The 114,904-nt window shown below is 54.2% G+C and carries 113 protein-coding genes, 4 tRNA genes and 1 other RNA gene (1 of these 118 cut by a window edge); 78 read left to right on the top strand and 40 right to left on the bottom strand.

Annotated features, from left to right (window positions below; translation table 11 throughout):
- Positions 1-40: 40 nt before the first annotated feature.
- The 3 genes from AC222A_RS02180 to AC222A_RS02190 form a co-directional block, all read right to left on the bottom strand.
- Complete coding sequence (locus tag AC222A_RS02180) at positions 41-232, bottom strand: ATP-binding protein (RefSeq protein ID WP_486774613.1); 192 nt, start codon at positions 230-232, stop codon at positions 41-43.
- A 200-nt stretch (positions 233-432) separates the two neighbouring features.
- Positions 433-3,378 (bottom strand): insulinase family protein, encoded by a 2,946-nt coding sequence (locus AC222A_RS02185; protein WP_486774594.1) that lies wholly within the window; start codon positions 3,376-3,378, stop codon positions 433-435.
- Between the two features lie 57 nt (positions 3,379-3,435).
- The gene (locus tag AC222A_RS02190) at positions 3,436-4,278 is read right to left on the bottom strand and encodes a glutaminyl-peptide cyclotransferase (protein ID WP_372747914.1); all 843 of its coding nucleotides are present in this window, start codon (positions 4,276-4,278) and stop codon (positions 3,436-3,438) included.
- Between the two features lie 213 nt (positions 4,279-4,491).
- Here AC222A_RS02190 and AC222A_RS02195 point away from each other — a divergent pair, with 213 nt between their 5' ends.
- Together AC222A_RS02195 and AC222A_RS02200 are read left to right on the top strand one after the other, a co-directional pair.
- The gene (locus tag AC222A_RS02195; RefSeq protein WP_372747915.1) at positions 4,492-4,830 is read left to right on the top strand and encodes a TfoX/Sxy family protein; all 339 of its coding nucleotides are present in this window, start codon (positions 4,492-4,494) and stop codon (positions 4,828-4,830) included.
- A gap of 149 nt (positions 4,831-4,979) precedes the next feature.
- A complete protein-coding gene (locus AC222A_RS02200; RefSeq protein WP_372747916.1) occupies positions 4,980-5,333 on the top strand; it encodes a TfoX/Sxy family protein in 354 nt (117 codons plus the stop codon).
- A 1-nt stretch (position 5,334) separates the two neighbouring features.
- Here AC222A_RS02200 and AC222A_RS02205 read toward each other — a convergent pair whose 3' ends face one another.
- From AC222A_RS02205 to AC222A_RS02215, 3 genes are all read right to left on the bottom strand, one after another.
- Positions 5,335-8,496: an efflux RND transporter permease subunit gene (locus tag AC222A_RS02205; RefSeq protein WP_372747917.1), complete on the bottom strand. Its 3,162-nt coding sequence runs from the start codon at positions 8,494-8,496 to the stop codon at positions 5,335-5,337.
- Between the two features lie 3 nt (positions 8,497-8,499).
- Positions 8,500-9,666 (bottom strand): efflux RND transporter periplasmic adaptor subunit, encoded by a 1,167-nt coding sequence (locus AC222A_RS02210; protein ID WP_372747918.1) that lies wholly within the window; start codon positions 9,664-9,666, stop codon positions 8,500-8,502.
- A gap of 110 nt (positions 9,667-9,776) precedes the next feature.
- Positions 9,777-10,292 carry a glycine cleavage system transcriptional repressor gene (locus tag AC222A_RS02215; RefSeq protein ID WP_372747919.1) on the bottom strand — a complete coding sequence of 172 codons (516 nt, stop codon included), beginning with the start codon at positions 10,290-10,292 and terminating at the stop codon, positions 9,777-9,779.
- 92 nt (positions 10,293-10,384) lie between these two features.
- Here AC222A_RS02215 and AC222A_RS02220 point away from each other — a divergent pair, with 92 nt between their 5' ends.
- Genes AC222A_RS02220 through tusA form a run of 4 tightly spaced genes read left to right on the top strand, consistent with a single transcriptional unit; the run spans position 10,385 to position 12,032 of the window.
- Positions 10,385-10,693 carry an MTH1187 family thiamine-binding protein gene (locus AC222A_RS02220; RefSeq protein ID WP_372747920.1) on the top strand — a complete coding sequence of 103 codons (309 nt, stop codon included), beginning with the start codon at positions 10,385-10,387 and terminating at the stop codon, positions 10,691-10,693.
- Positions 10,686-11,531 carry a class I SAM-dependent methyltransferase gene (locus AC222A_RS02225; protein WP_372747921.1) on the top strand — a complete coding sequence of 282 codons (846 nt, stop codon included), beginning with the start codon at positions 10,686-10,688 and terminating at the stop codon, positions 11,529-11,531. Before AC222A_RS02220 ends, AC222A_RS02225 begins: the two co-directional genes overlap by 8 nt.
- On the top strand, positions 11,524-11,751 hold the full coding sequence (locus tag AC222A_RS02230; protein ID WP_372747922.1) for a YheU family protein: 228 nt from the start codon (positions 11,524-11,526) through the stop codon (positions 11,749-11,751). The genes AC222A_RS02225 and AC222A_RS02230 overlap by 8 nt, the downstream gene beginning before the upstream one ends.
- A gap of 44 nt (positions 11,752-11,795) precedes the next feature.
- The gene (gene tusA / locus AC222A_RS02235) at positions 11,796-12,032 is read left to right on the top strand and encodes a sulfurtransferase TusA (protein WP_372764439.1); all 237 of its coding nucleotides are present in this window, start codon (positions 11,796-11,798) and stop codon (positions 12,030-12,032) included.
- A 14-nt stretch (positions 12,033-12,046) separates the two neighbouring features.
- Here tusA and AC222A_RS02240 read toward each other — a convergent pair whose 3' ends face one another.
- Positions 12,047-12,730: a hypothetical protein gene (locus AC222A_RS02240; protein WP_372764438.1), complete on the bottom strand. Its 684-nt coding sequence runs from the start codon at positions 12,728-12,730 to the stop codon at positions 12,047-12,049.
- A 116-nt stretch (positions 12,731-12,846) separates the two neighbouring features.
- Here AC222A_RS02240 and AC222A_RS02245 point away from each other — a divergent pair, with 116 nt between their 5' ends.
- The 4 genes from AC222A_RS02245 to AC222A_RS02260 are packed head-to-tail and all read left to right on the top strand — an operon-like array spanning position 12,847 to position 15,914.
- Positions 12,847-13,341, top strand: a complete 495-nt coding sequence (locus tag AC222A_RS02245) for a gamma-glutamylcyclotransferase family protein (RefSeq protein ID WP_372798950.1) — start codon at positions 12,847-12,849, stop codon at positions 13,339-13,341.
- The gene (locus tag AC222A_RS02250) at positions 13,334-13,897 is read left to right on the top strand and encodes an elongation factor P hydroxylase (protein ID WP_372781894.1); all 564 of its coding nucleotides are present in this window, start codon (positions 13,334-13,336) and stop codon (positions 13,895-13,897) included. Before AC222A_RS02245 ends, AC222A_RS02250 begins: the two co-directional genes overlap by 8 nt.
- Positions 13,894-14,784 (top strand): 5'-3' exonuclease, encoded by an 891-nt coding sequence (locus AC222A_RS02255; protein WP_372749587.1) that lies wholly within the window; start codon positions 13,894-13,896, stop codon positions 14,782-14,784. Before AC222A_RS02250 ends, AC222A_RS02255 begins: the two co-directional genes overlap by 4 nt.
- Entirely contained in the window at positions 14,781-15,914 is a 1,134-nt protein-coding gene (locus AC222A_RS02260; protein WP_372749586.1) for a 4-phosphoerythronate dehydrogenase, read from the top strand. Before AC222A_RS02255 ends, AC222A_RS02260 begins: the two co-directional genes overlap by 4 nt.
- Here the strand turns inward: AC222A_RS02260 and AC222A_RS02265 are convergent.
- Entirely contained in the window at positions 15,879-16,088 is a 210-nt protein-coding gene (locus AC222A_RS02265; protein WP_372749585.1) for a PA1571 family protein, read from the bottom strand. The genes AC222A_RS02260 and AC222A_RS02265 overlap by 36 nt on opposite strands.
- Positions 16,089-16,230: 142 nt before the next feature.
- On the opposite strand from AC222A_RS02265, the gene AC222A_RS02270 reads away from it, so the two are divergent.
- Both AC222A_RS02270 and AC222A_RS02275 read left to right on the top strand, forming a co-directional pair.
- Positions 16,231-17,364, top strand: coding sequence for an ATP-NAD kinase family protein (locus tag AC222A_RS02270; protein ID WP_372758166.1), 1,134 nt, complete (start codon positions 16,231-16,233; stop codon positions 17,362-17,364).
- A complete protein-coding gene (locus tag AC222A_RS02275) occupies positions 17,354-18,274 on the top strand; it encodes a class I SAM-dependent methyltransferase (protein WP_372765055.1) in 921 nt (306 codons plus the stop codon). Before AC222A_RS02270 ends, AC222A_RS02275 begins: the two co-directional genes overlap by 11 nt.
- Positions 18,275-18,325: 51 nt before the next feature.
- Here AC222A_RS02275 and AC222A_RS02280 read toward each other — a convergent pair whose 3' ends face one another.
- Positions 18,326-19,537, bottom strand: coding sequence for a pyridoxal phosphate-dependent aminotransferase (locus AC222A_RS02280; protein ID WP_372749919.1), 1,212 nt, complete (start codon positions 19,535-19,537; stop codon positions 18,326-18,328).
- Between the two features lie 80 nt (positions 19,538-19,617).
- On the opposite strand from AC222A_RS02280, the gene msrB reads away from it, so the two are divergent.
- From msrB to AC222A_RS02295, 3 genes are all read left to right on the top strand, one after another.
- The gene (gene msrB, locus AC222A_RS02285) at positions 19,618-20,016 is read left to right on the top strand and encodes a peptide-methionine (R)-S-oxide reductase MsrB (protein WP_372749920.1); all 399 of its coding nucleotides are present in this window, start codon (positions 19,618-19,620) and stop codon (positions 20,014-20,016) included.
- 154 nt (positions 20,017-20,170) lie between these two features.
- Positions 20,171-20,246: transfer RNA gene (locus AC222A_RS02290), tRNA-Glu, on the top strand.
- A 9-nt stretch (positions 20,247-20,255) separates the two neighbouring features.
- Positions 20,256-20,331 (top strand) — tRNA-Gly (locus AC222A_RS02295).
- Between the two features lie 130 nt (positions 20,332-20,461).
- On the opposite strand, the gene AC222A_RS02300 is transcribed toward AC222A_RS02295, so the two are convergent.
- Positions 20,462-20,845: a PA2817 family protein gene (locus tag AC222A_RS02300; RefSeq protein WP_372747679.1), complete on the bottom strand. Its 384-nt coding sequence runs from the start codon at positions 20,843-20,845 to the stop codon at positions 20,462-20,464.
- 129 nt (positions 20,846-20,974) lie between these two features.
- On the opposite strand from AC222A_RS02300, the gene AC222A_RS02305 reads away from it, so the two are divergent.
- The 4 genes from AC222A_RS02305 (at position 20,975) to AC222A_RS02320 (ending at position 24,730) form a co-directional block, all read left to right on the top strand.
- Positions 20,975-21,898 (top strand): ABC transporter ATP-binding protein, encoded by a 924-nt coding sequence (locus AC222A_RS02305; RefSeq protein ID WP_372763719.1) that lies wholly within the window; start codon positions 20,975-20,977, stop codon positions 21,896-21,898.
- The gene (locus tag AC222A_RS02310; protein WP_372747681.1) at positions 21,895-22,668 is read left to right on the top strand and encodes an ABC transporter permease; all 774 of its coding nucleotides are present in this window, start codon (positions 21,895-21,897) and stop codon (positions 22,666-22,668) included. Before AC222A_RS02305 ends, AC222A_RS02310 begins: the two co-directional genes overlap by 4 nt.
- Complete coding sequence (queF, locus tag AC222A_RS02315) at positions 22,669-23,487, top strand: NADPH-dependent 7-cyano-7-deazaguanine reductase QueF (protein WP_372763720.1); 819 nt, start codon at positions 22,669-22,671, stop codon at positions 23,485-23,487. It begins immediately after the preceding gene.
- Between the two features lie 64 nt (positions 23,488-23,551).
- Positions 23,552-24,730, top strand: coding sequence for a pyridoxal-phosphate-dependent aminotransferase family protein (locus tag AC222A_RS02320; RefSeq protein ID WP_372747683.1), 1,179 nt, complete (start codon positions 23,552-23,554; stop codon positions 24,728-24,730).
- Between the two features lie 41 nt (positions 24,731-24,771).
- Here AC222A_RS02320 and AC222A_RS02325 read toward each other — a convergent pair whose 3' ends face one another.
- Together AC222A_RS02325 and AC222A_RS02330 are read right to left on the bottom strand one after the other, a co-directional pair.
- On the bottom strand, positions 24,772-25,773 hold the full coding sequence (locus tag AC222A_RS02325; protein WP_372747684.1) for a M14 family metallopeptidase: 1,002 nt from the start codon (positions 25,771-25,773) through the stop codon (positions 24,772-24,774).
- Positions 25,767-27,143 carry a glutamate-cysteine ligase family protein gene (locus AC222A_RS02330; RefSeq protein WP_486774595.1) on the bottom strand — a complete coding sequence of 459 codons (1,377 nt, stop codon included), beginning with the start codon at positions 27,141-27,143 and terminating at the stop codon, positions 25,767-25,769. The genes AC222A_RS02325 and AC222A_RS02330 overlap by 7 nt, the downstream gene beginning before the upstream one ends.
- Positions 27,144-27,334: 191 nt before the next feature.
- Here AC222A_RS02330 and AC222A_RS02335 point away from each other — a divergent pair, with 191 nt between their 5' ends.
- Positions 27,335-28,468, top strand: a complete 1,134-nt coding sequence (locus AC222A_RS02335; RefSeq protein ID WP_372747686.1) for a PilT/PilU family type 4a pilus ATPase — start codon at positions 27,335-27,337, stop codon at positions 28,466-28,468.
- A gap of 88 nt (positions 28,469-28,556) precedes the next feature.
- Positions 28,557-29,417: a hypothetical protein gene (locus AC222A_RS02340; RefSeq protein WP_372747687.1), complete on the top strand. Its 861-nt coding sequence runs from the start codon at positions 28,557-28,559 to the stop codon at positions 29,415-29,417.
- On the opposite strand, the gene AC222A_RS02345 is transcribed toward AC222A_RS02340, so the two are convergent.
- The 9 genes from AC222A_RS02345 to AC222A_RS02385 all read right to left on the bottom strand — a co-directional run bounded on the left by AC222A_RS02345 (position 29,410) and on the right by AC222A_RS02385 (position 34,128).
- Positions 29,410-29,706 (bottom strand): 4a-hydroxytetrahydrobiopterin dehydratase, encoded by a 297-nt coding sequence (locus AC222A_RS02345; RefSeq protein WP_372747688.1) that lies wholly within the window; start codon positions 29,704-29,706, stop codon positions 29,410-29,412. The genes AC222A_RS02340 and AC222A_RS02345 overlap by 8 nt on opposite strands.
- A complete protein-coding gene (gene trmA, locus AC222A_RS02350) occupies positions 29,703-30,800 on the bottom strand; it encodes a tRNA (uridine(54)-C5)-methyltransferase TrmA (protein WP_372797320.1) in 1,098 nt (365 codons plus the stop codon). The genes AC222A_RS02345 and trmA overlap by 4 nt, the downstream gene beginning before the upstream one ends.
- A gap of 21 nt (positions 30,801-30,821) precedes the next feature.
- Positions 30,822-31,802, bottom strand: coding sequence for a glycosyl transferase family protein (locus AC222A_RS02355; RefSeq protein ID WP_372747690.1), 981 nt, complete (start codon positions 31,800-31,802; stop codon positions 30,822-30,824).
- 13 nt (positions 31,803-31,815) lie between these two features.
- The gene (locus AC222A_RS02360; RefSeq protein WP_372747691.1) at positions 31,816-32,127 is read right to left on the bottom strand and encodes a TusE/DsrC/DsvC family sulfur relay protein; all 312 of its coding nucleotides are present in this window, start codon (positions 32,125-32,127) and stop codon (positions 31,816-31,818) included.
- A 1-nt stretch (position 32,128) separates the two neighbouring features.
- A complete protein-coding gene (tusB, locus tag AC222A_RS02365; protein ID WP_372747692.1) occupies positions 32,129-32,413 on the bottom strand; it encodes a sulfurtransferase complex subunit TusB in 285 nt (94 codons plus the stop codon).
- The gene (gene tusC / locus AC222A_RS02370) at positions 32,413-32,769 is read right to left on the bottom strand and encodes a sulfurtransferase complex subunit TusC (RefSeq protein WP_372797318.1); all 357 of its coding nucleotides are present in this window, start codon (positions 32,767-32,769) and stop codon (positions 32,413-32,415) included. Before tusC ends, tusB begins: the two co-directional genes overlap by 1 nt.
- Positions 32,770-32,772: 3 nt before the next feature.
- Positions 32,773-33,165, bottom strand: coding sequence for a sulfurtransferase complex subunit TusD (gene tusD, locus AC222A_RS02375; protein WP_372747694.1), 393 nt, complete (start codon positions 33,163-33,165; stop codon positions 32,773-32,775).
- A gap of 57 nt (positions 33,166-33,222) precedes the next feature.
- Positions 33,223-33,885 (bottom strand): Bax inhibitor-1/YccA family protein, encoded by a 663-nt coding sequence (locus AC222A_RS02380; protein WP_372747695.1) that lies wholly within the window; start codon positions 33,883-33,885, stop codon positions 33,223-33,225.
- A 153-nt stretch (positions 33,886-34,038) separates the two neighbouring features.
- Positions 34,039-34,128, bottom strand: a tRNA-Ser gene (locus AC222A_RS02385).
- A gap of 142 nt (positions 34,129-34,270) precedes the next feature.
- Between AC222A_RS02385 and AC222A_RS02390 the strand changes: the two genes are divergently transcribed.
- A complete protein-coding gene (locus AC222A_RS02390) occupies positions 34,271-35,299 on the top strand; it encodes an alpha/beta fold hydrolase (protein WP_486774596.1) in 1,029 nt (342 codons plus the stop codon).
- A gap of 45 nt (positions 35,300-35,344) precedes the next feature.
- Here the strand turns inward: AC222A_RS02390 and rne are convergent, their stop codons facing one another.
- Entirely contained in the window at positions 35,345-38,125 is a 2,781-nt protein-coding gene (gene rne / locus AC222A_RS02395) for a ribonuclease E (protein ID WP_372764236.1), read from the bottom strand.
- A 629-nt stretch (positions 38,126-38,754) separates the two neighbouring features.
- Between rne and rluC the strand changes: the two genes are divergently transcribed.
- Positions 38,755-39,699 (top strand): 23S rRNA pseudouridine(955/2504/2580) synthase RluC, encoded by a 945-nt coding sequence (rluC, locus tag AC222A_RS02400; RefSeq protein WP_372749869.1) that lies wholly within the window; start codon positions 38,755-38,757, stop codon positions 39,697-39,699.
- A 9-nt stretch (positions 39,700-39,708) separates the two neighbouring features.
- A complete protein-coding gene (locus tag AC222A_RS02405) occupies positions 39,709-40,371 on the top strand; it encodes an HAD-IA family hydrolase (protein WP_372758325.1) in 663 nt (220 codons plus the stop codon).
- On the opposite strand, the gene AC222A_RS02410 is transcribed toward AC222A_RS02405, so the two are convergent.
- Positions 40,347-40,925, bottom strand: coding sequence for a Maf family protein (locus AC222A_RS02410; protein ID WP_372764239.1), 579 nt, complete (start codon positions 40,923-40,925; stop codon positions 40,347-40,349). The genes AC222A_RS02405 and AC222A_RS02410 overlap by 25 nt on opposite strands.
- A 91-nt stretch (positions 40,926-41,016) precedes the next feature.
- Here AC222A_RS02410 and AC222A_RS02415 point away from each other — a divergent pair, with 91 nt between their 5' ends.
- The 41 genes from AC222A_RS02415 to AC222A_RS02615 all read left to right on the top strand — a co-directional run bounded on the left by AC222A_RS02415 (position 41,017) and on the right by AC222A_RS02615 (position 79,523).
- The gene (locus tag AC222A_RS02415; protein ID WP_372750346.1) at positions 41,017-41,538 is read left to right on the top strand and encodes a YceD family protein; all 522 of its coding nucleotides are present in this window, start codon (positions 41,017-41,019) and stop codon (positions 41,536-41,538) included.
- 20 nt (positions 41,539-41,558) lie between these two features.
- On the top strand, positions 41,559-41,741 hold the full coding sequence (rpmF, locus tag AC222A_RS02420) for a 50S ribosomal protein L32 (protein ID WP_372750345.1): 183 nt from the start codon (positions 41,559-41,561) through the stop codon (positions 41,739-41,741).
- Positions 41,742-41,753: 12 nt separating this feature from the next.
- Positions 41,754-42,752: a phosphate acyltransferase PlsX gene (gene plsX, locus AC222A_RS02425; RefSeq protein ID WP_372750344.1), complete on the top strand. Its 999-nt coding sequence runs from the start codon at positions 41,754-41,756 to the stop codon at positions 42,750-42,752.
- A 26-nt stretch (positions 42,753-42,778) separates the two neighbouring features.
- Positions 42,779-43,717, top strand: a complete 939-nt coding sequence (gene fabD / locus AC222A_RS02430) for an ACP S-malonyltransferase (protein ID WP_486774597.1) — start codon at positions 42,779-42,781, stop codon at positions 43,715-43,717.
- A 29-nt stretch (positions 43,718-43,746) separates the two neighbouring features.
- Positions 43,747-44,484: a 3-oxoacyl-ACP reductase FabG gene (fabG, locus tag AC222A_RS02435; RefSeq protein ID WP_372764886.1), complete on the top strand. Its 738-nt coding sequence runs from the start codon at positions 43,747-43,749 to the stop codon at positions 44,482-44,484.
- A 201-nt stretch (positions 44,485-44,685) separates the two neighbouring features.
- Complete coding sequence (gene acpP / locus AC222A_RS02440; protein ID WP_183409231.1) at positions 44,686-44,922, top strand: acyl carrier protein; 237 nt, start codon at positions 44,686-44,688, stop codon at positions 44,920-44,922.
- A 225-nt stretch (positions 44,923-45,147) separates the two neighbouring features.
- Positions 45,148-46,389, top strand: a complete 1,242-nt coding sequence (gene fabF, locus AC222A_RS02445; protein ID WP_372749435.1) for a beta-ketoacyl-ACP synthase II — start codon at positions 45,148-45,150, stop codon at positions 46,387-46,389.
- 16 nt (positions 46,390-46,405) lie between these two features.
- Positions 46,406-47,218: an aminodeoxychorismate lyase gene (gene pabC, locus AC222A_RS02450; protein WP_486774598.1), complete on the top strand. Its 813-nt coding sequence runs from the start codon at positions 46,406-46,408 to the stop codon at positions 47,216-47,218.
- Positions 47,211-48,251: an endolytic transglycosylase MltG gene (mltG, locus tag AC222A_RS02455; RefSeq protein ID WP_372764884.1), complete on the top strand. Its 1,041-nt coding sequence runs from the start codon at positions 47,211-47,213 to the stop codon at positions 48,249-48,251. The genes pabC and mltG overlap by 8 nt, the downstream gene beginning before the upstream one ends.
- An 86-nt stretch (positions 48,252-48,337) precedes the next feature.
- Complete coding sequence (tmk, locus tag AC222A_RS02460; protein ID WP_372747528.1) at positions 48,338-48,970, top strand: dTMP kinase; 633 nt, start codon at positions 48,338-48,340, stop codon at positions 48,968-48,970.
- Positions 48,963-49,952, top strand: a complete 990-nt coding sequence (locus tag AC222A_RS02465; RefSeq protein ID WP_486774599.1) for a DNA polymerase III subunit delta' — start codon at positions 48,963-48,965, stop codon at positions 49,950-49,952. Before tmk ends, AC222A_RS02465 begins: the two co-directional genes overlap by 8 nt.
- Before the next feature lie 47 nt (positions 49,953-49,999).
- Positions 50,000-50,350 (top strand): PilZ domain-containing protein, encoded by a 351-nt coding sequence (locus AC222A_RS02470; protein WP_372747530.1) that lies wholly within the window; start codon positions 50,000-50,002, stop codon positions 50,348-50,350.
- 42 nt (positions 50,351-50,392) lie between these two features.
- Positions 50,393-51,169, top strand: coding sequence for a TatD family hydrolase (locus AC222A_RS02475; protein ID WP_372747531.1), 777 nt, complete (start codon positions 50,393-50,395; stop codon positions 51,167-51,169).
- 14 nt (positions 51,170-51,183) lie between these two features.
- Positions 51,184-52,296: a glycine cleavage system aminomethyltransferase GcvT gene (gcvT, locus tag AC222A_RS02480; protein WP_486774600.1), complete on the top strand. Its 1,113-nt coding sequence runs from the start codon at positions 51,184-51,186 to the stop codon at positions 52,294-52,296.
- 12 nt (positions 52,297-52,308) lie between these two features.
- Positions 52,309-53,358 carry a beta-N-acetylglucosaminidase domain-containing protein gene (locus AC222A_RS02485; RefSeq protein WP_372747533.1) on the top strand — a complete coding sequence of 350 codons (1,050 nt, stop codon included), beginning with the start codon at positions 52,309-52,311 and terminating at the stop codon, positions 53,356-53,358.
- A 220-nt stretch (positions 53,359-53,578) separates the two neighbouring features.
- A complete protein-coding gene (gene fadB, locus AC222A_RS02490) occupies positions 53,579-55,726 on the top strand; it encodes a fatty acid oxidation complex subunit alpha FadB (RefSeq protein ID WP_372780723.1) in 2,148 nt (715 codons plus the stop codon).
- Positions 55,727-55,747: 21 nt separating this feature from the next.
- On the top strand, positions 55,748-56,923 hold the full coding sequence (gene fadA, locus AC222A_RS02495; RefSeq protein WP_372747535.1) for an acetyl-CoA C-acyltransferase FadA: 1,176 nt from the start codon (positions 55,748-55,750) through the stop codon (positions 56,921-56,923).
- A 126-nt stretch (positions 56,924-57,049) separates the two neighbouring features.
- On the top strand, positions 57,050-58,366 hold the full coding sequence (locus AC222A_RS02500) for a hypothetical protein (protein WP_486774601.1): 1,317 nt from the start codon (positions 57,050-57,052) through the stop codon (positions 58,364-58,366).
- Positions 58,367-58,500: 134 nt separating this feature from the next.
- Positions 58,501-58,585, top strand: a tRNA-Leu gene (locus AC222A_RS02505).
- Between the two features lie 69 nt (positions 58,586-58,654).
- Positions 58,655-59,986, top strand: coding sequence for a trigger factor (gene tig, locus AC222A_RS02510; protein ID WP_372747537.1), 1,332 nt, complete (start codon positions 58,655-58,657; stop codon positions 59,984-59,986).
- Positions 59,987-60,124: 138 nt separating this feature from the next.
- Positions 60,125-60,772, top strand: coding sequence for an ATP-dependent Clp endopeptidase proteolytic subunit ClpP (gene clpP / locus AC222A_RS02515; protein ID WP_372747538.1), 648 nt, complete (start codon positions 60,125-60,127; stop codon positions 60,770-60,772).
- Positions 60,773-60,873: 101 nt separating this feature from the next.
- The gene (gene clpX / locus AC222A_RS02520; RefSeq protein WP_372747539.1) at positions 60,874-62,157 is read left to right on the top strand and encodes an ATP-dependent Clp protease ATP-binding subunit ClpX; all 1,284 of its coding nucleotides are present in this window, start codon (positions 60,874-60,876) and stop codon (positions 62,155-62,157) included.
- A gap of 143 nt (positions 62,158-62,300) precedes the next feature.
- A complete protein-coding gene (gene lon / locus AC222A_RS02525) occupies positions 62,301-64,733 on the top strand; it encodes an endopeptidase La (protein ID WP_372758801.1) in 2,433 nt (810 codons plus the stop codon).
- A 139-nt stretch (positions 64,734-64,872) separates the two neighbouring features.
- Complete coding sequence (locus tag AC222A_RS02530) at positions 64,873-65,145, top strand: HU family DNA-binding protein (RefSeq protein WP_372747541.1); 273 nt, start codon at positions 64,873-64,875, stop codon at positions 65,143-65,145.
- 96 nt (positions 65,146-65,241) lie between these two features.
- Entirely contained in the window at positions 65,242-67,122 is a 1,881-nt protein-coding gene (locus tag AC222A_RS02535; protein WP_486774602.1) for a SurA N-terminal domain-containing protein, read from the top strand.
- Between the two features lie 42 nt (positions 67,123-67,164).
- A complete protein-coding gene (locus tag AC222A_RS02540; RefSeq protein ID WP_372750478.1) occupies positions 67,165-67,992 on the top strand; it encodes a 4'-phosphopantetheinyl transferase family protein in 828 nt (275 codons plus the stop codon).
- 42 nt (positions 67,993-68,034) lie between these two features.
- Positions 68,035-69,207 (top strand): phosphoglycerate dehydrogenase, encoded by a 1,173-nt coding sequence (locus AC222A_RS02545; RefSeq protein WP_372780727.1) that lies wholly within the window; start codon positions 68,035-68,037, stop codon positions 69,205-69,207.
- Positions 69,208-69,225: 18 nt separating this feature from the next.
- Entirely contained in the window at positions 69,226-69,756 is a 531-nt protein-coding gene (locus tag AC222A_RS02550; protein ID WP_486774603.1) for a DUF1285 domain-containing protein, read from the top strand.
- A gap of 4 nt (positions 69,757-69,760) precedes the next feature.
- Complete coding sequence (locus tag AC222A_RS02555) at positions 69,761-70,039, top strand: polyhydroxyalkanoic acid system family protein (RefSeq protein WP_372750458.1); 279 nt, start codon at positions 69,761-69,763, stop codon at positions 70,037-70,039.
- Between the two features lie 118 nt (positions 70,040-70,157).
- The gene (locus tag AC222A_RS02560) at positions 70,158-71,498 is read left to right on the top strand and encodes a DegQ family serine endoprotease (protein WP_372759633.1); all 1,341 of its coding nucleotides are present in this window, start codon (positions 70,158-70,160) and stop codon (positions 71,496-71,498) included.
- Positions 71,499-71,610: 112 nt separating this feature from the next.
- Positions 71,611-72,192 (top strand): DUF4136 domain-containing protein, encoded by a 582-nt coding sequence (locus AC222A_RS02565; RefSeq protein WP_372798211.1) that lies wholly within the window; start codon positions 71,611-71,613, stop codon positions 72,190-72,192.
- Positions 72,193-72,282: 90 nt separating this feature from the next.
- An RNA gene (gene ffs, locus AC222A_RS02570) (signal recognition particle sRNA small type) lies at positions 72,283-72,379 on the top strand.
- 99 nt (positions 72,380-72,478) lie between these two features.
- Entirely contained in the window at positions 72,479-74,245 is a 1,767-nt protein-coding gene (gene dnaX, locus AC222A_RS02575; RefSeq protein WP_372747943.1) for a DNA polymerase III subunit gamma/tau, read from the top strand.
- 42 nt (positions 74,246-74,287) lie between these two features.
- Positions 74,288-74,599 carry a YbaB/EbfC family nucleoid-associated protein gene (locus AC222A_RS02580; RefSeq protein WP_372747942.1) on the top strand — a complete coding sequence of 104 codons (312 nt, stop codon included), beginning with the start codon at positions 74,288-74,290 and terminating at the stop codon, positions 74,597-74,599.
- Positions 74,596-75,198 (top strand): recombination mediator RecR, encoded by a 603-nt coding sequence (recR, locus tag AC222A_RS02585; protein ID WP_372747941.1) that lies wholly within the window; start codon positions 74,596-74,598, stop codon positions 75,196-75,198. Before AC222A_RS02580 ends, recR begins: the two co-directional genes overlap by 4 nt.
- Positions 75,195-76,292: a ribonuclease D gene (gene rnd / locus AC222A_RS02590; protein WP_372798207.1), complete on the top strand. Its 1,098-nt coding sequence runs from the start codon at positions 75,195-75,197 to the stop codon at positions 76,290-76,292. The genes recR and rnd overlap by 4 nt, the downstream gene beginning before the upstream one ends.
- Entirely contained in the window at positions 76,285-76,560 is a 276-nt protein-coding gene (locus tag AC222A_RS02595) for a YcgL domain-containing protein (protein ID WP_372747939.1), read from the top strand. Before rnd ends, AC222A_RS02595 begins: the two co-directional genes overlap by 8 nt.
- Entirely contained in the window at positions 76,554-77,000 is a 447-nt protein-coding gene (locus AC222A_RS02600; protein WP_486774614.1) for a YcgN family cysteine cluster protein, read from the top strand. The genes AC222A_RS02595 and AC222A_RS02600 overlap by 7 nt, the downstream gene beginning before the upstream one ends.
- Positions 77,001-77,017: 17 nt before the next feature.
- Positions 77,018-77,443 carry a hypothetical protein gene (locus AC222A_RS02605; protein WP_372747938.1) on the top strand — a complete coding sequence of 142 codons (426 nt, stop codon included), beginning with the start codon at positions 77,018-77,020 and terminating at the stop codon, positions 77,441-77,443.
- Positions 77,444-77,492: 49 nt separating this feature from the next.
- Entirely contained in the window at positions 77,493-78,341 is an 849-nt protein-coding gene (locus AC222A_RS02610; protein ID WP_372747937.1) for an AAA family ATPase, read from the top strand.
- A 6-nt stretch (positions 78,342-78,347) separates the two neighbouring features.
- Positions 78,348-79,523 (top strand): vWA domain-containing protein, encoded by a 1,176-nt coding sequence (locus AC222A_RS02615; protein ID WP_372747936.1) that lies wholly within the window; start codon positions 78,348-78,350, stop codon positions 79,521-79,523.
- 382 nt (positions 79,524-79,905) lie between these two features.
- Here AC222A_RS02615 and metH read toward each other — a convergent pair whose 3' ends face one another.
- Complete coding sequence (metH, locus tag AC222A_RS02620) at positions 79,906-83,598, bottom strand: methionine synthase (RefSeq protein ID WP_486774604.1); 3,693 nt, start codon at positions 83,596-83,598, stop codon at positions 79,906-79,908.
- A gap of 195 nt (positions 83,599-83,793) precedes the next feature.
- On the opposite strand from metH, the gene nfuA reads away from it, so the two are divergent.
- A complete protein-coding gene (gene nfuA, locus AC222A_RS02625; RefSeq protein WP_372760521.1) occupies positions 83,794-84,420 on the top strand; it encodes a Fe-S biogenesis protein NfuA in 627 nt (208 codons plus the stop codon).
- A gap of 59 nt (positions 84,421-84,479) precedes the next feature.
- On the opposite strand, the gene mtnA is transcribed toward nfuA, so the two are convergent.
- Both mtnA and AC222A_RS02635 read right to left on the bottom strand, forming a co-directional pair.
- Positions 84,480-85,529, bottom strand: a complete 1,050-nt coding sequence (mtnA, locus tag AC222A_RS02630) for an S-methyl-5-thioribose-1-phosphate isomerase (RefSeq protein ID WP_372747562.1) — start codon at positions 85,527-85,529, stop codon at positions 84,480-84,482.
- On the bottom strand, positions 85,529-86,596 hold the full coding sequence (locus AC222A_RS02635; RefSeq protein ID WP_372747563.1) for a 3-deoxy-7-phosphoheptulonate synthase: 1,068 nt from the start codon (positions 86,594-86,596) through the stop codon (positions 85,529-85,531). Before AC222A_RS02635 ends, mtnA begins: the two co-directional genes overlap by 1 nt.
- Positions 86,597-86,671: 75 nt before the next feature.
- Here AC222A_RS02635 and AC222A_RS02640 point away from each other — a divergent pair, with 75 nt between their 5' ends.
- The 3 genes from AC222A_RS02640 (at position 86,672) to AC222A_RS02650 (ending at position 90,601) form a co-directional block, all read left to right on the top strand.
- Positions 86,672-86,962, top strand: a complete 291-nt coding sequence (locus tag AC222A_RS02640; protein ID WP_372747564.1) for a hypothetical protein — start codon at positions 86,672-86,674, stop codon at positions 86,960-86,962.
- A complete protein-coding gene (locus AC222A_RS02645) occupies positions 86,959-88,233 on the top strand; it encodes a class I SAM-dependent RNA methyltransferase (RefSeq protein WP_372758594.1) in 1,275 nt (424 codons plus the stop codon). The genes AC222A_RS02640 and AC222A_RS02645 overlap by 4 nt, the downstream gene beginning before the upstream one ends.
- 76 nt (positions 88,234-88,309) lie before the next feature.
- Complete coding sequence (locus tag AC222A_RS02650; protein ID WP_372747566.1) at positions 88,310-90,601, top strand: hypothetical protein; 2,292 nt, start codon at positions 88,310-88,312, stop codon at positions 90,599-90,601.
- Between the two features lie 86 nt (positions 90,602-90,687).
- Here the strand turns inward: AC222A_RS02650 and AC222A_RS02655 are convergent, their stop codons facing one another.
- The 11 genes from AC222A_RS02655 to gloB all read right to left on the bottom strand — a co-directional run bounded on the left by AC222A_RS02655 (position 90,688) and on the right by gloB (position 102,690).
- Complete coding sequence (locus tag AC222A_RS02655) at positions 90,688-91,557, bottom strand: LLM class F420-dependent oxidoreductase (protein WP_372747567.1); 870 nt, start codon at positions 91,555-91,557, stop codon at positions 90,688-90,690.
- Positions 91,558-91,564: 7 nt separating this feature from the next.
- Positions 91,565-92,044 (bottom strand): low molecular weight protein-tyrosine-phosphatase, encoded by a 480-nt coding sequence (locus AC222A_RS02660; protein ID WP_372747568.1) that lies wholly within the window; start codon positions 92,042-92,044, stop codon positions 91,565-91,567.
- 91 nt (positions 92,045-92,135) lie between these two features.
- Positions 92,136-93,053: a tyrosine-protein phosphatase gene (locus AC222A_RS02665; protein ID WP_372747569.1), complete on the bottom strand. Its 918-nt coding sequence runs from the start codon at positions 93,051-93,053 to the stop codon at positions 92,136-92,138.
- 29 nt (positions 93,054-93,082) lie between these two features.
- Positions 93,083-94,177, bottom strand: a complete 1,095-nt coding sequence (locus tag AC222A_RS02670) for an AraC family transcriptional regulator (RefSeq protein WP_372747570.1) — start codon at positions 94,175-94,177, stop codon at positions 93,083-93,085.
- A gap of 93 nt (positions 94,178-94,270) precedes the next feature.
- Positions 94,271-95,251 carry an ABC transporter ATP-binding protein gene (locus AC222A_RS02675; protein WP_372747572.1) on the bottom strand — a complete coding sequence of 327 codons (981 nt, stop codon included), beginning with the start codon at positions 95,249-95,251 and terminating at the stop codon, positions 94,271-94,273.
- A 2-nt stretch (positions 95,252-95,253) separates the two neighbouring features.
- Entirely contained in the window at positions 95,254-96,237 is a 984-nt protein-coding gene (locus tag AC222A_RS02680) for an ABC transporter ATP-binding protein (protein WP_372747573.1), read from the bottom strand.
- Entirely contained in the window at positions 96,234-98,081 is a 1,848-nt protein-coding gene (locus AC222A_RS02685) for an extracellular solute-binding protein (protein ID WP_486774605.1), read from the bottom strand. The genes AC222A_RS02680 and AC222A_RS02685 overlap by 4 nt, the downstream gene beginning before the upstream one ends.
- Positions 98,074-99,114, bottom strand: coding sequence for an ABC transporter permease (locus AC222A_RS02690; RefSeq protein ID WP_372747577.1), 1,041 nt, complete (start codon positions 99,112-99,114; stop codon positions 98,074-98,076). The genes AC222A_RS02685 and AC222A_RS02690 overlap by 8 nt, the downstream gene beginning before the upstream one ends.
- Before the next feature lie 2 nt (positions 99,115-99,116).
- Positions 99,117-100,145, bottom strand: coding sequence for an ABC transporter permease subunit (locus AC222A_RS02695; RefSeq protein WP_372747575.1), 1,029 nt, complete (start codon positions 100,143-100,145; stop codon positions 99,117-99,119).
- A gap of 89 nt (positions 100,146-100,234) precedes the next feature.
- Positions 100,235-101,860, bottom strand: coding sequence for a lytic transglycosylase (locus AC222A_RS02700; protein WP_372758188.1), 1,626 nt, complete (start codon positions 101,858-101,860; stop codon positions 100,235-100,237).
- A 71-nt stretch (positions 101,861-101,931) separates the two neighbouring features.
- On the bottom strand, positions 101,932-102,690 hold the full coding sequence (gloB, locus tag AC222A_RS02705; RefSeq protein ID WP_372747559.1) for a hydroxyacylglutathione hydrolase: 759 nt from the start codon (positions 102,688-102,690) through the stop codon (positions 101,932-101,934).
- A 101-nt stretch (positions 102,691-102,791) separates the two neighbouring features.
- Between gloB and AC222A_RS02710 the strand changes: the two genes are divergently transcribed.
- The 9 genes from AC222A_RS02710 (at position 102,792) to AC222A_RS02750 (ending at position 112,641) form a co-directional block, all read left to right on the top strand.
- Positions 102,792-103,565: a class I SAM-dependent methyltransferase gene (locus tag AC222A_RS02710; RefSeq protein ID WP_372747558.1), complete on the top strand. Its 774-nt coding sequence runs from the start codon at positions 102,792-102,794 to the stop codon at positions 103,563-103,565.
- 6 nt (positions 103,566-103,571) lie between these two features.
- Positions 103,572-104,006 (top strand): ribonuclease HI, encoded by a 435-nt coding sequence (gene rnhA / locus AC222A_RS02715; protein ID WP_486774606.1) that lies wholly within the window; start codon positions 103,572-103,574, stop codon positions 104,004-104,006.
- 28 nt (positions 104,007-104,034) lie between these two features.
- On the top strand, positions 104,035-104,748 hold the full coding sequence (gene dnaQ / locus AC222A_RS02720; protein WP_372747556.1) for a DNA polymerase III subunit epsilon: 714 nt from the start codon (positions 104,035-104,037) through the stop codon (positions 104,746-104,748).
- A 383-nt stretch (positions 104,749-105,131) separates the two neighbouring features.
- A complete protein-coding gene (locus tag AC222A_RS02725; protein WP_372747555.1) occupies positions 105,132-106,838 on the top strand; it encodes a FimL-related protein in 1,707 nt (568 codons plus the stop codon).
- Positions 106,839-106,861: 23 nt separating this feature from the next.
- Positions 106,862-107,512: a hypothetical protein gene (locus AC222A_RS02730; protein ID WP_372747554.1), complete on the top strand. Its 651-nt coding sequence runs from the start codon at positions 106,862-106,864 to the stop codon at positions 107,510-107,512.
- Positions 107,513-107,572: 60 nt separating this feature from the next.
- Positions 107,573-108,613, top strand: a complete 1,041-nt coding sequence (gene sohB, locus AC222A_RS02735) for a protease SohB (RefSeq protein ID WP_372747553.1) — start codon at positions 107,573-107,575, stop codon at positions 108,611-108,613.
- Between the two features lie 22 nt (positions 108,614-108,635).
- Entirely contained in the window at positions 108,636-109,067 is a 432-nt protein-coding gene (gspG, locus tag AC222A_RS02740; protein WP_372747552.1) for a type II secretion system major pseudopilin GspG, read from the top strand.
- A 164-nt stretch (positions 109,068-109,231) separates the two neighbouring features.
- Positions 109,232-110,722, top strand: coding sequence for a WS/DGAT/MGAT family O-acyltransferase (locus AC222A_RS02745; RefSeq protein WP_372747551.1), 1,491 nt, complete (start codon positions 109,232-109,234; stop codon positions 110,720-110,722).
- A gap of 35 nt (positions 110,723-110,757) precedes the next feature.
- Complete coding sequence (locus AC222A_RS02750; protein ID WP_372747550.1) at positions 110,758-112,641, top strand: N-acyl-D-amino-acid deacylase family protein; 1,884 nt, start codon at positions 110,758-110,760, stop codon at positions 112,639-112,641.
- A 10-nt stretch (positions 112,642-112,651) separates the two neighbouring features.
- On the opposite strand, the gene AC222A_RS02755 is transcribed toward AC222A_RS02750, so the two are convergent.
- The 3 genes in view from AC222A_RS02755 to AC222A_RS02765 are tightly spaced (at most 5 nt apart) and all read right to left on the bottom strand, a layout consistent with a single transcriptional unit that may run on beyond the window.
- A complete protein-coding gene (locus AC222A_RS02755; protein ID WP_486774607.1) occupies positions 112,652-113,425 on the bottom strand; it encodes a heme ABC transporter ATP-binding protein in 774 nt (257 codons plus the stop codon).
- Positions 113,418-114,416, bottom strand: coding sequence for a FecCD family ABC transporter permease (locus AC222A_RS02760; protein ID WP_372798766.1), 999 nt, complete (start codon positions 114,414-114,416; stop codon positions 113,418-113,420). Before AC222A_RS02760 ends, AC222A_RS02755 begins: the two co-directional genes overlap by 8 nt.
- Before the next feature lie 5 nt (positions 114,417-114,421).
- Positions 114,422-114,904, bottom strand: partial view of a heme/hemin ABC transporter substrate-binding protein gene (locus tag AC222A_RS02765; RefSeq protein ID WP_486774608.1) — the 3' portion only. Its footprint extends 426 nt past the window's final position; the window shows 483 of its 909 coding nt (coding positions 427-909); the start codon falls outside the window, past its right edge — the gene reads right to left on this strand; its stop codon occupies positions 114,422-114,424.

The raw sequence follows: 114,904 nt of genomic DNA on the forward strand, positions 1-114,904 counted from the left end.
ACCGGAAAATCTGAGCCCTGGGCTCGCCAGCAGACTAGAATTACATTTCGTGTGGTGGCTCCACACGCAAGGACGCTGGCAGCGTAATTGAGACGGTCAAGCCTGGTTGTGCATTACTGGCAGTGATTCGACCGTTGTGGCTTTTGACAATACGCTTACTGATGGCCAGGCCCAGTCCGTGTCCACCGCTGGCGGGTTGTCGGGACTCGTCGACTCGGAAAAAGGCATGAATATTTTGTGCAGCATGTCCTCCGGTACGCCGCTGCCATGGTCACGTAATGTTATTGGCCCTCATTGCCCTGCGCTAGAGATATGGCAACGACGCCAGACGCGAGCACCGGGAGACTCATCGCAATGGGAGTAAGCCGGAATAAGGTTGAGCAGGCAGAGGCCGCTGGGAAGGCAGCCTCTATCGCAAGTCGACGGGCGGTGTCAGATCTTGAATATCTCTGCGCCGCTTTTTTCGTAAAAGCTCTTGTCCTGATCAAATCGATTCTGATTGGTCAACACCGCAACGCTGGCTTTATCTGGCGTTAGGTAGGTGCTGGCCACTCGTTTCAGGTCTTCGATCGTAACCTCGACGAGACGATGACGGTATGTGTCGCGCATTTCCTTGGTGCGCCCGAACAGCCGGTTCTGGAAATCCCGTTTTGCTTCGCCAGCGGGTGAGCCCGGTTTGTCGAGGCTGCTAATTACCCCCAGTATGGCCTGTTCGAGTTGCTCTGCGGTGTGTTGATTTTCCATCAGCCAGTCGATTGATCGATCAAAGTCGTCCAGGGTGCCGAGCGTGCGCGGGTCGCGGTATGAATAAAAGCGGAACGCGGCGATGGTGGAATCTTGCGATGCACCACCTCCATAGGCTCCGCCTTGCTCGCGAATGGCGCGATGCAGAAAACCGTTGCGCAGGAAGCCGCCAAGCACAGTGAGTGCGGCAGCATCGGGATGCGTCAGTGGCACCGTGGCATAAGCTTTGGCGCAGAAATTGACATCCGCTGCAGTGATCCAGCATTGCTGCACCGCTGTGTGTTGGCCTGGCAATGTTAGCGGCGACGTACTTCCGTTGGAGCAGTCTTGCCAGATGGTCTGATTGGCCTGCTGGATGCTTTGCTGGACTTCTTCTTCGGCGATAACCAGCAGTTGTTTTTCTGCCGCTTGAAAGTGGCTATGAATCTGTTGGAGTTGATCGGCATAGTCCTTGAGCGCCTGAGGTTCTTGCAGGGCATCGTGACGGCGTTTCAAGGCCTGCAAGCCAGCCAGTCCAGATAACCTGTGGTTTAGGTTGGCCAGCGCACACAGGCCGCTGCTGGCGGCTTGCATCGCATAGGCATGGCCGTTGCCGGTGATGCTGTTTTCGGCATGGGCACGCTGCTGTGCCAGCAGCTCACCGAGGCGATCTAGTTCGTCGAAGCGAGCGCTATCAAATGTATCGTGCATCAGTTGCGATTGCTCAGTGTGAAAGCGCTGTAAGGCTTTGCTGCTCAGTACCGAGTAACCGAGGATGCCCTGGATATCGTGGATGTCCGACCGGAAGGTGTTAAACGCATTGATTGCGCCGCAAACGGCCGCCTGCTGGGCCTGCGTTTGGCGATAATCGAGGTTGCCTATGCCAACTTCGGTCAGCGCAGAGGTGTAGTAGGGTAGCAGTGGCAGCAGGTTGTCGGGTAACTGGGGCACGCGACTGACCAGTTGCTGATAAACCAGCCCATTGGTACCTCGGTTGTAGCGTGTGGTAGGCAATTGCGCGGTCGTTGTAGATTCGAAAGGAATGTCATCCGGTGCATCGGCGATATCGTCGAGCCCTACCTTGGGTAGAATGGATTCGTCTTCGACCGATTGTTGGCGCTCATTCAGCGCGGCGGCCTGATCAATAATCGCCTGCCGGGCGTCGGCATCGAGGGAGTCTTTTATCGCAGCCAGGCGCGCTTTTTCTTCCGCCAGACGCTGATCTCCCAGGTTGGTGTCTGGTGCCATATGCAGCGTAACCCGGTGCGGATTATCCAATAAAAAACGACGCGTCAACGTTTTGATGTAATCCGGGTCTTTGATTTTTTTACGCACAGCAGCGATAGCGGGTTCCATATCGAGCAGGGCGATGGGGTCACCCCGATGAGTGGCACTGCTCAGCGCGGTCAGTAGCAGCTGTAGGCCATAGGGATAGCTGTCGCCTGAAATTTCCCGTTGCTGCAGTTCAAGCTGGTTAAGCATGGCTTCGAGTTGTTCAAAAGGTACGCCGTCGCGCGCAACTGCCTCCAGTGTTGACTCCACCAGATGCTCTACGGCACTGACGGCATCTTCACGGCAACCTTCTAGTCCGCATACGAAGACCAGCTCTTTCATGGAATCTTCTAGCCCGCACAGAGGCGATGGCGAATTGCCGAGTTTGCTGGTTTCCAGCGCATGCAGTAACGGCGAGGCGCTATTGTCCAGCAAGACATTGTTCAGTAGCTGGGCTTCAAATACAGATTCTAGATCGGTAGAGGCGCCGAGTAGCCAGCCAATCACCACATGGTGTTTGTTGTCAGCTTCAGAAGCGTCGTTCTCAGGCGTGTAAGGGTAGCTTTCGTGTACGCGCTGCGGTGCGCTGTAGCGCTGCTCGTCGGGTACGCTGATTTCGCGATCCAAAGGTGTAAATTCGTTAAGTGCAAGCGACTCAAAATTGGCTTGGTGTTCCGCTGCGGGAATGTCGCCAAAGGTCATAAAAATAGCGTTGCTTGGGTGATAATGGGTGCGATAAAAGTCTAGCAGTTGATCATAGGTCAGGTCGGGTATATTTTCAGGCTCACCACCGCTGTTGTGATGGTATGTGACGGTAGGAAATAGATGCTTGCACACAGCCTGCCACAACTGGCTGGGCACAGAGCTCATGGCGCCTTTCATCTCGTTGTAGACAACACCTTTGAACACCAGGTTACTGTCAGGGTTGTTGCTCTCTTCAAACTCCAGGCGGTGGCCCTCCTGGGCAAAATCGAGAGGATCAAGGCGTGAGAAAAATACCGCATCCAAGTAGACCTCAAGGAGGTTCTGAAAGTCTTTGCGATTTTGGCTGGCAAAGGGATAGGCGGTCCAATCGGAGCTGGTCAACGCGTTCATGAAGGTGTTGAGTGAGCGCCGGATCATCATGAAAAACGGGTCGCGTACCGGAAAGCGGCGGCTGCCACACAGTGCTGTGTGTTCAAGTATATGCGCTACGCCGGTTGAATCTTCCGGTACCGTGCGCAGGGCCACCATAAAGACATTTTCCGGGTTGTCTGCCGCAAGATGGTAGTGCATGGCGCCGGTAACTTTGTGCCGATATTCCTCAATGCTGAGATTGAGCGCAGCAATGGTATGGGTTCGTTGCAGGGTGAAGGCGGGGTGGGCAGCGGCAGCCTGTGGCATTAAGGTCAGATCTCCTGAAATGGTATCGTAGTGCGACGTGGCACAGCTTATAAGAAATTAGTGTGGCTGGCTAACACTGACGGGGCTTGGCGCGGGGGTTCGGGTGTGGTCCGACAGCATCAGTTTGACGCGATAAATTCTTGGCCAGTGTTTGCCGGTAATCAGCCAGGTGTCGTCACTTGAGTCGTAGGCAATACCGTTCATCACATCAACGCCTTTTCGGCGCAGGGAAGGAGGGTAAAGTGACGTAAGATCAATGGTTTTGACTACCTCGCCACTGGGCTCATCGATTACCAGAATGTGATTGGTCTGCCAGCGGTTGGCGAGAATCATACCTTGGTGCCATTCCAGTTCGTTGAGGTGGTGAACCGGTTTTCCCGCCTGACGGACCCTCAATGTGCGCTCCGGCTCAAAGGTGTCGGGATTCAGAAAGCGCAAGGTGTCACTGCCGTCACTCATGATGAGGTGGGTGCCGTTGTCGGTGAGCCCCCAGCCTTCGCCGGTGTAGTGGAATCTCTTTCGGTATTCGAGCGTGTAGGGGTCAAATACCAGCGCTTCGCCCTTTTTCCAAGTGAGTAGGTAGAGCGCTTTATTCAGTATTGTGACGCCCTCGGCAAAATAGTCGGCGGGCAAAGCCAGTTGTCGGTGGCCGCCTCGCAAATCGCCGTAAATCAGAAAAGAGCGCCCATACAGACCACTGCTTTCGTAGAGCATTTTTTCGTGAATCAGCAGGCCCTGGGTAAAGCCTCCACTATAGTGTGGGTATGAGTCGATCAGCGTATAGTCATTGGCGGCGGCTGTGTTGCCGTTGAGCGTCAGAACTATCCAGCAGAAAAGGACCAAAGATGCGCGGCTTATCAGCGCCAGGGCCTGGCGATGTTGAAGACTCGGGAATGTCATTGAGGTTGGGGGCAATGGCGGGCTCACCATCGTAACTATTTCATATATGGTACGTCATCAAGCCACCCGAGGCGAGGCGTTAGGTGAAGCGCCGCACATTGCGACGATGAAATGCACTGCGATAGTGCGTGCCTGTAAATATTCCCTTGAGTGAAACAGTCTGATCATTTGCTATAGCGCCTGACTCAAACAACTCATCACGGGGACAGGGACATGCCAACAAATTTTGCAGACTGGGTAGTCGCGCAGATGGGTGGGCTGGGTGTGGTTGAGCAGCGTCCACTGTTCGGAGGTGTCGGCTTGTTTCGCGAAAGCGAGATGTTTGCGCTCGTTGTCCAGGAGCGGCTCTATTTTCGCGCCGACAAGGAAACACGGTTTCTTTTTGAGCATCGAGGGCTACCGCGCTATGTTTACAAGCAAGGCGGAGTTTCCTTTTCACTAGATTATTTTCAGGCACCGGCAGAAGTGTTTTTAAGCCAGGCGGAAATGCTGGTCTGGTCAGAGCGTGCGCTGCGCTCTGCGTATCGGAGCCATTCTTCTCTCGTGGCTTGATGCGGGCAGCTCGCTGCAAGCAGGTTTGGGAATTTTTCTGAACATAGTGTTGGCCGGTTAACAGTTTGGGTGAGACAGGTTTCCTTGAGCATGCGATGCACTTGCGATTCCATAGAGCCATAGCTACATGCATTAAGAGGGGGAATTTAATGCTGCAAGGCTTTGATGATCGTGGGTTTACTGAACGCGTTCTCGAGTGGATACCCGGCGCTGACCGTGTTCAATTGCGATTGATGTTTGGTGGTGTCGGGCTGTTTGAACACAATGCCATGTTCGCCATTTCTGTTAACAACCAGTTGTACCTAAAAGCGGATTCGGAAACACGGACAGAGTTTGAACAGCGTGGGCTCGAACCGTTTCATTACGATCGAGCAGATCACAGCTTAACGCTCGATTTCTATCAGGCTCCGCCTGAGGTCTTTGTCCGAGCCAACACCATGGCGCAGTGGGTTAATCGGGCGCGAACGTCCGCGTTCAGAGCCAAGGCCAGCAACGCCGCCTGAATCAGGTTGTCAGTTCGTCGACGCGGGCCTCGTCCGCAAGCCTTTGGCGCTCTTTTGAACTAAACAGGCAGATCACGTCTTCCAGGATCAGGTAGCTTGCGGGTACCAGGATCAGGTTGACAACCGACGCAATCAGTACCCCGAAGGCCAGCGAAATAGCCAGCGGTACAAACATTTCGGTTGAGATGTTGTGGTTGGCAATGAGCGGGATCAGGCCTACAAAGGTCGTCAGGCTGGTGAGAATAATCGGTCGGAAACGGACGACACCGGCTTCGGTGGCGGCGCTAACCACGTCCATGCCTTCCTTGCGGCGCTGGTTAATATAATCGACCAGTACCAGACCCGAGTTCACGACAACCCCCGCCATGGCAACAATACCGAGTACGGACCAGATGATTAGTTGGTGGCCAAGCAAGTAGTGGCCAACCAGAGATCCGATGACTCCAAAAGGGATAACACCCATAATAACAAAGGGTTGGAAGTAGGATTTCAGCGGTATGGCTAACAGGCTATACATCACAAACAGCGCGATAATAATATTTCTGCCAAGCCCGGCCATGGAGCTGGCACGCTCTTCTGCCTCACCGGCAAGAGCAAATTCGATGCCGGAAAACTCGCGGCTGATGTTGGGTAGTACATTGTCGGTGGCATGTTTAATGATGGCTTCAGGTGTGGATACACTGCGATCGACGTTCGCCTGGACCGAAACAACCTGTTTCCCGTCGACCCTTTGGATCGTGGAGTAGCCACGCCCGGTCGAAACATCGGCAACACTGTTAAAGGGCACTTCCGCACCAGAGCTGGTGCGAATCATCATGGTTTCAACATCCCCCAGTGAACGGCGTTCGTTTTCAGGAAAGCGCACCATTACCCGAACGTCGTCCGGGCCGCGCTGAATTCGCTGAACTTCAAGTCCGTAAAACGCCTCTCTGACCTGATTGGCCAGTGTGGCAGTGGTCAGGCCAAGTGTGCGTGCTTCGGGTTTCAGTGCCAGTTGAATTTCCAGTTTGCCTGGGCGAAAGGTGTCGGTGATATCGAATACCCCGGGAAGTTCTGCAAGGGCGCTTTTGAGTCTGGCCGCGCCCTGCTGAAGCTCGTCGGCTGATTCTCCTCTCAATTGGATATCCAGCGCTTTACCAACGGAAAATGCCGATGCGGTGAAGGTAAGTTCCAGCGCGCCAGGTATTGTGCCGGTCAATTCGCGCCAGCGGGCAATGATGGCGTGTGGGTCAAGTCCGTAGTCGTCCGGGTTCAGTATTTCCAGAGCAACTTCGGAAAAGTGCCCGCCGACGGCGCTGTCATTGCCGATCGAGCCTTTGACCAGTGGAGAGCCAATCGAGGAGAGGATATGTTTGACTCGGCTTGGCTCATCCGGCGCCAGGTTGGCGTCGAGCTCCCGTTGCAGTTGCAACGCAGCATGCTCAATCTGCTGCACCCGCCGCAGCATGGTGCCTTTGTCGGTGCCCGCGGGCATAGTCAGGGTAACGTAAAGCCTTTCGCCGACAATATTAGGGAAGAACTGCATGACCAACCGGCCACTGGCCATCAGGCCTGAGACTGCGATTACGGCGGCAATACCAAAGGCCAGCACCAGATAGCGCCACTGCAGGCTCCAGACCAGCAACGGCTTATAGACATTGTCGGCAAAGGCCTGTAATTGCCTGGGTAGCCAGGACTCGCGGTTTTTGTTTTTGCTGTTGGTCAGGATGCGGTGGGAAAGGTGCACCGGGAGAATCAGCTGTGATTCAATGATGCTGAATATCAAAGCCGCGATCACCACCATGCCCATGACAGCAAACCATTCACCAATGGTGGCGGGTATGTAGAGGAAGGGAATAAAGGCGACAATGCTGGTGAGTACGCCAAAAATAACGGGGATTGAAACTTCCTGGGTGCCGGCGATCGCTGCTTCTTTGGGGCCCAGGCCTTTCAACTGGTGGGCGTAGATGCGTTCTGCCACGACCACGGCATCGTCGACCAAGATGCCCAATACCAGAATAAAGGCTAGCACCGACATGGTTGAAATGGCGATATTCTCGAGTGGGAAAACCACCATGCTGCCCGCCAGCGCAACCGGGATGCCAACCGCAACCCAGAAGGCGAGGTTGGGCTTGAGAAACAGGGCGAGAATCAGAACCACCAATAATAGCCCGGAGGTAGCATTGGTGCGCAGCAGGTCCAGGCGATCCACCAGATCTTGAGACTCATCCTTCCAGATCGTCATGGCGATCCCTTCCGGCAAGTCAGCTTCAGCCTGCTTAAGGTACTCCTTAACGTTTTCGGCAAGGTTTATCACATCCTCCTTGCCAATGCGTTTGACCTGAATCATCACTGCCGGTTGGCCATCAAAGCGCACCCGCAGATCTTGGTCTTTGAACCCATCTACCACTTCGGCGATGTCGCCAAGCTTGATCACGCTGCCATCGTCGCGGGTCAGGATGATGATTTCTTCGTAATCTCGGCTGTTGTAAGCCTGGGCTTTGGTGCGCAGGAGCACCTCTCCGCTTTCTGTTTTGACCGTGCCGCCGGGCAGATCCAGCGAGCTGGCGCGAATGGCGTTGGCGATACGCTCCAGGGTAAGGCCATAGCGGCGCAGCGTGTGTTCAGAAACTTCAATGGATAGTTCATAGGGCCGCACATAGGTGACCTGCGCTTGCGACACCCCGGGCAAATCAACCATATCGTCGCGAATTTTATAGGCCAGTTCCTTGAGGCTTCGCTCATCGGCGTTACCTGAAATGACGACGTGTAATACGTGGGTGAGAATATCTTCTTCTTTGACCTGAGGCTCTTCGGCGTCTGCCGGAAATGAGTCGATACCGTCAACACGACTTTTTATATCGTCGACCACCTTGCCCTTGTCGATGCCGGTTTCAAGTTCCACTCGGGTCACGCAAGCACCTTCCTGCGCGGTTGTCAGAACCTTTTTAACGTTGGGGGTGCCTTCAATGGCTTCTTCAACGCGTATGCAAACCGATTCCTCAATCTCGGCGGGCGAGGCGCCTAGGTAGGGCACCGTGACCCGTACCATGTCGGTGGCTAAGTTGGGGAATTCCTCGCGATAGGTTGTCATCAGGGTCAGGCCGCCAACAATCAGCAAAACCCACATCAGCAAATTGGCAGCTACCGGGTTGTGGACAAACCAGCGTATGAGGGTATGCACGTCCTAGACTTCCTTGTAAGGGTTTGTGTTGACCCGCATGCCCTCAACGGCAATGCTCAATGGTGATACACACACGGTTTCGCCGTCGTTAAGTCCGCTCTGTATCAGCACCTCTTCGCCCTGTATGCGCAGAATGTTGACGTTGCGAAACTGCAGGCGAGATTCGTCATCCACTACCAGCACACGGTGATTGTCGCGCAGAGCACTGCGCGGCAGGGTAACCACGTTGTCGAATACCTTGCCCTGTATAGAGGCTTTAACAAACATCCCGACGAGCAACGGAGCGTGGCCTGGCTGTACGCGGTTTTCGACGGTAACCACGCCGTAAACCAGTCGGGTGGCTGCATCTATCTCGCCTTCGGTGCGTTGTAGCTGACCCTCCCAAAAATATTCCCGGTCGCCCACATTGCCAGCGATAGTAACCGGCACTGTGCCATCCGGGGGCAAGACGCCCTGGGTGCCCGGCGGGATATCGAGATAGACAAATTGTTCTATACCGATAGGGAGGTGTACCTCATAGAAATCGGTTGCGTAGAGCGTAGCGATGTTCTCGCCGCGACTGAGGTACTGCCCAAAGTCAACGGACTCCTTGCGAACCCGGCCAGCAAACGGGGCAGTGATAACCGTGCGGGCGAGATTGGCCTGGGCTTGTTCACGTTGAATCTTGGCTTCGTTCAGTGTTGCCTCGGCCAGTCGAAAACTGCGGCGCGCTTGGTCGCGCTGGGTTTCACTGGCGAGTTTGCGATTATATAGGGAGTTGGTGCGCTCCCATTCGCGGCGCGCATGGTCATGTTCAACTTCAGCCCTGACCAGCGCGGTTTTGGAAGAGGCGAGGGCGGAGCGATAGTCAGTGTCGTCGATAACCAGCAGGCGCTCGCCCTGGTCGAACATGCCGCCATTGACCAGTTGCGGTGATATCCAGACCACTTTGCCGGATACTTCTGGCTTTAGGGCCGTTTCACTGCGCGGTCGCACGGTGCCTTGGGAATAAACCTCTACCTCCGTAGGCTGCGGTTTGACATGCACCACTTCGACGGTTGGGTAGTGAGGTTCTATCGGCTTTCTATGGATTTGCGGTGGGTTGCTCACCTGATATTGGAATACAGCGTAGCCGGCTGCAAGGACAATCAGTGGCAGTAGTGCCTTGGGTAGCTGTTTGATGGTTGGCATGGCTTTTCTGACGTTGCGCGCCACGTAAGCAGATGATACGCCGCGATTTTTTGGAAGCCGCAACTATACGCATTTGCGGCGTTTCACGCCATTAAGGTGATGTAATCAGGTCAGGGGCGTTTAAGGTCGATTTCAACACTGAGCTGGTCGCTGATATCTTCCAACGCATCCTCAAGGGCATCTAATGCTACATGTTCCGGCACCTGAATCTCTGCACTGGCTTCAAATAGGGGATCGCCAGTCATGGGTGCAGAGGTAATCTCGGTGTGCATATCCACCACATTGATTTGCTGTAAGGCCAATGCCCGGGACACCTCTCTGACGATACCTGGGCGATCATTGCCAACTATATGGAGAAACAACCCCGAATCTGTGGCACTATCCGTGTCGCTTGCCTGACAGACTATCGTGAGGCCGTGGGAATCGAGCGCGGTCAGCGCCCCGCAGAGGGCATCCTGCTGCTCGGGGGCGACCGCAACGCGCACCACCCCGGCAAACTGGCCCGACAATTGGCTCATTCGGCTTTCCAGCCAGTTGCCACCATAGTCTGCGACCGTTGTCGAAAGTTTTTCAACGAGACCGGGCTGGTCGCGGCCGATGAAGGTAAAGACGACGGACTGACCCACAATTAGCTCCGTAACTTGATTTTATCTGGCAGTATAGTAGGTTTAGCAATTGATATGTAAGCTCTTTTGTGACCTGTCACCGAGAAGCGACCATGCGAGTGATAGTAGACTTCTGCATTATCCCTCTGGGAACCGGAGATGATTTGTCTCTGTCTCCCTATATAGCCGAATGTCAGCGAATCCTTGCCGATGCAAATCTCGACTATTCGCTGCACGCCTACGGCACCAACATCGAGGGTGAATGGGAAGCGGTAATGGCTGCGGTCAAGCAATGCCATATGCGTGTTCACGAAATGGGCGCGCCCCGTATTAGCAGTACATTGAAGATTGGGACCCGCATTGACCGGGCTCAGTCGATGAGAGACAAAATCAGTAGTGTCGAGAAGTTGTTACGTGAATAGCACAGCGCAATACCAAAATAATAAAGCTGTTATCCAGATAAGTATCATTGTCGCCTTGGTGGTCGGCCTGGTCGCGTGTATTCAGCCAGCCAATCCCCAGTGGTCTGACATGAAACAGGCCGAGCATCGCAGCCATGCTAATCGCATGCGCGATGAATACCGGCACCCCGTCGAGACGTTAGCGTTCTTCGAGGTTGAGCCGTGTCAGACCGTTGTTGAAATCTGGCCGGGTGCGGGCTGGTACACGGAGGTTCTCGCTCCGGTATTGCGCACGTGCGGTACCCTGCACGCGGCGCATTTTTCGCCTGCAAGTGATGTCCCTTATTTCCGCAAGTCGCTGGAGAACTACAAGCAGAAGCTGGCCGACCAGCCGCGTGTTTACGACGCAGTGGTGTTGTCAGTACTACAGCCACCGACATTTACCCGGATGATCTCGCCGGGTACCGCAGACCGGGTGCTGACTTTCCGCAATGTACACAACTGGCTTAAGTCGGGTACTGCAGAAGCCGTCTTTGCATCGTCCTTTGAAGCCTTGAAGCCTGGCGGCATTTTTGGTGTTGTTGAACATCGTGCGAAGCCAGGCACCAGCCTTGAGAGGATGATCGAAAGTGGTTACGTCACTGAGGCCACGGTGATTGAGTTGGCTGAAAACGCGGGTTTTCAACTGGTGGCACGATCCGAAATCAATGCTAATCCGCTAGACGATACAAACCACCCTAAAGGCGTGTGGACCTTGCCGCCGACGCTACGGTTAGGTGAAGAAGACAAAATGAAATATCTCGCCATTGGCGAAAGCGATAGGATGACGCTGAAGTTTCAGAAGCCGATAAATGATTGATTCTTCAGAGATGGTTGAAATACCGTGGCAGAAACTGAGCCCAGATGCGTTTCAGGGTTTGCTGGAAGAGTTGGTGACCCGTGACGGTACCGACTACGGTGCGGAAGAGCTCAGTACCGGCGAGAAGGTGGAGAACCTGCGTCGGCTGCTGGAGCAAAAACGTGCGGTAATTGCTTTCTCGCCGGAATCGGAAAGTTGGTCCGTTATTCCTAAAGATTGAAAACCGGCTTGCGACGGCCCTTAACCACAGTTTGATCACTCCCTATGTCTGATTGCGATTCCACGCTGGATACGTCCGGTCTTTTCTGTCCTGAGCCGGTGATGATGCTGCACAGCAAAATACGTGATATGGCGGCCGGCGAAACGGTTGAAATATTGGCAACAGACCCGGCTACTACCCGCGATATCCCAAAGTTTTGCAGCTTTCTCGGTCACGAGTTGTTTTATCAGGCCGAAAGCGGTGACCAGTACATCTACCGCGTACGTAAAGCCGCAGACTAGTCAGGGCGCGTTGGTTACTCGAGCAGTCTCTCCACGGCACGTACTGCAATCGGGTCGCCGGCTTTAATCTGGTTGGCGATGTGGTACTGAAAAAAGTAGCGAAAGCCCGGCTGGGTCTGGGCTGCGTAGAGGCAGCGGTCACCCGGTAAAATCGGTGTGCTGGTCTGCTTTTTCGGGTCGGCGAGCATGGCCTGGAACTCGCCGCTAGCCAATAATTGCCAGGTGCGTACTTCAAACAGTGCCAAATGCTGTCCGACAATGCATGCGGCGTGGCTACCTATGGTATCTGTGAGCTCCTGCAGTGCCGCGCCAGAAGCGGGTTGTTTGTGTTGGTAGAGTTGTTGTGCTGTTTGTAGCTCGGCAACTTTGGGCGGTGGCGGTTCAGAGAAAATCACTTCCGATGCGGGGTCGTAGTAGCCTTCAAAGCAACCGGTATTCGGATCGGTTAAATCCCGGCATCGAGCGACGCCGCTTAGCCAGGGGAGGAGGGCAACAACTTCGCCATCGGCTTGAATGCCCCAGCACAAGATCTTGCCGGCAAACAGTTTTTCCCGCGAAAGCGCATGGTGTGAATAAAGGATGCATAGCCCGTCATGCTCCGGGACAATGCGTGTGATTCGCTGTAGCTCCCTGTCTTTTTTCATGTCGGGGAACTGAATCACATTGGCCGAGGGTGTTGCTGCTTCACGTGGGGCCATGGTGCCTCCCTGTTTCACAGTAATGCCTTTCAGCGACACTTTCAGTATACCTATTTCCCCCGGCGCGCAAAGCATTTTGTTAAAATGCGCTGGTCTATGAGCGGCGGTTGACTGATATGCCCGATTTTTACTTTGCTTACGGTTCAAACATGAATCCGGCGCGGATGCGCGCGCGGGGTCTGGAGTTTACCCATTATGAGCCTGCCATCCTCAGCGGATTTGAACTCTGTTTCAATAAGCGGGCACACAACAAGCATGGCGTTGCCTACGCCAATATTCGCACAGCACCAGGGCGGTCCGTGGAAGGGGTGCTCTATACACTCGACGCCCAGATTCATGTGATGGACCCCTTTGAAGGAACGCCAGTGCGGTATAGTCGAGAGTTGTTCCCCACTGTGACCGCCGGTGGCGTCGCGTGGGCCTGGGTTTACGTGGCAAACCGGGCATTTGTAGAAGACGCGTTGAGCGTTGAGGAGAACTACCTGAATCATTTGCTCAGCGCCGGTGAGTTACTGAGTGAATCCTATCGTGCGTGGCTATCCAAGCTGGCTCCGATACTGCCTAGTGACGGTATAGCGGACGGCGACACCGGGTTGCGGCTTAATGTTTGATGGCACCCCCGCCCCCGTCGAGGAGAGGCAGCAGCTACAGGCCATTGTTGCGGTGTTTAACGGCGAATTTGCGTCTATGGATACCGTGCTGTGTCCCGGCGCAGAAGAGCCCTATTACCAGCCGGCGCAACATGGCGAACCTGCAAAAATATTCAGTCGCGAGAATTTTCCGGCAAGTGCGCTGCATGAAGTTGCGCATTGGTGTATCGCCGGGGAGGCTCGCCGGAAATTGCCGGATTTCGGATATTGGTATGCTGCTGATGGTCGAAATGCTGCGCAGCAGCGGGCATTTCAGCAGGTCGAAGTCAAGCCGCAGGCGATCGAATGGGCTTTCAGCAGGGCGATTGGAATACCTTTCCGGGTAAGTATAGATAACCTTAACGGCGAGGCAGTTGATCCTTTTGGCTTTGAGCTGGCTGTTTGGCAGCAGGCCTGCCGGTACTATCAATGCGGCTTGCCGCCGCGCGCAGCCCAGTTTTGTCGCGCCTTGGAGCAATTTTTTGGTCGCTCATCACCGGCGCCAGAACTGATGCGTTTGCGTGGGGAGCTGGGGTGAGTCGTCTGTATTGCATCGATGCATCCATCTATATTTTTCGCGCTTACTTTTCAATGCCGGATCGATGGTATAACGACGCCGGGTACCCACTTAATGCGGTTTATGGTTACGCGCGGTTTCTGGTTAACTTTATCCGTGAAACCCGGCCTAGTTACCTGATGGCCGCTTATGATGAGAGTCTGGGGAGCGGTTACCGGCACACACTTTATCCCGACTACAAGAGCAACCGAGTGCTGCCGGATGAATCCCTGGCATTTCAGTTGGCGGCCTGTCGAGAACTGGGCGAACGGCTGGGTATACGAAGCTATGCCGGTGCGCGTTTTGAAGCGGATGACTATATCGCCTCTGGTGCGCGCATCGCGGCTGCTGCTGGGTTACCTGTCACAGTGGTCAGTCGCGATAAAGACTTGGTGCAGGCAGTGCGTGGCGAGCACGATGAGTGGTGGGACTACGCAGCGGGGACGCGGCTTTCCAAAGCCGAGTGGGAGGCGTCACAGCAACTCAGGGTGGAGCAGATAGCCGACTGGTTGGCCTTGATGGGTGATTCTATTGATGCCATTCCCGGGGTTCCTGGTATTGGTAAAAAGACGGCGATAGCGCTTCTGTCGCGGTTCGAATCACTCGACGGCATCTACGCCCAGCTAGACAATATTCACGACAGTGGCATACGCGGTGCTGCGCGTATCCGGCAGGCGTTGCTAGAGCATCGCGAGCAAGTGTATCTGGCGCGCAAACTCACGGTTTTACATGACAGGGCAATCAAGGCTCGAAGTGCGAAACCGTTTTCTTTTTCCCAGCGAGGCGAAAGGTTGCAAGACTACCTGCTGGAAATCGGCTGCGGTGCCGCCTGGAGTCGCAAATTACTGGCCGATCTGGAGCGCGCATGAGCCGTATTCTGGTTGATGAGAATATTCTGGGGGCCGAAAGCCTGCTTGCCCCGCTGGGGGAGGTGGTGCGGTTTCGTGGGCGAAGCCTGCGTCGCACTGATCTCGATGGCGCGCAGGCGCTGTTGGTACGCTCAGTGACCAAGGTCAACGCGGACCTATTGGCCGGTACTGATGTGCGTTTCGTTGGCTCTGCCACGATCGGTACCGACCATCTGGATATTCCCTGGTTGGAATCCGCTGGTATTGCCTGGAGTAACGCTCCAGGAAGCAACGCGCCGTCTGTAGTGGATTACTGCTTAAGTGCCTTTTGTGTGATGCCCGCAGTGTTGGAAGGTTTACTCCGCGGTGAACGTGTGGGGATTATTGGCTATGGCAACGTGGGTTCACGTCTGCATAGGCGGTTGGAAGGTCTCGGGATTTCGTGTATCGCTTACGACCCGTTCCTCACGCCGCAGCAGTGCCCGATTAAGGCACCCCTCGATACGGTTTTAGCCTGCCCGGTGGTGAGTGTGCATACTCCGCTAACACTGGACGGGCCGTTTCCAACCTCGCGGATGCTGACGGCTGATCAGATATGTCAGATGGCACCAAAGGCCGTGCTGCTCAACGCCGGGCGAGGCGAGGTACTGGCCAATGCTACGCTCAAGGCAGTGCGAGCGCAGCGATCGGATATTCGGCTGGCTCTCGATGTATGGGAAGGTGAGCCTGCGATTGACTCTGCGCTGTTGAGTGAAGCTGAACTGGCAACGCCGCACATTGCGGGTTACAGCCAGGATGGAAAGTGGCAGGGGTTACTGCATATAGGTCGGGCACTTGCCGCCCAGTTGGGGTGCGCATTGACTGAGCCAGAAGACAATAGTGTGTTGGCTGTTGCGCCGAGCGTTGATGTGTCTGGGGTGACGGATAAGGCCGACCTGATTCGGCGTGTCACCTTGGCAGCTTATGATGTGCGGCGTGACCATGAGGCTTTGACAGCTGGGCTGCGTAACATTGAGGACTTGGCGAAGACTTTTGATCAGCTGCGTCGCGAGTATCCGGCGCGGCGGGAGGTCGCCAGCGTCCGGACTACGGGTGAAGAGTGGTTGCCGCCCGCCTTACGAGTAACCCTTGCGGCGATGCGCAAGCTCTAGACTCTTGTTGAGATCCTGGTACTCGCGGCTTTCTTCAAGCTGCTGGCACGCGTCCTGTATCATGTCGCGGGTAATGGGGATTTCACGGCCGTTTTCGTCGAGTACGGCTCCCTGAAAATAGTCTTTCGTAGAGGCTGCGTTTTTCGGCACAATTCGTTTTTGCGTTGCTGTCATGCGTTGCGTCCACCTTTTCAAACTGAACTGAATGCTGTGCTTTCTGATTCAGTATAGGTTCAGATTATTACAAGTTTTCGGATTTGAGTATGTCAATTGTTACCTTGACAGAACATGAGGGTTTTTACTTAGGGTGGCTGGGTTGAGTAAGTCGTTGTTTCGTTTAGGGTTGATTGTTAATCCGTGGGCGGGTATCGGTGGTCCGGCGGGGTTGAAAGGCAGCGATGGCAATGCTGCAGAAATGGCCAGATCGACTGGCGCTGCACAGCGCGCGCCTCAGCGCATGGCGCGCGCGTTAGCGGCACTGAGCGAAGAAAGGGTAAAAATAACCACTCTGGGTTTTGCTGGCGACATGGGCGAGGGTGTCGCGGCTAACTGGTCGTTTGAGGTGCTCGGCAGTGCTGCAACCGAGCCTAGTACAGCGCACGATACGGTGCGTGCCGCACGGGCTTTATGCGATGCCGGTTGTGACCTCATTCTTTTTGCGGGTGGTGATGGCACCGCGCGCGATATCTATCGTGCGGTCGGTGATGCAGTGCCGGTGCTGGGTGTGCCAGCGGGTGTGAAAATGCACTCGGGGGTATATGCGGTGTCACCCGAGAGTGCGGCGGAAATTGTTGCCGCGATGGTGCGCGGTGACTGGGTTGATGTGTCCTGTGAAGAAGTGCGTGATATCGATGAGGACGCGTTTCGCAGTGGTCGGGTGAGCACCCGTTATTACGGCGAACTGCTGGTGCCCCGCGTAGGCCAGTATCTCCAGGCGACCAAGGTTTCCGGTCGTGAGGTGGAAGAATTGGTGGTAGCCGATATTGCCGCGGAGGTCGTTGAGCAATTAGATGATCAAACCCTTTATGTTGTGGGGCCGGGCTCTACAACGGCGGGCATTATGGTTGAGCTGGGCCTCGATAACACCTTGCTGGGCGTGGATGTGGTGCAAAGCGGTAAGTTAACTGCCAGCGACGTGAGTGCAGAGCAATTGGAGCAATTGTGTGATCAGCACCCTGGCGACGTGGTTATCATCGTGACTGCGATTGGCCGTCAGGGGCATATTCTCGGGCGCGGTAATCAGCAAATTTCGCCCTCGGTGGTACGCCGCGCCGGACCACAGAATCTCTGGGTGGTAGCCACCAAGAGCAAGTTAAGTGAACTGGAGGGGCGGCCACTGCTGGTGGACAGCAATGATCGCGATCTGGATCTTTCACTCGAAGGTTTTATTCGTGTGATAACTGGCTATCAGGATTCCGTTCTCTACCGGGTGAGCGCCAGTGGAGTCTGAGTTTAAACCGGTTTTAGACGCCCTATCCGACGCGCTAGAGTGCGATGATGGCCAAGCTCGGCGGGTATTTCACGGCCGAGGGGGCTGTTACCCGGGGTTGGAGTGGCTCACCCTCGACGATTTTGGCGAGGGGCTCTGGCTGGTGTTGTTTCGCGAACCCCCACCGGTGCTGGAGCAGGTTCTGGTTGCTGGCGTAACAGCGCTGGCCGGCGAACGCCGGCAATTTGCCCTGATGCAGCGACGCTACCGGCGCCCGGCCGAGGTTGAGGTTCTGTGGGGGCAGGTTCCGGACGTCGTCTGCGCCCAGGAAGGGGAATTGCGATTCAAGCTGCAGTTAGAAGGGCGTCAGAATACCGGATATTTCATGGATGCCAGTCCGGGCAGGGTGTGGTTGGCCGATCGTTGCGCAGGCAAGCGGGTACTCAACCTTTTTGCCTACACTTGTGCGTTTTCAGTGGCGGCGAGGCAGGCGGGCGCCACGACGGTGGTAAATGTCGATATGGCTAAAGCTGCATTGCGCACGGGGCGTGACAATCACCGTATTAATGGACACTCGATGGACGGTGTTGAATTTCTTGGGTATGACATATTCCGGTCCTGGAAGCGTATTCGAAGCTTGGGTCCCTATGACTGCCTGATTGTCGATCCGCCGTCATTTCAAAAAGGGAGTTTCGATGCCAGAAAAGACTACGTTCGCTTATTGCGGAAAGTGCCGGAGCTAATTTCGGATCAGGCGGAGTTGCTGTTTTGCCTGAATGCGCCCTATCTCGACGAGAACTTTCTACAGGAAATGATCGCCGATGCGCTGCCCGACGTTGAAATTGTTGGTTTTCTACCGCCTCGAGCGGATTTTCCAGAGCAAGTGCCGGCCTTGAAAATGTTGCACTGCCGTTTTACAGGTCAACGCTGAGCCTGGGGGGCACCCGGGGCCGCTGCGGCCCGCGGGTGTCAGGGTCCGGCTTTAGCGGCGTTTCGACAGGAATCGTGCAAATCGTTCAAGGGCAGTGCGCAGATCATCAACCCGGGGCAGGGTGACGATGCGCAGGTGATCCGTGTTGGGCCAGTTGAAGGCAGTCCCCTGTACAACCAGGATCTTTTCCTCGCGCAGAAAATCCAATACCAGCTGCTCGTCGTCTTCGATGTTGTAAACGGCAGGGTCTAGCCGCGGGAACATGTAAAGCGCACCTTTGGGTCGGGTGCAACTTACTCCCGGGATGTCGTTGAGCATCTCGTAGGCCAGATCACGCTGTTCTTTCAAACGACCACCTGGCAGGATCAGCTCTTTGATGCTCTGGTAGCCACCCAGCGCGGTCTGGATGGCCTGTTGTGCCGGCACATTGGCGCAAAGCCGCATGGAGGTGAGAATATTGAGGCCTTCTATGTAGTCATCGGCGCGATATTTGGCGCCGCTGATTACCATCCAGCCACTGCGGAAACCGGCCAGCCGGTAGGTTTTCGACAGGCCGTTAAACGTGATGCACAGGACATCGGTCGCCAGTCGGGCGAGCGGAATGTGCACGGCTTCATCGTATAGAATCTTGTCGTAGATTTCGTCGGCAAACAAAACCAGGCTGAACTCCCGGGCTATCGCCACCAGCTGCGTCAGAATCTCCTCGGAATAGACTGCACCGGTGGGGTTGTTTGGGTTGATGACAACCAGTGCGCGTGTATTTGGTGTTATCTTGCTGCGTATATCGGCTATATCGGGCTGCCACTCGTCTTCTTCGTCGCACAAGTAATGAATAGGTGTGCCGCCGGCCAGTGACACGGAAGCAGTCCACAGTGGATAGTCTGGTGCGGGAATCAGCACCTCGTCGCCGTTGTTGAGTAGTGCCGACGTCGCCATCTGGATTAGCTCGCTTACACCGTTGCCAAGATAAATGTCGTCCATCTCGACGCCGGGTATACCCAGACGTTGGGTTTCATGCATTACGGCTTTGCGCGCCGAAAACAAGCCCTTGGAATCGCTGTATCCCTGACTCTCAGGCAACTGGCGGATAACGTCCTGTATGATTTCTTCAGGGGCATCAAAGCCCCATGGCGCCGGATTGCCAATGTTGAGCTTAAGGATTCGGTGGCCTTCTTCCTCCAGTATCTGGGCCTGGCGCAGCACGGGGCCGCGGATGTCGTAGCAGACGTCAGCCAGTTTCTGGGATTTTACGTAGGACTTCATGATTTCGGCCTAAGGGTTCGTTGTCAGCGGAAAAGCCGCCTATTATAGTCTTCAAAATACGGTGTAGTGAGGGGTTTACCATGGTTGATATCAAAAAAAGTGATGCCGATTGGCGTAAAGAGGCTGATCTCAGTGAAGAGGAGTTTCAAATTTGCCGTCAGAAGGGCACAGAGCGAGCTTTTAGCGGCCGTTACTGGGATGAAAAAACACAGGGTACCTACCGTTGCCGGTGCTGCGGCGAGGCACTGTTTGATTCCGAGACCAAATATGATTCTGGTTCTGGATGGCCCAGCTTTTATCAGCCGCTGTCGCAAGAAGGTATTGCCGAGCATCGCGATACCACTCACGCGATGGTGCGCACCGAGGTCACCTGTGCCCGTTGTGGGTCTCATTTGGGCCATGTTTTTCCGGACGGGCCGAAGCCAACGGGTTTGCGCTACTGCATTAACTCTGCATCGTTAACACTCGAAGAGCGGTGATTTGCTGGGAAAATAGCCATTCTGGCTATCCAGTGACCAAGCCAATGAAAAAGATAAATTTTTTTAGCATAAGTTCTTGACGCTTTTTCGTAAGCTGGTAATATGCGCGCCACTTCGGTTGATAAGCAACTGCTTGCGACTTGAGTGATGCGGCGTCCCCTTCGTCTAGTGGCCTAGGACACTGCCCTTTCACGGCAGTAACAGGGGTTCGAGTCCCCTAGGGGACGCCATTATTTTTGGCGGGAATAGCTCAGTTGGTAGAGCGCAACCTTGCCAAGGTTGAGGTCGCCGGTTCGAACCCGGTTTCCCGCTCCAAGAAAAAAGATAGGCCAAATAAAAAAGGTGCTCAATAGCACCTTTTTTTTTTGCCTGCAGTAAATGGAATATCGGTGCGGCGATGGCCGCCAGCCTTTCTCTATCCAGCAATGGCAAGCGGCGCGATTGTTCAGTGCAGCCCGAAGGCCTGGGCGCGGAGATCGCTGTAATCGGCGTTCTCACCAGCCTCGTAATAGCGCTCTTCGAGCAGCTGAAATTTTTCGATCTCGTCGTCGGCGAGGTAGTGCAGGCAGTCGCCACCAAAAAACCAGAGTAGCTCGCGTGGGATGTGCGGCGTAAATGCTGGAAAGTGACTGACCAGTCGGCTAAGCAGGCGTTGTCCCAGTTCCAGATATTCGCTGCGCTCTTCCAGCGCACTGCCGGTGAGGGCTAGCAAATCCGCAGTTTCCTGGCGGCTTTGTTCATCGTGATCCGGTGTTTGATTGAGAAACGCGTTCAGTGTGCTGCTGAAGCTCTGGAAAACTTGCAAGTGGTAGTCGAAACGGTCTTTCACGCGATGCACCTCAGTTCTGCGGGTGTGCAGTGTATCGAACCGTTGCCTGCCGTGGCAAAATAGCCGACTTTCTCGTCGGGTATGCTCGGCGACATTCACTAAGCCATCATGACAATACGGATGAACTTTATGATCAAAGCTCTATCCATCCGCGGTTTGCGCAAAACCTACGACAACGGCTTCGAGGCCCTTAAGGGTATAGACCTTGATGTTGGGCAGGGGGATTTCTACGCCTTGCTGGGGCCTAACGGTGCTGGCAAGTCGACCACCATAGGCATTATCTGCTCGCTGGTCAAGAAATCGGGCGGCGACGTGCACGTGTTTGGGAAGTCCGTTACTGAGGAACCTGCTCAGGCAAAGAAATTTATCGGTTTGGTCCCGCAGGAGTTCAATTTCTCCAATTTTGAATCACTGTGGGACATTGTGCGTAACCAGGCAGGTTATTACGGTCTGCCGCGCAAACTGGCGGAAGAGCGAACTGAAAAATACTTGAAGAAACTTGGGCTGTGGGACAAGCGGCACGACGCAGCGCGCATGCTTTCAGGCGGTATGAAGCGTCGTCTGATGATAGCCCGGGCTTTGGTGCATGAGCCTAAGCTGCTGATACTCGACGAGCCCACTGCCGGTGTTGATATAGAGCTGCGTCGTTCGATGTGGGATTTTCTGCGGGATATTAACCGTCAGGGCATTACGATTATTCTGACGACACACTATTTGGAAGAGGCTGAAAGCCTGTGTCGCCATATCGGTATAATAGATCAGGGGCGGATTATCGAAGATACCAATATGAAAGTGTTGCTGAAGCAATTGCAGCGTGAGGTCTTCATCTTTGATGTGGCCGGAGAGCTCCCCGATCCAGTTCAGGTGGAAGGTTTTGAGGCGCATCGTATCGACGAGCACTCTTTTGAGCTGAGCATTGATAAGTCAGTGAGTCTGAATGAGGTGTTTGACCGGCTGACACGAGCGGGATTACAGGTCACCAGCATGCGGAACAAGGCCAATCGGCTGGAAGAATTGTTTGTCGGTTTGTTGGCGCAAGGGGGGAAAGCATGAGCTTTAACGAGAAGTGGATAGCCTTTCTGACTATCGTGCGCAAGGAAGTGCGTCGTTTCATGCGGATCTGGATGCAAACGCTGTTGCCGCCAGCTATTACCATGACATTGTACTTTGTGATTTTTGGTACGCTGATCGGTTCTCGTATCGGTGAAATGGGTGGGTTCAATTACATTCAATTTGTCGTTCCCGGGTTAATCATGATGTCGGTCGTCACCAATTCCTATGCCAACGTGGTGTCGTCATTCTACGGAGCAAAGTTTCAGCGCTTTATCGAGGAAATACTGGTTTCTCCCATGTCGAACAGCATCGTTCTGTGGGGGTATGTGATTGGTGGTGTGGCTCGCGGCTTGCTGGTGGGCTTGATCGTAACCTTGTTGTCGCTGTTTTTTACTGAGTTGAACCTACATAGCGTTTGGGTAACGATTGCCATTGTTACGTTAACCTCCGTATTTTTCTCGTTGGCAGGCTTTATCAACGCTGTGTTTGCTAACAGTTTTGATGATGTATCCATTGTGCCCGTATTTGTGCTCACGCCGCTAACGTATCTGGGGGGCGTGTTTTACTCCATCGATATGCTGTCAGATTTCTGGGCTGGCGTGTCAAAGCTTAACCCCATGCTGTATATCGTGAACGCATTTCGCTACGGCATTCTCGGGGTTTCCGATGTAAATGTGGGTTGGGCATTCATCATGGTATTGTGCTTTACCGTTTTAGCTTACGTGTACTGTATGCACCTGCTGGCAAACAGCAAACGCCTGAGACAGTAAATGGTCGATTTTCGTGATCTGCCGTTAGGCAAGCACACGCAGTACCCGGATCAGTATGATCCAGGGCAGTTGAGACCTATTCCGCGCGCTCAGGGGCGAGCCGGGCTGGAGATTTCCACGTTGCCCATGCGCGGCAGTGACTGCTGGAATGCTTATGAGCTGTCGTGGCTCGACGCTGACGGAAAGCCGCAGGTAGCCTGCGGGCAGTTTGTTTTTTCGGCTGACTCTACGCATATGGTAGAGTCAAAATCGTTCAAGCTGTACCTGAATTCCCTGAACTCGACACGCTTTGATTCGCTGGAGAAGTTGACGGAAACACTACGGGGCGATTTATCTGCAGTGGTTGATGGTGAAGTCGTGGTAGAGGTGCTATTGCCCGCAACTTGGGCTGACCGTTATGCCGTGAGTGCAGCCGATGGAATCTGCCTGGATGGCCTGTCACTGACAGATATTGCAGCATCGCCAGATGCAGCGTTGATTAAACGTTCGGGCAAACGTGGTGAGGCTCGTTACTTTTCCGAGCTGTTTCGCTCTTGTTGTCCCGTTACCGGGCAGCCAGATTGGGCCACCATAGAGTTAGAGTGTCGTGGAGAATTGCCAGATCCTCAATCGCTGCTTGCTTATCTGACCAGCTTTCGCCAGAACAACGAATTTCATGAGCAGTGTGTTGAGCGTATGTTTTCAGATATCAGTCGGCGCCTGAACCTTGAAGCACTGACGGTTTACGCCCGCTATACACGGCGAGGTGGTCTGGATATTAATCCGCTGCGTTCTTCGCATGAAAACAGTAGACCCTTTAGACGATTGGCGCGGCAGTGATGCCCGGAATACATCCGGCTGGCATTGCCGGCCTGACAGATAGCTTACCGAGTAAGGAGACAGCATGATCAGTTCTTTTAAACCTGTTGCACGTACTTTGATGGGGCCCGGCCCGTCTGATGTGAATCCGCGCATTCTGGAAGCTCTGGGCAGAACCACTATTGGTCATCTCGATCCGCAGTTTATCGAGATGATGGACCAGATCAAACAGCTTCTTCAGTATGCCTTTCAGACCAAAAATGAGCTGACGCTGCCAGTTTCAGCCCCTGGCTCTGCGGGTATGGAAGCCTGTTTTGTCAACTTGCTGGAGCCCGGCGATAAAGCCATCGTTTGCATCAACGGTGTATTCGGCAATCGCATGGTTGAAAATGTTACGCGTTGCGGTGCTACCGCAGTAACTGTTGAGGACGATTGGGGCAAGCCTGTTGATCCCGCTAAAGTAGAAGCTGCATTGGTGGCCAACCCTGATGCAAAAGTGCTGTGTTTTGTTCACGCTGAAACGTCTACCGGTGCGCGTTCAGATGCGCAGGCGTTGGCCTCCTTAGCTCAAAAGCACGACTGTCTGACGATCGTCGATACGGTTACATCGCTTGGTGGAGTGGAGCTAAAGGTCGACGAGTGGGGGCTTGATGCGGTGTATTCCGGAACGCAAAAGTGCCTGTCCTGTACGCCAGGTCTGTCACCGGTCACCTTTAGCGATAAAGCAGCAGACGTTATACGCAATCGCAAAACACCTGTGCAAAGCTGGTTTCTCGATATGAATCTGGTCATGGGTTATTGGGGCGGCGGTGCCAAGCGTGCCTATCACCATACGGCGCCGATTAATGCGCTTTATGGTCTGCACGAGGCGCTGGTTATTCTGCGCGAAGAAGGCTTGGAGAATGCTTGGGCGCGGCATGCGAAGATGCACACAGCACTTGCAGCGGGTCTGGAGGCTCTGGGTATCGGCTTCGTGGTTGACGCTGATTACCGTTTGCCTCAGCTCAATGCAGTCACTATTCCTGAAGGTATCGACGATGCTACCGTGCGAGGCAAGTTGTTAAAGGATTTCAACCTTGAGATAGGTGCGGGTCTGGGGGCGTTGGCTGGTAAAGTGTGGCGCATCGGTTTGATGGGGCATAGTGCCAATGCCGAAAATGTATCGCTTTGCCTCGATGCGCTGGAAGCCGTATTGATCGAAGAGGGAGCCAATATTAACGCCGGCGCCGCAAGAAACGCCGCCGCATCAGCCTTGCTTTCCTGACCTGACTTCCGACCTGTCTGTGTCCAGGCAGGTCGGATAGCCTATCCTGCCAACGGGTAGGGTTCCATAATATATCCCACGCAATCCTGTTGTATCACTTTTTCATCGAGCGTAAGCATCGATGGTATAAAGGGACGACGCGTGAACAATCGATTGCCGTCACGATAAAAATACTCGCCAGTGACATCGCGTCCTGCATCATTTGAAACACTCAGGGTCGCATGTTCACTGTTGCAGTAGGCAAAGTGCGTATTGGGTTTCAGTCGGGTGAAATTCCAGTTATCCAGCGACATTGGCAGGGTGAAATCTGCGCTGGACGGAGAGTCGGCAAAATGAATGCTGCTGTCTGCCGGGACGCGCATTCTTGCCACCGTGTGAAATACCGAGCAATCCTCTAACTCAGACGTGGCGACGTCCAGGTCACCGTAAAGTCCGAATTCCAGCGTCGCAATCGCCTGCTCAATGCCTGAGGGTTCGCCGGCCAATCCGCACTCGAGGGTAACGGCGGGGCAGTATCGGGCCATGTTGTTGGCCAGTACCTGATGAGGCTCGGAGAAAAAGACGATAGTGTTACTAAAAGACTGGGCCAGGCTCACAAAGCGTCTGTCGACATGGTTTATACAGGCGTATAGGGGATTTCTTCCGGTATTGTTGTGTATGTCGACGGCGGCAACCGGGCCGGTGTTAGCAACGTAATCAAGTACCTGCTGGGCCAGGCGGTGTTCAGCCAGTTCTCCCCCAGCCCAGATCCGGTTGTAGTCCGGCTGGTTTTTCAGCCTTCTTGCACCCTTTTCAGCGGCGGCAGTATTGCCGACAAAGATGATCAGATCTCTTGGCAGGCTTGCCTTGGATTTCAACAAAGCCTGTACAGCGGGCAAGCCCGTTGTTTCATTGCCGTGAAGCAAAATGGAAACGAACAGTGGTGCAGCTTGCTTACCTTTCAGGTGGATCAGTGTCGGCCCGCCCAGTATGGCGTGTAGCTCAGTGGCGCGACAATTCAACAGGCGTTCCGGAAGGGTTGTGAGTAATGAGAGTGCTACCACGTGTACACCGCTCCCCGTTTGCCGTTTTCCAGATAAGCCGCCATCAAGTGCTGCAAGTTTCGGTTATGCGACAGATAGAAGTTGCGTTGCCATATGGCGCCGGTTTGTTGGCGGCGCACGCGTTCACCGACCACTTCGTTTACATAGTAGTTGGCGTCGGCACGGTCAAAGCCGACCGTTTCCATGTGCTTTCTGGCAGCAGGGATCAGCTCGTCGAGCAGTAGTTTGTCCAGTGGCACCTGCTCGCGGCCGTCCCAGCTTAATTTGGCGCGCAGACCGTAACGCGCCGCGCGATAGAAGTTTTGTCTTGCAGCGGCAAAGCTGATCGCCGGTCTTCTGTGTGCGAGCCATCCGACAAGGCCGTAAAAGAAGGCGATATTTGCTACGCAGTCAGTGATCGTTGGTCCCGCTGGCAGTGTTCTGTGTTCCAACCTGAATTGCAGTTGTGATTGGTCGTTCACCTTCAGTAATGCCCGATTCCACCGCCAGATGGTGCCATTGTGAAGCTGGAGGTGAGCAAAGGGTGCATTCTGGTTTTGATTGAAAAGGAAGGGGAGCAGTACCGGGTAGGCCACCATATTTTCTTCGAAAATCTCGATAACAGAATGCTTCATGTAGCTACTGCCAAAGTTTACGCGCTGCACAACTTCGCCGTGTTCGCCGAGAAAACACGGTACTGCGACCGATTGTTCAAACAGGGGTATCCGGCTTTCATCCCACAGTAACTTGCCAAAGACCAATGGAGAGTTTGCGCAGGCCGCGACTAGAGGTGCAGAGGCGAGCAGGCTTGCGTTGTAGTAAGCTGCGAAGTCGTCGGGTGCCAGTTGCAGATGGATTTGTAGAGAGGTCGTGGATGCTTCAGTCATGACATCGTTGTGTTGCACAGTCAGCGAGTCGTAGTCGCTCTCTATATGAATGTCCAGGGGGCGAAAGCGTCGACCTTTCAGGATTTGCTGGTTGAGTGCCTGGTAGCGTCGCAGCGGCGAGACGTTGCCCATATGCAGGTCGTCATCGCGTAAGCTTGGTAGTACGCCGGCCAGGCAAAGGTCGAGGTTATGCTGGGCTGCCACCTGTAGGCAATGATTCCAGCGCTCGGTTAGCGCGCTCGCAATAGCGCTAAGCATATTGGTGTCAGCGGCGAACGGCGGGGTATTCACTTCGATATTGAATTTAGCCAGTTCCGGCACCACCATCGGGTCGTTCAGTGATTTGATGAGGAGCTCATTTTGGCTGGCTGGCCGCAGGTGCTTATCAATCAGGCACGCCTCAAGCTCCAGGCCAGATGTGCCGGTGTGGCTGTCGGTTCGCCCTGACTCCAGCCATTCCCGAAGCAGGGCGGTCTCCTGCGACAGTTGGCTCTTAAACGCCATAAAATCGGCTGTCGTAAATTCGCAGCTCTCAATTTCCTGTCCCACGTAATAGCCCCGCACACTGTGGCTTTCCCTGAAGTGTAGATGCGCGCGCCGAGTTCGTCAGCCTATCTGCGCTGGCATCGAGCCTTAAATAGGGGGAAAATGTCGGGCCTCCAACACCAACAATAAGCAGTAGGGGATTCGCGCGTATGCAATTCACCGATTACCTGAAGATTCTCGCCAAAAATGACGGTTCAGATCTTTACCTAAGTACCGGCGCACCGCCGTGTGCGAAGTTTCAGGGGGTGTTGAAGCCGCTATCCAAGGAGGGGCTGGGGGCTGGGCAGATCAAGGACATTGCAAACGAGATCATGGACGAAGAGCAGCAGGAAATTTTTGAGCGGGAGCTGGAGATGAATCTAGCAACCTCTGTGCCAGGCGTGGGTCGATTTCGTATCAATATCTTCAAGCAGCGCAATGAGGTATCGATTGTTGCGCGCAACATTGTCACCGAGATTCCCAAGTTCGACGACCTGAAACTGCCGGAAGTCCTGAAAGATGTGATTATGACAAAACGTGGCCTGGTGCTCTTTGTGGGTGGCACAGGCAGCGGTAAATCCACGTCATTGGCGGCGCTGATTGACCACCGAAACAGCAACAGCGGTGGCCACATCATCACCATTGAAGATCCCATCGAATTTGTGCACAAGCACAAGAAATCTATTATCAATCAACGCGAAGTGGGCGTTGATACTCGCTCCTTTGCCGCGGCGCTCAAGAACACCCTGCGGCAGGCGCCGGATGTGATTCTGATTGGTGAGATCCGTGACCGGGAAACCATGGAGCATGCGCTGGCCTTTGCAGAAACGGGCCACTTGGCCATTTCAACCCTGCATGCCAATAATGCCAACCAGGCCCTTGATCGTATTATTAACTTCTTTCCAGAGGAGCGGCGCACCCAGTTGCTCACCGATCTGGGGATGAACTTGCGCGCCTTTGTTTCACAGCGACTGGTGCGCACGGTGGACGGCAAGCGCGCAGCGGCGGTGGAGGTCTTGCTGGGCACTGCCACCATTCAGGAGCTTATACTGCGAGGTGAGCTCGACAGCATTAAAGAAATCATGGAAAAGTCCGAGCAGCTGGGAATGCAAACCTTTGATTCTGCGCTGTTTAAACTATACAAAGAAGGTCGTATTTCGCTGGACGAAGCCATAAAAAATGCAGACTCTGCGAACAATCTGCGACTTCGAATCAAGTTGGACTCCGGTGGCGGCCAGGGTAGTTCCCGGTTGAGTAATCTGGCGCTGGAGGATATCCCTGTCGACGAGGACGAACCGAGCTAGTGTTGGCCGTCTGTGTTCGAGGTCCGCTTGATTGTCTATTGGATGTATATCCAGTAATCTTCAGTGATCTCAATAACTGGCCCTGACCATGAGTGACGACAAGGTTTCCACAACCGCACTGGCAAAGGCGCTTGAAGTGCCGGTTCAACAATTATTTGGCACCCTGAAAGACTACGACTGGATTCGCAAAGTGGCGGATGGCTGGGCGTTGACGCCCAAAGGTGAGTTTGAAGGTGGTGAGTACCGCAACAGTAAGCGCTATGGTCGCTACATTGTCTGGCCGGTTTCGCTTGAAGAGCACCCGATGCTGCGGGCGCTGGAAGACAATAAAATGCTGTCCGGGGCTGCGCTGGGGCAACCGCACGGGCTTAGCGGCCGGGCCGTCAATCGGGTGTTGGCGGAGCTGGGCTGGCAGCGCCGAGATGCTCATGGTTGGATGCTGCTGCCGAGCGGTAAGCAGCAGGGTGGGGTGCAGCTGGAAAACCGTCAGAGTGACATGCTCTATGTGCTTTGGCCGGAGACCGTAACAGACAACAGCGTGCTGAAAAGGCGATTACAGGAAGTGGCTTGTGCGGGCTCGCGTGACATGGAAAACGACTTGTTTGCGGGTGAGAAGGGCGTCGTCAGCATTGATGGGCACACGCATGAGCGATCTGAGCTACAGCAAATCTGCCAGTGGCTCTATCTCGCCGGGGTGTTGCATGCAACCAGACGCACCTTGCCCGTAGAGGAAAATCTGGTAGCGGATTTCTTTTTGCCAGGGCAGCAAGTCTATATCGACTTTTGGGCGACTGATGCGAGCCCAACGTCCTTGAAAGCCCAGATGCGGCGCGCTGAGATATACAAAAAACTAGGGTTGAACAGTATTGAGTTGCACCCGGAGGATATTGAGCAGCTCGACGATGTTATGCCGCGCCAGCTGCTCAAATATGGGGTGCAGTTTAGTTAGTTTCGGTGGTGAAGTGCTCGTCAATCTGTTTGGCGAGTGTGATATCGCGCATCGAGATGCCGCCCAGGTCATGAGTGGTCAATTCGATATCTACCCGGTTATAGACGTTACTCCATTCGGGGTGGTGGTCCATTTTTTCTGCAAGCATGGCAACCTGTGACATAAAGCCAAAGGCGCTTACAAAATCCCGGAATTTGAACTGACGGTAGAGCTTGTCTTCGCGCACAGTCCAGCCTGGCAGTTCCGCCATTACGTCTTGTAGCTGGGATTCACTGAATCGGGTTGTCATAGGGTTTTACGCTCCAAAAAAACGCCACATTCCATATGTGTTGTATAGGGAAACTGATCGAAAAAAGCCAGTGACTGTATGTGATGATCTTGGCACAAATACATTAAATCGCGCGCCAGGGTTACCGGGTTGCAGGATATATACAGTATTCGCTCAAACCCGCCGATAAACTCGCGGGTAAAGTCGTCTAGGCCAGCGCGCGGAGGGTCGACGAAAACAGTGTTGAGCTTGTAATCGTCAAGGTCGAGGTGCGCTAATCGGCGAAAGGGGCGTACTTTTTTCAGCGCTTGAGAGATTTCTTCCGCCGACAGCCTGGCAAATTCAATGTTGCTTATAGCGTTTATTTCGCAGTTTTCAATGGCTGCTCGGGTAGCGGTTTTGGAAACCTCTGTGGCAAGCACTTTGTCGAAATAGCGCGACAGGGGCAAGGTAAAGTTGCCGCATCCACAATACAGTTCCAGCAGGTCATCGTCCCTGGCACCACTCACCTGTTTGCAGGCCCAGCTGATCATTTGCTCGTTTACCCGTGCATTAGGTTGGGTGAAGCTGTTCTCATAGTGCCTGAAGGTAAAGTCGCGATTGTCAGCGTGTAGCGTTTCGGTGATAAAAGCCTTGTTCAGGACCAGTTGTTGTTTACGGCTGCGACCGATCACTGAGATTGAAAAGGCTTCCATTAATGTTTGGGCTGCTTGTTGCCACGCATCGTCCAGTGGTCGGTGATAGATCAGTGTCACGAGCAATTCGCCGCTGAGTCCGGACAGAAACTCGACTTGAAACAGACGGTGCGTCAGAGCTTCGGATTGCGCGATGGCTTGTCGCAAGGGCTCCATGACGTTGGCGATACGTTCACAGGCAATTGGAAAGTGCTCGATGACGACTGCCTTGCGGTCGCCGGTTTTGCGGAACATGACATAACGGGGCTCGCCGTCAATGTGTTGAATTCGAAACTCTGCACGCATCCGAAAATGATCTGGTGCAGATGGAAAAATGTCGGCTTCCGGTGCCCCTAAAGCTTTAAACTCCGGTGTTATGCGTGCAACCTTTTCCTTCAGCAGTTCATTGTAGTTGGCGGGGTTGAAATCACTAAGTGGCATTGGTGGCTCAATAGGCAATAGTTAAATGCGCTGGCCCAGGCGCGACTGCCAAAGATCATTGGCTTGGCGATGGGCCTCGTCGGGTTTGGTGGTCTTGCCCAGTGCACGCAGGGCAATGGCAAGCGTACCGATAACGGCCTGTTCGCCATAGGTGTCGGTAGCGGTGCCCTGCCAGCACGCTTTCAGGTAGTCCAGAGGCAGAGTGTCGAGTTTATCCTGGCGACCGGAGAGCAAGCGCGGCCACTCTTCAACAGTGGGGTTGTTGTTTAGCAGCAGATGCAGTTTAAGGTCAGCTTCGGGGCGACGTTCAGCCTCGCCGGCCTCGCCCTTAAACACAACGGCATTTTCCTGCCCCAGCAACTGCGCGGCCCGCTGGTGGCTATCTGCATACGCGGGGTGAAAAATACTTTGCATAGAGCACCGCGCGCCGACGGGGTTGATGAGTCGGGTTAGTGTATTGACTGGTGATCGCAGACCAAACAGATTGCGTAGATCGATGATGCGCTGCAGTGGTTCGCAGAAGCTGCGCAGCGGAACAAAGGCGAAGTTACTTTGGGCTAGTGCGGCCTCTGCGTCTGCCCAGTTTTCGCAGGGCGCATGCCCCAGCGCGCCGAGAGCTTGCTCAGAATACAAGCGTCCGGCGGTATGGCCTGCAGCACCATGCATCAATACACGGTATCCGGCCTTGGCAAGGGTGAGTGCTGCCAGCAGGTACCAAGGATGTTGCCGTCGTTTTCCGGCGTAGCTTGCCCAGTCGAGGTCGACCTGGAAACTGGGGCGTTGGATATGCGCACGCACTGCGCTGACAAAGCCGGCTAATTCTTCGGGACTTTCCTCCTTGACGCGCAAAAGCATCAAGAAGGCGCCAAGTTGAACGGGCTCCACTTCTCCGCGCAGAATCATGCCAAAAGCCTCTTGGGCTTCCTCAAAATCCAGCGACCGGGAGCCGGTTTTACCTTTTCCCAGAATGCGCACATAGGGCGCAAATGCGTGTTCGGACATGGTATTGATAAGCCTACAGGCAGTTTTCAGGGCGGGGCAGGCCGGCTATCTTGCTCAATAACTTGGCGGGGCTGCCCGGAAAAAGTTTCAGAAAATGCAGGCTGTTGCCTTTGTTCGGCCCGAGTTCCTGCTGCGCATATTTTACCAGAGGGCGCATGGCTGGCGAGTGGTCAAACTCGCGATAAAACGCCTGAATCAGTGCTATCAGCTCCCAGTGCTCTGGGGTCAGGATGATAGATTCGGCTGCAGCCAATTGGGTCGCGACATCACGGTTCCAATCTGCGAGGTTAAGCAGGTAGCCTTCATCGTCGGTGGCCAATGGCATATCAAAACCAGCTTTGCGTGTGGCGATGTTGCGCACAGAGCTCTACCAGCTCGCTGTAGTCGATAAGCTTCACACTGGCGTGCATGCGCTCGATAAGGCCTCTCTCTGCGACCTCGTCACGCAGTGCATAAAGATTCATGGCCGCCCCTGAGGGTCCTTGCCCGGCGTAAACGGCGTCATGCATCAGAACAATGTGGTCATTGGCGTGACAGACCCTAAGGCAGTCGCGGTAGGCGCTGCTAGCGCTGGGCGAGGTTTGCACAAGGTGTACGATTGCATCTTCCATCAGATGGTCAGCACCCTGTCATAGTTGGCACACAGCTGGCTTATTTCTGAAGGCTGGCAAAGCTGTACCGGCATAGAAAGATCTTTTTGTGATAGGTGGCGACTGTCCAGTGATTGCTGGTTAACCAGCAGGGGTCCCACGTCATAGAGCGGCAGGGAGGATAGAAGTGACTCCACATTCTTGCTGCCGCTGGCGGTAGTGTCCTGATGGCGCAATAACTGGTACACACCATCATCGGTAAAGAGCATTGCAACGTTTAGGTCAAAAGCGCTCGCCGCCAATGCAATGTCGATGGCTTCACGTGCGTAGCTGGTGCCGTAAGGGGCTTTTCTGCAAATCATGAGCAACGATGACATGCGCTAGCCTCCAAATGTGACAATACGATCGGATAGCAGCATGGCTTCGACCCATTGGCCCAATCCTGACAATTCAAAGCCTTCCAGCATGTTGCTGCCGTCTAATCGATAGCGTTCGGCTTCGCGCTGATCGACAATGCCACGGCGCAAAGCGCTGGAAACACACAACACCATATCCACGTTGTGTTGCTTCGCGAAGCCTTGCCATTCGAGAGGAAGGCAGGCCTGATCCTGTGGCGCGACGGTAAGTCGGTTGCCGGTCGCTACCGCGTCGTGAAAGAAAAAAACACGAAACAGCTCGTGGCCGCCGGCGATACTGGCTTGGGCGAACTTGAGCGCTGAAGCCACCGCCGGCGACGATTGTGGTGAGCCGAGAATAAGCAGGGAAAATTTCATTTGTGCAAAAAGCCCCGGATTACCGGGGCTTTTGGGTGCGGTTGAATGGCCGGCGACCTAGTCGTCACCAGACAGGGCCATCAGGATATGCAGCAGGCTGATAAACAGGTTGTAAATGGATGCATACAGCGTGATGGTCGCAAGGATGTAGTTGCGCTCACCGCCATTTACGATCTGCCCAGTCTGAAACAGGATCAGTGCGCTGGAAAACAGCATAAAGCCGGCAGAAAGAGCCAGGTGCAGTGCCGGCATTTTGAAGACCAGCACGGCGACGACACCCAGTAGCAGGACGATAGCGCCCGCGGTGATAAAGCCCGCGAGGAAGGAAAAATCCTTTTTGGTGGTGATCGCATAGGCTGATAGACCCAGGAAGATGACGGCGGTACCACCCAGCGCTTGCATGACCAATTCTGAGCCAACACTGCTTTGCGTGAGAGCACCGATCAGCGGTCCAATGGCATAGCCCACAAAGCCGGTGAAGCCAAATACCGCGAGCAGGCCCCAGGCGCTGTTGGCCAGCATCTGCGCCAGAAACGACAGGCCGATAAAGCCGCCCAGAAACACCCATGGGTTGAGTGGGGCTGCGCCGCGTGCGAGAAAGGCAGTGAATGCGCTGAAGGCAAGCGTCATGGCCAGCAGCATGTAAGTATTTTTCAGTACCTTATTGGTCCCGACGACTTCAATGCCGGCAGGTGAATGAGCGACGGTTCTATCTTGCATCGAAAACTCCGCGATTGGTTCGAATTGCTTAAATCATACTGTGCGCAGCGCCAAAAGCAAGGTTTATAGGAGGGCGCTAAGCATTTGAATCAGCTGTTGATTTAGAGGCGGGATTTGCTGGGAAGTTCAGAGGATTGGGTACTAGGAGAAAGATGGCGGAGGGGCAGGGATTTGAACCCTGGGTGGGCGTTAACCCACGCCGGTTTTCAAGACCGGTGCATTCAACCACTCTGCCACCCCTCCGCGGCAGACCGCAATTATACAGAGCTCGTTTCGACAAACAAGCATAAGAACAGACGATTCAGTGACTTTAGTAAGGAAAGTAGAGTTTTTGATTAACTACTGAGCAGTGCGCGGGAAAGCGTGTGGCCGAGGCGACGGTGCAATGGAACGAAAAACGATCAATGTCGGGCGCGACCAGCAGATTTCCTGCCTAGTGGCGGATCACAGCGACGGGCGAGGCGAGTTGTTGCTCTTCTGTCATGGTTTCCCCGGGCTGGCTTTTAGTTGGCGCCATCAATTGCGTTATTTTGCGCGTGCGGGCTACGTAGCAGTGGCGCTGGATATGCGCGGCTATGGCGACAGCAGTGCGCCGGAGGATGTGGCGGACTATTCGCTGGATCATATACGTCACGATCTGCTTGCTGTGCTGGCGCATTTTGGGCGCTCCAGAGCAGTTTTTGTAGGGCATGATTTCGGCGCGCCAGTGGTGTGGAATATGGCGTTGCATGAGCCTGAATCTGTAGTCGCATTGGTGGTCCTCAGTGTGCCCTACGATTTTGACTATTACGGTCGCAGAGGGTTGGCGCCTGCTCAGTCAACGATGCCGCCTACGCAGCAGTTTTCGCAGGTGGCGCAAGAGCATTTTCTTCACGCCCACTATTTTCAATCGCCAGGTGTCGCGGAGCTGGAGCTCGATGCGAACTGTAGTCGTTTTCTAAGTCGACTGTTCTGGAGTCTGAGTGCTCGGGGTGCGTTACTAGGCAGCTTTGCGTCGGCCCCGGGTACGGCAGGGTACCTTGACGTTTTACCGCCGGCAGGTATGAATCTGCCGTGGTCGTGGCTCAGTCAGGCTGATTTTGCGGTGTACGCAGACATGTTTTCGCGTACCGGATTTCGCGGCGCATTGAATTGGTATCGGGTCGCAGATATCAATTGGCAGCTCAATAAGCGTTACGTTGGCCAATCCATAGATGTGCCGGTGAGCTTTATTGCAGGGAGTAATGATCCAGTATTAACCATGAGTGGGGAGGGTGCGCTCGCCTTTATGGCCGAACGGGTACCAGGTTTGGAAGTGCGGATCGTTGATGGTGCCGGGCATTGGGTGCAGCAGGAACAGGCCGAGGAGGTTAATGCTGAAATGAGCCGGTTTTTACAGTCTGTGTATTCGAGAGAAAAGAAAAACGGCCGTTAGTGTGACTAACGGCCGTTTAATGCAGTATTTTCCGGAGTGCTGAAATCAGCGATTGCGTGGATCGTTGATCGCGCGCGGTGGAATCTCCCGATCCGGATCCGGGCTTGCCATGGCGCTTCTGTCCAGTTCAGCGGGTAGAGGCGAACTGGTCGAAATACTGACCTGTGTAACCGGCTTGGGGTTCTCGCGCGGATCATTCGCTGCCCGACCGCGTGCGGCGGGTGGAACAACTGCTTTCCGAGTTGGTGCCGGCTCATTTGCCGTTTTGCTGACGGGAGCCTGTGCTGCCGGCTTGGGGGCTGGCTGCTCCTCGCGCGAAGCGTCGGCAGCGTTGTCCAGTGCCGACGTTTCGGCTGCGGCGCTACTGGCTTTTGTTGCTTGCGCGGCCTCAGGCGCCTTTTCTGCAGCTACGTCTGTCTCCACCGCTGGGGTACTTGGTTTCTCAGTTGCGGCTGCTTCAGCGGGCTCTTCCTCGCTGGTTGCTGCGGGCTTGGGCTCGGTTTTCGTCGGCTTGGGCTCGACAGTTTCCTCTTTGGAGTTATGCGTTTCCTGTTTGGGGTCGCTAACTTCTGGTTTGGTGGTGGCCTGTTCCTGTTGTGGTTCGGCCTGCGATTGTGATTGCTGCGCTATCGGCGCCGTAGACTTTGACTGCTCGGCGCTAACCGGATCTGCTTTGGGCTGCTCTTCGGTCTGGGCAGCGGGTGTGCCAGCATCGTTGGGCAATGCAATGGCTTCCTCGCGCTTGCGATCGTTCTTTTGACGCGGCTTGCGATTGCTTGGACGGCGCTGCGGGCGATTTTCATCGCGCTTGTCGTTGTCGTTTGCAGCGTCATCTTTCTGCCGAGGCTCGCTGGGCTTGTCGGTGTTTTTGTTAGCGGGCTTTTCAGCCTGTCTGCTGTCGTTTGTCTGATCGCCACGATTGCGCCGGTTGTCGCTGCTGCGGCCCTCGCCATCGCGACGGTTGCGGTTGCGATTACGGTTGCGATTGCGGTTGCGCTGCTGTGGTTTGTTCGTGTCAGACTCGGGTTCAGGTGTGGGCTCAGTCTTTGGTGTGGGCGCCACGCGGGTATCGATTTCCTCGGCCTGGAAGAAGGTGCTGAGGCTGGACACTATTTTCTTGAATAGCCCAGGGCCGCTCTCCTGGCTTGTGCTGGCCGCAGCCGGTGCTGGGGTAGCTGTTGCTGCAGGCTCTTGCGGCTCGCTGCGCTGGGGGGCGGGTGCTCGGGGCGCCAGTCCGGAAACAGCGGCCTGTTGAATGGGCGGCAATTCCTCGTCTTTGGCTTCCTGTTCTTCTTGGGCAGTTTCCAGTTCGCTGGTGATTTTGTAGCTGACCAACTCTTCCTCGCCAACGTCGCTCTCGCGCAGGCGCTGCACTTCAAAATGTGGGGTTTCGAGGTTGATGGACGGAATGACAACAACCCGTACTCCGGCGCGGTTTTCGATTTCATGAATCGGCACGCGCTTTTCGTTCAACAGGTAAGACGCCACGGTCACTGGAACGATAGCGCGAACTTCGGCGCTTTTTTCCTTGGTAGCCTCCTCTTCGAGCAGGCGCAGAATAGACAGTGCCAGTGATTTGGTATCACGAATGGTTCCGTGCCCTTCACAGCGCGGACAAACCTTCGCGCTGGTTTCGCCCAGTGAGGGGCGCAGGCGTTGGCGCGACATTTCCAGTAGGCCAAAGCGTGAAATCCGGCCAAGCTGAACGCGCGCGCGGTCTGGCTCCAGTGCATCACGCATGCGGGTTTCCACTTCGCGCTGATTGCGCGGCGCCATCATGTCGATAAAGTCGATGACGATCAGGCCGCCAATATCACGCAGGCGCAGCTGGCGAGCGATTTCATCGGCCGCCTCGAGGTTGGTCTGCAGGGCGGTTTCTTCGATATCGCCGCCTTTGGTTGCCCGTGCGGAGTTGATGTCGATGGAAACCAGTGCTTCCGTTGGGTCGATCACCACAGAGCCGCCAGAGGGTAGGTGCACTTCGCGCTGGAAGGCCGATTCGATCTGGCTTTCAATCTGGTAGCGGTTGAACAGAGGAACCGGGTCTTTGTAGAGGCGGATCTTGTTCTTGTATTGAGGCATTACCTGCTCGACAAAGGCTTTCGCCTCTTCGAAAGAGGTTTCGTTGTCGATCAGAACCTGGTCAATATCGTCGCGCAGGTAGTCGCGGATGGCGCGAATGATGACATTGCTTTCCTGCAGGATCAGCAGGGGGGCTTTGTTTTCGTCTGAGGCTTTGCTGATGGCGCTCCACAGGTGCAGCAGGTAATCCAGATCCCATTGCAGCTCTTCAGAAGAGCGGCCAATGCCGGCGGTGCGCACAATCACGCCCATGCCATCGGGAATGCTGATGGAGCTTAGAGCTTCGCGCAGCTGGGTGCGATCTTCGCCTTCAATGCGACGTGATATGCCGCCTGCGCGAGGATTGTTGGGCATCAGCACCATGTAGCGGCCCGCGAGGCTGATGAAGGTAGTGAGTGCAGCGCCTTTGTTGCCGCGCTCTTCCTTTTCTACCTGCACGATGATTTGGGTGCCTTCTTTGACGACATCCTTGATTTTGACGCGGCCTTCAACCTCGGAGGGTGAGCGGTAGAAGTACTCTTTGGAGATTTCTTTCAGTGGCAAAAAACCGTGGCGCTCGGCGCCGAAATCAACAAACGCGGCTTCAAGGCTGGGTTCTACGCGGGTGATCGTGCCTTTGTAGACATTGGCTTTTTTCTGGATACGAGTACGGTTTTCGATGTCGAGATCGTAAAGCCGCTGCCCGTCGACGAGGGCGACACGCAACTCTTCTGGCTGCGTGGCGTTAATGAGCATTCTTTTCATTTGGTAAATCCTTGTAATTGAAGGATTTACCGCAGTGTTACTCGAGCTGAGACAGACTACAGTAGCGCCAAACCCCTGCACATAGGCAGTGTTTCAGACCCAATTCCGGAGACGACTGATCGTGCTACAACGGCTTGGGACTGATCTAGCGGGTCTTGCGAAAACTCCCTGAAATCTGTTGGAAAGGCGTGATTGATAAGATCGGCGCGAGTGTTTTCTTTCACTTCACTATTCATAATTTACTGTCGGCTGCGCGCTCGATCGATTAACCCATCGCGATGCTGTCGGCACCGCTTGCTCAATTCTCATATCTCTCGTGGTAACGATGCGGTAAAATCCACTCGCATTGTTAACATCGTTACAAGCAGCGTAACATTCGCGCTTGTACAGGCTTGTTCTCTACTCTCCACAGTGTAGGTAAACAGTGCAGACAGTGCTTTGCAGGCTCGGACGTTTCCCCCTTCGGGAATCAGGTCGACGAATCTGCTGAGCCTCTGATCTCTTTGCCTTTTTAATAGAAAAAGGTGCGCAGCCTGTGGGATGTCGCGAGAGACCAAGCGGCTACTGTCGCGAATATAGCAGTTAAGTTCAGTTCGATCAATCAGTTAGATAGGAAGCGAAGCTTGGGCATGGAATCCGGGCGGCCTCAGGCTGTTCAATTTGTTACCGTAGATGAGGGGGCTGAGGGGCAGCGGGTAGACAATTACCTGCTCAAGGTGCTCAAAGGTGTTCCGAAATCGCGGATTTACCGGTTGCTGCGCAAGGGGGAGGTGCGGGTCAATAAGGCTCGGGTGAAGCCGGACTTTAAGCTCGAGATTGGTGATGTGGTGCGTATTCCGCCCGTCCGGATGGCGGCGGCAAGCGAGAAAGCACCGGCATTTGTCTCGGATGCCCTGTCAGACCGGTTGTGTGACGCGGTGCTGTTTGAAGATGAGCGTTTGCTGATCATCAATAAGCCTTCCGGGCTGGCCGTTCACGGGGGCAGTGGGGTGAGTCTTGGGCTGATTGAAGCGTTGCGCAAGATGCGACCAGAGGCGAAGTTTCTGGAATTGGTGCATCGCCTGGATAGGGATACTTCGGGCTGTGTCATGCTGGCCAAAAAACGCAGTACTCTCAAGACGTTGCATGGGCTTCTTCGAGGAGATGGTGTTGATAAGCGTTATCTCGCGCTGGTGGAAGGGCGCTGGTCGAATCGAAAAGAGCAGGTGAAGTTGCCACTGGAAAAGAATGTGCTGAACTCCGGCGAGCGCATGGTCAAGGCGACGCCTGATGGAAAATATGCGCTGACGCGCTATCAGGTTGTGCAGCGCTTCGAAGGCGCGACGTTGGTAGAGGCCAAGCCGGTAACAGGGAGAACCCATCAGATTCGTGTGCATTGCCAGGCTGCCGGTCACCCCATCATTGGTGACCGGAAATATGGGCGAGATGAGGTGAATCAACGCTTTCAGGCGCGAGGTGTGCGTCGTCTGTTTCTCCATGCCCACCGACTGCGGTTCACTCTGGATAACGAGGTGGTTGAGGTGGAGGCCCCGCTCAGTAGTGATCTCCAGCAATTTATCAATAGTGAGTCGTAAGATATTGTAATGGTAGTGATATTTGATTGGGATGGGACGCTGATAGATTCTGCGGGGAAGATTGTCGCCTGTATGCAGCAGGCGGGCAGGGATGCGCAGCTGCCGGCACCCTCCGATGACGCGGTACGCAATATTATTGGATTGGGTCTGGATGTTGCCATTGGCCGATTGTATCCGGCAGAGTCGGAGCAGAAGCGTCTTGAAGTTCGGCAGCATTATTCGCGTAACTTTATTGCCGCCGATCAAACGCCGTGTAGTTTCTTTCCTGGGGTGCAGGAGCTTTTAAATGATTTGCGCGCTCGCGGCGCCCGACTGGCGGTAGCTACGGGTAAAAGCCGCAAGGGTTTGTCGCGGGTTTTGGGTAATCTGGATATGGCAGGCTATTTTGCAGCCACTCGCTGCGCGGATGAGACCGCGTCTAAGCCAGACCCGACGATGCTGCACGAGCTTTGCGAGGAATTTCGTATTCAGCCCGACGAGGCTGTGATGGTGGGGGATACCGAATACGATCTGGAAATGGCACGTCGGATTGGTATGCCCAGTGTTGGTGTTAGTTATGGCGTGCACGCACCAGAGCGGCTTGGGAAGTGGCAGCCGCTGCAGATAATCGATGAGTTCAGGGAGCTCGACGATGTGTTGGCCCGTCACTATGGAATGGCGATACCACGCTGATTCAGTAGGGTTATCAGCTCAATCAGGGGAAGGCCTATCAGGGTGTTGGGGTCTTTTCCTTCCAGTTTTTCGAACAGGGATATCCCCAAGCCTTCCATTTTAAAGCTTCCGGCACAATCAAGCGGCAGTTCCTGCTCAACGTAGCGACTTATCTGTTGTGCTGAGAGCTGTCGAAATGTGACCTTGTAGTTATCGACACGCGTTTCGGTTTTTCCCAGGCCAGTCACGCATAGGCCGGTATAGAAGCTAACGGTTTTACCGTTGCAGGCCTGAAGCTGGAGGCATGCTTTTGCAGCGGTGCCAGGTTTCCCGAGGAGGCTGCCTTCGAGTGCGGCGACCTGGTCTGAGCCAATGATCAGGCTTTCGGGGTAGTGTTGGGCCACGGCCAAAGCTTTTTCCTTGGCCAGTCGGCGGGCCAGCACCTCTGGTGTTTCGCCGCTGCGGGGTGTTTCGTCGATATCGGGACTGTGGCGGCTGAAGCTAATTCCCAGGCGGTGTAATAGCTCGGCGCGGTAGGGTGAGCCTGAGGCGAGTACGATATCCGGTGTCTGCATGCGCTCAATCTTCCTAAAGATACTGATTTGCGGGCAGTTTAGCGGATTTTGCTTTGACAAACCGCAGACTCGGCCCTATGATTGCGCGCCTATGCGAAGACAGCCTCTGCCCCGACAGGTGGACGCTCGGAAGTTAACGTCCACTGATGTAGAACTTTCCGGCATCCAACCCGTCAGTGATTTTCCACGCTTTGCGGCGGGACTCTGCGATGAACGCGGAGACGTGGACGTCAAAATGCACTTTTACCGGGATGATTCATCAATCCACCGTATCAGTGCTACGCTGGCGACCGACGTGTTCGTTGTGTGTCAACGCTGCCTGAAGGCGATGCCAATTTCCATCAGTTCGCAGTTTGAACTGGGCATTGTCTGGACGGAAGCGCAGGCAAAGGCGCTGCCTCGCGAGCTTGATTCAGTGATTCTTGGCGAAGAGCCGCTGGATCTGTTTCCTCTTATAGAGGATGAATTGATTATTGAAACGCCGTTCACGAATTACCACCCACCCGGGGAGTGCCAGCCCGCAGGGCCGGTGAAGTACGGTGAAGAACCTGAGGGAGCTGAGGAGCGGGATAACCCCTTCGCAGTTCTGAAAGATTTAAAATCTAGCGATTAAGCGCTGAGGAGCATTTAGCCATGGCTGTACAGAAGAGCAAGAAGACCCGGTCTCGCCGGGATATGCGTCGTTCACATGACGCGCTGAGCGGTCCCGCGCTGGCCGTGGATTCGACCAGCGGTGAAACTCACCGCCGTCACCACGTAACAGCCGATGGCTTTTATCGTGGTCGCAAAGTTGTTGCCGGTAAAGACGACGAGTAAAATTGGGCAGCAATGCCATCTATAGCGATTGATGCCATGAGCGGAGACCACGGTCTCCGCTCTTCACTTCCGGCCGCCGCCAAGGCAATCGCAGAAATCCCCCATCTAAAGTTGACACTGCTTGGCCAGAAGCATGCGATTCTGGACGAATGTCAACGTCGCTCTGTCGACCCCGCTTTATTTACACTTATCGATACCCCTGATGTCATTGGCATGGAGGAATCGCCTGCCGTGGTCCTGCGGAAAAAGCAGGATTCCTCCATGTGGCGAGCGATTGAGCTACTACGTGACGGCCAGGTTGATGGCGTGGTGAGCGCTGGGAATACCGGTGCGTTGGTGGCGATTAGTCGATTCCAGTTGCAGTGTCTGCCAGGTATCAGGCGTCCGGCGATGTGCGCACCACTTCCCGGCGAAAAAGGCGATACCTATATGCTGGATCTTGGGGCGAACGTCGATTGTCGACCCGAAGAACTGTTGCAGTTCGCGCAAATGGGCTCTGCTCTGGTTGCCTGTCTCAAGGGGGCTGCCAAACCGCGGGTAGCATTGCTTAATATTGGCGAGGAAGCTGGTAAGGGTACCGAGTTGGTACGCGAGGCGGCCGCACTTCTGGAGGGTGAGGCTGGAGTCAATTTTACCGGCTATGTGGAAGGCTTCGACCTCTTTACCAACCGCGCCGATGTCATTGTCTGCGATGGTTTTGTCGGCAATGTTGCGCTGAAGGTTTGTGAGGGCACGGCATCCTATATTGGTCGCCAGCTCAAAAATCGCTTCAGTGACAGCTGGTACGGCATGCTCAGCGGTCTATTTGTACAGCCGCTGCTCAAGGATTTTAAAAACGATATAAACCCCGACGAGTATAACGGTGCTGCCCTGCTGGGCCTTAATGGTGTGGTAGTGAAAAGTCATGGCAGCTCCAGTAAAAAAAGCTTTTACAGCGCGATTCGCCATGCCGCCAGAGCGGTAGAGCAGGAGCTACCCCGGCGAATCGCAGAGCAACTCACACAGTCTTAAATCTGACATACAGGAAAGGTATAACAATGACGAAAGGATTGGCGTTTGTATTTCCCGGTCAGGGCTCGCAAAAGGTCGGCATGCTGGCCGAGATTGCGGAAAGCGAACCGGTCGTAAAGCAAACATTTCAAGAAGCATCCGATGCCCTGGGCTACGATATGTGGGCCATGGTGCAGAGCGGCGAGCAGGAAACGTTGAATCTCACTGAAAACACTCAACCGGTGTTGCTGACGGCCAGTGTCGCTATGTGGCGGGTCTGGCAGGCGCGCAGTGGCGCCCAGCCCTCCTATATGGCAGGGCACAGTCTGGGCGAATTTTCTGCGCTAGTGTGTGCCGGCAGCCTGTCTTTTGCCGATGGGGTAAAGCTGGTGCGCGCCCGTGGCCAATTTATGCAAACCGCTGTGCCCGTGGGTGAAGGGTCAATGGCGGCAGTGCTAGGCCTGGATGACCAGGTCATATTAGATATATGTGCTCAGTGCGCAGATGCAGGTGTGGTGGAGGCTGTAAATTTCAATGCGCCCGGTCAGGTGGTGATTGCGGGCAAAGTCGCTGCAGTCGATAAGGCGATAGAAGCTTTGAAGGAGGCGGGCACCAAGCGAGCTATGCCGCTGCCTGTCAGTGCACCTTTCCATACCTCCCTGATGCAGCCGGCAGCGGAGAAGCTCAGTGAGGCTATCAACGCTATTCAGTGGCAAAGCCCTGCCGTGCCGGTGGTGCACAATGTGCATGCGAAGATTGAAAGCAGTGAAGCGGCGATTCGCGAGTTGCTGGTCAAGCAGCTCTACAGCCCGGTGAAATGGGTAGACTGCGTGCAGACAATGGTCGATGCCGGCGTGGAGACCACCGTTGAATGTGGCCCGGGCAAGGTGCTTAGCGGTCTGAACAAAAGCATTCACAAACCGCTGAACTGTTTGAATATCGAAGATTCGGCCAGTGTCGATAAGGCCATGGAAGCCTGTGCCTAATCCGCACAATTGAGTCAAAGGAGAGCTTTATGAGTGACAAAATTGCACTGGTGACCGGTGCAAGTCGTGGAATTGGCAAGGCTATCGCCTTGTCGCTGGCAGAGCAGGGAATGATCGTGGTTGGTACAGCCACCACCGACGGTGGGGCTGAAGCAATTACAGCTTATTTGAAAGAAGCCGGTAATGCGGGCTGCGGTATGACCCTTAATGTGGCAGACACCGATTCGGTTGAGGCTGTTATCAAAGCGATCAATACGCAGTTTGGTGCTCCAACTGTGCTAGTAAACAATGCTGGTATAACCAAAGACAACATTATGATGCGGATGAAAGAGGAAGAATGGTTCGACGTAATCGATACCAATCTCAACTCACTGTACCGTCTGAGCAAGGCCTGCCTGCGAGGCATGACTAAGGCCCGTTGGGGGCGTATTGTAAATATCAGCTCAGTGGTTGGCTCAATGGGCAATGCGGGGCAAGCTAACTATGCGGCCAGCAAAGCCGGTATGGATGGCTTTTCCCGCGCCCTGGCGCGAGAAGTTGGCTCGCGTAATATCACCGTAAATAGTGTGGCGCCGGGCTTTATTGATACCGACATGACAGCCACACTACCCGAAGAGCAGCGTCAGGCGCTGTCCGCCCAGATTCCGCTGGCGCGACTGGGTCAGCCGGAAGAAATTGCTGGTGTGGTGGCTTTTCTGGTGAGTGATGCTGCAGCCTATGTCACCGGTGATACTATTCACGTCAACGGCGGCATGTATATGGCGTAAACATTTGTCAGTACTAATATTTTTGTCAGAAATGGGTCGAATTCAGTAAAATCCTGTGCACAAATCGAAAATCACGGGGTACAATGCCGACCTGATTTTGGGTGGTAGTTTATACGGGTTTTCTACACGGCAGCTGTTAGTGCAGATATGCCAGTAAAGACCGTCAAATACCGATTCATTAAACTAGGAGTCAATAACGACATGAGTAGCATTGAAGAACGCGTCAAGAAGATTGTTGCTGAGCAGCTGGGCGTTAAGGAAGAGGACGTTCAGGAGTCAGCTTCTTTCGTAGAAGATCTGGGCGCGGATTCTCTGGATACCGTTGAGCTGGTGATGGCGCTGGAAGAGGAGTTCGAAACCGAAATTCCCGACGAAGAAGCTGAAAAAATCACCACAGTTAAACTGGCCATCGATTACATCAAGGAAAACCTCCAGTAATCTAACGCCGTCAAGGCGTAGCTGGTCACAAGAAGCCGTTTCTATTGTTTAATAGAGCGGCTTTTTTTTTGCCGCACGAAAAAGCGGCAGGCTTTGCTGGGGCGGGCGGCGCATTGTGATGTTGTCCGCGTGGCGATTACGGCGGTAAAACCGCGTGGCAGATTTTTCCTGGCGCCAAAAGATGCGAAAATGGCGCCAACGCAACAGGATTTACAGGGGCAAATAATGTCTAAAAGAAGAGTGGTCGTTACCGGCATGGGGATGGTGACCCCGTTGGGCAACACACTTGAGCAGACCTGGAAAAACATTTGTGCGGGTAAAAGTGGTATTGCGCCAATCGAGCACTTTGATGCCAGCCCGTTTGCCACCCAATTTGGTGGCTCCATTCGCGATTTTGATGTTACGCCCTACATGGATGCGAAAGAAGCGAAGCGCTTCGACCCCTTTATTCATTACGGCATGGCGGCGGCCATTCAGGCTTTGGACGATAGTGGTCTGAAGATATCTGACGATAATGCGGACCGAATTGGAGCCGCTATTGGTTCGGGTATCGGTGGAATAGGCCTAATTGAAAAAAGCCGACATATTCTCGACAGCTCGGGCCCCCGCAAACTGTCTCCCTTCACGGTTCCGGGCGCAATTATCAATATGCTCGGTGGTCTTCTGTCCATCCGCTACAACATGCGCGGACCGAATATAGCAATATCGACCGCCTGCACTACGGGCACACACAATATCGGTGTGGCCGGGCGCATGATTGCCTATGGTGACGCGGATGCCATGGTTGTTGGTGGCGCCGAATTAGCTACGACGCCGGTGGGGCTCGGTGGTTTCGTTGCGGCACGAGCAATGTCTACCCGCAACGATGACCCGCAGGCAGCGTCGCGCCCCTGGGACAAAGACCGGGATGGGTTTGTATTGAGTGATGGTGCCGGCGTGCTGGTGCTTGAAGAGTTGGAGTTTGCGAAAGCGCGCGGCGCCAGAATCTATGCGGAGTTGCAGGGGTTTGGTATGAGTGCCGATGCTTTTCACATGACTTCGCCGCCGGAAGACGGCAACGGTGCGGCCCGCGCCATGCAGGCCGCATTGTCAGATGCCGGTGTCACTCCGGCGGACGTTCAATATATTAATGCACACGGCACGTCGACGCCCGCTGGCGATATTGCTGAGGCGCGGGCAATCAAAGCCGTGTTTGGCGAAGCGGTTCACCAATTGGCGGTCAGCTCAACCAAGTCAATGGTCGGACACCTGCTCGGTGCGGCCGGGGCGGTTGAAGCAATTTTTTCGGTGCTGGCAATTAGGGATCAAATCGCACCGCCTACGATCAATCTGGACAATCCTGATCAGGATTGCGATCTAAACTTTGTGCCACATACCGCGCAGTCCATTGCCATTGAGCGGGTAATATCAAATTCCTTTGGGTTTGGTGGAACCAACGGCAGTTTGCTGTTCGGCAAGCTTGATTGAGCGTGGCAACGTTTTGATGTGGCACAATGGCCGACTTGTCACCGCACTGCCGTTGGATGATCGCGGCTGGTCGTTGGGTGATGCTTTGTTTGAGACCATACTGGTGCGACATTCTGTGCCGGTGTGGCTTGACGAGCATCTCGCGCGACTGGCGCGAGGATGTGAGCGCCTGGGTATGGATTATTCGGAGAAGCTCAGTGCCGAGATTGCGGCTGCGCTGCATGCACAGCCGTTAACCTGCGGTGTTCTGCGAATTTGCCTAAGCCGCTGTAGCGATGGGCAGCGAGGCTATCGGCCGGCAACCCGGCGCTGCCACCGCTACCTGCAACTATCGGCCTATGCCGTGCCTCCCAGGCAGCATTGGGAGCAAGGTATACGAAGCTTTGTTGCGACCACGCGGCTACCTGAGCAGCCAGATCTGGCAGGGATTAAACACACCAATCGATTGCCGAATATATTGGCGCGTGGTGAGCGCGACCCCGTGGCGTTTCCGGAAGGACTTATGTTGTCAGAATCCAGCGCTGTGATAGAGGGCATATCCTCTAATCTTTTTGTGGGTGCAAAGGGGCGACTGCTGACGCCGCGTCTGGATCGTGCCGGTGTAGCAGGTGTCGCCCGCGCCAAGGTGGTGGCGCTGGCGCAGCAACTGGGAATCCCTGTGTCCGAGGTCAGATTGGGATTGAATGATCTGTATAAGGCCGATGAATTGTTTTACTGCAACAGCCTGATTGGCCTGTGGCCGGTGCGGCAATTGGACTGTTTTCACTACGCGTCATCACGACTTTGTCAGCAACTGCAAAAAGGTTTGGAATCCGTCTGGTATGGTTAAATGGATCAAACGGTGTTTTGCAGTGGCGCTTGCCGTGGGGACCCTGGGTGCGCTGGGCGTCTTGTGGGCTAATCACAACCTGGCTCAGCCGCTCAATATTGCGTCGTCGGACTATATGCTAATGATTGAGTCCGGAACCGGTTTTTCCGAAATGAGCGCACGCCTCGAGGCGGAAGGACTGATCGGTTTTCCGCCCATTGTGCTGAATCTTTATGCGCGATTGTCAGAAACTGAAGGAGCTATACAGTCAGGGGAATACCTGCTGCATAGTGGCCTGAATAGCTACGACCTGGTCGACTTGCTAACCCGTGGCGACGTGGTGCGATACCGGGCTACGCTGATTGAGGGCTGGACCTTTGCGGAGGTGCTGAATTATCTCAGCAATCACCCGAACCTGGAACAGCATTATGACCCGCAGAAAACGGTGTGGTCACAGATCGGGGTAGAGTCACCTCTGAACGCGCACCCAGAAGGTTTGTTTTTCCCGGATACCTACAGTTTTGTCCGGGGGGCGACAGATGTGGGTATTCTGTCTCGCGCGTATCAGCAAATGGTGCAGGTAGTTGAGACGGAATGGGCACGTCGTGCCGAAGGTCTGCCTTATGAAACGCCTTATGACGCTTTGATAATGGCGTCTATTGTTGAAAAGGAAACTGGCCAGCCGCACGAGCGCGACCGTATTGCGGGTGTCTTTGTAACTCGCTTGCAGAAAAATATGCGACTGCAGACAGATCCGACCGTAATTTATGGATTACCGCAGGACGAAAGGCGAAACATTCGCTCGCGCCATCTCAAGGATGCTACCAATCCATACAATACTTACCGTCACAGTGGCTTGCCGCCGACTCCCATTGCTATGCCGGGGCAGGCTGCCATTCATGCAGCTCTGAATCCACTGCAAGACGGCGCGTTATTCTTTGTGGCCAAAGGTGACGGCAGCCACCAATTTTCGGAAACACTGGATCAGCATCGACAGGCAGTGCGAGACTACCAGTTAAAACGCCGCGAAGATTATCGATCTGCACCGCAGTAAGTTCGACCATGCGGTACAAAATGGCCACAGGCGATGCCGGTTGACTGGGCGTTGGCGGGCCGACAATTCAATTCAAAGGGTACTGGGTGAAAGGTAAATTCATAACGCTGGAAGGCACTGAAGGGGTCGGCAAGTCGACGAATCTCGCGGCCATTGTGAAGTGGCTCGAAGATCACGCCATCCCATACGTGAAAACCCGCGAGCCCGGGGGTACGCCACTGGCAGAGCAGCTACGTGAGTTATTGCTGGCCCCCCGGGATGAATCAGTGGATCCCAAGGCCGAGCTATTAATGGTTTTTGCTGCCCGCGCGCAACATCTTGCGCAAGTTATTAAGCCGGCGCTGGCGCGTGGTGAATGGGTGCTGAGTGATCGTTTTACTGATGCTACTTATGCCTATCAGGGCGGCGGGCGAGGCTTATCGCTGGATGTGATCTCCGAGCTTGAATCGCTTGTGCATGACGGTTTACAGCCTGACTGCACCATTTTGTTGGATCTGCCACCAAGAGAAGGGCTGGCGCGCGCCCAGGCGCGCGGTGAGCTTGACCGCTTTGAAAACGAGGCGCTGGCATTTTTTGAAAAGGTGCGCGCAGCTTACTTGGCGCGCGCGGCAGCTGATCCCGCTCGGTTTCATATTATTGATGCGAGCCAGACTGTTGAGGCCGTAGCCGAAGATGTTGTTGCGGTACTTAACCGCTTAGGCGAGGTCGCGTGTGACTGAGGCGATTCTTCCGTGGCAGGTATCTCAGTGGCAGCAATTGGTGGGTGCCGACAGTGAAGGCCGTCTAGGGCATGCGCTATTGCTGTCCGGGCCGGGTGGTATCGGCAAATTGCGTTTTGCGCGGGCGTTGATGGCTTGGCTTGTGTGTGAGCAGCCGCAAAATCAGGGTGCGTGCGGAAAATGTCGCAGCTGCCACTACGGTTTGGATAACCCGGACCTGCATATCATTGAGCCCCCCGAGGGCAAAAAACAAATAGCTGTAGATCAGGTGCGAGAGCTGGTGGCGCTCTCAACGCAAACCGCGCACCGCTCAGGCGGTCGCAAAGTAGTATTGGTTCATCCAGCAGACGCGATGAATGCCAACACTGCCAATGCACTGCTGAAAACGCTTGAAGAACCCAGTGGTGACACGGTGCTAATATTGGTGAGTAACGAGCCGGCTCGCCTGCTGCCGACAATTCGATCCCGCTGTCAGCAGTTGCCATTTCCTACCCCGAATGCTTCGCTCGCGCTGGACTGGCTTAAAATGTCGGTGGGTGATGCCGCGCTTGCTGAAACCTGCTTGCGCGAAGCGGGAGGGCGGCCACTGGCGGCGCAGGTCCTGTTTGAAAATGATGGTCTGGCGGCGCGTGAGCGCTGTGACTCTCTGCTGCAGGCATGGGCAGCGGGGGAGCAGAGTCTGTCGCAGGTTGTCGATGGCTTGAAAGAAGTTGAACTGGACTTTTATCTTGAATGGTTTGCCCATCGAATCCATGCGTTGCTGGTGGCTGTTATGGCCGAGCAATCTGATGACGTGAATGCCGCATGGCAGCGCTGGCTGGATAGGCCGCCGGCGGCGATATTGTCCTTTCAGAAACAATTACTGGATCTGCGGGCGCAAGTACAGCGAGGCGTTGCGTTGAATCGGCAGCTGACCATCGAATCGCTGTTGTTGAGCTGGGCGATGGTGTGCTCGTCAGCCAACGCGGGGCTTGGCGTCTAGGCCCAGTATCGTTATGCTTGCAGTCTGATCTGGAAGGAGTAAACCCCATGGCATTGAACCCCGGCGGTAAAGGCGGCATGCTTTCACTGAACATCAAGGACAAGTCTGTTCTGTTCAGTGCTTATATGCCCTTTATTAACGGTGGCGGTCTGTTTATTCCCACCAATAAACCCTACCGGATAGGTGACGAAGTATTCATGCTCCTCACCTTGATGGAAGAGCCTGAAAAAATACCCGTAGCCGGACAGGTAGTGTGGGTCACACCGCGCGGCGCACAGGGCAATCGCAGCCCCGGAATTGGGGTTCAGTTTATTGGCGATGATGACATTGCCAACCGCAAGATTGAAGAATACCTGGCGGGTATGCTCGACTCGGAACGGGCAACACACACCATGTAAGTCTCATCGCCTCCTGTGCGGCGGCGGTCAACGGAATCTATTATGTTAATCGATAGCCACTGTCATCTGGACAGACTGGATCTCTCCCCCTATAACGGCGATCTAGACGCTGCACTGAACGCTGCTCGTGAGCGTGGGGTCGAGCGCATGCTGTGCATCGGCATCGATCGCGGCAACGCCCAGGCGGTGATTGATATTGCCAGTCGTAACAGCGATATTTATGCCTCTGTGGGTATTCATCCACTGGATCTGTCCGACAACGTTGAACCCAGCGAAGCGCTCGTCGCACTGGCAGATAACGAAAACGTCATCGCCATAGGCGAGACCGGTCTAGACTATTACTACTCGCAAGATAATAAGACGGCGCAGCAGGAAAGTTTTCGCAACCATCTGCGCGCTGCTGCCAAAACCGGCAAGCCCGCCATCGTTCACACCCGTAACGCGCGGGAAGATACCCTGGCCATCATCCGCGAAGCATCCGACCCCGACGTTGCGGGTGTTTTGCATTGTTTTACCGAGAGTCGCGAGATGGCGCATGCGGCGCTGGATCTGAATTTTTATATCTCGTTTTCCGGCATTATCACGTTTAAAAATGCTGCAGATTTGCGCGACGTGGTTGCCAGCGTACCGATGGACCGTATCCTAGTGGAAACGGATTCCCCCTATCTTGCTCCGGTGCCTTTTCGCGGCAAAAAGAATGAGCCGAAGTACGTGGTGGAGGTGGCGCAGTGCGTGGCAGAGATCAAGGGAATCTCCTACGATCAGGTGGTCGCGCAAACGGCCGACAATTTTAATCGCCTGTTCAAGCTGGCGGCATAGAAAGGTAGAAGGTTTTGACCGAATTGCAGAAAACCCCGCTGTTTCAGTTGCATCAGGAACTCGGCGCAAAGATGGTGCCCTTTGCAGGTTATGCGATGCCTGTTCAATACAGCGACGGTGTTTTGAAAGAGCATCTGGCTACGAGAGAAAGCGCAGGTCTGTTTGATGTTTCCCATATGGGACAGATTCGCGTAACCGGAGACGGTATTGCCGAGGCTTTGGAAACTGTGCTGCCCCAGGATGTGATAAGCCTGCCGCCAAACCGTCAACGCTATGGCCTGCTGACCAATGAACATGGCGGTATACTGGATGATCTGATGTTTGCCAATTGTGGTGACCATTTCATGTTGGTGGTTAACGCGGCCTGTAAGAGCGACGATTTTGCCTGGTTGCGTGAGCGACTGCCCGAGCATGTTCAGCTCCAGATGCTCAATGATCGAGCTCTGCTTGCATTGCAGGGACCAATGGCGCGTACGGTGATGAGTCGGCTAGCGCCGGGTACCGAGAGCATGGTGTTTATGGATACAGCCGATGTCGCGATTGCGGGTATCGATTGCTGGGTAAGCTGTTCGGGATATACCGGTGAAGATGGATATGAAATCTCTGTGTCTGCCGATCAAGCCGAAGCTTTGGCCAGAGCTTTACTAGATTGCCCGGAAGTGTCCCCCATCGGTCTGGGCGCGCGCGATTCCCTTCGCCTTGAAGCGGGCCTATGTCTTTACGGACACGATATTGACGAAGAAAAGACCCCTGTCACGGGCAATCTAAAATGGGCTATTTCAAAGGCGCGCCGCCCTGATGGCGAGCGCTCTGGTGGGTATCCTGGCGCGGCAGTTGTGAATGCACAGTGGACAGAAGGTGGAAACCAGAAACGCGTCCTGCTGGATATTGAAGGTCGAGCGCCGGTTCGCGAAGGTGCCATTATAGTCAATGCCGATGGTAACGAGCTTGGCATCGTGACCAGCGGCGGTTTTGGTCCCAGCGTGGGTAGGCCGGTCGCGATGGGCTATGTCAGCAGTCAGGCACTGGAAGAGGGGTTGGCGTTATTTGCACAGGTGCGCAAAAAACTCATTCCGATTCATCTGCGCACTCAGCCCTTTGTCGAACAACGCTATTTTCGGGGCTGATTTACGCTAATCATGAGTGCCTATCAGCTTGGTATCATTGAAGGTTTCTATGGCCGCCAATGGTCCTGGGAAGATCGGTGCGACATGGCTGCTTTTCTCGCCGGTGCGGGATACAGCCATTATCTCTACGCACCTAAAGGCGATACCTCGCTCCGAGCCCGCTGGCGTGAGCCGTTTAACGCACTGGAATCATTGTCGGTATTGGCGGCGGAATGCCGCACTCAGGGGCTTAAGTTTGGTGTTGGCCTGTCACCGATGGGCTTGCAGATGGGCTACACCAAGGCCGATCGGCAGGTTTTGCTCGATCGTCTGCGAGAGCTAGACGCCACCGGCCTGGAAGTTCTCTGGATTCTTTTCGACGATATGCGCGGTGATCGCAGTGAACTGGCGGCGAATCAGTGCGCGGTGATGGCTGACGTGCGACAGGCATTTTCCGGCGAGCTAGCGGTGTGTCCCAGCTACTACAGTTTTGACCCGGTACTCGATGAAGTCTTTGGGCAAAGACCGCAACACTACCTGCAGGATCTGGCGGCAGGGTTAGATGACAGTGTAGGTATTCTCTGGACAGGGAATCAGGTTATCAACCAGACAATTACCGCTCAAGACTGCCTGCAATTTACCCGGCTGACGGGGCGTAAAGCACTGCTGTGGGATAATTATCCAGTTAATGATGGACGTAAAACCTCCCCTTACCTGAACCTAAACGCTTTCACCGGACGTCAGCCAGAACTGGCAGAATTCGCGGCCGGCCATTTTGCCAACCCGATGAATCAGCCGAATCTGTCAAAAATTCCCTTGCGGACGCTGCCACCATTGTTTCAGGGCTACACTGATGCGGATGCCTTGAGGGCCCAGTCGCTGTCGCTATTGCCTGAGGCGTTAGCGAGCCTTCTGGCGCGGGATTGGGAGATATTTCAGCGCAGGGGCTTGGATGGGTTGGGTCAGGCGGAAAAAGCGAGCCTGGAAGCCGACTATACTGCGCTGGACCATCCGGCAGCGGATGAGGTCTGCGACTGGCTTAACGGCGGCTACACTTTTGATCCGGAGTGCTTGACGGGTTGATCGGGCCGGGTGCGAAGCGGTTGCGCAAATGGCCAGCTTCCGGTAATGTCTGCGCCCCATGTTTACATGTAAAACATAAGTTGTGGTCCGGGCCCACCCGATGGTGCACTGGACAATAACTTGCGATGAGCGTCTGTCGAGGTTTCGACAACTGCCGGTTTGCCGGCGATGTGTTCACGCTGCGCTGCAGCCAATAACTCAAGTGATGTGAGGAAAACACATGATTTACGAAGGCAAGGCCGTTTCGGCCAAGTTCCTGGATAACGGTATCGCTGAGCTGTGTTTCGACCAGCAGGGCGAGTCTGTCAATAAATTCGACCAACTGACCCTGAGGGATTTGGACGAAGCCACTAAAGCGCTGGCCCAGGAAAAGGACCTGAAAGGGGTGCTGGTCACCAGTGGCAAGTCTGTTTTTATCGTCGGTGCCGATATCATGGAATTCACCGACATGTTCAAGCTGCCAGACGAGGAGCTTAAAGGCTGGGTTCGTGAGGCCAATGGTATTTTTAACCGCTTTGAAGACCTGCCTGTACCGACGGTTGCGGCTATCAATGGCATTGCACTCGGTGGCGGTTTTGAGATGTGTCTGGCCTGCGACTATCGGGTAATGTCTTCAAAAGCCCGCGTTGGCCTGCCTGAGGTCAAGCTAGGCATCAACCCCGGCTTTGGCGGCACCGTGCGTCTGCCGCGTGTCATTGGTCCCGATAACGCCATGCTGTGGGCCGCTACCGGTAATGACCAGAAGCCCGACGCTGCACTGAAAGATGGCGGTGTTGATGCGGTGGTTGCGCCTGAAAAACTGAAAGAAGCTGCCTTGGATCTGCTGGGTAAAGCTATCGACGGCACCTTTGATTACAAAGCGCGTCGCCAGGAGAAGCTCGAGCCAGTCAAGTTGAACGACATTGAGCGCATGATGTCCTTCACCACGGGTAAGGCGATGGTTGCGCAGCAGGCTGGCAAGAACATGCCCGCGCCGCTGACGGCCGCTAAATCCATGGAGAAAAATGCTGCACTGTCGCGCGATGAGGCTATCGAGGTCGAAATCGAACATTTTGCCAAATTGGCAAAAACCCCAGAAGCGGCTGCACTGGTTGGTCTGTTCCTGAATCAGCAGGCACTGGGCAAGCGCAACAAGCAGTGGGAAAACAAAGCTGAGCCTGTGAACAAGGCGGCTGTGCTGGGTGCCGGTATCATGGGTGGTGGTATTGCCTACCAGAGTGCCTACAAAGGTACGCCTATTCTGATGAAGGACATTGCTGACGCAGGTCTCGATCTGGGTATGAGCGAAGCCACCAAACTGCTGGCAAAGCGCGTTGATCGTGGTCGCATGTCCGGTCTGCAGATGGGTGAAGTGCTGAGCAGCATCCGTCCGACGCTGGACTACACCGGTTTTGATAAAGCCGACGTTGTGGTTGAAGCTGTTGTTGAAAACGTGAAGGTTAAGCACGCAGTACTGTCAGAGTGCGAGCAGCACATCCGTGAAGATGCGGTGCTGGCTTCTAATACGTCCACTATCTCCATTACCCGTCTGGCCGAGCCCCTGAAGCGTCCGGAAAACTTCTGCGGCATGCACTTCTTCAACCCGGTGCACCAGATGCCGCTGGTTGAGGTTATTCGCGGTGAAAAAACCAGCGATGAAACGGTCGCGCGTGTTGTGAAATACGCCACGCAAATGGGCAAGACGCCGATCGTAATCAACGATTGCCCCGGATTCTTCGTTAACCGTGTTCTGTTTCCGTATTTTGCCGGTTTCGACATGATGGTGCGTGACGGTGTGGATTTCCGTCGCATCGACAAGGTCATGGAAAAGTTTGGCATGCCCATGGGCCCCGCCTACCTGATGGACGTGGTTGGTATCGATACCGGTTTCCACGCTGCCGAGGTAATGGCAGAAGGCTTCCCGGATCGCATGAAGCACGACTACACCGGTATTTCCGAGCTGATGTTCAAGGCTGATCGCTATGGCCAGAAGAACGGGATCGGTTTCTACCGCTACGAGAAGGACAAGAAGGGTAAGCCGCGCAAGACCGAGGACGAAACCGCTCTGAAAATGGCGGCCGATTGCGCCGAGAAGTCCATCGAAATCACCGATGAAGAAATTGTCGCCCGCATGATGATCCCCATGTGTACCGAAACCCTGCGCTGCCTCGACGAGAACATCGTCAGCTGCCCGGAAGATGCGGACATGGGCCTGATCATGGGTATCGGCTTTCCGGTATTCCGTGGCGGTGCGCTGCGCTACATCGACCAGATGGGTGCCAAGGCCTTCTGCGAAATGGCAGATAAATTTGCCCACCTCGGCAAGCTCTATGAGCCCACCGAGAACATTCGCAAAATGGCCGAAAACGGCGAAACCTTCTTTAAATAATCTGGTGCAGGAGCTTAACCAATGAGTTACCAAGATACTGATGTTGTAATTGTAGATTGCGCCAGAACTGCGATGGGGCGATCAAAGAACGGTGTTTACCGCAACGTTCGTGCTGAAAACATGTCTGCCGCTCTGGTTGACGCGCTGTTGGCGCGCAACCCCGAGCTTGACCCGGCGGATATCGAAGATGTTATCTGGGGCTGTGTTAACCAGACCCTGGAGCAGGGCTGGAACATCGCCCGGATGATGTCTGTGCTGACTGTCATCCCGCACACGGTCGCCGGCCAAACCGTCAGCCGCCTGTGTGGTTCTTCCATGTCGGCGCTGCACACAGCCGCTCAGGGCATTCAGACCGGTTACGGTGACGTTTTCCTGGTTGGCGGTGTTGAGCACATGGGCCACCTGGCGATGAACCATGGCATTGACCCGAACCCCCAAGCGAGCAAGCACGTAGCACGTGCAGCGGGCATGATGGGTATGACGGCTGAAGCACTGGGCATGCTGCACGGCATTACGCGCGAACAGCAGGATCAGTTCGGTCTTCGCTCTCACCTGCGCGCAGCAGACGCTCGCGCCAACGGTCGCTTCGATAATGAAATTCTGGCGATTGAAGGTCACGACGAAGATGGTAAGAAAATCCTCGTGACTGAGGACAACACTATCCGTCCGGAAACCACACTGGAAGGTCTGGCGGAACTGCGTCCGGCTTTTGATCCGCGCAATGGTACCGTTACCGCCGGTACCAGCTCGCAGATCGCCGATGGAGCCTCTGCCATGCTGGTCATGTCTGGTGCCAAAGCCAAGGCCATTGGCGCCAAGCCCCGCGCCCGCATCCTCGGCATGGGTGTAGCGGGTGTTGACCCGTCGATCATGGGTTATGGGCCGGTGCCTTCTACCCAGAAGATTCTGAAAAAGCTGGGTATGAGCATCAAGGACATCGACTGTGTCGAGCTCAACGAGGCCTTTGCGGCGCAGGCACTGCCTGTCCTTAAAGATCTGGAGCTGCTCGATGTGATGGACGAGAAGGTGAACCTAAACGGCGGTGCGATCGCACTGGGTCACCCCTTTGGTTGTTCCGGTACCCGTATCACCGGCACGCTGCTGAACGTATTGGAGCAGCAGGACAAAAACGTTGGTCTGGCTACCATGTGTATTGGCATGGGGCAGGGTATCAGCACCATAATCGAACGCGTCTGATTTTAAGAAGCGTTTCGTAAAACGGGCCTTCGGGCCCGTTTTTGTTTCTACAGTGTTTACCGGCCCGGTGACAGGCTTTTAAAGCATGCTACCATTGCCGACCGAATTCAAATTGACGCTCAAGGTATGTCCGTTTCCGTTCTTTTGGCGCAACAATCCCCAGAGTCCTTGTTAAAGGCGCAGCCGCCCGGTGGGTTGGTCGCTATCGCGTATCAATTGCCGCGCTTCTGGTCCAGTAAAGGTGGGAGCGATCAGCTGGTCGCTGTTTATGAGCGAAGTGCTGGCAGCGTGGCGTTTCTCGTGGCTCAAGACGACAATGCATTGCGTGCCACGCTCGAGCGTCACACCGGTGACCTTGCTTCCCTGGCAGAGTCACTGAACACGGAAACCTTTGCCAATGACCAGGCAATCGCGCTGACGCCAGTGCATATACCCAAACCCTGGGGCGAGGAGATCTGGTATACCGGAATGGAAGATCGCGGTGTGGCTCAGGCCGGTCATCGGGGGCGAACAGTTCCTTTACCGTGGGTTTTGTCGGCCTTACCGAAGCAGCTTGCCGCTGGCCGTGACCGAGGGATTATTCTGCTGAAGATCCTTGCACCGCGGGCCGAGGAAGTGTTCGGCGATCTGTATTTTGAGTTGCACGAAGAAAAGCGTGAAGTCTATGTGGTCACGTCGATCGATGAGTCGGCCTGGCCAGACGGCGAGGGCGCGATACGCTTTGGCTTCTGTTCAGAAAAGCGTGCTCAATTTCCGGATGACGCCAGCTTCAGAGCGGCGTTTGCGGAGTCGGTCGCGGCCTATGAAAATGTACGTCGTGATATTGACGCCCGGCTGGATGCTCTGGCGGCCCAAGATGAGGGTAGCGTTAGTCGGGAAGCCTTGCTGGCCCAATTGCCGGTTGAGCTAACGCAGCAAGAGCAAGCGCTGCGCACAGCGATGTATGGGTTTACTGCGCTAAAGCCGCTGCGAGTAGGTGATGTGGTGAAAGTGCCGACGCTCACGCCCCACTCACTGCAGCACGGCGTGCGTACGGTAGAGTTTCAAACCCCGGTATACGAGCGCCTGATCGTCGCCTTTGCGCAAAAGGTTCTCACTCAGGACCATTGGGATACCGCCAGAGCCATAGAGCTGATGGAGCTCGAGGCACCGCCGTCGGCGCCGTTTGAGACGCTCTACAACGCCGCAGGTGCCAGCGTTGAGCGGATTGTCGATTTTGCTGACTTTGAGGTGCATCGCTGTACCTTGGTGCCTGGGGCGGCGCTGTTGCTTGATTCGCCTAAAGATTACGCGGTACTGATGGTAGTAAAGGGTGAATTATTGCTTGGAGAATGCCCACTGCTGCCTGAACAGGCAGTATTTGTGCCTTCCAGCTGGGCCTCCCGGGAAATCAGCAACGAAAGTATGCAGGAATTGGTCTTTCTAGTGGCATATCCACGCTAGTTAGCGATAGACACTCACTTGCGGGACTTCGGGGGCTGTGGCACAATTGCCGACCAAATTTTGCAGGGCTAAGCGCGACTGTTCGTTATTTAGCCCGCCGATACAATGGCTTATAGCCGTCTTTTGAAGAATTTGCGAAAGTGGCGGAATTGGTAGACGCACTGGATTTAGGTTCCAGCGCCGCAAGGCGTGAGAGTTCGAGTCTCTCCTTTCGCACCATTCTCTTGAAAACATAGTTCATTGACAGACAGGCTGCGCGTCATACGCAGCTCTCTCAGAGGGATTCCCATGCAAGTGTCAGTTGAAACGACTTCAGGTCTGGAACGTCGTTTAATCGTTGGTGTACCTGCCGAGCGCATTGATAGTGCGGTTAACTCTAAGCTCCAAAAAGCTTCCAAAACCGTGCGCTTAGACGGTTTTCGTCCAGGCAAGGTGCCGATGAAAGTCATGCGTCAGCGCTTTGGCCAGTCAGTTCGCATGGAAGTGCTTGGCGAAGTGATGAACGAGTCCTTCTATGAGGCGATTCAACAGCAGGACCTTAAGCCTGCCGGTCAGCCCGCCATTGAACCGAAAAATCTCGATGAAGGTCGTGATCTGGAATATGTGGCAACCTTTGAAGTGTTTCCGGAGATTGAAGTCAAAGACTACAGCGGAATTAAGGTTGTTAAGCCTAAGGCAGAAGTAACCGACGCCGATCTCGACAAGATGATTGAGAATCTGCGTGAGCAGCGCGCTGAGTTTGAAACAGTGGCGCGTGCTGCCGAAGATGGTGATCAGGTCGTTATAGACTACGCTGGTACAAAAGATGGCGAAGCCTTTGATGGCGGTAGCGCAGAAGATTCCAATCTGGTTCTCGGGTCTGGTCGTATGATCCCAGGCTTTGAAGACGGTATTGTTGGTATGAGTGCCGGCGAAGAAAAGGTACTGTCGCTGAGCTTTCCAGAGGACTACCACGCCGAGGAGCTCAAAGGCGCTGCGGTTGAGTTCAAGGTTACGCTCAAAGAAGTCAAAACCAAGGTCCAGCCCGAGCTGAACGACGAATTCTTTAAGTTGTTCGGTGTGGAAGAGGGTGGCGAAGAGGCTTTCCGCGCGGAAGTGCGCAAAAACATGGAAGGCCAGCTGGAAAGTGCGATTGAAAATCGCATTAAACAGCAGGTGCTGGATGGCGTGCTTGATGCGCATAGCGACCTTCAGGTTCCCAAGGCGCTGATTTCTCAGGAAATTGATGCGCTGCGTAACCAGCAGTTACAGCAATTTGGTGACCTGGCCAAGCAAATCAATGCGAAAGACATTTTCCCAGATGAAGTGTTTGCGGAAAATGCGGAGCGACGCGTCAAGCTGGGCCTAGTGCTCAATGAGCTGGTAAACAGTGAGTCGATTGAAGCTGATGCGGACAAAGTTCGTGCCGCTATTGAGAAAATGGCAGCCAGCTACGAAGACAAAGAGCAGGTTATCAACTGGTACTACAGCAACCCGCAACAGTTGCAGGGCATTGAGTCGCTGGTGGTGGAAAATCAGGTTGTTGATAATTTGCTTGAAAAAGCGCAGGTTACAGAGGAAACTTCCAGTTACGAAAAAGTGATGTCGCCCCCCGATGAAGAGGCAGCGGAAGAAGAATAACGCAGCAATACTGCGTTAGACTCTCAGGGCGATCGGGTGAAAATTCGGTCGCGTTTGTTTTTGTGGGTCGGGCTTTTGTTTGTACGAAAGTGGCGGCGCTTGGTGAGATAGTGAGAAGCCGGGAGAAGAAGAGGGATTATGTCGCGCTATAGCTCAGAAGGTTACAATTCAAATCAGATCAACAATCTCGGCCTGGTGCCCATCGTGGTAGAGCAGACTGCTCGCGGTGAGCGCTCTTTCGATATTTACTCTCGACTGCTGAAAGAGCGGGTTATTTTCTGTGTTGGCCCCGTCGAAGATCATATGGCGAACCTGATTGTCGCCCAAATGCTGTTTCTGGAGTCTGAAAACCCAGATAAAGATATTCACCTGTACATCAATTCACCGGGTGGCTCGGTAACCGCAGGCTTGTCAATCTACGACACCATGCAGTTCATCAAACCCGATGTCAGCACCATGTGTATTGGTCAGGCCGCCAGTATGGGCGCATTCCTGCTCTCTGGTGGCACCAAAGGCAAGCGCTACATGCTGCCTAACGCTCGCACCATGATTCACCAGCCCAGCGGGGGCGCCACCGGTCAGGCGACGGACATCGACATACATGCCCGTGAAATCCTGATCATCCGCGAGCGTCTGAATGAGCTGATGGCCCAGCACACCGGGCAGGATATCGAAAAAATTCGCCTGGATACCGAGCGCGATAACTTTATGAATGCCGAGCAATCCAAGGCCTATGGATTGATCGATGAGGTGATGATGCGACGTACAGTAGCAGACGAGAAGTAGTATTCGCTGCCCTGATGCTTGCAATACGCGGCAAAAATCAGCATCTTTAGAGTAGAGATAGTTATAAGTGCACCATGGCGGTGCGCATTTTGGAGAGCTTAATGGCAGATCACACCAAAGACGGGGACGACAGCGGCAAACTGCTCTACTGTTCGTTCTGCGGCAAAAGCCAACACGAAGTCAGGAAGCTGATTGCGGGTCCGTCTGTCTTCATCTGCGACGAGTGTGTCGATCTATGCAACGACATTATTCGTGAGGAAATACAGGAAAGCAGCGGTGAAGCCAATCACGACCGCCTGCCGACGCCGGCGGAAATCAAAGATATTCTCGGGCAGTACGTTATCGGTCAGGAACGTGCCAAGAAAGTGCTCGCGGTAGCGGTTTACAATCACTACAAGCGGCTGCGCTACGCGGATACTAGCGCTGAAGACGTCGAGCTGGGCAAAAGTAATATCCTCTTGGTGGGCCCCACAGGTAGCGGTAAAACGCTGCTGGCAGAAACCCTGGCCCGTCTGCTGGACGTTCCCTTTACCATCGCCGATGCCACCACATTGACCGAAGCGGGTTATGTCGGTGAGGATGTTGAAAATATCATCCAGAAACTGCTGCAGAAGTGCGACTATGATGTCGACAAAGCACAGATGGGTATTGTTTATATCGATGAAATTGACAAGATTTCCCGCAAGTCGGACAACCCGTCGATCACACGTGACGTATCGGGTGAAGGCGTGCAGCAGGCGTTGCTCAAGTTGATCGAGGGCACAGTTGCTTCCGTGCCGCCGCAAGGGGGGCGCAAGCACCCTCAGCAGGAGTTCCTGCAGGTTAACACGGCTAATATCTTGTTTATTTGTGGTGGCGCATTTGCCGGTCTGGATAAGGTCATTCGAGATCGCTCCGAGCGTGGCGGCATCGGTTTCTCAGCTGAGGTCAAGAGCAAGGACGACAAGCGCAATGTCGGTGAAGTGCTGGCAGACCTAGAGCCAGAGGATCTGGTTCGCTACGGACTGATTCCTGAGTTTGTTGGACGGCTACCGGTCATCGCAACCTTGGAAGAGCTGGACGTAGATGCCCTGATCAGCATCCTGACAGAGCCGAAAAACTCTCTGACCAAACAGTACGGAAAGCTGTTTGAGATGGAGGGGGTCGATGTTGATTTCCGTGAAGACGGTTTGCGTGCGGTTGCCGAAAGGGCGATGGAGCGTAAAACCGGTGCCCGGGGTCTGCGCTCGATACTGGAGGCTGTTCTGCTAGACACCATGTACCAGATTCCATCACTGGAAAATGTCAGCAAGGTAGTGATTGATGAATCTGTGATCAAGGGTGAGTCAGAGCCGATGCTGGTTTACCATAACAACGACAAGAAGAAAGCCGCGCCAGAAGATTGATTTCTGTACAAATGGGCCGATTTTTCGGCCCATTTCCAACTATTTCTCTGTCAATACCTTGTAATTCCGCGTGTTACGCCCCATGTTAAAGGGAAGCAGGCTGACCCTGTCAGCCCCCCGTACCACCTGTTAAGAGGTCGAAAATGGGTGATTCCAACGAGATTATGGATTTTCCGCTACTGCCGTTGAGGGACGTGGTTGTCTACCCTCACATGGTCATTCCCTTGTTCGTTGGTCGCGACAAATCGATTCGCGCCCTTGAAACGGCAATGTCGGCCAACAAGGAAATCATGTTGGTAGCTCAGCGTGACCCGAATGTCGACGAGCCGGGCACTGAGGATCTCTACGATATTGGCACCGTGTCCAACATTCTTCAGCTGCTGCGCCTGCCTGATGGCACGGTAAAAGTTTTGGTTGAAGGGGCCTATCGCGCTCAGGTTCACCAGATCGAAGACAACGGCGAGTTTTTCCAATCTGAAATTTCTCCGCTTGCCGACGAAGAAGTGCCGGCAGCAGAAGTTGAGTCTCTGGTGCGCAGTGCCATCGGCCAATTTGAAAAATATGTAAATGTCAGTAAGAAGATACCTGCTGAAGTGTTGACTTCTTTGTCCGGTATCGATGAAGTTGGTCGTCTGGCAGACAGTGTTGCCGCCCACATGAGTATGGATCTGGAGCAGAAACAGTCCATTCTTGAAATGCTGTCCGAGCGTGAGCGTCTCGAGCATTTAATGGCGGTTATGGAATCCGAGATTGACTTGTTCGCGGTAGAAAAGCGTATTCGCGGCCGAGTTAAAAAGCAGATGGAGCGCAGTCAGCGCGAGTATTATTTAAACGAGCAGATGAAAGCCATCCAGCGCGAGCTGGGGGATATGGATGAAGGTGGCAACGAGCTGGAGGCCCTTGAAGCAAAGATCAAGGAAACCGGCATGAGCGCCGAGGCCGAAGAAAAGGCCATGTCCGAAATGGCGAAGCTCAAAATGATGTCGCCCATGTCGGCTGAAGCTTCTGTCGTGCGTGGCTATATCGACTGGTTGATATCCATTCCCTGGCAAAAGCGCTCGCGTGTTAAGCACAATCTCGACAAAGCCGAAGATGTATTAAATGAAGATCACTATGGTCTCGATGAGGTTAAGGATCGGATTGTTGAATACCTGGCGGTGCAAAAGCGGGTTAAGAAAGTAAAGGGGCCGGTATTGTGTCTAGTTGGCCCGCCCGGTGTGGGTAAGACGTCCCTTGGCGAATCCATTGCCCGCTCAACCAATCGCAAGTTTGTCCGTATGGCACTAGGCGGGGTGCGCGACGAAGCGGAAATACGTGGTCATCGTCGTACCTACATTGGTTCAATGCCGGGCAAGATTATTCAGAAGCTGTCTAAAGTTGGCGTGCGCAACCCTTTGTTTCTGCTCGACGAAATAGACAAGATGGGTATGGATCACCGAGGAGATCCGGCGTCAGCGCTGTTGGAAGTTCTCGACCCGGAGCAAAACAACAGCTTCAGCGATCACTATCTTGAGGTGGATTACGACCTGTCAGATGTAATGTTTGTCTGCACGTCGAATTCGCTCAATATTCCGCCAGCATTGCTGGACCGAATGGAAGTTATCCGTATTCCTGGCTACACCGAAGCGGAAAAGACAAATATTGCGCGCCGTTACCTGATTCCCAAGCAGATGAAAAACAATGGCTTGAGGGAACAGGAGTTGAGTATCGAAGAAGATGCGATACGTGACGTTATTCGCTATTACACCCGCGAAGCCGGGGTTCGGGGGCTGGAGCGCGAACTGGCGAAAGTCTGTCGCAAGGTGGTTAAAAACCTCGCTCGCGAAAAACGTAAAGGTGAATCGACCCAGCTTAACGTGACAAGCGAGAATCTCGGTGAATATTTGGGCGTGCCAAAGTACACATTTGGTAAGGCCGAAGAAGAGAATCGCATTGGTCAAGTAACTGGCTTGGCGTGGACTCAGGTGGGCGGCGAATTGTTGACCATCGAAGCTGTGTCAGTAGTCGGTAAAGGTCGGCACGTGAAGACCGGATCGCTTGGCGATGTGATGCAAGAATCAATACAGGCCGCGGTAACCGTTGTGAAGAGTCGTTCGCAAGCGCTTGGAATTCCTGCAAACTATCACGATACACACGATATACATATTCACGTGCCGGAAGGCGCAACACCGAAGGACGGTCCTTCGGCTGGTGTTGGTATGTGTACCGCGCTGGTATCCGTGATCACCGGAATTCCTGTAAAATCAGCGGTTGCTATGACTGGCGAGATAACCTTGCGTGGTCAGGTATTGAAAATCGGCGGTTTGAAGGAAAAACTGCTGGCTGCTCACCGTGGTGGGATAACCACAATCATCATACCCGCCGAAAACGAGCCTGACTTGAAAGAGATTCCGGACGATATAAAAGCGGACTTGATGATAAAGCCGGTGAAGTGGATAGACGAAGTGCTGGAAATCGCACTGGAGCATTTACCTAAACCAATTTCGGACGAGGAGTACCTTGCGGGACTCGGTAAGCCGAATTTGGATGCAGATGTGGCGGAAGGGCAGGGTAGCAGCCGTTTTAGTGCTCATTAGCGCTGAGGTTCCTTGACCGTCATAAATGCAGTTGGTATAAATCCCACTCGATTCAGTTGATGAACCTGTTGTCACTGATTTCAGGGAGTGGTTTGTTAATTACTTTCTCATGTATTGCCTATAATGAAGGGGATAATAAGTGAATAAATCTGAGCTTATTGACGCAATCGCTGCTTCGGCAGATTTACCGAAAGCAGCAGCGGGTCGCGCTCTTGATGCGGTGGTTGATTCAATCACCGACGCATTGAAAAAAGATGATTCGGTTTCATTGGTCGGTTTTGGTACTTTCAGTGTAAAAGAGCGCGCAGCTCGCACTGGCCGCAACCCTCAGACCGGTGCACCGATTGACATTGCGGCAGCAAAAATCCCGAGCTTCAAAGCGGGTAAAGCGCTCAAGGACGCCGTAAACTAATTACTGAACGATTTTATCTTCAGTCTTCGGAGTGGAATTTACTCCAGTATAAAGGCGCATCGAGAGGTGCGCTTTTTTTGTAACTAGTGGACAAGCATGCTTCAGAATATTCGCGATAACATCCAGGGTGTTGCTGCCAAGATAATCATTGGTTTGATGATTGTACCGTTTGCTCTCTATGGCATCGATTTCCTGTTTAGTGGCAGCTCTGACGCTCCGGTTGCTGTAGTCAACGGAGAGAAGGTCAGTGAAGCAGAACTCAATCAGGCCTTAGCGCTACAGAAGCGACAATTGCTGTCGATGATGGGTGACAATATTGATCCAGGGCTTCTTGACGACGCGGTACTGCGTAAACCTGCGCTCGATTCACTGGTGCGTCAGAAGGTAATGCTGCAGGCGGCCGATGACGCCGGCGTGGCTGTTCCGGATGCTGTGCTAAATGCCAATATTGTTCAAATGACCCAGTTTCACGAAAACGGACGTTTTTCTCAGGAACGTTTTCGTCAGGTGCTTGCCGCTCAGGGCTTTACTCCCTCTCTATTTCGCCAGCTGATGCGCTCGGACCTGCTGATTGAGCATCTTAATCGTGGCGTTGTAGGCTCTGCGTTTTTAACCGATTTTCAACGCGAGCAGGCTATTCGCTTGGGTGATCAGAAACGCAGTTTCCATTATTTGACGCTGGATTCATCGGGATTTGCAGAACAGGCTGAAGTATCCGACGCTGATATTGAAGCCTACTATCAAAACAACGCCGCGCGCTTTAAGACAACAGAGTCTGTGCGGGTGGCTTATCTGGAATTAACGATCGCTGATTTCTTCAAGCCCGTTGCCGACGAAGATCTCAGAGCAGCCTATGCGGCTGAAGTGCAGGCTGCAAAAGCGCGTACTGAGCGGCACGCGGCCCATATTTTGGTGGAGCTGGGCGGTGATCGCGATCGCGAAGAAGCGCGTTCGCGCATCGAAGAGGCGAAAGCTAAGATTGAACAGGGTGCCGATTTCGCCGAGCTCGCCAAAGTGTATTCCGATGACTTTGGTAGTGCGGAGCAAGGTGGTGATCTTGGTTACAGCGCGGGGGATACGTTCCCGGAGGCGTTCGAAAATGCGCTTGCGTCACTTGAGGTGGGCGAAACCTCGGATGTAGTGGAAACCGATGCGGGCTTCCATCTGGTTAAGTTGCTGGATCTTCGAGCTCCGGATGTCGCCTCGTTTGAAGATCGGCGCGAAGCTATCGAGCGTGAGCTTCAGGAGCGAGCAGCTAAGCCCCGGCTAATCGCCGAGGTCGAAGCACTGCGTGACCTGGTGTTTAATTCGGATGGGCTTAAGGGGCCGGCTGAAACACTCGGTCTCGAGCTTAAGCAAAGCGACTGGCTGCGACCCAATGAAGGGAGCGGGGTGCTGGCCAACCCCAAAGTGCGCGCAGCAGCGTTTAATGCCGAATTACGCGAGCAGGGTTATAACTCCGAGGTGATTGAAGTCAGCCCAACGCAATTTGTGGTAGTGAACCCCATAGAGTACAAAGCGCCGGAGCTGAAGCCACTGGCGACGGTGCGTGACCAGATCGTCAAGCAGCTTAAGATTGAAAAAGGGCGTGCTATAGCGAAGTCTGCCGCTGAAGAAATCGCTGAGGCGCTTAAAGCAGGCGAATCAGCTGAGGATATCGCTAAGTCGCGTGAGGGTGTAGAGTGGCAAGTTGCTGTTCGCGCCTGGCGGCAGGATCCAGCCGTCGCTGAACCTATCCGCAGTGCGGCTTTTAGTCTGCAGCGGCCTGAGGAAGGTGCTTCACGTATTACGACGACAAGCCATGCCGGCAATACAGTCGTCATCCAATTAACCAATGTCTATGATGGTGACAAGTCACTTATAGGCGACAAGCGGCGTAAAGAACTGTTGGCGAGTGCTGAGCGAATTCAGGCCTCCCAGGGTTTTAACGCCTATTTTGGTGAGCTGATGCAGTCTGCCAAAATCAAATACAATTGATGTAAAACTGTCGGGCGGGATGCTCGGCACAGGTTAATAATAATGATAATTCAAGATGCCAGAGTCGAGTTGCCTACTGGGCAACTCGATATCTGGGTGGCCGTAGCTGCACACGTGTCACCCTACCAGCAGGAGCAGGCCTACCAGGACTTGCTTAGCGTCCAGGAAAACGAGATGTTCAAGGCGCTGCGATATCCCGAGCACCGTTTTGATTACCTGATGGGGCGAGCCCTGCTTCGCTCCGTGTTGGGGTCGTATACGGGTCGAAAACCGGCAGATCTCCAGTTTGAGCGCAATGATTTTGGTAAGCCGGAGCTGTCAAACGTGGATGACGCTCCTCGCTTTAACCTGTCACTAACCGATGGCGTCGCGATACTTGCGGTGCACGCTGATGCGGACATAGGGGCGGATATTGAGTATCACGGTCATGGGCGTTCCATGCTTGAAGTGGCCGATCAGTATTTTTCTGCGCTGGAAATTGCCGATCTGAAAACCTTACCGTCAACCGATCAAAAGCGAGGATTTTTTCGCTATTGGACCTTGAAGGAATCGTTGGTCAAGGCCAAGGGGGAGGGTATGTCGGTACCCTTGGATAGCTTTTCTTTTCGCGCAACGAAAGAAGCTGGTGCTTCCGTGCACAAGGCAAAGCTGGTTAATGCTCCGGCGCATTTTATCGACGATGCGTCGCAGTGGGATTTCCGCTTTTTTGAGTTGGGCCTGGACTACACAGCTGCGGTGAGTGTTTCGAGGCCGCTGCACAGGATTTGCGTTCGCGAGTCGATACCGCTGGTGGGCGCGATGGAAGTCGACTCAACCGAGGCGCTTTTTTCGAACCACCATCAAGACGCACTTTCGGCGGCTTTCTGTTAGAATCCTCCAACTTTTTAGTAGGTTAATCGTTGGGGGAAGACAGTGTATAAGATACTGACGCGCAATCAGATATCCGTCAAAGGTCTCGAGCGCCTGCCGCGCGAAAAATACGAAATTGCCAGTGAATTTACCGCTCCTGACGCGGTGTTGCTGCGCAGCCACAAACTCACCACCGATGAAATCTCCGACTCTGTAATGGCCATCGCCCGCGCTGGCGCCGGGGTAAACAATATCCCGATTGCCGATTGCACGCGTCGGGGTATTCCAGTATTCAATACGCCCGGCGCCAACGCTAATGCGGTAAAAGAGCTGGTCATTGCCGGAATGGCTCTGGGCTCGCGCGGAATTCTTCCGGGCATCGATTTCGTCTCCACACTCGGTGAGATGACCGACGGGGCGGAAATGAGCAAGCTCCTTGAAAAAGAGAAGAAGCGCTTCAAAGGTCAGGAACTTTACGGCAAGACGCTCGGTGTTGTAGGGCTGGGGGCCATCGGCTCGCTGGTCGCGCGCGCTGGCCTCGATCTGGGGATGGAAGTGATCGGCTATGATCCGGCATTGTCAGTTGATGCGGCCTGGCGTCTGCCCAGCTCCGTCAAGCGCATGGAAAATATCGGCAGCCTGTTTGCTCGCGCTGACTATATCAGCTTGCACCTGCCCGTGTTGGACGCGACACGCGGACTCGTTAATGGCGAGCTGCTGAACAACTGTAAACCAACCACCCGCCTGCTGAACTTTGCCCGTGAGGAGATTGTCGACAACGCCGCGATTGTCAACGCGCTGGAGGCTGGAACCCTTAATCGCTATATTACTGATTTTCCAGCACCTGAGTTAATCGGTCGAGACGATGTGATACTGATGCCCCATATCGGCGCCAGCACCGATGAGGCAGAAGAAAACTGTGCGGTTATGGCCGCCGACCAACTGCGGGACTTTCTCGAGAACGGCAATATCAAAAACTCGGTGAATTTTCCGGCACTGGCCCTTGAACGCACCGGGGGTACCCGTATTGCCATTAGTAACAGCAACGTACCAAAAATTCTGGGGCACGTACTGTCAGCACTGGCAGATGCCGATCTAAATGTCATTGATATGTTGAACAAGAGCCGCGATGATGTGGCCTATAACCTGATTGACGTTGCAGCGGCGCCTGCAGCGGCCGTGATTGACCGTATTCGCGGAATTGAAGGCGTTATCAATGTTCGAGTGATTGACTGATCCTGTCCGGGAGGGCCTGTGAAAAGTCTGGATGACATAGCGGAGCTTCTTAAGGGTCAACCCGGCAAGCCGCCTGTGGAAAAGTGGCATCCGCCGCTCAGTGGTGATATCGATATCACGATCAAAAGCGACGGGCGCTGGTTTCACGAAGGTGGTGAAATCAAGCGCCACCCACTGGTCAAGCTGTTTGCGTCTATCCTCAGGCGCGAAGATGATGGTGAGTATTACCTAGTGACGCCTGTAGAAAAATGGCGGATCTCGGTGGCAGAGTACCCCCTTCAGATTGTTGATTCAGAAGTAGCGCCAGATCGCATTGCAATGAAAACCAATGTCGATGAGTGGTTGGTGCTTGATGACAGTCACCCGCTCACAGTTACCACAAATATCAACACAGGCGAGCCGGTTCCGCGTGTTGCAGTAGCCCGCGGTTTGTCTGCCAAGGTCAGTCGCTCTGTATTCTATCGTTTGGTCGAGCATGCCATCGAAGATGATGGCCAGTTGTGGCTAATGTCTTCAGGCCAGAGATATTGTCTTGGTGCGACGGAGTAAGATTGTGGCAAAAATTTCTCTTCGAAAAAAACACACAAAGCCTGAAAGCGAAGTCAAAACGATGGTGGAAGAGCTTGCCCGTTCGCTCGCTCAACGCTATGACGCTAAAACGCGCTGGGATGGCGATAATGCCGTGACAATTTCCCACCCCAGACTCAATGGGCGCTTACAGATACACCGTGACGAAGTCACGATCGACGTCAAACTCGGTATGTTGGCCGGTGCTTTCAAGGGCAAAATTGAATCGGAATTGCGCAAGGCGCTCGATGAGAAATTGTCCTGACCTTAGAAAAAGTTGTAATGTCCGGGATAATTCACCGAAATTGCTGCTCTAACCAGCATCTGATTTGTAAGGAGAAGGTTTAGTGAGCCAAGCACGTAGTCAATTCAATCATTGGGCAATGCTCTGGCTGGTGGCGCTGTTTTTTCAGGCTCCCGCCTATGCGACCTGGCCGTTGCAAGACGGTAATGGAGAGCCTCTGCCAAGCCTGGCGCCGATGCTGGAGAAGGTCAATCCAGCTGTAGTGAATATCTCTACCTATACCACGCGCACCGTGCAGCAGAACCCATTGTTGCGCGATCCGTTTTTTCGTCGGTTCTTCAATATGCCGGAGCAGCAAATGCCGGAGCAGAAACGGCGAACTCAGAGCGCTGGATCAGGCGTTATTATTGACGCTAAAAATGGCACCGTTGTCACCAATCATCACGTTATCGATGGGGCTGACGAAATTACTGTGGCGCTAGAGGATGGTCGCAGCTATACCGCCACCTTGGTGGGCTCTGACCCTGACGTCGATGTCGCCGTACTGAAAATCGACGGCAAGGATCTGGTTGATATTCCGGTGGCCGACTCCGATCCGGTTCGAGTGGGTGACTTTGTAGTGGCTATCGGAAACCCGTTTGGTCTCGGACAAACTGTGACCACCGGTATTGTGAGCGCATTGGGGCGAACTGGGCTGGGGATTGAAGGCTACGAAAACTTTATCCAAACCGACGCGTCGATAAACCCGGGCAACTCTGGGGGGGCACTGGTCAACCTGAAGGGTGAGTTGGTGGGGATCAATACCGCCATTATCGCGCCCGCCGGCGGTAACGTCGGGATAGGGTTCGCCATTCCGACCAACATGGCGCAAGCGAGCATTACGCAGATTCTCGAGCACGGTGAAGTCAAGCGTGGCCAGCTTGGCGTCATTATTCAGGATCTCACTCCCGAGTTAGCAGAGGCTTTTGGTATTGAAAATGGACAGCGCGGCGCGTTGATCGCCGAGGTTCAGGAAAACAGTGCTGCGGACAAGGCCGGCCTGAAATCCGGTGATGTCGTGGTTGCGGTAGATGGCAAGGATATTCTGAGTTCTGCCCAACTGCGCAACGCCGTCGGTGTCAGGAAGATTGGTGAGACTCTAAAGCTCACCATCGTACGCGACGGTAAGACCAAGGTTATAAAATCCAAAATCGGCGAGCCGTCTACGCTGGTGGCAGGCAAGGATGAAGCTGTTCATAAGTTCCTGGAAGGTGCCTCGCTGAAGGAGGCCGACGATGCCGATGGTGTTCTGGTGTCAGAAATCGCCCAGGGCACGCCAGCGGCACGCTCCGGCCTACGTCCGGGAGATGTCATCCTGTCAGCAAACAAGACGCGGGTTAAATCGATTGCCGAGCTGCGCAAGGCGGTGAGTAAGACCGATGACCGGCTGCTTCTGCAGGTCAAACGGGGTCGTGCTGCGCTCTATATCATCCTGAAATAGGGGCCGCAGCGGGCTGAACTGTGTAATTGGCAATATGTCGCCATTGCGGTTCAGCCCGGGTTCATAAGATTGCGCTACCATAGCGACAATTCTCAACTGAAAAGTGGTGTATATGCGCGGCTTCTTGATCATGGTGATGTCGTCGTTACTGTTGGCGTGCACCGGCAGCCCGGTGGTAACAGATTACGATCCGGGCTATGCCTTTGAGCGGGTCAAAACCTACGCCTGGTTGGAGAGCGGGGTTGCAGAAGAACCCCGTGGGCAAGGGCGCAATGATCTAATGCGTGACCGATTGCACAATGCTATTGAAGACCAAATGCGTGCTCGCGGCCTGCGCAAAGTAGAAACTGCAGCGCAGGCGGATATCCTGCTCACGTTTCATATGGGTATAGAGAAGAAGGTCGAGGTATACGATTTCCACGATCATTTTGGCTACTACCCCTGTTTTCAGAAGCGTTGTTCCGGATATGCCTACTATCCGCACGGTGTTCACCATGATCGCTGGGAAACTGAATATCAGGAAGGGCGCCTAGTCATTGACATGGTCACCCCAAATTCGAAGAAGCTGGTGTGGCGAGGGGTGTCTGAACGTCGAATTCCCTGGCTTGAAACCCCGGAAGAGCGCCGACTTTTTATTGTCGACGTTGTCGGTTCGGTGTTACAGCACTACCCGCCGGGTCATAAGTCGCATTAACGGTTGAAACTCGCTTAGAGATAACAGACAATGTCGCGCCGCGGCACAGGGGGATTTTGATCTTCGTGATGTCGAGCTTTATGGTGGTCCTTCCGGTCCCCTCGCAACGATAGATAGCAAACCCCGCCAGGCCCGGAAGGGAGCAACGGTAGCTGTCAACTCGTGTGCCGGGGTGTGGCTGGTTGGGCCGCCACCCTCAATTGTCTCCCCCCATGCCTATGCAAGTTCAAGTCGACGCCGTGCTGGTGTATCCTAGAGCGCTTGTTTTAGTGTCTACAGGAAAGTCATGAGTTATCAGGTTCTTGCGCGAAAGTGGCGGCCGCGGTCATTCCGGGAAATGGCCGGGCAGGCACATGTGCTGAAAGCCTTGGTGAACGCGCTCGATCATGACCGCCTGCATCACGCTTATCTGTTTACTGGTACTCGTGGTGTAGGGAAAACCACCATCGCTCGGATTCTCGCTAAGTGTCTTAATTGTGAGAGCGGAGTCAGTTCAGAGCCTTGCGGCACCTGCGATGCTTGCGTATCCATCAATGAAGGGCGCTTTGTTGATCTTATCGAAGTGGATGCGGCATCGAAAACCAAAGTAGATGACACCCGGGAATTACTCGACAATGTGCAGTACACGCCTACCCGGGGTCGTTATAAGGTTTATTTGATAGACGAAGTGCACATGCTTTCAGGGCACAGCTTTAATGCCCTGCTCAAGACCCTGGAAGAGCCACCACCGCATGTGAAATTCCTGCTGGCCACAACAGACCCGCAAAAAATACCCGCCACCATACTGTCGCGCTGTTTGCAGTTTAGCCTCAAAAACATGTCACCGGAGAAGATCGTTGAACACCTGACGCATATTCTCGGTCAGGAAATGATCGGCTTTGAGGAGCCTGCGTTGTGGCAGCTAGCACGGGCTGCAGAAGGCAGTATGCGCGATGCGTTGAGCCTGACAGATCAGGCGATCGCCTTTGGCGGAGGCAAACTCGGCAGTGCTGATGTAGAGGCGATGCTGGGGACCATAGATCACTCTGCAATCAAGGATATTGCAAGTGCTCTGAATGCCGGGGATGCGCAGGGATTACTGCAGACCGTGTCTCGCCTGGCTGATCAGGGGGTGGATTTTGCCGGCGTACTGGCGGATCTGTTGTCTTTTCTGCACCGAGTCGCCATTGCACAGGCAGTGCCGGAGGCGGTTGATGGCACTCTGCCTGATAGTGACGCAGTAAAAACGCTGGCGGCGGAATTGCCGGCGGAAGACGTCCAGTATTTTTATCAGGTTGGTCTGGCCGGTCGTCGTGATCTTCCGCTCGCGCCTGATGCCCGCAGCGGTCTTGAAATGGTGTTGCTGCGCATGATCGCGTTTCGCCCCGCCGGTGTACACCAGCTGCCGCAAGCGTCGGCGGGGAGCGCCCCCCCGGTAAAAAAGCCGTCAGCGCCGACGGGCGCTAAGACCGTCGAGAACAGCCAGCGCACCGGGTCGCACGTTTCAAAAGCACCGGTGCCGCCATCCGCGCACAGCGAAGCGCCACGCCGTACTGATACGGCACCCGCTTCTGCGCCAGTGCAATCGTCAGCGCCACCGGTGGTTGTGGCGCAGGCCGTAGATGCAGAAGTTACAATGCCGGAAGCACCTGTTGCGACAGGCACGACTATATTGTTCGATGATCTGACACCTACCGTATGGCGCGAACAGTTTGATGCATTTGGCCTGGCGGGCTTGCTGCGCTCTATCTGTAGCCACTGTATTTTGCAGCAGGTGGGAGGTGACAGGCTCTGTTTTCAGATTGCGCCAGAAAACGCGCATCTGCTTAACGATGCCCACCATGAGCGCTTCGAAAAGGCCTTGTCGTCTTACTTCGAAAGACCACTGCGTATTGAAATTGAGCAAATCGCGATAACGCAGGAAACTCCTGCAGAATACCAGCAACGCAAAGAGGCGGAGCACCAAGAGTATTTGAAGAATCTGATTCATGCAGATCCCAATGTTCAATTGCTGGTACAAGAGTTTCAGGCCGTAGTAGATGACAACAGTATTCGTCCCGGCTCGGGGCAGTAACACAAAGGTAAATGCGCCTAGCAGGCGCGTCAGGAAATCGCTATGCAGAACCTAAAAGATTTGATGAAACAGGCTGGCCAGATGCAGGAGCAGATGCAAAAGGCACAGGAAGAGCTAGCCAGGCAAGAAGTTACCGGAGAAGCCGGAGCTGGCATGGTTAAAGTGACGATGAATGGTCGCCATGATGTTAAAGCGGTAACAATTGATGACGGGCTGATGCGCGAAGACAAGTCCATGCTCGAAGACTTGTTGGCAGCGGCAATTAACGATGCGGTGCGTCGCGTAGAGGAAAGTAACAAAAGTGCGCTTGGTAATATGTTTGGCGGTCTAGGGGGCGGGTTTCCCTTTAAATGAGTCATTTCAGCCCCATCATTGAAGAGCTGATAGAAGCGCTCCGCATCTTGCAGGGCGTTGGCCGGAAATCGGCGCAACGCATGGCGTTTAATCTGCTGCAACACAAGCGCGAAGGCGCTGTGCATTTGGCGGAGGTGCTCAACAAGGCTGTGAGCAAGATTGGCCATTGTCGCGGCTGTCGCAGCCTGTCGGAGCATGAGTTGTGCTCGATCTGTCGCAGTGAGAAACGAGACAAGACAGTGATCTGCGTAGTCGAATCACCGGCGGATGTCATCGCTTTTGAGCAGGCTGGTGGGTACAACGGTCAGTATTTCGTGTTGATGGGGCACCTGTCGCCAATTGACGGCATAGGTCCTGAAGATATTGGCATTGACCGGCTGGTCGATCGCGCCCGCGAATTGGATATCCAAGAATTGATATTGGCGACCAATCCAACCATTGAAGGGGAGGCGACGGCTTTCTACATTACAGAGCAATTGCGAGAGCAAGGCGTCAAAGTATCCCGCATTGCCCACGGCGTGCCCTTGGGCGGCGAGCTGGAGTACGTCGACAGTGGTACCTTGGCTCATGCCCTGAGCGGCCGGCGGATTGTCGAGTGAGTGATTTTAGCTTTGTAGCCGATAATGCAGGCTTGGCCGATAGCATCGCCAGTGTAGCGCAGTGCCCTGTGGTTATGCTCGACACCGAATTTATGCGAACGGACACCTTCTACCCGATACCTGCGTTGTTGCAGTTGTCAGATGGCACGTCGCATTACCTGATAGACCCGCTCGCCATTACGGACTGGGCGCCACTGGTTGCGCTGTTTCGCAACCCGAATGTAATCAAGGTCTTGCATTCAGTTAGTGAGGATCTGGAAGTTTTTCAGCGCCTTCTCGGCGCATTGCCACGCCCCCTTTTGGATACTCAGGTGGGGGCGGCACTGGCCGGTTTCGGGGTCGGGCTGGGTTACCAGCGCCTGCTTGATACCTTGCTTGGTATTGCCATCGACAAGGATGAAACCCGCTCAAATTGGCTGCAGCGCCCGCTCAGCGATGCCCAGTGTCAGTATGCGGTGCTGGATGTGCTGCACTTGATGCCGGCCTTCGAGGTAATCCGGGATGCCTTGGAAGAGCAGGGGCGAATGAGTTGGTGGCTGGAAGAGGGTGATCGTTGCATCGACCGCGCCGAGCAGCAGGCGCCGCTTGAGGATTATTTTCGTAAGATTAAGAGCGCCTGGCGACTGTCGCCGACGGATCAGCTCTGCCTGAGAGCTCTGTGTATCTGGCGTGAGACGGTGGCGCGCGAGCAGGATGTGCCCCGTGGGCGTATCGTAAAAGATGCAATCTGTATCGAGCTGGCTAAACGTCGTCCGAGCCATCCTGGTGCGTTGTCGAAAATAAAGGGCCTGACACCATCCGTCATAAGGCGTCACGGTGAAACTCTGTGTGACATCCTGGCTGTCGACTACCGAGATGACGGGCAAATCCCTTTGGAGTTTCCACTGAACAGCGCCCAGAAAGCAAAAGCGAAAGCATTGCGCGATGCGGTGGATGGTCTCGGTGATGAGTTGGCAGTGCCACGCGAGTTGCTGATGAGTAAGCGCGATATTGAGGACAGTATTCGGCTAGAGAGGCTTGCTCCCGGTCTCGATGGCTGGCGCAGCCCTATACTAAAGCCAATTTTAAATGAAGTATTGAGCGTAAATGACTGATTCCAAAGTAATTGTAAGTATATACCGAAGCTCGCAAAAGGAAGGTATGTACCTGTATGTTGAGAAACGCGAGGGCATGTCGCGCGTGCCGGAGGCCTTGCAGAAGCAGTTTGGTAGTGCCGAGCTGGCAATGACAATGCTGCTCACCCCCGAACAAAAACTGGCCCGTGCCGATACCGCAAAAGTCCTCAAGGCTCTCGCTGAACAGGGGTTCTACTTGCAGATGCCGCCGCTACCAGAAGCTGCTCTTGATCCGAGAAAATCGTGAAAAAATTTTGGGAAATCAAAAGCCTGACTGAGATGACCCCGGAGGAGTGGGAATCGATTTGCGACGGCTGCGGCAAATGCTGTCTGCATAAACTAGAAGATATTGATACCGGCGATATTTACTATACCAGAGTGGCCTGTCAGTGGCTGGACATTGAATCTTGTCGGTGTAGCCATTACGCTGACCGCCTCGAAAAAGAGCCAACGTGCGTAAAACTGACTCCCGCCGATGTTGACGATCTGCAGTGGTTGCCGCCGAGTTGCAGTTACCGGCGTATGCATGATGGACGCGGGTTGGCAGATTGGCATCATCTGGTGTGTGGCGATCGGGAGCGTGTGCACAGCGAGGGGCATTCCATCTTGGGGCGCTGTTTAAGCGAGCGCGATGTGCATCCGGATGGCCTGGAAGAACATATCGTGCACTGGGTAGAGCAGAATTGAGGTTGTTGTAGCAGGGTATGGAATCCGTTATTGAATATAGAGAATATGTGACGGCCTGGGCTGCCTATCTCGGTGCCTGTACGGTTCTGATTATTATCGGTTGCCTCTGGACGTCAGGTATACGCAATACGTATATACGCAGTTTTATTCGCTTGGTGGCAAGCACGGTGCTGTTATTGCCGATTATCCACGAAGACGCCAATCAAGTTCTTGTGCCTGCGTTGGTTGTAGTCGTACTGGGTGCGTTTATCGGCAACACGATTGCAGCAGTAAAAGCCATGAACCTGCTGGTGCTTGCCTGTATAGGTGCCGGGATTCTGTCGGCTATCCTAGCCCGCCTGATCAACGGATTTCGCGCCAAGCGGAAAGCCAGAATGGAGGCAAATATGTCCTCTGAGATCAGTGACGTGGCCGAAAGCGAAATTGTTAAAGGTGAGCGCTGACGCTACTCTCAGCGCCAGCCAAAGAATTGCATGAAAAAAGGTAGAGCACATGAAGTTTGAAGGTACCGAAAATTACGTCGCAACGGACGATCTGCGTCTGGCGGTTGATTCTGCGGTTGCACTGCAACGCCCCCTGTTAATCAAGGGCGAGCCCGGCACCGGTAAAACCATGCTGGCCGAGGAAGTCGCCAAAGGTTTGGGAAAGCCCCTGCTGCAATGGCATATCAAATCTACTACTAAAGCCCAACAGGGCCTGTATGAGTACGATGCGGTATCGCGACTGCGAGATTCCCAGCTTGGTGACGACAAAGTTCATGATATCTCGAATTACATCAAACGCGGAAAGTTGTGGGAGGCGTTTGCAGCAGAAGAGCAGGTTGTGCTGTTGATCGATGAGATCGACAAGGCAGACATCGAATTCCCCAACGATTTGTTGGTTGAGTTGGACAAGATGGAGTTTCACGTTTACGAGACAGGTGAGACTATCAAGGCCAAGCAACGTCCGATTATCATCATCACCAGTAATAACGAGAAAGAACTGCCAGACGCTTTTCTGCGTCGCTGCTTTTTCCACTTCATCAATTTCCCGGATCGGGAAACCATGCAAAAAATTGTTGCGGTTCATCATCCGGACGCTAAAAAAGATCTGGTCAATGAGGCGTTGGAAGTGTTTTTCGACGTACGCAGCATTCCAGGTCTAAAGAAAAAGCCCTCAACCTCTGAGCTGATCGACTGGCTGAAACTGTTGATGGCAGACGATGTGCCGGACGAAATCCTGAAAAACCGCGACAGCAGCAAAGCGATTCCACCGCTCTACGGCGCCTTGCTCAAAAATGAGCAGGATGTTCACCTGTTGGAGCGCTTGGCCTTTATGCATCGCAGAGAGAGCCGCGGCTAATATCCCATGCTTGTCAGTTTTTTCTTCACCCTCAAAGAAACCGGGGTTCCGGTCTCCATCCGCGAACTGCTGGACCTGATATCCGCGCTTAAAGCGCGGCTCGTCTTCGCTGACGTCGAGGAGTTTTATCACCTCGCCCGTATATGCATGGTCAAGGACGAAAAGTACTACGATCGATTTGACCTAGCCTTCGGGCGTTATTTTCGGGATCTTGAAACCCTTGATGATGTTATCGAGGCAATGATTCCCGACGACTGGTTGCGCACAGAGTTTCTCAAGCAGTTAAGTGATGAAGAGAAAGCGAAAATTGAATCGCTGGGTGGGCTCGACAAGCTAATTGAAGAATTCAAAAAGCGCTTGGAAGAGCAAAAAGAACGTCACGAGGGCGGTAACAAGTGGATCGGCACAGGCGGCACCTCGCCTTTCGGGCACAGTGGTTACCATCCGGAAGGTGTGCGGGTTGGCGGCGAGAGCAAAAACAAGAAGGCCGTAAAAGTTTGGGAAAAGCGTGATTTTAAAAATCTGGATGACAGTGTCGAGCTCGGTACCCGCAATATCAAAGTAGCGCTGCGGCGTCTGCGCAAGTTTGCGCGCACCGGTGCGGCCGATGAGTTGGACATGGATGACACCATCAAGTCGACAGCGCGCAATGCTGGCATGCTCGATATCAAGATGGTGCCGGAACGCCATAATGCCGTGAAAGTATTGCTGTTCTTCGATGTGGGCGGCTCTATGGATCCTTATGTGCGCACCTGTGAGGAGTTATTCTCCGCTGCGCGCACCGAGTTTAAACACCTGGAATACTATTACTTCCACAACTATCTGTATGAGTCTGTCTGGAAAAACAACGTCCGTCGGCATGCCGAGCGCATCTCCACACTGGATATCATGCACAAATACAGCTCCGACTATAAGGTGATTTTTGTTGGTGATGCGTCGATGTCTCCCTACGAAATTCTGCAGCCGGGAGGCAGTGTTGAGCACTGGAATGACGAGGCCGGTGAGGTTTGGGTTAAGCGAATAACCGACACCTACGACAAGGTTGCCTGGCTTAATCCAGTGCCCCAGGATGAATGGGGGTGGACACAGTCCATTGAGCTGGCCCACCGTCAGATGGAAGGGCACATGTACCCACTAACTCTGAAGGGCTTGGAAGAGGCTATGGCCTACCTGGCGAAGTAATCCTGGCTGTTATGGCTCCTTTCGAACTTGTACGTTGGGGCGAATCCGGTACAATGCGGGCTTTAAAATTTCGGTCAGTTTTATCAAGAGGAATGTTTGATGTCTGAAGAAGCTCGTGAAGATGCGGTAGCTGACGCGTTCGCAACAGTAGCCGTGATTGCGCTGGTTGTTGGTACAGTGACCTATTGGCTGGCGGGTATGCCTCACTGAGATATTGTCAGCGGCAGTTAGCCCATACGTGAAAAGCCTCCTAGTGAGGCTTTTTTTGTGCCTGTTAGAAAGTAAGGTGCTGCTGGGCTTTCCTGTGAACTGTTACGCCTGTTTCAGCAGGAAAACCCGTTGCTCCCTGATGGGGTTAGTCGGTTAGCAACCTGCGGCGCTATCAGGGATCGTAGTCCAGCACCGGTGACAGCCAGCGCTCCATTTCCTGCAGCGTTTTACCCTTGCGCTCGGCGATGCTCGCTACTTGGTCTTTGGCTATTTTGCCAACTGCAAAGTAGCGAGATTCAGGGTGCGAGTAGTAAAAGCCGCTCACTGAAGCCGCCGGTGTCATGGCGAAATGCTCGGTCAGCTCGACACCCGTTTCAGCTTCGGCGTTCAGAATTCTGAACAGCGTGGGCTTTTCGGTGTGATCGGGGCAGGCCGGGTAGCCGGGAGCAGGGCGGATACCCTGATACTTCTCCTTGATTAACTCTTCGTTGCTGAAGTTCTCGCTGTTTACGTAACCCCAGAACTCCGTGCGTACGCGCTGATGCATATGTTCAGCGAAGGACTCGGCCAGCCTATCCGCCAGTGCCTTGACCATGATGGCGCTGTAGTCATCATTCTTGGCTTCGTATTCCGCGCATAGCGCCTCAGCCCCAATACCGGCGGTGACCACAAAACCGCCGACGTAATCGTTCACGCCGCTGCTTTTGGGTGCAACATAGTCCGCCAGGCTCATATAGGGCTTGTCGTCCGGCTTTTCGGTTTGCTGACGCAAGTGGTGCAGGGTCGCCAGCTCGCTGCCGTCGTCATTGTACAGGGCGACATCGTCGCCTTCGCTGCTGGCAGGCCAGAAGCCAATAATGCCTGAGGCTTTCAGCAGCTTTTCTTCAATGATGCGATCAAGCATGGCCTGGGCATCATTGAAGAGGTTTCTTGCGGCTTCACCGACTTTCTCATCGTCGAGGATTTTCGGGTATTTGCCGGCTAGTCCCCAAGTAATGAAGAAGGGCGTCCAGTCGATGGTTTCACGCAGTTTTTCCAAGGGGTAATCGTTAAAGGTGCGCGTTCCTGTGAACTTGGGTGTTGGCGGCGTGTAGCTTGCCCAATCAGTCTGAAAACCGCGCCCCAGAACGTCGGTATAGGGCAGTCGGCGGCCGCGACTCTCGCTGCCGGCGCGCCGTTCGCGGATGCGTGCGTATTCGTCTTTTCGCGCCTCAACAAAGGCGGTTTTCTGGGTGTCGCTGATTAGCTGTGTGGCTACGCCAACACTGCGTGAAGCGTCAGCTACGTAAATCACAGCATCGTTTTTGTATTTAGGTTCGATTTTGACCGCAGTATGTGCCTTGGAGGTAGTGGCACCACCAATCATTAACGGGACGTTGAAGTCGAGCCGCTGCATTTCTGCCGCGACGTGAACCATCTCATCGAGCGATGGAGTAATCAGACCGCTCAGGCCAATAATGTCCACGTTTTCTTTTTTGGCAGTGTCGAGTATTTTGTCGCAGGGGACCATAACGCCGAGATCGATAACCTCGAAGTTGTTGCACTGCAACACCACGCCCACAATATTTTTGCCGATATCGTGCACGTCGCCTTTCACTGTGGCCATCAGTATCTTGCCGTTTGGCTTGGCGCCTTCCTCTTTCTCCGCCTCGATGTAGGGTTGAAGGTAGGCCACCGCCTGTTTCATCACGCGGGCAGATTTCACTACCTGAGGCAAGAACATCTTGCCCTCGCCAAACAGGTCGCCGACCACGTTCATACCGTCCATTAGCGGCCCTTCAATCACGTCGATGGGCTTGCTGGCCTCCTGGCGTGCGAGTTCGGCGTCTTCTTCGATATAGGTGGTAATCCCTTTCACAAGGGCGTGTTCGATACGCTTTGCCACGGGCAGTTCGCGCCAGCTCAAATCTTCCTGTTTGCTGGCAGTGCTGCCGTCGCCTCGGTATTTTTCAGCAATATCCAGCAAGCGCTCAGTGCCGTCATCGCGACGATTGAGAATGACGTCTTCTACACGCTCGCGCAGTTCCTCCGGTAGATCATCGTAAACAGCCAGTTGGCCTGCATTAACAATTCCCATGTCCATGCCGGCCTTGATGGCGTGGTAGAGGAAGACCGAGTGAATGGCTTCACGCACCGGATTGTTGCCACGGAAGGAAAATGACACATTCGATACGCCGCCCGACACCAGTGCGTGGGGTAGTTCGCTCTTGATGTATTTTACCGATTCGATGAAATCTACAGCGTAGTTGTTGTGCTCTTCAATACCTGTAGCTACCGCAAAGATATTCGGGTCGAAAATGATGTCCTGCGGCGGAAAGCCCACCTTGTTGACCAAAATGTCGTAGGATTTTGAGCAGATCTCTTTACGCCGCTCGATGTTGTCGGCCTGGCCATCTTCGTCAAAAGCCATGACCACAACCGCCGCACCGAAGCGGCGACAGATGCGAGCTTTTTCAATGAACTCTGCTTCGCCTTCCTTCATGGAAATCGAATTCACCACGGCCTTGCCTTGAATACACTTCAGGCCAGCTTCAATCACATCCCATTTGGAGGAGTCGACCATGATGGGCACTTTGGAGATTTCAGGCTCGGAGGCGATCAAGTTAAGGAACTTGACGATGGCCGCTTCTGCGTCGAGCATGCCTTCGTCCATATTCACGTCGATTATCTGCGCACCGTTTTCCACCTGTTCGCGGGCAATCGCCAGTGCGGTGTCATAATCACCCTCCAGAATCAGTCGTTTGAACTTGGCTGAGCCTGTCACGTTGCAGCGCTCGCCCACGTTTACAAACAGTGAGTCGGGTGTGATGGTAAATGGCTCCAGACCGCTAAGTCGGCAAGCGACGGCTTTCTTCGGGATTTCGCGGGGTTTTACATCTGCGACCGAAGCGCCGATTTTCTCGATATGGGCAGGTGTGGTGCCGCAGCAGCCACCGACCAGGTTGAGGTAGCCACGCTCGCCTAGCTCGCGCAGTTCGCGCCCCATGTCGTCTGGGGTTTCGTCGTATTCACCGAATTCATTGGGCAGACCAGCATTGAAATGGCCACTCACATAGCACTCGGCCACATCGGCGAGTTCTTCGAAGAAGGGGCGGATTTCAGATATGCGGCGGCCACAGTTGGTGCCGACGATCAGTGGTTTGGCGTGAGCAATGGTGTTCCAGAATGCCGTCGGCGTTTGGCCGGACAGGGTGCGGCCGCTGACATCAGGGAAGGTTACCGACACCATAATGGGTACTTCAATACCGCTGTCTTCAAAATATTGCAGTATCGCGTAGATCGCTGCCTTGGCATTCAGGCTGTCGAAAATGGTTTCTATCAACAGCAGATCTACATCGCTTTCCACCAAAGCTTTGGTGGCTGCGTAATAGTCTTCAACCAGCTGGTCAAAGCTGATATTGCGCGCACCGGGATCATTCACGTCAGGTGAGATGGATGCCGTTTTTGGCGTGGGGCCGAGAATGCCTGCGACAAAGCGAGGCTTATCCGGCGTGGCAGCGGTCTGTGCGTCCGCCACTTCGCGAGCGACTTTCGCGCCAGCTCGGTTCAGCTCCTCCGCGATAAACTGCATCTCGTAGTCGCCCTGAGCCACTTGCGTCGAGTTGAAGGTATTGGTCCCAATGATGTCTGCGCCCGAATCTAGGTAGGCCTGATGGATTTCCTTGATGACATCGGGGCGGGTAATCGAGAGCAGGTCGTTATTGCCCTTGATATCGATATGGAAGTCGGCAAAGCGTTCGCCGCGGTAATCGGGTTCTTCGAGCTTGTAAGACTGGATCAGGCTTCCCATAGCGCCATCTATAACCAGAATACGGTTCTGGAGGGCGTCTTTGAGTGCCTGGATGCGTTGTGCTCGATTGGCCATTGTGTTGCTAAATCCTTGATAACTGTGTGGGATTAACTGCTTGAAAACGCAAATAAAAGGCCCCATAAACGGCTCTGCGCTTACGTCGAATTTGGCCTTCGTGTTAAACTGGCGAATTCTATCAGACTACGCCCGCGATTACTCGGCTGAAACACGGTTTCAGCCTGGGGCGCGGGCAGAACTTAAGAGGTATTTATGTCGGAAGGTCAAACGGTTGCCGCTACTGACGGCACTGAAGTGAAAATGACCATCACCGAATCTGCGCAGGATTATCTGGCGGAGTTGCTGTCCAAGCAGGGCGACGATGTGCTGGGTGTGCGTGTGTTTATTACTCAGCCAGGTACGCCAAAGGCGGAAACCTGTATCGCCTATTGCCGTGAGGGCGATTCCAAAGAAGACGATATCCAGATTGAGTATCCGGTGCTGAATGTCTTTGTAGAAAGTCGCAGCGTGCCGTTCCTGGAAGATGCGACGGTCGACTACGCTAAGGATCGCATGGGTGGTCAGCTCACAATCAAGGCGCCAAACTCACGCCTGCCCAAGGTTAATGAAAACAGCCCCTTGGAAGATCGCGTAAATTATATTCTCTACAACGAGGTCAATCCGTCTTTGGCAGCTCACGGTGGCGAAGTGTCGCTGGTGGAAATCACCCAGGACAAGTACGCCATCTTGAAGTTTGGTGGGGGCTGTCAGGGTTGCGGTATGGTTGACGTCACCCTGAAAGAAGGTGTCGAGAAGTCGCTGGTTGAACAGGTGCCTGAATTGGCAGGCGTTCGCGACATGACCGATCATACCAATACTGAAAACGCGTACTTTAAATAACGCAGTCATCAATTGCGCATGATGCGCCGCAGGGCAATAGGATAAACGCCCGGCGGTGCTTAGTGCGCGAACAGCGCCTTTAAATTTTCGTTATAAGGCGCACTGACAATTCCCTTCTCTGTGATAATCCCGCTGACCAGCTCTGCTGGCGTTACATCAAATGCAGGGTTAATGGTCTTGATTTCATCAATGGTGGCTTTTTGACCACCAAACCCACGCACTTCGTCGCCGTTGCGTTGCTCGATAGGAATCAGGCTGCCATTGGCGGTTTGCAGGTCGATGGTGGAGGAGGGGCAGGCGACGTAAAACGGTATATTGTAGTGCCGCGCCAAGATTGCTACGCCCAACGTTCCGATTTTATTGGCCACATCACCATTGGCGACGACTCTGTCGGTGCCGACTATGACCATGTCGATTGCGCCAGAGGCCATCGTTTGTGCCGCCATATTGTCCGTCAATAGTGTTACATCAATGCCGGCGCAATGGAGCTCCCAGCTGGTCAGGCGAGATCCTTGCAGCAACGGGCGCGTCTCATTGGAAAACACCCTGAATTTCTGCCCGTTTGCGTGGGCGAGGTACATTGGCGCTGTGGCCGTGCCGATGCCACCCGTGGCGAGCGCTCCGGCATTGCAGTGCGTCATAATCCCGCAGTCGTCGGTAATTAGCGCTAGAGCTTGCTCGCCAATACCCTTGCACAGCGCCTTGTCTTCGTCATGTATGGCTTCGGCCTCGCTGACGAGTCGTGCCAGTAGCTTCGCGGTGTCGGGCTCGGTGAACGTTGCGGCAATGCTTTTCAGTCGCTCGAGCGCCCACTGTAGATTGACAGCGGTCGGTCGTGAGCTATTGATAAAATCTGCCTGAGTGATCAATTCACGTTGGAATTCTGCAAAGGCAAGGTGCCGGTGCTGCGCCATGACGACACACAGTCCGTAGGCTGCAGCAATGCCGATAGCCGGTGCACCGCGTACCTTCAGCGCGTGGATGCTGTCAAACAGTTGCTGAGCGCTTTCCTGCTTTTCGTAATTGACACTGTGGGGTAGGCGAGTCTGATCCAATAACCAGAGCTCGCCCTTTTCCCAGCGAATAGCTGTGGGGAAATCGCTGCTCATCAGCGCGCAGGCAGCACGTCTTTGAGTTTGGCGTGCATATCCAGAATGGCGGCTTCTGTTTCTTCCCAGCCTACACAGCCGTCAGTTACAGAAACGCCATACTTCAGGTCTTCCAGGTTGGCGGGGATTTTCTGATTGCCGGCGTGGATGTGGCTTTCAACCATCAGTCCGACAATAGATTTGTTGCCTTCCAGAATCTGGTTAGTCACATTCTCCATTACCAGTGGCTGCAGCTCGGGCTGCTTATTGGAGTTGGCGTGGCTGCAATCGACCATGATGTTGGCAGGCAGGTTGTGCTTGGCAAGCTCCGCTTCAGCCAATTTGATATGCACCGAGTCGTAATTGGGGCCGCCGCTACCGCCACGCAATACCACGTGTGCATAGGGGTTGCCACGGGTGTGGATTACAGCCACCTGGCCTTCGTTGTTGATTCCCAGGAAGCGGTGGGGTTTGGATGCCGATTGCATTGCGTTGATTGCGACTTCCAGCGATCCGTCAGTGCCATTTTTAAAGCCGACCGCCGAAGACAGGCCGCTGGCCATTTCCCGGTGGGTTTGCGATTCAGTGGTGCGGGCACCGATAGCGGACCAAGCAATACAATCCTGCATGTATTGAGGCGAAATGGGGTCTAGTGCCTCGGTGGAAGTGGGCAATCCCAGCTCTGAAATATTGATAAGCAGCTCGCGGCCGATGTGCAGGCCTTCCTGAATCTTGAACGTGTCATTCAGGTAGGGGTCGTTGATCAGCCCTTTCCAGCCCACGGTGGTACGCGGTTTTTCGAAATAGACCCGCATCACCAGGTGTATGGTGTCCTCAACCTTTTCAGCCAACGCCTTGAGGCGATTGGCATAATCCATCGCAGCCTTGGTATCGTGAATGGAGCAGGGGCCGACCACCAGAAACAGACGGTGATCCTTGCGATCGAGGATATCGCGAATGGTTTTGCGCGATTTACTGACGGTGGATGCGGCTTTCTCTGACAGTGGCAGCTCGCTCTTGAGCAACGCCGGGGTAATCAGAACTTCCTGCGCAGCAACGTTTAGATTTTCAAGTACTTCAGTATTCATTTAATATTCCCGCGTCCCGCCGGGTGGATTGATAGCAAAGCTGGGCATTCTAACGTAAAAACAGCTGGATAGGATATGACAATAGGGCGAATGTGCACCGTTTCGGGCCTGGTAGGTCTGCTTTTTGCCTCGCTGGCGACTGCCGGTGAGCGGGTGCAAGGCCGTGAAGCTGAACTTCCCGTGACCAAACTCAGCCCGGTCACTCGTTCCGACGACCGCGGCACTGATTACTACCAGGCGATCTCCTGTCGGGAGCTGGGTAGCGCCGATGCCAAAACGCCGCAGGAAATCGCTTATCTGGACGCCCGCAAGCGCGATTGCGTGGAACGCTATCGCGCTTTTGCGCCACGGTCATTTCAGCCATGAGTCGGTTACGAGTTTTTAAACCCGCTAAGGTCAAGCCGGTTAAGAAGTGGCGCGATACACTGACCATAGAGTCACTCGCCGATGACGGTCGAGGTATAGCAAGGCGCCATGGGAAGGTGGTGTTCATTGACGATGCATTGCCGGGCGAAACCGTCATTGCGGAAATGCGAACTGCCGGAAAGCGCTTTGATGAGGCTCGCAGTGTCGGACGTGAAGTCACCTCAAGCGATCGCGCCGATCCTCCCTGCACGTACTATCAGGTTTGCGGTGGCTGCCAGCTGCAGCACCTGTCGGATCGGGCGCAAATACGTTGGAAAAATGAACGGTTTGGGGCCATGTTATCGCGTCTCGATGGGCCGCAGCCGATGACACCGTTCACTGCTGACAGTTTGCACTACCGGCATCGGTTGCGGCTGTTTTTCGATCGCGGAAAGCTTGGCCTGCGCGCGCACGGCAGTCATAGCATTGTTGCTGTGCCGAACTGCCTGATTGCCCGGACGGGACTCAGTGCGGCGCTGAAAAAGGTGTATGCACACTCTGATTGGTTGCAATATGCACACGCCGGTGAGTTGCACCTGGTCGAAGGCGCCGGCGACCGCGTGGCTGCTGTTTTAATGTTACGAAAAAAACCAACTCAGGCGGCTCTGGATAATCTCCGCGGATCGTTTCCGATAACGCTGGCACAAGTGATTGGCGAAGGTAACGTATTGTTCGAATCACCTGTGCAGCTGATTTACCCGGATGGCGAACTTAGTTTTGAACCCGGTGACTTTACGCAGGTAAACCCGGCCATAAACCGGCAGCTGGTGACGCAAGTCGTCGACTGGTTACACTTGGAATCGGGTGATCAAGTCGTGGATGCCTTTGCTGGCCTCGGTAATTTTTCGTTGCCCATCGCCCGAGCTGGCGTACAGGTGGTAGGGCTGGAAGTGGACGATGCCATGGTGGGAAGGGCGCGGATGCAAGCCGCTGAGCACGGCCTTGATAACCTGACTTATCTTTCTCGAGATCTATTTCAAGCTAACGCCTTGGCTGGAATTAACGTGAATAAGGCTCTACTAGATCCACCACGGGCTGGAGCCAGAGAGTTGTGTGAAGCGTTAGCCGCCTCGGCTGTTACGCGGGTAGTATATGTGAGTTGTGATCCGGCGACGCTGGAGCGCGATCTGGCTATTCTGATCGCCGGGGGCTTTGGCATATCGGCGGCGAGGTGGGCCGATATGTTTCCGCAAACCAGTCATATGGAATCGTTGGTATTGCTAACGCGCTGATATCACCCGGATGGTTGTAGCTACAGGGCGCGGGTGTCGCTACTATGTGCTTAAATAATAATCAAGGTAGTGCGCGATGCGGTTTGTATTTCTACTAACGGTGATTTTTCTTGCCGCCTGCAACAGCAGCTCCAGTTCCTCCCGTTCCGGCAATGCGCCCGCATCGGCGGCACCGGAGTCACCGGCGCCGGATGTTATATCGCGCTCCGCAGTTCCCAGTGGCGCGCCGCCGGCTGCCTTTGGACAAGAGCCTGTTCTTCGCACTAACCCGAGCTGGCCTTTCAAAGAGGGCGCACCACGAACCTCGGGTACAGGACGGTACGCCAATGGCGCTTTCTACTGGACAGACTTTGTCTACGATGCTCATGGCGCGCTTGGGCCTAATCCGCCGATTTATCGAGTGGGCACCCCCAGCGGCGGCAGCTATCATTACCCCGAACCGGATCAGGCGGGTAACGGCGCTGACATATTTCGAGTGGGCATTGGCGCTGATTCCCAGAACAGCTATTGGCGAGTGGACTGGCAGACAATGCTCGCCACGGAAGTGCCGATTGCGGCTTTTGCGCTGGATTATCACAGTGGCGGTGATGACGAGATTCCTGGTGCGGGAGTGACGGCACCGGGTATCGACGCCGTGGTGCTGCTGTCGTCGGCCGGGGTAACCGTTGATTTCAAAGATGGCAATGGGCCGGTCGCCATTGGTGAGTTCAAATCGGATCTAGCGTCGCGCTCCTTTGTTGCCATTCTGCCAAAATCCCTGTTTCCGATCGATACGCAACCGTGGACCATTTATCTGGTGAGCGGCATACACGACGGCAATGGCGGATTTTTGGACGACAACGCCGCGTTCCGAAAGTTACCAACGCAGCCACCGGTTTTTAATGCTGCGTTTCGCGACTATGAAGACGAGGCGCCGTTGAATAATTTCTGGTTCGACCAACAGCAAGCCACAGCGTTAAATCAGCGCGATATTAGTGAGTTTTCCATCGAGTTGGATTGGACGAGGCTAGGCGAAACCGAGCCTGAGCCGCTCGTGAAGGGTTACAGCAATCGCTGGTATGTTTCGTCCCTATCTGGTGAGGCGCTGAAGGACGGTGGTCAGGCAGCCGGAATTGATAGAGCAGAAAACCCGGTTAACCAGCCACAATATTATGATCAGGTGCAGCCCTATGGTTTTTATCTGCCGGAAAGTTATCGGGAGGACCCCGCAAATCCGACAGTTTTTACCTGGTTGCTGCACAGCCTCACCCAGAATCACAATCAATACAGCGCGACTGTGCCCAATTTCCTTGATGGCGCCTGCGAACGTTTGCGCCAATCCATATGCGCGACCACATTGGGGCGCGGTCCGGCGGGCGGTTACAATGGTGCAGCTGAAGTCGATTTCTGGGAGGTGTGGCGCGATATCGCGCAGCACTTCACCATAGATTCGGAGCGCACAATCAGCAGTGGTTACTCCATGGGCGCCATCGGCACCATCAACCTGATGATTAAATACCCCGAGGTGTTCGCAGGTGGGGTTGTGCTGGCCGGTTCTCACGCCGATAGTCCGCTGTTGCCTTGTTCACCGGGATCTTCGGGCTGCGCAGAACCCAAAGGGCCCGAGTTGCTGCAGAATCTAAAGTGGAACGGCTATTATCACGCGCATGGCAGCTTTGATCAGTTGGTTCCATTTGCGGATGCCCGTGCCACCGTTGATGCGATAAAAGACTATGGCTACCGCTATGTGTTCGATCATTATGTCGCTGAAGATCATGTTATCTGGACCCTCAAAGATATTGCTTATCCAGCGTATGAAGAAGCTGCTAAGTGGATGGTTTCATGGCTGAATGACGTAGATACCCGCAAGCAACGTCCTGGCAATTTCGTGTATCGCTGGGAACCGTCAGCGATTGATGAACGGCTCGGGGTCGGGCCACAGGGGGCGTGGTGGTTGAGCGAAATCAAAGCGATCGACAATGTCGATTTCGCGCAGGTTAGCGTAAACAGTGGTGCCATTGGCGAGGCTGACATTGTTGCGGTGCCGGGCTCGCCTGAATTCCTTCCGCCTAACCAGAAAACATTAAGCCCTGCGCTCCGTGACAGCCAAGCCTGGCAGCTCAATGATCCGTTGCCACTTAACGGTAGGGTTAGTGTTGATCTGAAAAATGTCGCCGCGTTGTCGTTGAATCTGGCAGATGCTGGCGTTGCCGATAGAGCGGATAAACAGGTTGTGGTGACTAGCGACAGCCCGGTAATGCTCACATTAACGGCGCTTTCGAATGGCACTCTAGTGAGCAGTAGCTCGATTAGGGAGGTTGTAAGTGAAGGTCGTGTGACTCTGGCTTTGCCGGCGGGCGTTGACCAGATAATTAACTTCTCGCAATAGTTCGGGTACTCGAACTTTTCCCGTGGAGTGCGCGCCTGCCCGGATTAGTTACTCCGGCAGACGCCCGTCCATCAGCGTGCAGTCTGCTATGACATTTTCTCGATAATGTCTTCTGCATAGCGTTTCACGCCATCTATTTTCTTGTCGATGTCGTCAGTTTCACCGTGATAAAAGGGCCACGGCATCGTCAGAATGTGAGTGACGCCATTGTCTTCGAGTTTTTTGTAACCATCGACCGTAAAGGCATCTGATGGTGTTGCCATGACACTGAAGGGCAGGTGATCGCGACCGTATTCTTTACGGTAACCGTTCACTTTGTTGATGCACTCAATGATTTCATCCGAGGTTTGCAGGTCAGTTACCCAGCCATCACCGAGGCGTGCAGCTCGCTTCATAGCGGCGTCACTGATGCCTCCTACCCAGATTGGAATGTGGGCCGTGGGAGCGGGGTTCATTTCGAGTTTATTGAACTGGTAGTGTTTGCCTTCGTATTCCACCATCTCACCAGACCAAAGCAGACGCATGACTTCCACCATTTCGTCAGCCCGTTTCCCACGGGTATGGAAATCCTGCTGCATCAGTTGAAACTCGTCTTTTGACCAGCCCACGCCGATTGCCGGGATAATCCGATTGTTGGAAACAATGGCTGCGGTACTGATTGCTTTGGCCACCAGAAACGGATTGCGCATTGGCAGCACAAAAATATTGTTGGTGAATTTGAGACGCTTGGTGATAGTGGCTAAGGCTCCGGCCATGACGAAGGGGTCGGGCCAGTCGGTAAACGCCTCCCAGCGACGAGAGCCGTCTTTGGTATAGGGGTAGGGAGTATCTATGGCCTCCGGGTGCACCACGTGATCTGAAAAGGACATGGCTTCCCAGCCGCACTCGTCGGCGACAGGCGCGAGCTGGGTAAGGTGGGCAACAGTGCTGAAAGACGTGGAAAGTACAAATTTCATGGGAGTGTCAGAGTCCGTGTTTTTCTCTTATGTGGGTTAGCAATCCCTGCGCGGCCTTTTCCAGTGTGGAAATTACCGCATCAAATGCCTCGGCCTCTTTGTAGTAAGGATCTGGAATCTGGGCATTGCCGCCGTGTTTGCAATAATTCATAAAGAGTTCAATGTCGCCGCTAAAGTCTTTAGGTGCCCAGGCTTCAACGTTGGTGAGATTGATGCGGTCCATCGCAATGATGTAGTCAAAATGCTGGTAGTCGTCATCGCAAATCTGCCGGGCGATCTGTTGACTGATGTCGTAGCCTGCTCGCAAAGAAGCTTCCTGTGAGCGCGTATCCGGTGCTTTGCCGACATTGAACGCCGCAGTTCCGCAGGAGTCCACGCGAATATGCTCGCTGAGACCGGCTTCTTCTATCTTTTTTTCGAGAATGCCTTGTGCTGCCGGTGAACGACAGATATTTCCTAGGCAAACGAATAAAACACCAATGGACATGGGTACTCCCTGAATCGAAGGAAAGGGTAGGGTGCAGCGCATGTTGGCGCATCACCCGAACGGAGGGGTTGGTGGCGGACCGAATGGGTAATCAGTAAAGCAGGATGTCGCGCAGTTGCTGTCGCTCGACGGGGCCTATGCCCAGACCCTGCTGCAGGTAATTGTCCATGCTGCCGTAGTGTTCGTCGATCGCAGCAAAGGCTTCGTTGAGATAGCGCTCTTGCACACCAAACAGGGCGCGCACCGCTTCGTCATTGGCGCGAAACAGGCTGCCAAGCTTAATGTAAAGTACCATCTTGTCGATGTATTCGCGGTTATAGTCGTTGCTGGCGAGATAGTCTTGTACGATGGTTTCGCGCGGCACCCCCAGCGCACTGAGTACCAGGGCGGCAGCGAAGCCGGTACGATCTTTCCCTGCAGTGCAATGAAATACGGTGGGATAGCTGGATTCAACGAGAAGTTCCTGCAGGTATTCTCGATAGACAGGCGTATATTTTTCAACCATCTCACGGTTGGCATTGACGAGGAACTGTTGCATATCAGCCGCTGTGGTTGTGCTGGACGTGATGGTTTCAATCATTTGATCCACAGCGGCGGCCCGAATGGCGATGGGCTTATTTACAATGCGTATAGACGAATCAGGTGCGACTCGGTTAGGTGCATCAAGACGCTCTGATTCAGACCGAAAATCTACAATACGTCGAATTTCCAGCGCTTCGAGATAGGCTTCATCAGCACTGCTAATATCTGACAGTTTGTCTGAACGGTAGATCAGTCCCCATCGTACTGTTTTGCCGTCGGCGGATTGGTAGCCGCCGAGGTCCCGGAAGTTATGCGCGCCATCGAAAGGCAATCTGCGCTCTTGTGGCGGGTTTTGAGCGGGCAGTGGCCGCTCTGCCAAAGGTGTATTTTTGCTGCAGGCGCTGAGCATAATGGCCAGCAATAGCAGGCCGGCGTAGCGCAATGCGTGGTGGAGTTTAACGTGCTCGGCTCGGTTTAGCGGGTACATGGAATTCCGGCGTTAAGTGAGGTTGGCGTTTATTCTGTTTCTTTTCGCGACATCTGTTTTTTACGGCTCGCGCGGTACTCGCCGGGTGTCATGCCGGTCCACTTCTTGAACGAGCGGTGAAAGGCGCTGGGCTCGTCAAATCCGAGTAAGGCCGAGACGGCATTTATTTTAAGCTCGGGCTGGTTCAGCCAGCGGATGGCATGTTCCTTACGCAGGTTGTCTTTGAACTCCTGGTAGGTTGTGTCGTATTCCTTGAGTCGACGGCGCAGCGTGCGCACAGACATATTGAGCTGTTCGGCCATGGCGACCACGCTGGGGAAATCACGGCTGAGATCGTTGCCGACGATGCGTTTCATCTGAGCGATTAGCGACGTGTCTTCATCATCGGTCGACACCATCAGGTAGTAGGGCGCATCGCGTAAGAATTCGCGCAGGGAATCTTCCGTATGGACCAGTGGGCAGTCCAGATAGTGCTCCGGGAGCACAAAGGCATTTTCCAGCTGCTCGTAGTAGATGTCGCAGCCCAGAATCTGTTCGAAATAACTGGCGTCTGAAGGTTCCGGGCCCTTGAGGCGCACTTCGTGTAATTGGATATGACGGCCTATCAGCCAGCTACAAAGGCGCCGCCAGATAGCCATGCAATGCACAACCGTATCGTTGTCCAGGCTCGGCGCATCTTCAAGCAGGTAGGTCGTATTGAAGGTGTAGGTTGCCCGACCATTCCCGGTGCGCTTGATCGGCCGTGTGCTGACCGGCGACAGCCCGGTGATATTGCGGCAGAAGGCCATAAATTCCGCCGCGCGATGTAAGGCGTTTTCGAGTGTTGTGCAGTGAATAATGCACATGCACATCATGCGAAACGTGCCGGTTGGTGTTGGACGCTGCAAATTCAGCCCAAACGATTCGTCCTGCAGCAACCACATCACGCGGCTATAGATCAGCGTGTAATAACGGGCGTCGATGGGGCTATCTGGGTCGGCATTGGGGTCAAGCGGGTTTTGCGGTAAGTTCAGCGAGCGCAGCAGCGTTGACGGATCGTAGCCCTGCGCTTCGGCTACGCGCAGCATTGTGCGAGCGTACTTAAGCGGAACGTAATCGTTGCGGTGGGCGGTTTTGGGTCGCATCGTCATATAGTCGGGTGAACTGCCGCAAAATCATAGCATTATCAACTTGGTAGCGGCCAGCACTGCAGCGAGAGAAACTGAATAAGGTGCCGCCTAGTGATCGTCGTCACCCAGTGGGAAATGACACGCGGCGATGCGTGACCCAGTATCGGGGCTGTCCAGTACTGGCCGCTCACGGTAGCAGCGGTCGGCCGCACGTGGGCAGCGCGGCGCAAAGGCGCAGCCAGCTTCGCTACCTGTGGTGGAGGCTTCGCCGTGAATGTTGGTACTTTCATGCCAGGGTTTGCCCAGCTGCGGTACGGCATCCAGTAGAGCGCGCGTGTAAGGGTGTGCCGGTCTTTCACAAACCTCGGTGGCGTCCCCAAGCTCTACGATAGCGCCCTTGTACATCACCGCAATTCGATCGGAGATATGGCGCACGACTGACAGGTCGTGGGATATAAACAGCATCGCCAAGTGCATTCGCTGCTGGATCTCAATCAGCAAATTGAGAATCTGGGCCTGTACCGATACATCCAGCGCCGATACCGCCTCGTCACAGATCAGCACGTCGGGCTCCAGTGAGATGGCGCGGGCAATCCCAATACGTTGTCGCTGGCCACCGGAAAATTCGTGAGGATATTTGCTCAGGGCCTCGTCGTTCAGGCCAACCAGGTCAATCAACTCGCGTATTCTGGCTTGCCGTTCGGCAGGGGTGCCCCGGCGATGGACAATTAGCGGTTCTTCCAGTATGTGGCCGACCGTATGGCGAGGATTGAGAGATTCAAAAGGGTCCTGAAACACCATTTGCAGTTTTGCCCGCAAGGGGCGCCAGTGCTTGTTGTCCAGCTGTGTAATAGCCCGCCCCTGGAAGCGAAGTTCTCCGCCAGTAGGGCGGTGCAGGTTTAACAAGGCTTTGCCTAGGCTGCTTTTGCCACAGCCTGATTCTCCGACCAAACCCAGGGTTTCGCCGGGATAAATGCAAAAGCTGACGCCATCCACCGCGCGGATGGTGTTTTTGTGTTGCTTGAAGACACCGTAGCGTTGGATAAAGTGCAACTTTAGGTCGCGGGCTTCCAGTAGCGGGTTTTGCATGCTCAATCCTCTGCCAACTCGCGCCAACGCAGACAGCGTACCTGCTGTCCGGTGTCGGTGGTTTCCAGCGATACAGCCTCCTGGCTGCAACGCTCGGTCGCAAAGCTGCAGCGATTGCGAAACCGGCACAATGCCGAGTAGGTCGCGGGCTTTGCGACTGCCCCGGGAATGCTGGGTAGCCGTTCTTTGCGTACTGCGCCCACGCTGGGGGTGGAGGCTAACAATGCGCGGGTATAGGGATGCAGGGCTTTGCTGAACAGGCGTGAAGTGCTGGCACACTCAACAATATGGCCGGCGTACATCACGGCAATGCGATCACTGATCTGGGAAACCAGCGCCAGATCGTGAGTGATAAACAGTAGCGCTGTGTCTCGCTCTTGCTGTAATTGTTTTATCAGGCGGAGAATTTGTGCCTGTACCGTTACGTCCAGCGCCGTGGTCGGTTCGTCTGCTATAAGCAGGCGGGGGCGACAGGCCAGCGCCATAGCAATCATCACACGCTGTCGCATTCCGCCGGAGAGTTCGTGGGGGTAGCTGTCAAAGCGTTCGTTTGGGTGCGGAATGCCAACGGCGCGAAGCAGATCGACTACCTGAGATGGGCCCTGTTTGCCACGTACCTGTTTGTGTATTTCCAAGACTTCCAGAATCTGCTCGCCAACGCGTTTCACGGGATTGAGAGCGGTCATTGGGTCTTGAAAAATCATGCTGATTTCATTGCCGCGCAATTGGGCCAGGGCACGCGAATTCAGCTGTGCTATATCGGTTCCGTCAAAATCGACACAACCATTATCAAGGTAGCTGTCTGGGCGAGGCAGCAGGCCCATGATGGACAGCGCCGTCATACTTTTTCCGCTGCCTGATTCCCCAACAAGGCCTAGCGTTTCACCGGCACTGATTTGCAGGCTCACGTCATCGACAACGGCCAGATTGCCATGTTCCGATCGAATGCGAGTTGTCAGTCCCTTTACGTTCAGTAGTGGAGTCATCGGCGCCAGGTCTCGTCGATTATCAGGGAGGGTTGCCAGTCGGTATTGTCGCTACGGGCCGCTTCGAGTTCTGCCTGTCGGTCGGTATCAATCCAGAACAGGCCGCCGTTGCTGCCCATGGTATCGAATACGCTGTTACTGGTACGGGTGGCAATAAATGGCGGCAATTGCAGCCAGCGCCAGTAGGCCTCCCGCGTATAGGGGACCTTGAAGGTGGGGATGAATGAGCCCTGCTCGTGAATCATTTCCTGCAGTTCGTGTGCCAGCGCTACACGCGCATCCTTTTGCTGTGCTTTGCGGTAGGCCTCAATTTTTTCGTCGAGCTCGGGGTTGTCGGTATTGGTCACATTATTGGTTTGCGGTTTATGTGCATTCACTGAGTGATAAAACTCCCAGAATGCCGGGGATAAGCCACCTCCCGACCAGCCCATCCAGGCAATCTGATGTTTCTTCTCGAGTATCTGTTTGAAAGCTGTTGACGCATCCAGTAGTTGCAGCTGGAAATCAATACCGGCCTTTAATGCTTCACGCTGAATGATTACCAAGCGGTCGTTGTGGCCACTGTTGTAGTAGGTGATACGCAAACTTAATGGCTGTCCATTTTTGATGCGTATGCCGCGATTATCGCGCTCTTGCCAGCCTGCTTCATCCAGCAAGGCGTTGGCTTTTGCCAGATCAAAAGGGCGGGCCTGAACCGCGGGGTTGGTGTAGTCCCCATAGCCTTCATATTGAGAGTTCAGTCGTTCATAGTCGCCGCGCAGAACCGTGTCGATCACCCTCTGTACATTGGTAGCGTGCGCGATCGCGTAGCGCACGTTGCGATCGGCGAGAACCGGGTCGTCTTCGTTCAGATACATGCCGGAAGAGGGCTGGGGTACGTCGTTGTAGAATTTGATTTTACCGACCCACCCTTTGTCGTAGATATCACCCTGGGCCTTTTTGTGCCAGAAACGTGGCATCACTAGAGGGAAGGTGTCCAGATCACCCTTCGCGAAATACTGGTATGCCATATTGATATCGCGGATTACCTTAACTCGCACATGATCCGGGTTGTAACGGTATTTTAAATAACGTTTATCGTCGCCCCACCAGTCTGGCTTGCGATCAAATTCGATATATTTACCCTTGCGCATATGGGCGATCTGGTAGGGGCCGGTATTGGGCTCAATCTTCCAGTTGTAGTTGCGCACCCAATTTGCGTCGAGTTGGTGGAAGTGCGCAGGGGTGGGGCGCAGACCATACTCGTACAGGAGTTCATCTTTGGGTTTTGGGACGGCACCGGTCACTGCGATGGTGTAGTCGTCGTATTTTTGGATATCCACGATCACGTTGCTGTAGTGATTGGTATACCACGGCGCGACGATATGCTCAGAGCGCATAAACTCAATCGTGTAGAGGTAGTCATCAGCGGTCACAGGCTCCCCGTCCGACCAGCGCGCATCGGGGTCAAGCTTGTAGTAAACGGTTTTGCCGTCTTTGTCGAAGGCCCAGTGCGTTGCCAGCATGGGGATGGGATTCAACGTGTTGGGATGAATATCCACCAGTGGCAAAGCGTTGGCGCGCAAATAACCAGCAAAACTGCCGTTGGCATCAGGGCCGACAAGGCGCAAGGTTAGTGGAAAGGTGGTGATAAAAGTGCGAAACCTACCGCCGCGTTTTGCATTGGGGGACGCAAATATCGGGTCCTCCAGATTAGTCTCCCACACGATATCTGCCGGCAGGGATGGCGGCGCTGCGTAACAAGAACTCACCCATAGCCAGCTGAGAAGGCAGCCAAGCGCGGCCTTTACGGCGATGATGCGCGCGTTTGCGCTCTTAGTCCGGCCGCTAGCGGTGTTAATCATAGTAACTGAACTTCCGGGGATCGAAGGCTTCGCGGATAGCCTCGCCAATGTAAGTAACCAGCATTAGCACTAGCGTCATGGCGCCAACGACTGACAGTACCATCCAGAGGGCGTCGAGGTTTTCTGTGCCCTGCTTTAATAACTCACCCCAGCTGGGGGTGGGTGGCGGTAGGCCAAAGCCGAGGTAATCCAGTGCTGTCAGTGAAGTAATGCCACCAGCAACCGAGAAAGGAACGAAGGTGATCAGTGTGGATACACTGTTTGGCAGAATATGTTTAAACACGATGCGTGTGTTAGACGCGCCAATAGCGCGAGCCGCCATCACATAATCGCGGGCCGCTTCTTTGTAGGTGGCGGTGCGCATGTACCAGGTGATGGAGGTCCAGCCAAAAAACACCATGATGGCCACCAGTGTCCAAAAGCCGGGTTGAACAATGGAAGCGACAATCATGATCACATAGAGAAAGGGTATATTGGACCATATTTCGATCAGGCGCTGGAATACGAGATCAAAGGCGCCGCCCCAGAACCCCATCATGCAACCGATACTGACGCCTACCAGATAGTTGAAAAACAAAAGAAGTAGGGAAAACAGCAGGGCGATTCGAAAACCATAAATGATTCGTGCCAGCACATCCCGGCCACTGGTATCTGTGCCCAGATAATGTGCGGTGGCCAGAGAAGGCGCGTGCGGTGGGAAATCACCCACGCTCAGGTCTGTTTCGAGAGGTCCATAGGGAATTGGCGGCATGATGACGGTTCCCTTGCCACTGCTTTCCAATTTGAGCTTCAGGTCTTTGTAGTTGGTTTCGTAGCGATACCCCAGATCAAAGGTTTCGCCTGGCAATATGCCGCCATAGGTCGGGAAATACCACTGGCCCTCATAAATCACCAATAATGCTCGCTGATTGGCGATGAGTTCCGCGCCAAGGCTCAGTACAAACAGTGCCGCCAGAATGATGGCTGACCAGTAGCCGCGTCGAATTTCCTTAAAGCGTTGCAGCCGTTTTCTGGCTACCGGATTGAGCTTCAGCATCAGCGCGCTTCTCCGAAGCGAATCCGGGGGTCCACCAAGGCCACGATAAAGTCCGAAAGAATATTGCCAATCAAAAACAGCAGGGAGGTAATCACCAAAATACCCATCACCACAGGATAGTCGCGTTCCAGAATTGCTTCATAACCGAGCAGACCTATGCCGTCGATATTGAATATGGTTTCAATCAGGAAAGAGCCACTCATAAAAAATGCAATGTTGCCGCCGAAAGAGGTCGCGATTGGTATCAGGCTGTTGCGAAAGGCGTGACGCCACACAGCCTGGTTGCGGGTAAGCCCTTTGGCAGAGGCGGTACGCATGTAGTCGGCAGCCTGGTTGTCCATTAACGCGTTTTTCATCATAAAGGTGGTGATGGCAAAGCTACCTGCCATGTACGCGATCAGGGGCAGGGTGCCGTGATAGAAAATATCTTTGAATTTTTCCCAGGTGCCCAGGTCTTCATAATTGTCGCTGACGAATCCGCCTAGCGGGAAGAAATCCCAGTGGGCAGAAAACAGGCTGACGAGGGCGATGCCCACCACGTAGCTTGGCAGCGCATACCCGAGAAAAACGACAGCGGAAGTCAGGTTGTCAAAGCTGGTTTGATGCCGCAGTGCTTTGGCTACCCCTAGCGGAATACAGACGATGTAGGTCAGCAGCAGGGTCGTGAGCCCATAGAAAATGGACACGGGAAAACGCTCTTTAATGATTGACCACACTGGATCCTGGTAGCGGCTGGATTCACCCAAATCAAACCGCAGCACTTTTGCTAACCAGATACCGTAGCTTTCCAGCATTGGCTTGTCGAAACCGTAGTAGGCTTCCAATTGTTTGATTTGTTCAGCGGAGAGCGTGTTGCCGGAACGGGTGTCGCGTGCACCGGCGCTTTGCTCGCCGCTTACCAGCGAGGCGGTCATCAGGCGTTCAATTGGACCACCAGGTACCACACGGGTTACCGCAAACACCAGTAGTGTGATGCCGATAAAGGTGGGAATGATTAGCAGAAAGCGCCGGATAAAATAGGCGGTCATAAACTCCACTCAGCGAAAAGCTCTGCGCATGTTAGCGAGGCGGGGCGACTATACAAGCCAAAAACCAAACACTTACGGTTTTGTCTGCGTTATCGCCCAGAAACTTGCGTTACATCGACATACAGGTTGAGGACCTGGCCAGGCATCAGGTATTTGCCTTTGCTGATTTCATTCCATTCCAAAATATCGTTAACGCTCAGGCTGAATTTATCTGCAATCCGAGCGAGTGAATCGCCGGGGCGCACGGTATAACCGATCCAGCGGATTATGCTGCGCGAGGCGGCGCTGCGCACAGCAACTTGCTGGCCAGCAGGCTTCCACACCACCAGTTTTTTACCAGCGCGTAAGGGGTCTTTAGGAACCATGTTGTTCCAGCGCGCCAGATCATTGACGCTAACACCGTAGCGGCGGGATATGGTCCACAGGGAATCGCCCTGTTCAACGGTGTGTTGATGGGCGACGCGATCATCGGATTCGCCGCGCTTTTGTGCCGAGGCCAACCGCTGATCTGCGCTGAGCGAGTAATGTGCTGCTGCCATGCTTGCTGAGGGCAGCATCAATACCTGTCCTGCACGAATCATTGAATTATTGAGTTGGTTGGCGGCCTTGATGGTAGCAACGTCGGTATTGAAGCGGCGCGCTATCTTGATCAGGCTGTCACCCGAAACGACGCGATAACGACTCCAGTTTAAGCGCTTTTCCGGCGGAATCTGTGACAACCGTTCGGTAAATTGTTGGTGTTTATCAAGAGGAATCGCCAGGTGATGGGGACCATTGGGGTCGGTTGCCCAGCGATTGAAGCCGGGATTCAGGCGGTAGAGCTGTTCGATAGATACTCCGGCAAGTTCCGCTGCCTGCGCAAGATCGATCTGGCCACCGGTGTCGACAACTGCAAACGCCGCTGTGTTGGGCATGGGTTCAAGGTCTATGCCTTCGTACTTGGCTCTTTTGATCAGTTGGCTCAAGCCAATCAGTTTCGGGATATAGGCTTCTGTTTCCCTGGGCAGATCGAGCGACCAGTAATCAGTTGGGCGCCCGGCGCGTTCATTTTTCGCCATTGCACGCAGTACGGTAGTTGCTCCCGAATTATAGGCAGCCATGGCCAATAACCAGTCACCGTCAAAGCGTTGATGCAATTCCAGCAGATAATCCAATGCCGCTTCCGTTGAAGCGACGACGTCGCGGCGGGCGTCATACCACCAGGTTCTGGGAAGCCCCATGTGGGTTGCGGTTATCGGTACAAATTGCCACAGGCCTGCTGCGCGGCCGTGAGAATAGGCGAAGGGATCGTAGGAGCTTTCGATGGCCGGTAACAGGGCAAACTCCATCGGCATATTGCGCTTGCGGATGGCTTCAACAATGTAATAGAGGTAGGGGCTGGAACGCTCGGCAATAGTGCTCAGATACGTGGGACGGTCGCGAAAGTACTCGAAATACTTCTTTGCTTTTGGGTGGGCGGCGTGCTGGGTAAGCTGATAGCCGCTGGTAACGTGGTACCAGAGGTCATTTTTGTCCTCCGTAACGACCGTGTCGGCGGTTGGCAGGCCTGGTAATTTACAGTCACCCCGGCGCAGACTGCCACGCGTGCAGGCTTTGGCTTCGGTCCCTGTTGCCAGCGATTGCCGCTTGCTGGCCTGGGTGGAGCAGGCACTTAGGGTGATACTGGAAATAGCAATAAATAATAACGGTAAGGTCTTGTTATTCAATAGGTTCATCGTTTTATACCATCAGTGCGTACTGCGAGCCTGAATGGCTTGCCCAGAAAAAGTTAGGGCCAAGCATTGGGTTAGAAATTATCTTTCCAGCGTCGCACCTCGGCAAACACCCCGATATCGTCGCTGAGCCGGATACTAGCATATTCCTCCGCCGAATCCCTGACCGAGGGCTGATCGGCTCTCAGAAAGGGATTGGTTGCCAGTTCATCCGCAAGTTGCGAGGGAACCGTGGGCAATCCCTGTTGGCGCAGCTGTTCGACCTTCTGAATTCGCGATTGCAGCGCTGTATTATCAGGCTCTACCGCCGCCGCAAAGGCCAGGTTGGCCTGTGTGTATTCGTGCGCGCAGTATACCCGGGTGGCGCCCGGCAGACTGCTGATTCTGGCGAGAGATGCATGCATCTGCTCTGGAGTGCCCTCGAATAACCGGCCACAACCACCGGCAAACAGCGTGTCGCCGCAAAACAGCAGCGTGTTGCCATAATATGCAATGTGATCCAGCGTGTGGCCCGGTACTGCGATCACGTCAAACTCGCTGCCGAGCAAGGTTATGCGGTCGCCGTCAGCAACTGGCTCGTTGATCTCCGGTGTCGCCGTCTGCGGGCCAACAACCCGTATATCGCGTTGCTTTGTCAGCGAGGCTACCCCGCCGACGTGGTCAAAGTGGTGGTGGGTAATCAGCACGCCTTGGAGTGTGAGATCGCGCTGCCGAAGATGCTCTTCAACCGGCGCGGCGTCGCCCGGATCGACCACCCAAGCCTCACCTTCAGGGTTGGACAGGCACCAGATATAGTTGTCGCTAAATGCTTTAATTGGATCGACGCTAATCATGCATACTCAGCCGTTGATTTTTGGGTTACGCTAATTGACTGTTCCCCGGAACGCAAGGTTCCGGCGGCGATTAGACGGCAAACCGGGCGGAGAGTTTCGTTGTGACCAATTGGCGTCCACAGGCACCCGACAGTGAGCTGCTGCCAGCGCTTAAACGCTGGTTCGACAGTCCTATGGGGCGGCAGCTGGTAAATGAGGAGCGCAGCCTGATTGAGGACGCGCTGGAGGGTGCTTTTGGCCACTCCCTGCTGGAGCTTAGTCTTGGGCCGCGCACCTTGGTATCGCGCCCGGAAGCGATCAGACGGCACTACAGTATTGGTCCGGCTGTGCAGTGTGAAATGGGTAAAAGCCTGGATGTCGTCAGCGATTTTTCTGAGTTGCCGGTGGCTAACGAAAGTCAGGATGTGGTGGTCGTGCACCATTTGCTGGAATTTATTGCCAACCCGCACAATATGTTGCGCGAACTTGAGCGGGTTATCGTGCCTCACGGGCGCTTATTGATCGTGGGATTCAACCCTTTGTCATTGCTGGGGCTGCGGTTGTATTTTGCCGGGCGGGTAGCGCCACGCAGCGTGTGGCGTCATCATATGCTTACAACGTGGCGTCTGATGGATTGGCTTAACTTGCTGGGCTTTAACGTCAAGCAGCGTTCCTATGGATTTCATCGGCTGCCGTTTAATTCGCCATGGTGTTTGAGCCACCGGGTTTTTGCTCCTGATTTGATGCGTCGCGTCCCTGTGGGTGGAACTTTCCTTATTTCGGCGACAAAATACCGCGCTCCGATAACTCCGGTACGGTTGCGGTGGCGGCGAGAGAGCTTGGTCAATGTGAGACCACTCGGTGCTGCGCGCGATGGTGTACTGCAAAAACAGTGAGAATCAATGAAAGTCGAAATGTTTACCGACGGTGCCTGCAGAGGAAATCCGGGCCGTGGCGGGTGGGGTGCATTGCTGCGTTATGGTGAAGTGGAAAAGCCCCTTTTTGGCGGTGAAAAGGAAACCACAAACAACCGGATGGAGCTTATGGCTGCCATCGAGGGACTGCGGGCACTGAAAAAGCCCAGTCAGGTGGTGCTGACCACGGATTCCCAGTATGTGCGCAAGGGAATTACCGAGTGGATCGCCAACTGGAAGCGCCGAAACTGGCGAACTGCCGGCAAGCAGCCAGTAAAAAACAAAGACTTATGGCAGGAGCTTGATGCTCTTTGTCAAAAGCATGATGTCGAATGGCACTGGGTCAAAGGCCACAGCGGGCACCGTGAAAACGAGATTGCGGATCAACTGGCGAACCGCGGAATTGACGAGTTGTCTCGCTAAGCCCCACCAATAATCATAGGAGAAGCGCGTGTCGCGTCAGGTTGTACTGGATACTGAAACTACCGGTCTTGAGCCCTCTCAAGGTCACAGAATCATAGAAATTGGCTGTGTCGAGCTGGTCAATCGGCGGCTCACGGGTAGGCACTATCACCAGTACATCAACCCCGAGCGCGAAGTCGACGAAGGCGCCATCGAGGTGCATGGGATCACCAATGAATTTCTGGTCGATAAGCCTGTTTTTGCCAATATCGTCGACGAGTTTATGGACTTTATTCGCGGCGCGGAACTGGTTATCCACAATGCGCCCTTTGATATCGGTTTTATTAATCACGAACTGCAGTTGCTCAAACGCAAGGAAGTCGTCGCTGATTCCTGCTCGGTAATAGACAGTCTGGTGATGGCGCGCCAGAAGCACCCCGGGCAACGCAACAGCCTAGACGCCCTGTGTCAGCGCTATGGGGTAGATAACTCCCAGCGAGATCTGCACGGCGCCTTGCTGGATGCCGAGATCCTGGCTGATGTGTACCTACTGATGACCGGGGGCCAAACTGATCTGGCGCTCGCCGGTGATACCAATAACAGCGGTGGGCAACCGGTCGTATCTGAAATTCGTCGGCTTGCCACCGATCGCCCGGGGCTGAAAGTGGTGCGCGCCTCCGAGGAGGAGATCGCAGCGCACGAAGAGCAGCTCAAGGCCATCGATAAGGCCAGTGATGGCAACTGCCGCTGGCTGCAAAACTGACCGGTCACGGATTCTCCGCCACCCCCGATGGATCAGTGATTCAATAATGTCTATTTAGAAATTACGGCACTATTCACATCTTAGGCTGTGGCCTTTCGAAAAGCTAAGCTAGACTATTAAGGTTTGAATAACAGGAACTTAGCGAGCGTTTTCTCGAAGTTCCTAGAGCAGAAGGCTGGTTTTTTGTACGCACCGACATCACCCTGCGGTGAGGCAGGTCGCACGCGGGAAGGGATGCCCACTAGCCACTATAATAAATAGTCAGCATTAACAGCGGTATCAGGGGCTATTGCTGACGAGGTATCCAGAGGTATACATGGTAGTAAACCACGGTTGGGCCCGCGCGTGGGGGTGTGCTTGTGCAGTATGAAGTAGCAGTCAATATGTCGTCGCTTGACCTGGTTTCCAGCGAATTGAACACTACGCTGGATCAAGCCACGGACGCCTTTGAAGAATTCATTTCTGATCCGGAGCGATTCGAGGCGTTAAAAATTTGCGCCGAGCTCACTTGGCAAGTTGCGGGTACGCTCAGCCTGATCCAGATCCATGGGGCCCACCTGCTTGCCGATAATATCTATCAGGCCCTGAATAAAAGTCTTACCGCTGGCAAAGCGCCCGGTGCCAAACAGGCTGAAGCGCTGAGCACCTCATTCTTTGTGCTGCCTCGGTATCTTGAGTCCGTGTCGGCCCGAAAAACCGACGTCCCCCTCATGCTGCTGCCGCAGATCAATGAAATTCGTATGGCCCATGGTGAGGATGTCATTCTTGAGCACCAGCAATTGGGCTTGACCGTTCCCCGCTTTAGCGAAAGCTCTACGTTCACTGTGAATATCAAACCTGTGCCGGCGGATGCGGAAACCCTGAAGCGACTGCGACACATGTACCAGGTGGGTTTACTGGGTGTGCTGAGGAATTCGCAGGTCGCCTTGCATCTGCGTCTGATGAACCGGGCACTGCAGCGGTTTTGCGGCTTCCTGCCGCCGGGAGCAGCCCAGCGTTTCTGGCTGTTGGCGAACGCGGTGGTCGACTGTTTGGTAGAACGCAAGTTGGCCTTAAACAGTACCCGGGTGCGAAGTTTTGCCCGCCTGGACAAAGCGCTCCGAGAACTTGCAGCCACGCCCTCTGAGCTTGGCAAAATACCGGAAATGCCAGAGATCGAGCGCGAGCTTTACCACCTGCTAACGATTAGCGGCGCGGAGTCGGAAAGCGTCGCAGGTAAATTCATGAATGCTGCGGGTATCATTCCGCTGACCTTGCTCGATAAAGACATTCAGGCCGATCTTCAGCGAATGTTCGGTCCCGGGCTCGATGCGATGTCAACGGTAATCCGCGAACTTCACAGTGAGTTGCGCAACGCGATGGATATTTTGGAAATACTGATGCAGAGCGGCCGCTGCGATGCAGATGAAGTATTACCACTTGAGAAAATATTGGTGCAGCTCTCCGGTGTGCTGAGAGTGCTGGGTTTGAATACACTTGCAGATTATTCAGCGCAGCACGGAATGTTGGCAACGGGGCTGGTTGGACGTGATCATGCTCACGTCCAGCAGGTGTTGCCTCAGATTGCCGATGGCATACTGTTTATCGATAACTCACTCAGCAAACTTGAGCGAAACCAGCTCACGGCTGATGAATTGGAAGACCTCACACCCGCCAGGCAGCTTGCCATCAGTAGCAGTAGTCAGCTGGAAACGTCAAAACTGTTGGTCTACAAGGAATCTGAGGCGGGTATCAGCCTGGCCAAACGGGCAATAAATGCCTACGTCGAATCTGAGTTTGATATCGGTCATATCTACAATGTGGGTACGACGCTCAACACCATACGCGGCGCTTTCCAGTTGCTGAGTATGGGACGCATTACTGACGTGCTGAGTGCCGCTGTAAAGTTTGTGAATAAATTTATTCAAAGCAACGACATGCATAGCCCTGATCGCGCTCAGCAACTGCTCGAAACGTTGGCAGATGCGCTGATCAGCGTAGAATATTACTTAATGGAGCTCAGCCGTCACCAGCGGGCTGATGAAGAGCTACTTGTACTGGCCGAAGAGAGTCTGGCAGCGCTGGGTTACAAGGTTAAAGCACGCGCCTGAACAGGCGTAATCTGGAGGGTGGGGTGAGTCTGTTTGTTCTGATTGGCAGCCTAGTCCTCCTTGCCATCGCGCTGGCATTTGTGGCCGTAAGGGTATTGCTGAGGTTGCCGGTGCTCAAACATTTTGTTTTGGGGTGCTTTGCCCTGTTGTCCGGTCTGCTGGCGATAGCGGTGTTTCTGGCTGCCTGGGATCTCTATTCTTATCGCGCGCTGTTGGACGAAACGCCGGTGGCGACAGTCACGTTCACCCGACAGACAGCACAAACCTATCGCGCAACGGTCAGTGTCAACGGAGAGGTTAGGGACTACCAGCTCGCCGGCGACCAGTGGCAAATTGATGTGCGCATGATCAAGTGGAATCCGACAATCAGCCGTCTCGGTGTTGACCCTATTTTCAGGCTTGACAGGCTTTCGGGCCGTTATCAGCGGCTTGAAGACGAGCGCAGCAAGCCTCGAACGGTCCATGCCTTGCGCGAATCGGACACCATTGACCTGTGGCATTGGCTGCAAAAATCTGAATCCCTGCTCAGGTTGGCCGATACGCAATACGGCAGTGCAACCTATCTGCCAATGGCCGACGGTGCGGTTTATCAGGTCACACTCAGCCATTTCGGCTTGGTGGCGCGCCCGGAAAACCGCCAGGCCGAGGAGGCCGTCAGACGCTGGTCGTCTTGACTTGCCGCGTCCCTGACGCGAATATGCCACGCCATTCTATTTACGTGTCAGGAGATCAACTTGGAGTTTTTGAGCGACTACGGCCTGTTTCTGGCCAAAACCGTGACCTTTGTCGTTGCTTTACTGATTGTTATCGGGAGCTTGGCCTCGCTGGGATCACGCAAGCGGGACGCCGAAGGACACATTGAGGTTACTGCGCTCAACGACCGATTTGAGGACTGGGAAGATCAGGTCAAATCTGTGGTCTTGGACGAGACCGCCTTCAAGCAGGATCGCAAAGAGGCTAAAAAGAAATACAAAGCTGAGCAAAAGGCTGCTAAAAAGCAGAAGGAAGCCGCACCGCTGAAACCAAGACTCTACGTGCTGGATTTTGATGGCGATATCAAAGCCTCGGCGGTAGAACATCTGCGTCACGAGATCTCAGCGGTTCTGACGCTGGCCCGGCCTGAAGACGAGATTTTGGTCAAGCTGGAGAGCGGCGGCGGTATGGTGCACAGCTATGGTCTGGCCGCATCGCAGTTGGATCGTATCCGCAGTAAAGGAATCCCGCTAACAGTTGCTATTGACCGTGTGGCGGCCAGCGGGGGTTACATGATGGCCTGTATTGCTAACCGCATCATGGCTGCGCCTTTTGCGGTGGTCGGCTCCATTGGCGTTATAGCGCAGCTGCCCAACTTCCATCGCTTACTGAAACAGCACAATGTCGACTTTGAAATGCATACCGCCGGTGACTACAAGCGCACGCTTACCGTGTTTGGCGAAAATACCGATGAAGGACGCGAGAAATTTCTGGAAGAATTGGAAGAAACCCATCAGTTATTCAAGGAATTTGTGAGTGAGCACCGGCCGCAGGTTGCCATAGAAAAGGTAGCTACTGGCGAGGTCTGGTACGGCAGTAAAGCTTTGCTGCAAAACCTCGTTGACGAAATCCGCACAAGCGATGAATATATTCTTAGCAAGCGCGAACAGAGCGACATATTCGAAGTGAAATACGTCGCTAAAAAGACGCTCGCAGAAAAAGTGGGAGTTGCTGCCCATTCAGCCTTAGACGCCGTGATCGGCAAGTGGGTAACGAAAGCAAGCCAGCGCCCGCTGGCCTGATCCTGAAACTGGGGGATGTTGTTTGACGGTTTACCGCCAGGGTGGTTTAACCATCCGCGAAATACTCGTACTTATTCTGATCATTAGCGGTCTTGTGGCCGCACTGTACCCGATTATCGAATCGCGACTCGATGACTATCGAGTCGCTACCGCCCGCGCTCATATAACTGAATTAGCGGCCGCGCTGGAGCGTTACAAACTCGATAACCATTTCTACCCAACCACAGAGCAGGGATTGCGCGCACTGATTGCGATGCCAACCTCAGGGCGAACCCCGCGTAACTGGAACAGCACAGGTTACCTGCCGACAGACGCCGTACCGTTAGATCCTTGGGGCGCCCCCTATCGGTATGAGAGCAGAGAAGAGGGGCGCTATTTTACCCTACAGACCTACGGCGCCGACGGCAAACCAGGTGGTGAGGGTATTGCTGAAGATCTCATAGTAAGCCATTGATTTTAAATAGTTCCTGTGAGCAGCGGTTGGCAGTGTCAATTCATTTCGGCGGTGCCTGACCCTCGACTAAGCCAATAAAGCGGTTACACTAAAAAACAGTTACGATAAGGTTTGGAATTGCGCGCCAACTCCGGCCAATAATAATTGATCAAGCAGGATACTATATGAAACAGCTTGGCGTACTAGATACGGCTTTTATCAACCTGGAGCAAACCAATACTCCCCAGCATATCGGCGGGCTCGGTATTTATGACCCCTCAACCGCCCCTGGCGGTTTTGTTCGCTTTAAACAGGTGATAGCGAGTTTTGAGCAGCGGTTGCATCGCCTTCCGTTGTTTCGCACGCGCTTACATGAAGTGCCGGGTAACCTCGATCGGCCATATTGGGTGGTCGACGAAAACTTCGATGTTGAATTCCACTTGAGACATATCGCGCTGCCGCACCCTGGTGACTGGCGCCAGCTCTGCATCCAGATCGCCAGGCTTCACTCGCGACCGCTGGATATGGCGCGTCCCCTTTGGGAAGCCTATATCATTGAAGGTCTGGACAATATTCCCGAGCTGCCCGAGGGTAGTTTTGCGGTCTATACCAAAATGCACCACTCACTAGTTGACGGCGCGGGAGGTCAATCGTTTATGGCTGCACTGCATGACCTGGAGCCAGAACCCAGTGAAAGTGTGGCCGATGAGTACCTTGGCATTCAGCCGCCGTTGGTCATTGACCACAAACCCAATTCCGGTGAATTGTTGTTTAGGGCGCTGGTAAATCAGACCAAAAATACCGCAACAATGGCTAAGGGTACGGTAAACCTGGCTCGGGATTTTGCGCGGCTTGGCTATGGCGTTATCCAGAAAACCGTGCCCTTGCCCGATATTCAGGCTCCCAAAACGCGGTTTAACCAGCCGGTAGGTAAACATCGGGCCTTTGAGGCGACCACATTCAGTGTGTCGGATTTTAAAGCCATAAAAAATGCCTTCAACGTTAAAATCAATGATGTTGCCTTGGCCGTGGTATCCGGTGCCATGCGACGCTACCTGCAAGAAATAGGGGAGCTGCCTGAGGTCTCCCTGGCTGCCGGTATACCTATGAATATGCGCAGCCGGCGCGGGGAAAACGAGGACAATAATCAGGTGGGATCCGTGTTTTGTAAATTGCATACGGATATCGACGACCCGGTTGCTCGACTGCAAGCGATTCACCAAAGCGCCAATGACGCCAAAGAGTTCGGCGAAAAGTCACCGTTGGTAGACGCCCTGAAACTGGTGGGCGTGCTTTCGCCCTGGTTTGCCAAGGGCGGCGCCAAGCTGTATTCCAGTGGCAAAATTTCGCAGCATATGCCGGTGAATATCAGCACGGTGGTCACCAATGTGCCGGGCGCGAATTTTGATCTCTACTGTGCCGGTGCGCGACTCGTTCGCTATCACGGCCTCGGCGTACTAACCCCGGGTGTAGGCCTTTTTCATGCGGTATTTTCCTTTGGCGATGCCATGACCATTTCCGTGCTGGCAGATCGTGAACAACTGGATGATCCAATGAAATACCGGGAGTGTTTGGAAGCTTCGTTTGCTGAATTGAAAGCGCTCGCAGATAAGAGTTTCAAGCCGTCCGTCGCGAAAAAGAAAACAGCTAAACGTCGCGCTGCGAAGTCCAGCTGAAGTCCGCGAATCAACTATCCGGTCAGGAGGCGACAATGGCAGATGGTGGCACTGTAGGGCAGTGGGACACACTGATAAAAAACGCACTGGTTTTTGACGGCAGTGGCGAATTGCCGGTTGTCGAGGATATCGCCATTGCTAGCGGCCAGATTGCCGCCAGAGGCCAAAACCTCGGCAGCGAGTTAGCCGCCCAGGTGGTTGATGCTGACGGACTCTGGCTTATGCCGGGGTTGTTGGATATTCATACGCATCTCGACTTGGAGGTTGAAGTCAATCCAGGGCTAGGAGAGGCGGTCAGGCATGGCACCACCACGGTGATCGTGGGTAATTGTTCTCTGGGTACGGCCTTTGGTGCGCAGCTAAAGAATGGGGAAAGCCCCATTATTGATTGCTTTACCCGTGTGGAAAATATGCCGAAACGGGTGCTGCAAAAGTGCGTCGATAAAATGCACTGGAACACCACGGGCGACTATCTGAAGCATTTTTCGTCGATTCCACTTGGCCCAAATATTGCGCCACTGTTACCGCACTCCATGTTGAGAACACAGGTCATGGGGGTAGACGCGAGCGTCAGCCGCGAGCCAACACAGGCTGAGCGCGATGAAATGGTGCGTCTGTTAAATCAGGCAATGGATCAGGGCTATATCGGTTTTTCCACTGACAGTATTATTTTTCACTATCTCGCCAACGACCCCCACAAAGAAAAACGCATTCCCACCCAGTTTGCCGATGAAGCCGAACTTAAAACGCTGTTGCAGGTTGTACGTGACCGGGACCGAGTGTGGCAGGCCACACCAGACAGCAAGAATATGTTTACCACCTTGCGTCGTTTTTTCTGGACATCGGGTCGGTTGTTTGGCAAACCGTTGCGAGTAAGCGCATTGACCGCGCTGGATTTCAAATCGACACCGGGCGCATGGAAGCGCCTGCTGCGCTTGGCAGCACTGTTGAATTCAACTTTATTGAACGGGCGGTTTCACTTTCAGGCGCTCTCCACTAATTTCCGAATGTGGGGCAATGGTGTGCAGGCGCCAATCTTTGAAGAGCTGCCCTCGACCCGTGCATTAATAGCCTATGAAATCGACGATCGAGACGGGCGTCGTGCGTTGATGGAAACCGCCGAATGGCAGGCGCAGTTTCGCCGGGATTGGGACGCAGTCTCTCCGAAGGCGCCAAGTCTGCTGAATCGTCTGGGCGTACCGTCGGCGACTTTTGTGCTGGATCCCGACGATATCGTCATAGATCCGGTAACACCGGTGCCCAGCTGGCATCATCAAAAGCTGTCCAGTGTCTACCAACGGTTCCGGGCGTTCCGGCAGGGTCAGAAAGAGGGCTTCAACGCGGATGAACTGGAGGTATTTGGCAAGGCGCCGCCGGACTGTGATTCGCTGCCGGATTTTTTCGCTCACTGTCTGCGAGAGTTTGATTTGGATTTTCGCTGGTGGCTGGATGTAGCCAATCTCGACGAATCCATTACCGATCAGATACTGTTTGACGCAAACACCTTGCCCGGGTTTAACGACAGTGGCGCACACATAACAAATCTCGCTTTTTATGATGGCAACCTGTTAACGCTTAAACTCGCACAGAAGCGAGGGCTGGATAGAGTAGCGCTGGCGGTAAAACGGCTTACGCGTGATCCGGCGGCATTCTTTAACCTGGATGTTGGTAACCTGAATATCGGTCAGCAGGCGGATATTGTGCTGGTTGATCCAGAGCAGCTCAGAGACTATGACAGTAACGGGCAGCGGCAGTTGGTCTACAATCCTGAGTTTGAGCATGAAGTGCTTGTTAATCGCTCCGATGGCGTGGTCCGCGAAGTGTATATTCGCGGCCAGCGGGTTTGGGAAGAGGGTGATCGTTTCACGCCTGTGCTGGGTAGCGAAACTCTGGGACGTGCGCTGACGGCAGTAAACTGATCTCTGACGGCTAAGGCAATGCGATCATTGGTCTATCTGGAAAGACATTGTCGAGCACACGAACCGGGAGTTGAAATACTCTGGATAGCAATGGTTCTGTAAGCGTTTCACTCGGCGCACCGACTGCGGCGGCTTTGCCTTGATCGAGCAGCACGATGAGGTCAGCGAATTGTGCGGCCAAATTGATATCGTGCAGCACCGCGACGCAACACAGACCGGCGTCACACAATTGTCGGATACATTTCATAATCAACAGTTGATAACGCAGGTCCAGACTGGCCGTCGGCTCATCTAACAGCAGTAGTTTGTCACCTCCTTCACCGCAATTGAGTTGTGCAAGTGCCCGGGCAAACTGCACTCTCGCCTGTTGGCCACCTGACAGACGTGTATAGCGGCGACCAGAAAAATCCAACATTCCCGAGAGCGCCAAGGCCTTGTCTGTCAGTCTGCGGTGGTCCTTCGCATCGCACATTCCGTGGTGCGGAGTACGGCCAAGCATCACCACTTCTCGAACGCTGAAATCAAACCCCAAAGCATGAAATTGTGGCATTAATGCCCGGTGTTGGGCGAGTTGGCGGATAGTATGGCGGCCATTGGCGAAAGCAAAGGACAATCGGCCGCTGGCAGGAGCGTCCAGACCACTCAACAGGGACAGTAACGAAGATTTACCCGCGCCGTTGGCACCCAGTACGGCGCAAAACTGTCCCGATTTTAACGACAGGCTTAGCGGGCCCAGTACCTGTCGTTGTTGTCGGAAAAGGGTTACCTGATCTAGTTCAAGCACTTGTACGGCTCCGTTGCAGTAACAGATAAATGAAAAATGGGCCGCCAAGCAATGCCGTCAGAATACCAATAGGCAGTTCTGCTGGGCTTACGACAGTTCGCGCCAAGGTGTCGGCAGCGAGCACCAGCGCTGGCGCGGCCAGCAGGGATGCCGGCAACAGGCGGGTATGATCGGGGCCAACTACCAGACGCAGTAGATGGGGCACAACTAGACCTACAAACCCGATGATTCCGGCGCAGGCGACCGCAGTACCCACACAGACAGAGCACGCCAGCAACGCGCAAACCTTGAATCGGTGAACATCAATGCCGAGACAGTGGGCGTCGCGTTCTCCAAGTAGAAGGCCATTAAGAACTCTACCTTGGCAAAGCAACCACCCCAAGGCAGGGCTTGCTATCGCGGTAGCCCAGGCAAGATCCTCCCAACTGGCTTTGCCCAGACTACCGAATTGCCAGAAGGTTAAAGAGCGCAATGCAAAATCGTCAGCGACAAAACTGAGAAAGCCCAGGCCGGCACTACTTACCGCATTGATTGCGATACCCAGTAAAAGCAGTGATGCCATCTGGTCGCCGGCTGATACAGGAAAGCTCAGTACCAGCAAGGTGGCCAACAGAGCGCCCAAAAAGGCTACCAGCGGCAGCATAGCCGCATGATTTTCATACGGCGCCAGTACAATAACAGTCGCCGCTGCAAGTGCTGCACCGCTAGATGATCCTGTTAATCCAGGCTCGGCTAGCGGGTTTCTGAAGATGGCTTGCATCGTTACCCCGGCCACGGCGAGCGCGCTACCCACCATCAGCGCAAGTACCACACGGGGTAAACGCAGTTGCCAGAATGTTGCTGCGAGGATTGAAGCGTCTTCGCTGACCAGAGCATCAACCAGCGAAATAATATTTCCAGCGAGCGGCCCACTGCTTAGTGCGGTCACACTCAATGTCAGCAATAGCAGCGCCAGAATGCCGTAGATTTTCGTACTATGGTAATCGCGCACGATCATTATCTGGCCAGTTCCGCTGTTTTTACCTCTGCGTTGGCAACGCTGGCAAAGCGACGATTCAACACGACCAGGCTTTCTCCAATACGTGGTCCCAAACTCAGCACGGTTTGACTTTCGATGATCCAGATATGGCCACGCTCTGCTGCAGGGGTCATCTGAATACCTCTATGAGTGAGTAGTCCTTCTCGACCACCAACGCTTCCCGCGGTGTGGGAAGGCAGTAGGATAATATCCGGCGCCAATTGCACAATCGCCTCTGGCGACAAGGGTTTGTAACCGTCGAAGCCGGCGCCAACATTGTGTCCGCCGGCATGAGATATCACTGTGTGGGCCTTGGTATTACGACCAGCGACGAGAGTCTGATTACCGGCTTTAGACAGGATAAACAGAACACGCGGTACGTTCTCCATTGGCTTTAGATTCGCCATAGACTGCGCTAAGGCATCAATCAACAAGGCTGATTGCGAACGCGCGCCTAATAG

The organism is Litorivivens sp., from assembly GCF_057445395.1.

Coding starts and splice junctions, on each gene's coding strand:
- pabC (WP_486774598.1), top strand. CDS start 46,406: ATGTGGCACAATGGCCGACTTGTCACCGCACTGCCGTTGGATGATCGC.
- AC222A_RS02640 (WP_372747564.1), top strand. CDS start 86,672: ATGACAATAGGGCGAATGTGCACCGTTTCGGGCCTGGTAGGTCTGCTT.
- recR (WP_372747941.1), top strand. CDS start 74,596: ATGAGTCATTTCAGCCCCATCATTGAAGAGCTGATAGAAGCGCTCCGC.
- dnaX (WP_372747943.1), top strand. CDS start 72,479: ATGAGTTATCAGGTTCTTGCGCGAAAGTGGCGGCCGCGGTCATTCCGG.
- AC222A_RS02645 (WP_372758594.1), top strand. CDS start 86,959: ATGAGTCGGTTACGAGTTTTTAAACCCGCTAAGGTCAAGCCGGTTAAG.
- clpP (WP_372747538.1), top strand. CDS start 60,125: ATGTCGCGCTATAGCTCAGAAGGTTACAATTCAAATCAGATCAACAAT.
- AC222A_RS02405 (WP_372758325.1), top strand. CDS start 39,709: ATGGTAGTGATATTTGATTGGGATGGGACGCTGATAGATTCTGCGGGG.
- fabG (WP_372764886.1), top strand. CDS start 43,747: ATGAGTGACAAAATTGCACTGGTGACCGGTGCAAGTCGTGGAATTGGC.
- tig (WP_372747537.1), top strand. CDS start 58,655: ATGCAAGTGTCAGTTGAAACGACTTCAGGTCTGGAACGTCGTTTAATC.
- AC222A_RS02540 (WP_372750478.1), top strand. CDS start 67,165: ATGATAATTCAAGATGCCAGAGTCGAGTTGCCTACTGGGCAACTCGAT.
- AC222A_RS02230 (WP_372747922.1), top strand. CDS start 11,524: ATGATTGATTCTTCAGAGATGGTTGAAATACCGTGGCAGAAACTGAGC.
- AC222A_RS02190 (WP_372747914.1), bottom strand. CDS start 4,278: ATGACATTCCCGAGTCTTCAACATCGCCAGGCCCTGGCGCTGATAAGC.
- acpP (WP_183409231.1), top strand. CDS start 44,686: ATGAGTAGCATTGAAGAACGCGTCAAGAAGATTGTTGCTGAGCAGCTG.
- AC222A_RS02310 (WP_372747681.1), top strand. CDS start 21,895: ATGAGCTTTAACGAGAAGTGGATAGCCTTTCTGACTATCGTGCGCAAG.
- AC222A_RS02210 (WP_372747918.1), bottom strand. CDS start 9,666: ATGCCAACCATCAAACAGCTACCCAAGGCACTACTGCCACTGATTGTC.
- AC222A_RS02335 (WP_372747686.1), top strand. CDS start 27,335: ATGCAATTCACCGATTACCTGAAGATTCTCGCCAAAAATGACGGTTCA.
- fadB (WP_372780723.1), top strand. CDS start 53,579: ATGATTTACGAAGGCAAGGCCGTTTCGGCCAAGTTCCTGGATAACGGT.
- AC222A_RS02535 (WP_486774602.1), top strand. CDS start 65,242: ATGCTTCAGAATATTCGCGATAACATCCAGGGTGTTGCTGCCAAGATA.
- msrB (WP_372749920.1), top strand. CDS start 19,618: ATGGTTGATATCAAAAAAAGTGATGCCGATTGGCGTAAAGAGGCTGAT.
- AC222A_RS02475 (WP_372747531.1), top strand. CDS start 50,393: ATGTTAATCGATAGCCACTGTCATCTGGACAGACTGGATCTCTCCCCC.
- AC222A_RS02280 (WP_372749919.1), bottom strand. CDS start 19,537: ATGAAGTCCTACGTAAAATCCCAGAAACTGGCTGACGTCTGCTACGAC.
- AC222A_RS02695 (WP_372747575.1), bottom strand. CDS start 100,145: ATGACCGCCTATTTTATCCGGCGCTTTCTGCTAATCATTCCCACCTTT.
- rpmF (WP_372750345.1), top strand. CDS start 41,559: ATGGCTGTACAGAAGAGCAAGAAGACCCGGTCTCGCCGGGATATGCGT.
- AC222A_RS02320 (WP_372747683.1), top strand. CDS start 23,552: ATGATCAGTTCTTTTAAACCTGTTGCACGTACTTTGATGGGGCCCGGC.
- AC222A_RS02750 (WP_372747550.1), top strand. CDS start 110,758: ATGGCAGATGGTGGCACTGTAGGGCAGTGGGACACACTGATAAAAAAC.
- AC222A_RS02655 (WP_372747567.1), bottom strand. CDS start 91,557: ATGAAATTTGTACTTTCCACGTCTTTCAGCACTGTTGCCCACCTTACC.
- lon (WP_372758801.1), top strand. CDS start 62,301: ATGGGTGATTCCAACGAGATTATGGATTTTCCGCTACTGCCGTTGAGG.
- AC222A_RS02360 (WP_372747691.1), bottom strand. CDS start 32,127: ATGCCATTGGCCACCGACGATGAAGGCTACCTGCTTAACCTCGCAGAT.
- AC222A_RS02415 (WP_372750346.1), top strand. CDS start 41,017: ATGCGAAGACAGCCTCTGCCCCGACAGGTGGACGCTCGGAAGTTAACG.
- gloB (WP_372747559.1), bottom strand. CDS start 102,690: ATGATTAGCGTCGATCCAATTAAAGCATTTAGCGACAACTATATCTGG.
- AC222A_RS02380 (WP_372747695.1), bottom strand. CDS start 33,885: ATGCAAGATAGAACCGTCGCTCATTCACCTGCCGGCATTGAAGTCGTC.
- AC222A_RS02220 (WP_372747920.1), top strand. CDS start 10,385: ATGCGAGTGATAGTAGACTTCTGCATTATCCCTCTGGGAACCGGAGAT.
- AC222A_RS02650 (WP_372747566.1), top strand. CDS start 88,310: ATGCGGTTTGTATTTCTACTAACGGTGATTTTTCTTGCCGCCTGCAAC.
- AC222A_RS02185 (WP_486774594.1), bottom strand. CDS start 3,378: ATGCCACAGGCTGCCGCTGCCCACCCCGCCTTCACCCTGCAACGAACC.
- AC222A_RS02265 (WP_372749585.1), bottom strand. CDS start 16,088: ATGACAGCAACGCAAAAACGAATTGTGCCGAAAAACGCAGCCTCTACG.
- tusD (WP_372747694.1), bottom strand. CDS start 33,165: ATGAAATTTTCCCTGCTTATTCTCGGCTCACCACAATCGTCGCCGGCG.
- AC222A_RS02610 (WP_372747937.1), top strand. CDS start 77,493: ATGAAGTTTGAAGGTACCGAAAATTACGTCGCAACGGACGATCTGCGT.
- trmA (WP_372797320.1), bottom strand. CDS start 30,800: ATGCCACTTAGTGATTTCAACCCCGCCAACTACAATGAACTGCTGAAG.
- AC222A_RS02580 (WP_372747942.1), top strand. CDS start 74,288: ATGCAGAACCTAAAAGATTTGATGAAACAGGCTGGCCAGATGCAGGAG.
- queF (WP_372763720.1), top strand. CDS start 22,669: ATGGTCGATTTTCGTGATCTGCCGTTAGGCAAGCACACGCAGTACCCG.
- AC222A_RS02195 (WP_372747915.1), top strand. CDS start 4,492: ATGCCAACAAATTTTGCAGACTGGGTAGTCGCGCAGATGGGTGGGCTG.
- AC222A_RS02680 (WP_372747573.1), bottom strand. CDS start 96,237: ATGACTCCACTACTGAACGTAAAGGGACTGACAACTCGCATTCGATCG.
- AC222A_RS02635 (WP_372747563.1), bottom strand. CDS start 86,596: ATGAATACTGAAGTACTTGAAAATCTAAACGTTGCTGCGCAGGAAGTT.
- AC222A_RS02305 (WP_372763719.1), top strand. CDS start 20,975: ATGATCAAAGCTCTATCCATCCGCGGTTTGCGCAAAACCTACGACAAC.
- fabD (WP_486774597.1), top strand. CDS start 42,779: ATGACGAAAGGATTGGCGTTTGTATTTCCCGGTCAGGGCTCGCAAAAG.
- AC222A_RS02665 (WP_372747569.1), bottom strand. CDS start 93,053: ATGTACCCGCTAAACCGAGCCGAGCACGTTAAACTCCACCACGCATTG.
- AC222A_RS02685 (WP_486774605.1), bottom strand. CDS start 98,081: ATGATTAACACCGCTAGCGGCCGGACTAAGAGCGCAAACGCGCGCATC.
- AC222A_RS02245 (WP_372798950.1), top strand. CDS start 12,847: ATGCCCGATTTTTACTTTGCTTACGGTTCAAACATGAATCCGGCGCGG.
- AC222A_RS02470 (WP_372747530.1), top strand. CDS start 50,000: ATGGCATTGAACCCCGGCGGTAAAGGCGGCATGCTTTCACTGAACATC.
- AC222A_RS02355 (WP_372747690.1), bottom strand. CDS start 31,802: ATGTCCGAACACGCATTTGCGCCCTATGTGCGCATTCTGGGAAAAGGT.
- AC222A_RS02560 (WP_372759633.1), top strand. CDS start 70,158: ATGCTCTGGCTGGTGGCGCTGTTTTTTCAGGCTCCCGCCTATGCGACC.
- AC222A_RS02390 (WP_486774596.1), top strand. CDS start 34,271: ATGGAACGAAAAACGATCAATGTCGGGCGCGACCAGCAGATTTCCTGC.
- plsX (WP_372750344.1), top strand. CDS start 41,754: ATGCCATCTATAGCGATTGATGCCATGAGCGGAGACCACGGTCTCCGC.
- mltG (WP_372764884.1), top strand. CDS start 47,211: ATGGTTAAATGGATCAAACGGTGTTTTGCAGTGGCGCTTGCCGTGGGG.
- AC222A_RS02330 (WP_486774595.1), bottom strand. CDS start 27,143: ATGGCGTTTAAGAGCCAACTGTCGCAGGAGACCGCCCTGCTTCGGGAA.
- AC222A_RS02725 (WP_372747555.1), top strand. CDS start 105,132: ATGTCGTCGCTTGACCTGGTTTCCAGCGAATTGAACACTACGCTGGAT.
- clpX (WP_372747539.1), top strand. CDS start 60,874: ATGGCAGATCACACCAAAGACGGGGACGACAGCGGCAAACTGCTCTAC.
- tusA (WP_372764439.1), top strand. CDS start 11,796: ATGTCTGATTGCGATTCCACGCTGGATACGTCCGGTCTTTTCTGTCCT.
- AC222A_RS02595 (WP_372747939.1), top strand. CDS start 76,285: ATGACTGATTCCAAAGTAATTGTAAGTATATACCGAAGCTCGCAAAAG.
- AC222A_RS02660 (WP_372747568.1), bottom strand. CDS start 92,044: ATGTCCATTGGTGTTTTATTCGTTTGCCTAGGAAATATCTGTCGTTCA.
- AC222A_RS02565 (WP_372798211.1), top strand. CDS start 71,611: ATGCGCGGCTTCTTGATCATGGTGATGTCGTCGTTACTGTTGGCGTGC.
- AC222A_RS02345 (WP_372747688.1), bottom strand. CDS start 29,706: ATGACAACCCGATTCAGTGAATCCCAGCTACAAGACGTAATGGCGGAA.
- AC222A_RS02260 (WP_372749586.1), top strand. CDS start 14,781: ATGAGCCGTATTCTGGTTGATGAGAATATTCTGGGGGCCGAAAGCCTG.
- AC222A_RS02605 (WP_372747938.1), top strand. CDS start 77,018: ATGGAATCCGTTATTGAATATAGAGAATATGTGACGGCCTGGGCTGCC.
- AC222A_RS02200 (WP_372747916.1), top strand. CDS start 4,980: ATGCTGCAAGGCTTTGATGATCGTGGGTTTACTGAACGCGTTCTCGAG.
- AC222A_RS02250 (WP_372781894.1), top strand. CDS start 13,334: ATGTTTGATGGCACCCCCGCCCCCGTCGAGGAGAGGCAGCAGCTACAG.
- fadA (WP_372747535.1), top strand. CDS start 55,748: ATGAGTTACCAAGATACTGATGTTGTAATTGTAGATTGCGCCAGAACT.
- AC222A_RS02675 (WP_372747572.1), bottom strand. CDS start 95,251: ATGCAAAACCCGCTACTGGAAGCCCGCGACCTAAAGTTGCACTTTATC.
- AC222A_RS02340 (WP_372747687.1), top strand. CDS start 28,557: ATGAGTGACGACAAGGTTTCCACAACCGCACTGGCAAAGGCGCTTGAA.
- AC222A_RS02615 (WP_372747936.1), top strand. CDS start 78,348: ATGCTTGTCAGTTTTTTCTTCACCCTCAAAGAAACCGGGGTTCCGGTC.
- fabF (WP_372749435.1), top strand. CDS start 45,148: ATGTCTAAAAGAAGAGTGGTCGTTACCGGCATGGGGATGGTGACCCCG.
- rne (WP_372764236.1), bottom strand. CDS start 38,125: ATGAAAAGAATGCTCATTAACGCCACGCAGCCAGAAGAGTTGCGTGTC.
- mtnA (WP_372747562.1), bottom strand. CDS start 85,529: ATGAGCAGCGATTTCCCCACAGCTATTCGCTGGGAAAAGGGCGAGCTC.
- tusC (WP_372797318.1), bottom strand. CDS start 32,769: ATGTCATCGTTGCTCATGATTTGCAGAAAAGCCCCTTACGGCACCAGC.
- rluC (WP_372749869.1), top strand. CDS start 38,755: ATGGAATCCGGGCGGCCTCAGGCTGTTCAATTTGTTACCGTAGATGAG.
- rnhA (WP_486774606.1), top strand. CDS start 103,572: ATGAAAGTCGAAATGTTTACCGACGGTGCCTGCAGAGGAAATCCGGGC.
- AC222A_RS02670 (WP_372747570.1), bottom strand. CDS start 94,177: ATGCGACCCAAAACCGCCCACCGCAACGATTACGTTCCGCTTAAGTAC.
- AC222A_RS02485 (WP_372747533.1), top strand. CDS start 52,309: ATGAGTGCCTATCAGCTTGGTATCATTGAAGGTTTCTATGGCCGCCAA.
- AC222A_RS02500 (WP_486774601.1), top strand. CDS start 57,050: ATGTCCGTTTCCGTTCTTTTGGCGCAACAATCCCCAGAGTCCTTGTTA.
- AC222A_RS02240 (WP_372764438.1), bottom strand. CDS start 12,730: ATGGCCCCACGTGAAGCAGCAACACCCTCGGCCAATGTGATTCAGTTC.
- metH (WP_486774604.1), bottom strand. CDS start 83,598: ATGGCCAATCGAGCACAACGCATCCAGGCACTCAAAGACGCCCTCCAG.
- nfuA (WP_372760521.1), top strand. CDS start 83,794: ATGTCGGAAGGTCAAACGGTTGCCGCTACTGACGGCACTGAAGTGAAA.
- tusB (WP_372747692.1), bottom strand. CDS start 32,413: ATGGAAGATGCAATCGTACACCTTGTGCAAACCTCGCCCAGCGCTAGC.
- AC222A_RS02700 (WP_372758188.1), bottom strand. CDS start 101,860: ATGAACCTATTGAATAACAAGACCTTACCGTTATTATTTATTGCTATT.
- AC222A_RS02745 (WP_372747551.1), top strand. CDS start 109,232: ATGAAACAGCTTGGCGTACTAGATACGGCTTTTATCAACCTGGAGCAA.
- AC222A_RS02410 (WP_372764239.1), bottom strand. CDS start 40,925: ATGCAGACACCGGATATCGTACTCGCCTCAGGCTCACCCTACCGCGCC.